Origin of the sequence: Pseudomonas sp. BJa5, assembly GCF_030272875.2 — a bacterium.
Taxonomy (GTDB): Bacteria; Pseudomonadota; Gammaproteobacteria; order Pseudomonadales; family Pseudomonadaceae; genus Aquipseudomonas.
Genome location: NZ_JALRNG020000002.1, coordinates 1 through 112071 on the forward strand (window position 1 = coordinate 1; position 112071 = coordinate 112071).

The window sequence follows — 112071 nt, forward strand, 5'->3', positions numbered from 1 at the left end:
CGCAGGCTTCGCCAGCTCCTACGGTCGGCAGGCGATTGCCGGGTATCTGTGGGAGCTGCCGCCAGGCTGCGATCGGCTGCGCAGCAGACGCAACCCGGACACCTCGGAGTATCAGGGATACAGTGGGCGCAGGTTTTACGACCGCTTCGCGGTCGATCGCAGCCTGGCGGCAGCGGCTACTGGGTCGCCAGCAGTTCGGTGATCCACTGCACCTGGCGGGCCAGGTCCTGCGCCTTGCCCTCGGGCACCGCCTGCCGCGCCCGGGCGAAATGGGCCAGGGTGCGCTGCTTCAGGCGCAGCCTGCGCTGCCACTTGACCAGGAAGGCCGGGCTGCGTGCCTGCATCTGCAGCGGGCCGAAGTACAGCTCCTTGGCGCTGTACTGCACCGGCCCGCTGCGCTCGGCGACGATGATTTCGTAGTCGAAGCGGTTTTCCCGCAGCACCTCCTCGCAGAGGATGCGATAACCATGGTCCATCAGCCACTGGCGCAACGGCTGCTCGCCGCCATTGGGCTGCAGGATCAGGCGCTCCTGTCCGCTCAAGTGCGCCTTGCCGCTGTCGAGGATGTCGCGGATGGTTTCGCCGCCCATGCCGCAGAAGCTGATCGCGGTGATCCCGTCCCCGGGCTCGATCGCCGCCAGGCCATTGGCCAGGCGCACGCTGATCTGCGCTTCCAGGCCCAGCTCGCGCACGGTGCGCTCGGCCGAGCGAAACGGCGTCAACGCCACCTCGCCAGCCACCGCAGCGCTGATCGCGCCACGGCGCATCAAGGCCACCGGCAGGTAGCCGTGATCCGAGCCGATATCGGCCAGTCGCGCCCCGGCCGGCACCTGCGCCGCCACGCGCTCCAGGCGCATGGACAATGTCTGTTCGTTCAACTGCAGCCCCTTTTCACCTGCAACCTCCGGCACCGCTGGCCGGACAGGGCGCGATTCTGTCGGGCAATGCCGGGTATTTCAACTTTATGCGACCAGAGTCAGGGCGCCCGGTTAGGTATCCAGCAGCGGAGCCAGCAGCGCACACATGCCGCGCCAGTGCGAACCCTCCCAGTAAATCCGTTTGCAGGCATCGCAGCGCAGGAAGCGCGAGTAGAGGGCGGCCACCCGTGGCGGCACCTGTGGCCGGGCCAGCTCCGGGCTGATTTCGTGCAGCGCCTGGTTGCAATGCAGGCACAGGCTGAAGGGGCGGGCGCTACGTGCCAGGTCGAGGCGCTCGAACACTTCGCGCAGTTGCAGGGAGGGTTTGAGGGCATGCACGTAGCAGCCGTGGCTGATGATCCGCCGCTTGAGCAGTTCGCGATCGCGGGTCAGCACGATGCGGCCATCCCGCGCAGCGATCTCGGCGATCTGGCTATCCTCGAAGGCATTGTCGTAGAGGGTGTCGAAGCCGCTCATGCGCAGCAGGCTGGCCAGCCCGCCCAGGTGCGCGTCGGCGATGAAGCGCAGCACCCGTAGCGGGTGCAGGCGCACCTTCAGCAGCGGGCTGATGTCCAGCGCGTCGAACTTGGGGTACACCGCCAGGCGGTCACCGTCGAAGATCAACTGCTCGAAGCCCACCGACTCGTCGTTGAGCAGCACCAACTCGACCTCGGTGTGCGGTACCCCGAGCGCCTCGATCATGTGCTTGACCGTGGCCCCTTGCGCGCACGCGCAGGTGAAGGACTGGCGCCGCCGTTCGACCGGCAGGAAATCGTTGAGCTCCTCGTAGAAGCGGAAGGTTGCACGGGTCATGTCCAACAGTATGGCAGGGCTGCAGGAGGCGTGCGTCCATCACCCCTCGCGATGGTAGAGCGCTAGCGCCGCATCCAGGGTTTCTCGCACATGGGCACGTAGTCGAGCAGGCGCCAGGACCTCGATATCTGCGGCATTGCTGAGCAAGAACAGACGCAACCCCTGGGTGTCTTCCAGCCGGCAGGCCAATACCCATCCATAGCGGTCTTGCGTCAGTACCTGATTGTCACACAGCGGGTTCTCCGTGAGCCGGTTGTGCAGGTTGGGGCTCAAGCGCAGTTGCAGATCGACAGGGCCGTCGCCGTGAATCGTCACCAGGTCGCGCTGTGCTTCGGTTGACGCGGGATCGTAACCGGGCGGCTCGGCAATGGTTGCCACCGTGGTCCGGACACTGACCACTCGGTGCAGCATGAGCGCGCAGAGGGTGCCCGGTCCGTTGCTGCTGTACTTGCCCCGGGGCGCTCCCGCTTCAGGCGCTTTGCCGGCTGGCCACTCCTCGCTGTCGACAAAGGCCGACAAGTAGATGTTCGAGTCCTGGTAAGAGAGCGCCAAGGGTTTCAGAAAGTAGGTGCACTGCACGTCGCCGGCTCCACGTGGCCGATAGACCACCTGCAGGTTCACGTCGTCGCGCATGGCATTCTGAATCGTCTCCAGGTGGTCCGGGTTGTAGTTCCCTGGATGGAGCACGGTAAAACGAGTCCCCGTGCGGATGCGTCCTTCGGCCAACAGGTTGCGTCTTGCCCCGGCGGCGACCGACCCGGCGGCATATTCACGCAGCGTCGCCAGCTCCCCCACCTCAACACGAAACCCGAAGCGCTCTGCATGCTGGAACACGGCCGACAGCGTCATCGACTCAGTCGGTGAAAGGACCAGGTCTAGGCTTGAGCGGTTGAGCCGCCAATAGCGGGCCCGACGATCCTTTCCGCCTTCCTTGATCTCTGTCACCAGCTTGGGCTCGGTCAGTGCCTGAAGATCATTGCGGGTTGTTCGGCTGGAGTAGGGGCCGAACCATTTTTCCAACGCTTCGTGAATCTCGTCGGTCGCCATGTTGCGCGCTTCGCGCCGCAGGATTTCGCGTATCGCTTTGCGACGTTCCGCACGATCGGGCGCGGTGTACTGGGTGCCAGTCAAAAAAGATGTCCTCAAATGGTGGGTGCGGAAAAAAGGATGTCGTACCGGCCTGTAGCATTCCTCTGGCTGGCACGCAATTTCGCGGTGAGCGCCAGCCCACAGGAGCATCGATGAAAACCCGACAAGCCCACGCCACTCTCCCTCACGTCCCTGAGTTTATCGGCTGGCTGGCCACTGAACTTGATTCCAGAACCCTGTTCAAGCATCAGTATGTCGATCGTCGCAGCGGCGCCAAATGGTCTTGCGAGAGTCTCTATGACGCCTACCGGGGCTACGCCTGGAATCACCCCGGCAACGCCCGCCTGTCGTTCAACCCTGGCGCCAGCGCCGACAGCAATGCCCATGCACTGGAGGCGTTGCGCCAGGATCTGCAGGCGGCCGGCAGCGACGACGAGCGGGTACTGCAAGGTGCACTTGATGTCATGGCCTGGGGCGGTGTCAGTGCGCACAACGCCCAGTGGCTCAAGGCCAACAAGGTGGGCCTGGGGCGCATGGTGCAGGATGTGAAAGCTGCGTTGATCAAAAAGGACCCCGATGCTCCGATCCTTCGCTCCAATACGCTGCGCTTCAACTCCGGGATGACCAAGATCTACTCGCTCGTCTGCCCGGAGTTTGTGATCTACGACAGCCGCGTAGCCGCAGGTCTTGGCCGGCTGGTGGTGCAGTACTGCAAGGCGAAGGGGCTCACCCGGGTACCTGAAGGCCTGAACTTCCCCTGGGCGGCGGCAAAGGAAGGGGAGAACAGCACTGATCCGAAGAACCGTAATCCCAGCACCGGCACGCTTCAGTTCAAGCGCCTGCGCTCGGGTTCGCACCATGCGCGCTGGAACATGAACGCCAGCTGGGTATTGAGCCAGGTAGCCAGCCATGCGCGCTGCGCCGCCAGCCCGTTCCGCACCGGTGTTACCCCGGCACAGACGTTGCGGGCGATCGAGCAGGCGCTGTTCATGATCGGGTATGACCTGGGCGCTGCCGCGAATGCGTGATGAACGATTCAACCGAACTTGATTGCAGAGGTGCCCGATGACTCAGTTGACCCCGTTGCAGTGCTTGATCCTGAACCTGGCAGAGGGTGGTATTGCGGGTACGGCGCTGCGCGCGTCGGTGATGCGCGCCCATCCGGGACTCACCGACAGCGAATACCTGTCTGCGCTGCTCCTGCTTCAGAATCAGCAGCGCCTGATTGGCGCAGATACGGCCGGATTGTGGATTTTTTTCTCGATTTGCGCGGATGATAGCGAGGCCGATGCGCCCGAATACAGTCCGCAGTTTGCCGAACGGATCATTGCGGCCGATGCCGGGGAATGGACCGAGGTGTGCCCGGATGAGTTGATTGCCGAGCTGGATGCGATGCTGGCGCAGGCGCGTGCGCGACAGAAGCCTGGGGCGTGAGCCGGACTGAAGTCAGACCCCGGCAGCCCTTTTGTGAGTGGAGGTGTTCGAAATGCAACTCATGACGTTGAAAATCGACAATCCGCAGCTGACCAACTTCATCCTGGGCCAGACGCATTTCATCAAGTCCGTCGAAGACCTCCACGAAGCGTTGGTCAACGCCGTGCCAGGTATCCGCTTCGGTGTGGCCTTTTGCGAGGCCTCTGGCCAATGCCTGGTGCGCTGGTCTGGCACCGATGAGGCGATGATCGAGCTGGCACGGACGAACGCGAGTGCCATCGGCGCAGGCCATAGCTTCGTCATTTTCCTCGGCGAGGGGTTTTATCCGCTGAACGTGCTCAATGCCATCAAGATGGTTCCGGAGGTCTGCCGCATTTTCTGTGCGACCGCCAATCCGACCGAGGTGATTCTTGCCGAGACGGACCAAGGGCGGGCGATCCTCGGCGTGGTGGATGGCTTCAGTCCCAAGGGTATTGAAGATGACGACGATATCCAGGGGCGCAAGAATCTGTTGCGCCAGATTGGCTACAAATTGTGAACATGTCGTACTCCGGCGCGCCCACGTCCTTCAGCGATCACGACAGACTCATGATGGGCAGGGCGCTGGAGCAGGGTCGATGCGCGCTTCCCGGTTGTCTGCCCAATCCACCTGTCGGTTGCGTGATCGTGCATGAGGGTGTCGTGGTCGCCAGTGGTTTCACCCAGGCACCAGGCCGGCACCACGCCGAAGCAATGGCGCTGTCGCAGCTGGAGCCGGGGCTCGATGACCTGACGGCGTACGTCACGCTCGAGCCCTGTTCATTCACTGGGCGAACGCCTTCATGTGCCCGGGCATTGGTGAGATCGGGCATTGCACGGGTGCATGTGGCGATGCTCGATCCCGACCCCCGCAACGCCGGGGCGGGGATCGAGATCCTTCGCCAGGCAGGTATTGAAGTTACGGTCGGTTTGCTCGAACACCAGGCTCGTCAGGACATGGGGCCTTATCTTCATCGTCAAGACGGGGATTGATTCAGGGGCTATCGCAGGCTTCGCCTGCTCCCACAGAAGCGGGACCACTGTGGGAGCCGGCAGAGCCGGCGATGGCGGCCATGACCACCCATCGGCCAGATCCCATGCCGGGTGCAGGCCACTAGACTTCATGGGGGGGACGAAATCAACGCACCTCAACTCAGGAGATCTGTGATGAACAGAACACCTTGGCTGGCGTTGGTAGTGGCGGTCGGGGCAATTTCCGGTTGCGCAAGCAAAACCGAGATTGTCGATGTCCCCCTCGATGCTACCCCGCAGAACGCAGAGCATATCGCCCGGGCCACCCTCAGCCCGGTGGGCAACCAGACCGCCATCCAGCTCACCGTCGGTGGCGTCCCGCACGACCTGGCTGTCCCCAGTCGGTTGGTCACGGCGATCTACGCAGGTTCTTGCGACCATTTGGGCGCCCAACCGGCCTACCAGACCCGTCAGGCCAACAGCGTCGATTACCCCTCGATGGCCCCGCGCACCCGGTTCTGGGCCCAGGCGCCGGTGACGCTGGGCGAACTGAGCAAGGGTGACTATGCCTTGCTGGTCAGCACCAGCCCGGCCGACGGCAGCCGTCCGCTGTTCTGCGGCAAGATCAGCGCGGGCTGATCCTGCCCATCACGGGGTACGCAGTGGTGCCTCACTGGCCAGGGTACGGTCGACCAGGCGGATACTGTCGCGTCCCCCGCGCTTGGATGCATAGAGCGCCGCATCGCCTTGCTCGATCAAGGCCGCCAGGCTTGCTGGCGGCTGGTCGAACAGGGTGGCGCCGATGCTCAGGGTCACCGCTTCCGGCGTTGTGAATGCCTGGGCGGCGGCGTGCTGGAACTGCTCGCGCAGGGCACTGCCCAGCGAATTGATGTGCTCGCTGGAGGTATTGCTCAGCAGGATGACGAACTCGTCACCCCCAAGCCTTGCTGCCAGCGCGCCTTCGGGCAGGTGCGAACGAATCATCTCGCTCAGGGCGATAAGCAGTCGGTCACCGGCCAGGTGTCCGTGCAGGTCGTTGACGCCCTTGAACTTGTCGATATCGATCAGCAGCAAGGCGCCGGGCCGGGCAGGGGAGACTTCTTCCAGCAAGCGCGGCGCCCGCACTTCCAGGGCGCGGCGGTTGTACAGGGCGGTCAGCGGATCGCGGGCGGCCAGGCGGGCGATGCGCTCCTCACGGCGGTGGCGTTCGGTGCCGGTCATCGACAGGGCGATCAGCATGATCGCCATGGTGCCCTCGACCAGGGAGACCTGGATGATCTGGCCCTGGAAGGCGGCCAGGTCAATCAGCGTGCCCGGCACCAGGGGCACCAGGGACTTGGCCAGGTAGAACAACCCGTGGGCCAGCAGCACATAACGCAGTTGCACGGCGCCGACGCTCAGCGACTTGCCATGAGGGCGCAGCAGCAGGCTGGCCCTGAGGGTCAGCAGCGCGACCAGCAGCGAGTTGGCCAGCAACATGACCTTGGACCACCACTGGCCGTCCGGCAACAGCAACAGGGCCAGCCAGCTGGCGAACACCAGGTACCAGGCGCGGGACGAACGGGTCTGGGTGAAGCGCGCAACGCCCATCAGGAACAGCCAGTGGGCCAGCACCAGCAGGCCGTTGGCAAACCAGATGCCGATCAGCAGCAGGCCGCTCATGCGCAGCAGGGCGAGTGTCGAGCCGATGCTGATAGTGGCAAAGCCCGCGCTCCAGTACAGCAGTGAAGATTCGCGGATGCTGCGCCACTCGATCGCCAGGTACAGCCCGGCGGCGGCAGCCAGGGCGATCGAGAGGGTCAGCATGGTAGGAGGGTCGAGCGCCATGGCGAACAAATTTCGTGGGAAAGGTGCCCGATTGTAAGCGCTCGCGGCGGATTTTTCCCGAGCCCCTCGTTTACTCCTGGCCCTGGCGCAGCCGGGTGCTGATCAGCGCCGCCAGCACCAGCAGCGAAGCGATCACCCACAGGCCGTTGCGGGTGCTGCCGGTGGTCTGTTCGATCAGGCCCATCACCGAAGGCCCGACGAAGCCACCGAGCAGGCCGCAGGTGGTGACGAAGGCCAGGCCCGCCGCCAGTGCGCTGCCGCTCAGGCGACTGGAGGGGAAGACGAAGATGATCGACTGCACCACGAACAGCATCAGCGCCGTCAGCGAGAAGCCGATCAGGCCGATGAACGAGTTGGACAGCGAGGCCAGCAGCAACCCGGCGGCCATGGTCAGCAAGCCGCAGAACAGCAGGGTGCGACAGCGGCCCGGGGTGGTCGCCAGGCGCGGCAGGGTCGCGGCGCCGAGGGCAGCGGCGATCCATGGCACCGAGGTCAGCAGGCCGATCTGGAACGGTGACAGCGCGCCGTAGGTGCCGATGATGCCGGGCAGGAAGAAGATCACGGTGTAGATGGTGATCTGGTGCACGAAGTACACCGCGATCGCCAGCCAGATCTGCTTGTCGCGGAACATCTGCCCCAGCCGGCTCTGTTGCGGCGCTGCGGCGCGTTCGGCATTCAGCCGGCATTCGATGTCGCGGACCTGGTCAGGCGACAGCCACGGCGCGGAGGCGGGACCGTCCGGCAGCTTCTTCCACACCACATAGGCCAGGGCCACCGCCGGCAGGCCTTCGATGACGAACAGCAACTGCCAGCCATGCCAGCCGAGCACGCCGTCCAGTTCCAGCAGGGCGCCGCCCAGCGGGCCGCTGAGGATATTGGCCAGGCACACGCCGAGCAGGAAGTAGCCGGTGGCACGGGCGCGCTGCTCGCGGTCGAACCAGTAGGTCAGGTAGAGCATCACGCCGGGGAACAGGCCGGCCTCGGCTACCCCGAGCAGCAGGCGCATGATGTAGAACGAGGTCTCGCCCTGGACGAAGGCCATGCCCGCCGAGAGCAGGCCCCAGGTGATCATGATGCGGGTGATCCAGAAGCGTGCGCCGACCCGGTGCATGATCAGGTTGCTCGGCACTTCGGCCAGCGAATAGGTGAGGAAGAACAGCCCGGCGCCCAGGCCGTAGGCCGCCGCCGACAGGCCCAGGTCGATGCCCATGCTGGCCTTGGCCAGGGCGATGTTGGTGCGGTCCAGGAAACTCATCACATAGACCACGATGAGCAGCGGCATCAGCTTGCGCAGCAGCAGGCCGTTGAGGCGTTGCTCGCCAGTGACGGCGGGCGCGGCGCTGGCCGTTGCGGTGTTGAGGATTGTCATTGTTGTTTCCCCGTTCAATGGTTCTGGCAGGTGCCGCGCACAGGGCGGCACCCACGGGCAGGTCTTAGCCTCGGCGAATATCCAGCCACACCGCGCCGTCGGGGTACTGGTAGCGCTCCAGGGTGTCGGCGCGCATCTCGATGCTGTAGCCCGGACGCTGCGGCGGCATGTAGCGGCCGCGACGGATCACCACCGGGTCGAGGAAGTGTTCGTGCAGGTGGTCGACGTACTCCAGCACGCGGTTGTGCAGCGACGCCGAGACGGCGATGTAGTCGAACAGGGCAATGTTCTGCACGTACTCACACAGGCCGACGCCGCCGCCATGGGGGCAGACCGGCACCTCGTACTTGGCGGCCATCAGCAGCACGATCAGCACCTCGTTCAGACCGCCCAGGCGGGCCGCGTCGAGCTGGCAGAAGTCCAGCGCACCGGCCTGGAACATCTGCTTGAACATCACCCGGTTGTGGCAGTGCTCGCCGGTGGCCACGCCGATCGGCGCAATGCGCTGGCGGATGGCGGCATGGCCGAGGATGTCGTCGGGGCTGGTCGGCTCTTCGATCCACAGCGGCTCGAAGGCGGCCAGGCGGCGCATGTTGTCTACTGCTTCATCGACGCTCCATACCTGGTTGGCGTCCATCATCAGGGTGTGTTCCCAGCCCATTTCCTCGCGCAGGATGCGCGCGCGGCGAATGTCGTCTTCCAGGTTGGCGCCGATCTTCTGCTTGATGTGGGTCCAGCCATCGGCGATCGCTTCGCGGGCGAGCTTGCGCATTTTTTCTTCGCTGTAGCCCAGCCAGCCGGGGGCGGTGGTGTAGCCGGGGTAGCCTTCGCGCAGCATCTGCGCCTCGCGCTGGGCCTTGCCCGGGGCCTGGCGGCGCAGCAGGGCGATGGCTTCCTCGGGGGTGAGCACGTCGGTGACGTAGCTGAAGTCCAGGCAGCGCACCAGTTGCTCGGGCGTCATATCGGCCAGCAGTTTCCACACCGGCTTGCCTTCGTGCTTGGCCCACAGGTCCCACACGGCATTGACGATGGCGGCGGTGGCCAGGTGGATCACGCCTTTTTCCGGGCCGAGCCAGCGCAGCTGGCTGTCGCCGACGGTGAAGGCGTGCCAGAAGGCGCCCATGTCAGCGACGATTTCTTCCAGGGTCAGGCCGACGATCAGCGGCGCCAGTGATTGCACCGCGGCCGCGCAGATTTCGTTGCCACGGCCGATGGTGAAGGTCAGGCCATGGCCTTCCAGGCCGGCGGCGTCGGTGTGCAGCACGACATAGGCGGCCGAATAGTCCGGGGCGCTGTTCATGGCGTCGGAGCCGTCCAGCGACAGCGAAGTGGGGAAGCGGATGTCGCGAACGCTCAGGTGGGTAATGCGTATGCTCATGGCGGGCTCTAGTTGTGGTGACCTCTGGGAGACCTGACTGTAGGTTGTCGAGCGATACAGGCATAATCGCCAAATCCTAAGCAGGTATATCGGAATTGATATGTCTCTGAGCCCGCAAGACCCGCCACAGGCACCCCACAGCCTCGGCGCGCTGAAGATCTCCAGCCGCCAGATCACCCTGCTCAATGCCCTGGGCGAGTTCGGCAACCTGCGCCGCGCCGCGGCGGCCATGCACACCACGCAACCGGCCGCGAGCCTGTTGCTGCAACAGCTCGAAGACCGCCTCGGTGTGCGCCTGTTCGAGCGCTTGCCGCGGGGCATGCAGCCCACGCTCTATGGCGAGGTGATGATCCGCTACGCCCAGGGCGCACTGCACGAGTTCGAGCACGCCCAGGCGCAGATCGCGGAACTTGCCCGTGGCGCCGCGGGGCTGGTGCGGGTCGCCAGTGTCATGGGCCCGGTGCCGGGCTTGCTGACCCGCGCCGTGCTGGCCTACAAGCGTGACCATCCCAAGGTGCGCATCTCCCTGGAAGTCGGCACCAGCGACACCTTGCTGCCCGCGCTGCTGCGCGGCGATTTCGATGTGGTGGTGGGGCGCCTGCCCGACCAGGGCGACAGCCAGGACCTGAACATCGAACTGCTCGACAGCAATGAACCGATGCGTGTGATCGCCCGGGTCGACCATCCCCTGGCGTCGGCCCCGGCGCTGGCCCTGGCCGACCTGGTCGAGCTGACCTGGATCCTGCACCCCATCGGCAGCCCCATGCGCCGCCGGGTCGAGAGCGCCCTGCAGGCTGGCGGCATGGTGCAGTCGCTGGACATCGTCGAGACCGCCTCGATCCTCGCCACCACCGCCATGCTCGAAGCCTCGGACATGATTGCAGTGGTGCCCAACGATGTGGCCGAGCATTATGCGCGCTACGCCATGGTCGCCATCCTGCCGGTGGAGCTGCCGATCTCGATGGTCAACCTGGGCCTGCTGACCTTGCGCTCGCGGCCGCGGTCGGTGGCCCTGGACACCTTGCTCGACTACCTGCGGGCGCACTAGCCATGGACTTTCATCTTCAAGAGGCTGTCTGCTGATGCCGTCGGACATTACCCATTCCAGTTTCTGCAACTGGATCCGCTTCAAGCACCTGGTGCTGATCGACACCCTGGCGCGCACCCGCAACATGCACGCCACCGCCACGCGGATGAACCTCAGCCAGCCGGCCCTGAGCAAGATGCTGCGCGACCTGGAGGAGCAGTTCGGCTTCGCCCTGTTCGAGCGCCTGCCGCGCAGCATGCCGCCCACCGAGTTGGGCGAGTACGTGGTGCGCTACGCCCAGAGTGCACTGGCCGATTCCCAGCAGTTCGTCGATCAGGTCAACCGGCTGCGCAAGGGCGGCCACGGTTCGATCCGCATCGGCGGGATCTTCGCCGCCACCGCCGTGGTCATGCCCCAGGCGATCGCCGCGATCAAGGCGCGCAGCCCGTTGCTGTCGATCGAAGTGGTGGAGCACTCCAGCGACCATCTGCTGGCGATGATGGAGCAGAACAAGCTCGACCTGATGATCGGCCGTTTCACCGAGGAGCGCTTCAGCCAGCAGTTCGACTTCCAGGCGCTGGAGCCCGAACCCTTCAGCCTGGTGGTCAATCGCGAGCATCCGCTGAACCAGCTCGAGTGCACGCCGCTGGAGGCCCTGGGCGACTGGCCGTGGGTGCTGTACCCGCTCGGCACGCCGATTCGCGAGCGCCTGGAGCAGGCCTTCCGGGTCGCCGGCATCGCCACGCCGGCCGACAGCATCGATACCATCTCGATGCCGATGTTCCTGCAACTGCTGCAGTCGGGGCCGATGATCGCCATGTTGCCGCGCTCGATGGTCGCCGCCCAGCTTGCCAGCGGCCAGTTCAGGGAACTGCAGACCCCGCTGCACCTGGCGCCGCTGGAGTACGGCGTGATCACCCGCAAGGACGAGCCACCCACCGGTTCGGCCCGGGAATTCGTCGACATCCTGCTCGATTTCGCCCATCAGCGCCGCGCCGGGGAGGGCGGGGCAAGCGATTGATAAACGCGGGTCGATAAGCGGTAGCGATAACCCCAGGTTATCGCGTGATCGGATCATCTCATTGGGAATGTTGCGCCTGGCTCCTTACAGTTATCGCAGATTCGCCCGGCAAGCACGGGCGTGGCCATAACAAGAAGTCAGCCGCACCGCCCTGAGAGGTCCCATGCAACTGATTGCCAGCACCCGCAGCGGCGACCCCGCCGTGATCCGCCTCAACCCCCTGGACAACGTGGTGATCGCCCGCCAGGCGCTGCCTGAAGGTTTGCACCTGGACGCCGAAGCCGTCACCCTGCGCCAGCCGGTTCCTTCCGGGCACAAGGTCGCCACCGAGCGCGTCGAGCAGGGCCAGCCGCTGCGCCGCTACGGGCAGATCATCGGCTTTGCCTCGCAGGCCATCGAAGCGGGCGAGCACGTGCATGTGCACAACCTGCAGATGGGCGACTTTGCCCGCGACTATGCCTTCGGTGCCGATGCCAAGCCCACCCCGACACAGGGTGGGAGCAGCCATCATTGTGGGAGCGGGCTTGCCCCGCGATACGATGCCACTGACACACTGCAATCGCGGGGCAAGCCCGCTCCTACCGGGGCTGAGTCGGGGCAAAGCGGCGAGGCGGTGTTCCAGGGTATCGTGCGCGCCGATGGCCGGGTCGCCACCCGCAACTATGTCGGCATCCTCACCTCGGTGAACTGCTCGGCGACCGTGGCCCGGGCCGTGGCCGACCATTTTCGCCGCGACATCCACCCCGAGGCGCTGGCCGCCTACCCGAACATCGACGGCGTGGTGGCCCTGACCCACGGCGCCGGCTGCGCCGTCGACCCCAGCGGCGAAGCCCTGGGCCTGTTGCGCCGCACCCTGGCCGGCTACGCCGTGCACCCCAACTTCGCCGCCGTGCTGATCATCGGCCTGGGCTGCGAAACCAACCAGATCGAAAGCCTGCTGCAGAGCCAGGGCCTTGAGGCCGGCGATCAGCTACGGGCCTTCACCATCCAGGGCGTGGGCGGTACGTCGAAGACCATCGCCAGCGGCATCGAACAGGTCAAGGCGCTGCTGCCCAGGGCCAACCAGGTCAAGCGCGAGCCGGTCAGCGCCCGCCACCTGGTGGTCGGCCTGCAATGCGGCGGCTCCGACGGTTATTCCGGCATCACCGCCAACCCGGCGCTGGGCAATGCCGTCGACCGCCTGGTGGCGGCCGGGGGCACTGCGATCCTCTCGGAAACCCCGGAGATCTACGGCGCCGAGCACCTGCTGACGCGCCGCGCGGTCAGCCGCGAAGTGGGGGAGAAGCTCATCGCCCGCATCCACTGGTGGGAAGACTACTGCCAGCGCATGAACGCCGAGCTGAACAACAACCCCTCGGCCGGCAACAAGGCCGGGGGCCTGACCACCATCCTGGAAAAGTCCCTGGGGGCGGTGGCCAAGGCCGGCTCCAGCAACCTGGTGGACGTCTACCAGTACGCCGAAGCGGTGCGCGCCCAGGGCCTGGTGTTCATGGACACCCCCGGCTACGACCCGGTCTCGGCCACCGGGCAAGTCGCCGGCGGCGCCAACCTGATCGCCTTCACCACCGGCCGTGGCTCGGCCTACGGCTGCGCCCCGGCGCCGTCGATCAAGCTGGCGACCAACAACCGGGTGTTCGAACACCAGGAAGAGGACATGGACGTCAACTGCGGCGGCATCGCCGACGGCTCCACCAGCATTGAAGAACGCGGCGCCTACATCTTCGAAAAGATGCTGCGCATCGCCTCGGGCGAGCGCAGCAAGAGCGAACAGCACGGTTACGGGCAGAACGAGTTCGTGCCCTGGCAGATCGGCGCCGTGACCTGATTGACAGCCCTGCAACCCTTTTGAGGCGAAAGCATATGCACCCTAGCGGATACAACTTCATCGGCGGCCAGCGCAGCGCCCTGGGCGACACCCTGGTCTACAGCGTCGACGCCCACACCGGCGAGCGCCTGCCCGGCGCCTTCCACCAGGCCACCCTGGCCGAGGTCGATAACGCCGTGGCTGCTGCCAGCGCGGCGTTCCCGCTGTATCGCAACCTGCCCGCGGCACGCCGGGCCGAGTTTCTCGAAGCCATTGCCGACGAACTCGACGCCCTGGGCGACGATTTCATCGCCTTGACCTGCCAGGAAACCGCACTGCCCAGCGCCCGCATCCAGGGCGAGCGCGGCCGCACCAGCGGGCAGATGCGCCTGTTTGCCCAGGTGCTGCGCCGCGGTGACTTCTACGGTGCGCGCATCGACCGGGCACTGCCGGCGCGCACGCCGTTGCCACGTCCGGACCTGCGCCAGTACCGCATCGGTGTCGGACCGGTGGCGGTGTTCGGTGCCAGTAACTTCCCCCTGGCGTTCTCCACCGCTGGTGGTGACACCGCCGCCGCCCTGGCTGCCGGTTGCCCGGTGGTGTTCAAGGCCCACAGCGGCCACATGGCCACCGCCGAGCGGGTGGCCGAGGCGCTGATCCGCGCCGTCGAGCGCACCGGCATGCCGGCCGGGGTGTTCAACATGATCTTCGGTGGCGGCGTCGGCGAGGCGCTGGTCAAGCACCCGGGCATCCAGGCGGTGGGCTTTACCGGTTCGCTCAAGGGCGGCCGGGCCCTGTGCGACATGGCCGCCGCCCGGCCACAACCGATCCCGGTGTTCGCCGAGATGTCGAGCATCAACCCGGTGATCGTGCTGCCCGAGGCCCTGGCCAGCCGTGGTGTGCAGATGGCCAAGGAACTGAGCGCCTCGGTGGTGCAGGGCTGCGGCCAGTTCTGCACCAACCCCGGCCTGGTCCTGGGCATCCGCTCGCCGGCCTTCAGTGCCTTTATCGAGCACCTGACCGGCTACATGGCCGAGCAGGCGCCGCAGACCATGCTCAACGCCGGCACCTTGAACAGCTACGGCCACGGTGTACAGGCATTGCTGGCGCACCCACGCATCAAGCACCTGGGCGGCCTCACGCAGATGGGCAACCAGGCCCAGCCGCAACTGTTCGAGGCTGATGTCAGGCTGCTGCTGGAACAGGACGAATTGCTCCAGGAAGAAGTCTTCGGCCCCTGCACCGTGGTAGTCCAGGTCGCCGACGAGGCCGAACTGCTACGCGCCGTCGCGGCCTTGCGCGGCCAGCTTACGGCCACGCTGCTGGCCGACGACCAGGACCTGGCGGCCTTCGGGCAACTGTTCGGCGTGCTGGAAGTGAAGGTCGGCCGGGTGCTGCTCAACGGCTACCCGACCGGTGTCGAGGTGTGCGACGCCATGGTCCACGGCGGCCCGTACCCGGCCACTTCCGATGCCCGTGGTACCTCGGTCGGCACCCTGGCCATCGACCGCTTCCTGCGCCCGGTGTGCTACCAGAACGTGCCCGATGCCTTGCTGCCCCAAGCCTTGCAGAACGCCAACCCGCTGGGCATCCAGCGCCTGGTCGACGGCACGTTCAGCAACGCGGCCTTGAACTGACCATGGAGCCACTGGCATGACAGACGTCAAACGCTACGACGCCAACAAGCTCGCCGCCTTCGTCGAGCAGCTGTTCGAAACCGCCGGGGCCGATGCCGAGGTCGCCCGGGTGGTGACCCGGGTGCTGCTCGAAGGCGAATTGCTCGGTCATCGTACCCACGGCCTGAACCTGGTCAGCCGCTATATCGGCGGCCTGCTGGATGGGCAGGTCAAGGCGCGCGCCGAGCTGCTCGAACAGGTCTCGGACAGTGGCATCGCGACCCTGTTCGACGGCCACTATGTGCTCGGCCCCTATTGCGTCAGCCGCGCCCTGGACTGCGCGGCCAAGGGCGCGACGGAGCAGGGCATCGGTATCGCCGTGGTGCGCCGCGCCGCCCATATCGGTTGCCTGGCGGCGTACCTCAAGCCCTTCACCGACCGGGGCCTGCTGGCCATGGTCTATTCCTCCGACCCGTCGGTGGGGCTGGTGTGCGCCCACGGCGGCATCGACCCGGTCTACACGCCCAACCCGATTGCCGCCGGTATCCCCACCCGGGGCGAGCCGATCCTGCTGGATGTGAGCATGTCCACGGTCACCCTGGGCCTGGTTGGCCAGTGCCGCGATGCCGGCAGCAGCCTGGCGCACCCGGTGCTGGTGAGTAACGATGGGCGACTGAGCGACGACCCTCGTGATTTCTTCACCACCCCGCCAGGCAGCATCCTGCCCCTGGGCGGCCAGGCCTTCGGCCACAAGGGCTTTGCCCTGGCGATCCTGGTCGAGGCCCTGACCTCGGGGCTGGCCGGCCACGGCCGCAAGGACGCACCGGAGCAGTGGGGCGCCTCGGCCACCGCCGTGGTCATCGACCCACGCTTCTTCGGCGGGCTGGAAGCGTTCACCGCTGAAAGCTCGTTCCTCGGCCAGCTGATCCTGGCCAGCCGCCCGCTCGACCCCGAGCGCCCGGTGCGCCTGCCCGGCCAGGCAGGCCTGAAGCTACGCGAGCAGGCCCTGCGTGACGGCGTGAGCCTGGCGCAGAGCGTGGTCGATGCGCTCGACCAGCTCGCCGGGCAGTTGCAGCTGCCCACTCTTTCGCAATGACCGACCCTCATAACAGGTGTGCAGACATGACAGATAAAACGAACAACAACGCACCGCTGCAACTGAACCAGGACGCTGCCGTGTTCAACACCGGCAGTTGGGTCGGACGGGTCTGGCTGCCAGGGCAGGGGCCGGCGGTGGTGCTGGTCAAGGCCGGTGCCGTGCACGACATCAGCGCCCATGTGGCGACCGTCTCGGCGCTGCTGGAAGTGGCCGACCCGGTGGCCTACCTGCGCGCGCTGCCGCTGGGCGAGGCCCTGGTCGAATTGCCCGCCTTGCTGGACAACAGCGACCCGAGCCGTCGCGACGAGTCCTTGCCCTGGCTGCTGGCGCCGATCGATCTGCAGGCGGTCAAGGCGGCGGGTGTGACTTTCGCCGCCAGCCTGCTGGAGCGGGTGGTCGAGGAACAGGCCAAGGGCGACCCGGCCAAGGCCGAGGCGATCCGCGACACCCTGGCCAGCCGCATCGGTGCCGACCTTTCGCAGATCGTCCCGGGTTCGGCCCAGGCCGAGGCCCTGCGCAAAGTCCTGGTGGAGCAGGGCCTGTGGTCGCAGTACCTGGAAGTGGGCATCGGCCCGGACGCCGAAGTCTTCACCAAGGCCCAGCCGTTGTCGGCGGTCGGCCATGGCGCCGACATCGGCATTCACCCCAAGTCGAGCTGGAACAACCCCGAGCCTGAAGTGGTGCTGGCGGTGTCGAGCAACGGCACCGTCCACGGCGCCATGCTCGGCAACGACGTCAACCTGCGCGACTTCGAAGGGCGCAGCGCCTTGCTGCTGTCCAAGGCCAAGGACAACAACGCCTCGACCGCGCTGGGCCCGCTGCTGCGCCTGTTCGACGAAACCTTCAGCCTGGACGATGTGCGTAAGGCCGAAGTGGACCTGCGCGTCGAAGGCCAGGACGGCTTCGTCCTCCAGGGCCGCAGCTCCATGCGCCAGATCAGCCGCGACCCGGTCGACCTGGTGCGCCAGACCCTCAACGAAAACCACCAATACCCCGACGGCCTGGTGCTGTTCCTCGGTACCCTGTTCGCCCCCAAGCAGGACCGCGACCAGCCGGGCAATGGCTTCACCCACAAACCGGGCGACCTGGTGGCCATCAGCAACGCGCACCTTGGCACCTTGTGCAACCGCGTGACCACCAGCGACCAGGCGCCGCAGTGGGACTTCGGCCTGCGCGCGCTGATCGCAAGCCTCGGCCAGCGTGGCCTGCTCGAGGCCGCTGTGACCGCGCGCCAGCCCTGAGTGTCTGCATTACCCAAGGAAGAGCCGGTAACCCGCCGAAGGACCGCCCGGGCATAGCAACCGCTGCACAATAATAATAAGGGCCATCAGATGAACACACTGAAGAAGTATCAACGCATCACGGTTGTCTTCCTGCTGTTGATCGGCATCATCAACTACCTGGACCGTAGTGCGCTGTCGATCGCCAATACCTCGATCCAGAAAGACATGGCGATCAGCCCGTCGGAAATGGGCATCCTGCTGTCGGCGTTCTCCATCGCCTACGCCTTCGCCCAGTTGCCCATGGGCATGATCATCGACCGCCTGGGCAGCAAGATCGCCCTGGGGGCGTCGCTGATGGCCTGGTCGGTGGCCCAGGCGGCCTTCGGCATGGTCAGCAGCTTCGCCGGCTTCATGGGCCTGCGGGTGCTGCTGGGGATCGGCGAGGCGCCGATGTTCCCGTCGGCGGCCAAGGCCCTGTCCGAGTGGTTCGATGCCAACGAACGCGGCACCCCCACCGGTATCGTCTGGTCCTCGACGTGCCTGGGCCCATGCCTGGCACCGCCGTTGCTGACCCTGTTCATGGTCAACTTCGGCTGGCGCGGGATGTTCATCATCACCGGTCTGCTCGGCGTCGTCCTGGCCCTGTGCTGGCTGACCTTCTACAAGAGCAAGGCGCGCTACCTGGCCGAGCTTGAGGCCCAAGGCAAGCCATTGCCGAGCGAACACAAGGTCCAGGTGGCCAGCGCGCAGGCGCCGAAGGGCTCGTACTTCGCCGGCTGGCTCGACCTGTTCAAGCACCGCAGCACCTGGGGCGCAGTACTGGGCTTCATGGGCGTGATCTACATGCTCTGGCTGCACCTGACCTGGCTGCCCGGCTACTTCGAGCGCGAGCACGGGCTGAACCTGTACAAGACCGCCTGGGTGGTGTCGCTGGCCTATGGCTTTGGCGCGCTCGGCACCATCGTCGCCGGGCGCTTCTGTGACTTGCTGGTGCGCAGGGGCATGAGCATCCTGGCCAGCCGCAAGTTCAGCGTGATCACCGGCCTGGTGATGGCCGCGCTGTTCACCTTGCCGCTGTCGTTCGTCACCGGCCTGACCGGCTGCATCATCCTGCTGTGCCTGGCGCTGTTCAGCATCAACATGGCCAGCGCCACCGCCTGGATGATCGTCAACACCATCGTCGACAGCCGCCGGGTGGCCTCGTTCGGCTCGATCCAGAACTTCGGCGGCTACATTGCCGGTTCCGTTGCGCCGATCGTCACCGGCTTCAGCATCCAGTACTCGGGCTCGTTCAACACCGCGTTCATGATCAGCGCAATCGTCGCCCTGTGCTCGGCGGTGGCCTACTTCCTGCTGCTCAAGGCGCCGATCGGCAATAGCCAGCCTGCGCCCGAGCCGATGACCGCAGTCACCGAGTAACGTCCGTAGCCGCTGCCGCAGCTGTGGGAGCGGGCTTGCCCCGCGATGCGGCGGTGAGATCAATCGCGGGACAAGCCCGCTCCCACCGATCGCAGCCTGGCGGCAGCGGCTACACACAAACCTGCAGCCCTACGGGGCGCCCCGATGCCTGAATCTCTGCTATGCCTAATAGGTTGAAGCCTTGGTGTCAGGCGTGGTTGGCGAGGCATGAACACACCTGTATGGCTGCCGCCCGCCTGTGGCCTCGGCGCCCTGCAGGCGGGCGTGGCAAACGGTGCCGAGCCTGACCGGGAGGTGTCCCATGCTGTACATCATTCACTGGACCATCGACACGGAAAACCGCAACGCCGCCATGGTCCGCTTCAATCAGACCGGCGGCGTGCCACCCGCTGGTCTCAAGATCCTTGGCCGCTGGCATGTCGTGGGCAGTACCCAGGGCTTTGGCGTGGTCGAGACCGATAACGTGAACCTGGTGTACCAAATGGTGCTGGAATGGAGCGACCTGATGAATGTGCAGGTCTATCCGGCGGTCACTGACGAGCAATTGGCACCGTTGCTCAAGGCAGCGGTGAACCGGATGAGTGTTTGAGTGCGCCTGTTGTAGGAGCGGGCTTGCCCCGCGATTCGGTGGTGCGAGTGATCGCGGGGCAAGTCGAATCGTCGCACCGCCGCTCCTACAGTCAGTGCCTACTTGCCGTCCCCCTCCATGGTCGGGCTATGATCACGCCAAAAGAACCGGACCTTCTGGCCTATGCCCGTTGACCTGCAAGCGCTGTACCCCAAACTGATCCACCTGATGCTGGACACGGTGTTCGTGGTCGACCGGGATAACCAGATTGTGTTTGTCAGCGATGCCTGCCAGGCATTGCTGGGTTACCGTGCCGACGAGTTGACCGGCACCCCGATCACCGACTACATCCACCCCGACGACCTGGCGGTCACGCGGGCCTCCATCGTCCGGGTCATGAACGGCCAGTCCCACGTCGATTTTCGCAATCGCTATGTGCGCAAGGATGGCAGCATCGTCTACATCCTCTGGGCGGCCTTCTGGTCCGAGGAGGTGGGGGCGCGGATCGGTGTGGCGCGGGACGTGACGGCCCTGCGCCAGGCCGAGGAGGAGTTGCGCTTCCTGGCCCATCATGATCCGCTGACAGGCCTGACCAACCGATCGCTGTTCAACGATCGACTGGACTCGGCACTGCGCGCGGCCCACCGCCACAGCAGCACGCTGGCGCTGCTGTTCCTGGATATCAATGACTTCAAGGGCATCAATGATGTCCATGGCCATGCCATGGGTGACCAGGTGCTTTGCGTCATGGCAAGGCGCCTGGAAGCCTGTGTACGCGAGACCGATACCGTGGCGCGGATGGGCGGGGACGAGTTCACGGTGCTGTTGACCGATACCCGGTCGCAGGACGCGGTTGCCGAGAAGGTGGCGCAGATCCTCGCCGCCATGGCCGAGCCGCTGGGCGCCGAGTTCGGCGGGATCAGCATGCCGTCCTGCAGTATCGGCGTGGCCCGTTATCCTGCGGACGGGGAGAATGCGGACTCGCTGCTCAGCCATGCCGATGGCGATATGTACCGGATCAAGCGGCAGCGCTGCGCAAGGGGGTAATGCTTCGGCACAGTGCGGTGGGACTGAATCCAGCGCAGGACTTGTGGGGCTCTCAAGCCGATCTAGACTCCGTAACTCATGGAGTTCGGAATGTTGAGCGTGTGCGTCTTCGGATCGCCCACCGCCGTTCACAGGTTCGTTTCCCTCGCGCATTCCCAAAGCAAGGATATCGACGATGCCCCACTCGCTAAAGCTGCTGTCCATTGCCGTCCTGAGCGTCTCCTTCGGTGTGCAATCGCTTCAGGCCGCCGAACCGCCGGCCTCGCCGCTGATCAAGCAGATCAACAATGGCAACTGGCTCGACCCCAAGGAGGCCGAGGGCCTGCGCGACGAGCTGTACTACCAGCGTGCGGTGTTCGCCTACATGACCATGCTGCCGGCGCTCAACACCATCGGCATGAAGGAGGGGTCGGAGAAGGCCTTCGGTGCCGGCTACAACGTATTGCCGATCTGGAAGCAGCGCATGGACTCGCGGACCATGGTGCCCACGCCGAACGCCGACGTGATCTACTCCATGAGCTACCTCGACCTGAAGCAGACCGGCCCGCTGGTGGTGAAAGCGCCGGCCAACGTGATCGGCATGTTCACCGACTTCTTCCAGCGCACCCTCACCGACGTTGGCGCCATCGGCCCCGATCGGGCCCGTGGCGGCCTGTATCTGCTGCTGCCACCGGACTACAACGGTCCGGTGCCGGGCGGCTACTTCGCGGTCAAGTCGCGTACCTACAACGTCTTCCTGTTCTTCCGCACCGTGATGGCCAAGGGGGAAGGCAAGCCTGACCCGGCACCGGCCGTGAAGAATGCCGAGGCGACCCGTGTCTACCCGCTCTGGGCGACCGAGAAAGACGCCAAGCCGATGCAGTTCCCCGATGCCAGCGGCAAGTCGCTGAACATGATGTACCCCGTCGATAACAGCTACTGGACCAAGCTCAAGGCCTTTGTCGATTATGAGCCGGTCGAGGCGATCGATCCGGAACTGCGCGGCGTGCTGGCTTCCATCGGCATTATCAAGGGGCAACCCTTCGAGCCGAACCAGCAGCAACAGGAACTGCTGAAGAAGGCGGTGGAAACCGCACCGAAGATGATCCTCGCCAACCGCCAGCTGGGGCGCGACGACAAGCGCAACCTCTACTACAACGATCGCCAGTACGAGAACACCTGGGCCGGCGGCACCAACGACTGGATGCAGGAAAGCTACCTGGACGTGAACCAGCGGGCCAACTTCTTCCAGTTCGCCTATTCCTCGGCACCGGCGATGGTGATGCACACCACCGGCGCAGGCTCCAAGTATCCCTTCACCGGCCGTGACAAGGAAGGCAAGTTCCTGGAAGGGGGCAGCACCTACAAACTGCGCTTGCCGCCGAACCCGCCCGCCGCATTGTTCTGGGCGGTGACGGCGTACAACATCACCGATGGCACCATGCCGGAAACCCAGCAGCTACTGCCGTCCACCAACGGCTATTACGACATCCCCAAGCAGCCGGACGGCGCCATCGAAATCTGGTTCGGTCCGCAGAAACCCCAGGACGTGGCCGACGCGGCCTTTATCCAGACCATCCCCGGACGCAACTTCCTGGTCGCGCTACGCCTCTACGGCAGCGAAGACCCGTTCTATGACCAGACCTGGAAGCCGGATGATGTGGTGAAGGTCAAGTAGCGAGCTGGGCGCTTCTGGCCGACGACTGCCAGGGCATGTTCTGTCAGTCGACTGTTGAGGGACGCAGGCAACCGACAGCCATGCAGACCAGGCTGTCGAGCAAGGCCGGATGTTCCAGGTGCGCCGGAATGTCTTCCAATATAGAGCGGATCACACTGCGCAAGCCCTGGCCGAGCAAATAGGCCGCCAGGGCAGGGTGCTCCGTGGTGATCTCATGCTCATACAGGTGCAGCAGCGGCAGCCAGGTCGCTTCGATGAACTCACCTGCCGTTTGATACGGCCCGCGCCACATGCCCAGGTGAAGGGCGGAGTGGTAACGCAGGTGAAAGGCCTGGTTCAGTTTGAACAGGCGTGTTTCAACTCGAATGATGTTGGCCAGAATATCGCGCAGTGCCGATTTCAAGGGCACGCCAACCAGCCGCTCGCGCACGTTCAGTAGTTCTTCGGATTCCTCGTCGAGAATCCGCTCGTACAGCAAGGCTATGATCGAATCCTTGTTGGGGAAGTACTGGTAGATCGAGCCGACTGCGACCCCTGAAACTTCCGCGATGCGGGCGACCGTCAGTGAGGCTTCGCCCGTTTCATCCAGAATCCGCAGGCACGCCTGCTCCACGGCCTCCACCAGTGCGCGAGAGCGTGATTGAGTCGGCCGCTTGCGCAACGCGGGAAGCTGCTCGCGGGTAGCGCTTGGGCTTTTCTTCGGTTCACTGCCTTTTTTGCTCATGAGAATCCGAGTGCTGCGCTTGTGGTGGCGCTAGCGTTCCAATATTTATTAATTAAATCAATTACTTATAGTGGTAGTCGGGCATCCAGGGAATGCGAATATCTGCGCCTTGGCGACCTGAGTATGATCGTTTTCGTCGATCAGACAACGTCCAAACGCGCATTGATGCGCTCTACAAGATCGGATATTCAGCCCTACCGGGAGATTGCCCATGTCGTCATCTTTCACCGTCCGGCCCCTTGGTCCTAGCCTGGGCGCCGAAGTGCTTGATCTTGATCCTGCCTCAGTGGTGTTGCCGGAAACGCTGGCGGCGCTAGAGGCGGCACTGGTCAAACATGAAGCCATCGTACTGTCTGTACCCGGGTTACGGCCCGAGCAACACCTGGCGATTGCCCAGCACTTCGGTGAGCCGGAAGTTCACACCTTCTATCCCAACCTGGGCGAAGGCTTCGAGCAGATCACCGTGATCGACTCCCGGCAGGGCGATCGGGCCGATATGTGGCACCACGACGAGAGCTTTCTGCCCAGTCCGCCGATCATCACCATGACCCACGCGCAGATTCTGCCGCCGCGTGGCGGCGATACCTGCTGGATCAGCATGACCACTGCGTACGACGCGTTGTCCCAGCGCATGAAGCACTACCTTGAAGGCCTGAGCGCCTGGCACGACATGAACGGACCGATGACGGCGGCGCTGCGCCAGAACGTCGTCAGCCACGCGCGCTATGTCGAGGTCATCACGATGAACCGCAGGCACCTGCATCCGCTGGTCATCGAGCACCCGGTTTCAGGTCGCAAGGCGTTGTACCTGAGCCCGACCTACACCACCCATATCGACGGCCTGGCAAGCCCCGAAAGCGATGCAATCCTCGGCTACCTGAATGCCCATTGCCAGCAGGTTCAATTCGGCTTCCGCCATCGCTGGCGTGTCGGCGACATGCTGCTCTGGGACAACCGCAGTGTGCTGCACAACGCCATCCTGGACTATCAACCGCACCAACGGCGCATGCATCGCACCTCGGTGTTCGCTCGCGGGGCTTCCCATGCCTGACTCACTGATGGGTCGATCAGCGTTTGCATCGCTCGCTCGGAGGAAATCGCCATGTTGAAGGATGAACTGAACCATGACTTGCTGGCCCGTTTCATTCCCAGGCCAGGTCGCTACCCGCTGCTGCCCGAATTGACACCGCGCCAGCGTGTGGCGTTGCTGTGCCGGGTCTTGTCCCGCGAGGGCTACAACGACCATATCGCCGGCCACATCACCGTTCGCCAGGATGACGGCACTTACCTGGCCAACCCGTGGGAGCTGACCTGGGGGGAGCTGACCGCCTCGGATATCCTGCGCCTCGATCAGCACGGCAAGGTGATCGAGGGTGACTGGAACATTACCCCGGCCATCAACCTGCACATAGATGTGCACGCGGCACGCCATGATGTCGGCGTGGTGATCCACAATCACCCGCAGTGGGGATCGGTGTGGTCGGCAGTCGGGCGTATTCCGCCGATCTACGACCAGACCTCAGCCTTGGTCGACACGGACCCGGTGCTCTATGACGAGTACCGGGGCACGGTCGAAGACCTTGAACTGGGCCGCGCCGCCGTAGAGGCACTGGGTACGCAAAAATGGGCGCTGCTTGCCAACCATGGCGTGCTGGTGGTGGCCAATGGCATTCGCCAGGCGCACTTGCGGGCGATCACGCTGGAATGGCGCAGTCGTCTGGCCTGGCGGGTCGAGATGCTCGGAGGCGGCTCACCGTTACCCGCCAGCGTCGCGCTCGCAACCGGGGCGCGTACCGATGCCAACGGCTTCCCGTTCCTGTGGGAAGCCATGGCGCGGGAGGAGATCCGGCGCGATCCGACAGTGCTTGAATAAGCTTCTCCCAGTGGGGCAAACGGCGGGGTAGAAGTCCTCGTCGCTTCCGCTCTCAGGCCCCACTGTGTGTCCGGGGCCGAGTGGCCGATTGCGAGCGGGGCGTCAGGATGGCCAAGGCCACCGCCACGATCAAAAGCGCTGGCACGTCACCTGCCAAGTGCCCCAGTTGCCCCGGCTGGGTGACCGCCTGGACGGCCATGATTGCTGCATGTACGGCGCTGGACCACACGGTGAACCAGATCAGGCTCAGATTGGCCAATGGATCACGTGCGGCCAGGATCAAGAACACGCCCAGTGTGGCGTAGATGCCAACGATCATCATCGGGTAGTCCGAGTGACCGACATGCCAGGCCCAGCCGGACGGCCAGAACAACATCAGTGGGTAGAGCGCGAGGCACGCGAGGCCGGCCAGAACCAGAACGACGCGCAAGTGCCTGAGGCGATCGACTAGGGTCATGGCGGGCTCCTCTTTGGGCTGATTCTGGATTGCCCCCAGTCGGCTGAGCGCTGAAGGGGGTTGAACACCATGGACGCTCGCGACCGGTTGAATCCGCAAGCCAAAACAGTCAGTTCAACCGTGGACGAATGCCCAGAGATCGTTATTCAATTTTTCGATAGCGCTTTTGAAATCGTTGCTGGTGATTCGCTGACGCTCGTTCTCCAGTTGCGTTCCGAACAACTTGCGCACCACTTTGGCCATTGTCTGATTGGTTTTCGCGTCAATGAACTCGGCTTCGATAAACAGATTGGTGTCTTGATCCCGGTAACCGGCAGCTGCTTGTGTCGCCCCGACAACGGCCGCGATCGGCATCACTTCATACCACTTCATGCCCTCGTTCGACGCACTGACGCCAGTGATTGCCGCACGCAAGATCAGCGGGTGTGATCCGGCCGGTGCCGCGGCCGCGTTGGACACTCGCTGGTATTTCCGGCCCAGCACGAGTTTGGCTTTTCTGGACATGAAGTCTTGCAGATCGGCCAGCGTCTGCTGATTGACCCGCTCATCGGGTTTTGGCGCGGGATAAAACTCCAGCGTCCTGAACGCTATGGTGTCGTAGGCATTCGGGTTCCACGACGGGCTTACCCAGCGCAGTGCCTTGTCACCGCTGGTGGTGGTCACTTCTTCCAGATTGTTGTAGCTGGACAGGAATCCGGAGTACCGCTCGCGCTCAGTGACCTGGGAGGTGCAACCGCCGAGCAGCAGGCTGGCCAGCATGGCGCCAACGAACAGTTTATGGGCCCAGGTCATAGTGGGTTCACTCCAGGATGATATTCCAGTTGCATCGCGGCCAAGCCAAGGCGCCTATCGACAGCGAGGGCGGATTCGCAGCTACCGGCATTGTTCAGACTAGCAATCTTTGTCTGACCTGTAGGCCGTCCCGAACAGCAATACCTGCACGAGATCGCCCGCCTGTTCGATCAGTCGTACAGGCGCCGTGCCTCCGGGCATCACCACGTCGACCGAACCACTGGACACCCGGCCCGCTAGCCAGGCCGCCGCTGCAACTGCACTGGCACTGGTTCCTGAAGAGGCCGTTGGGCCTTCGCCGCGCTCAAATACGCGAGCGATGAGGGTGTTTGAGGCGCTCACGGCTGCCCATTGCAGGTTCACCCCCGATGCGCACGGCTCGCCGTTGCCATGGTCACCTTTGGCAAAGGCAATGCGCGTCAAAGCGGCGTTGAGCGGTTGCTCATGGAGTTGGCGAAACCCGGGAAGCGCCTCTGCCTCGGATACCAGGGTCACGCAGTGCGGATTGCCTATGCGCACGAAGATGCTCTGGCACCAACGTGGGTCCAGCGCGATGAGAGGCTTTACACTGCTGAACCTGACGTCATCATCTGCCTTTGCGATCAGGCCGGATGCCGTCGCCTGAACGGCGTGTGGCCCGAATGCGGGCTTGCCGAGATCCAACCAGAAGCCATGAAGCGTTTGCAGCGTATCGGGTGTGACGGTGGTCGCAACGGGAGACAATGACGATACATGGTCGTGATGGACTTTGAGCACAAAAGGGGATGTGCTGTCGATTCGTCCCGAGTCGGTCAGTGCTTGCGAAAAAATGGTCAGCCCGTTTCCGCTGCGTTCAGCCAGTGTGCCGTCGGTGTTGACGATCAGCAGGTCAAACGGGCCTGCCTCCTGGAACGGCCCAACCAGCAAGCCATCGCAGCGATGCGCTTTCGCATGCTCGGGTTTTTCACCCTGTGGCCACTGGCACAGGGCTGAAACGGCTTGTGTGGTCCAGTCTGTTCGTGTTGCCGCGGCCAACGCAGCATCCTGTGGAATGTCTATTCCCAGTGTGCGAAGCGCTGACGGCGAGGTGACCAGGTAGATATTTCCACGTGCATCATACAAAGCCGTCATTTCTGATCCGTCTCCATCGCAAAGTGATGGATCGATTCTCCATGTTCCAACAATAAATTTGTACCCGCTGCTCGTGAACCTTGTATCGAGGCGCGCAGTCTTAGCCGAGCCCTTTTATCGGCATTACCGCCACCCTCCCTTCAGAGCTTTCGCCCATGCGTCAAGCCGTCTGCTGCTCCCGCTTTGTCTCGCTCAGCCTCATTCCTTTGCTCCCCTTGTTCGCCAGCCCTGTCCATGCCAGTGGGGAAAGGCAACTGGTGGAGGCGATCAACGACTACCGCGCCCAGCCCCAGCGCTGCGAGAGGCGCGTGGTCAAGGTGTCGACGCCGCTGGCGTTGAAGTCGAACCTGGCGTTGCCGATCGGCTATGGCGGCGGTTTGCGGGAAAGGTTGAAGGCTGTTGGCTATCAGGCGGTGACGGTGCGCAGCATCCGCCTGGTCGGCGCGCACGATGCCGAGGAGGCTTTTGACATGCTCCAGAGCGACTACTGCGCAGCCTTGCTCGATACGCAATTTGCCGATATCGGCGTCAGTCGCGCCCGCAGCGAGTGGCGGGTGGTGCTGGCGCGCCCCTTGCTCGATGCCCAGCCCGGCGATGGACGATCCGGGAGCAAGGCGTTGCTGGCCCAGGTCAACGCCGCTCGGGCGAAGCCGCGCCTGTGTGGGCGGCAACGCTTCGCCGCGGCACGTCCGCTGACCTGGAATAACGCCCTGGGGGCGGCGGCGCAGAAACACAGCCGGACGATGGCCAACGACAATTACTTTGCGCACCGTGACCTCGACGGTGATATGCCGGCAGATCGGGCGTGGGCTGCCGGCTACCGTGGCCGTAAGATCGGCGAGAACATCGCCGCCGGACAGGGCTCACCCAGCAAGGCCATGGCAGGTTGGCTAGCCAGCCCCGGGCATTGCGCCAATCTGATGAACCCGATGTTTACCCAGGTGGGGGCGGCCTATGCCGCGAACGCGCGCAGCGATAAGGGGGTGTACTGGACGATGCTGTTCGGCGCGCCTTGAGGGCGCGCGAGCCCCGGACGGTTACTTTTGCCGTATCAGCATCTCATGGGGCGACTAGGCAACCACCCGATTGCGCCCCTCGCGCTTGGCCCGGTAGAGGCGCTCGTCAGCCAGGCGCAGGACGGCTTCAGGGCTTGGCGCTTCTGCGCATCGGCTTGCCACGCCGATGGAGATCGTCAGTGGGCCAACCACCGGAATCTCGCTGAGGGCCACGTTTTGTCGAATGCGCTCGGCGATGCTGGCTGCCACCTCCAGCGGCGTGTCGGGCAGGACCAGGGCGAACTCCTCGCCGCCGGAACGGCACGCCAGATCCTCGGTTCTGGAGTTCTGCGCGAGCACTTCGGCGATGAACTGCAGCGCCACGTCGCCGGCGTCGTGGCCGAAGCTGTCGTTGACCTGCTTGAAGTTATCGATATCCAGCGCCAGCACCGAAAATTGCTGTTTGGCCTGCTCGAGCAACTCCAGGGTGGCGGTCATCGCCCGGCGATTGGCCAGGCCCGTCAGGGGGTCGCTCTGCGCCTCCTGGGCCAGGCGCCCGAGCTTCTGCTGCAGCAGGCGTACGCCGGTCAACATGGCCTGGCGAATCGCCGAGGCTTCGCGGTACCAGGCATGCACCCGCTGCAATCGGGTGATGGTTTCCGGCACCGCCAACTGGCTTGCGATCGCCGACAGCTGACGCAAGGGGCGGGCGACCAGCGCCGTGGCCGCGAACATCAGGCCGAGGCCGATGATGCCTGCCGGAATCATCCCCTGGAACACCTCTTTGAGCAGGCGCCGCAGGGTGGCCAGGGCACGCTCGGCGGGCAACTCCACCACCACCGCCCAGCCTGCCACCGGCACCGGGGCGTATCCTGCCAGCATCAAGTCGCCGTTGGCGGCCGCGGTTTGCATCGAACCGTTTTGCCCTTTCAAGGCAGCATTGAGCGCCGCGTTCCCGCTCACCACCTCACCGATCTGTTTCTGGTCCGGGTGGTACAACAGCTTGCTCTGGTTGTCGGCCACCAGCGCCAGTGTGCCCTCCTGGTGGAAGTGGTTGCTGATGGCGCTGTGCAGTGCGCTTTGCTTGAGCAAATAGACCGAGCCACCGATCGAGCCAACGAACTGCCCGGACCCATTGAAGATCGGCTGTGAAATCGCCACCACCAGGTTGCCGGCCACCGACGGGTAGGCCGAACTGATCAATGCCTGGCGTTCGGACAGCACGCGTTGAATGCCATCGGGGCGCACCGATGAGCCGACAATCTGCAAGGTATCGGGATAGGCCTCAAGCACCTTGCCCTGGGTATCGACGATGACGATGGAGTTGAAGTCGCTATCCTGGCGCTGCAAGCGCAGGGTTTCGGCGCGCAGCGCGGCAGGGTCGTCCCAACGCGACGACAAGCTGTCGGCGCTGTACTTCAAACGGCTCTGCGCTGCGTTCAGGAAGTCACCGATGCTGAGCGCCACTTTGGCTGCGTAGGCGCCATTGGCCTGCAGCGTCGAGTGGATCAAGGCGTCACGCTGGATGCGGTAGGCAACGATCAGGCCGTTGGCCAGGGTGGCCACCACCGACAGCACAACGACAAAGAAGATCAGCCCGCGCAAATCGATGGGCAAAGGCCTGTTTCGCATCGAGCGCCCTCGTCATGCAGGGGAACGCCAAGATCGGGCTCCAGCGCTTGATCTCAAAGCATAGCAGCGAATCGACTCGATCCGGGGCGTGCCTGGGGCAACGCTTACTTCGCCAATCCAGATCCAAGTATCGGAAACTCTGGATGGTAGATATTTTTTTGCTGTTTCTATACTGGCCTCATTCTGAAGTTCAAGTGTTCAGGGGAGGCAATAACAACTAGAAGTCTGCGAATCGAATCGGAACAAGCATGCGGGTACATGGCTTGCTCTGGTTGTGAGCATCTGTAATTTGCTTAGTTGAATAATAACAACGGCGCTCTATTCAGTCCGGATGAGTTGGCGCTACAACATCTTCTATAGCTATTAATCAGAGCCTGAAAAATGAACGTCTACGAAATCATCGGCTATGACCGTGACGGAACTGTTCGTGAACTTGATACCGCGCTCAACAAGGGGACCCTGACCACCAGGGATGTAACGTTTTCAGCACTTGGTTTCAATGCCCCCGGCTGGATTGCAGCCTCCTCGATGTCGATTCTTTACTCCATATCGGGCCACCATGCGCCGCTGGCCATCTTGATTGCGTACTTCTTCCCCATGCTGGTCATGGCGTTCTGCATGATTTCCCTCACGCGCCAGGCACCGTCGGCCGGTGGGGTATTTACCTTCACATCGCGTTTTCTCCATACCCGTGTCGGCACCATCCTCGGCTGGGCCTACGCGGTGGCCTGCACGGCAGTGATGGCCATGTGTGCAATTATCGGCACTGAATACATTCAGGCGCTGTTCCCGGCCCTGGCGGGTCCGCTTAACGCCAAACTGATTGGCACCGCGATGGTGCTGACCTTCCTGGCCATCTCCTGCAAGGGGGTCAATGCCACGGCCAAGATAGCCAGCGTCTTCCTGATTTTCGAGATCAGTGTGGTCGCCGGGCTCGGGCTGATGGGCATCATCGATCCGCAGGTTCCAGACCTGTCGCTAGTCTCCATGTATACGCCAGCAGGGCTGGAGGGCTGGTCGGCAATCGGGCCAGGCGTGCTGTTCGGTGTGTGGATGCTGGCCAACTTCGACTCTGCGATCAACTACATCGAGGAGTCGCGGACCCCCGTTCGAACCATTCAACGCTCCATGTTGCTGGTGCTGACGTCGGCCTTCGTGATCTACACCCTGGCGGCTATCGGCTGGCAGTATGCCGTGCCGGTGGAAAAACTGGCGGCCATTATTGAGGACGGCAACGGCGGGCCAATCGCCGCCGTGGCGAACGTCTACTTGCCACCGGCCCTGGCCTGGATTGCCTTGTTCGTGGTGATTACCTCGGCCTGTGCCGGCTTGCAGATTTCTTCGAGTGCGGCGGCGCGCACGCTGTATCGAATGAGTGAGGAAGGGCACCTGCCGCAAGCCCTGTGCGTGGTTAACCAGGCAAAGTCGCCATGGCTCGCCAGCCTGATCGTCTCGGCCGTTGCCATTGCACTGCTGTGGTGGAAACCGCTGGATAAAATTTCCTGGTACTACGATGTCGTGACCATCACGCTGGTGATGTCCTATATGGCCGCTATCGCCGCCTTTATTGTCATGACCTTCCGCCGCCAGCGCCTGAGTATCGCCCTGGCCCTGTCGTTGCCTGCGGCACTCGCCATTCTTGTTCTGGGATACATCGGTTACACCGCCGGCGCCAATCCGGTATCGCCAGAAGATCAATACACCGCCTGGTACCTTGGCGCGCTGACGATACTGTCCGGTGCGCTGATTCTGGTATGGCAATCGCGTGTTTCCAGAAAGCCGGTACTTTCCCGGTTCCAACAATCCTGATGCCCACGCGCGACGTTAATTCAATAATAACGGGAGAACTTATGAAGCGTGTTGTCGTTATCACCGGCGCAGCAAAGGGCATAGGGCTGGCCATTGCCAAGCGCTTTGCTGCAAGTGGCGATCATCTGGTCCTCAACTACTTCGACGACAAGGATCAACTGGACGCCGTCATAGGCATTGCCCAGGACAACGGCGGCGACGGGATCACCGTTCAAGCCGATGTCAGTCATCCCGAAGCTGCGGCCGGAATCATCGAGCAGGCGCAGAGCCGCTACGGCCGGGTCGATGTACTGGTCAACAATGCCGGGAGGCTGGTCTCGGCAACGGTCGAGCAAACCACCTGGGCGCAGTGGCAGCAGATGATCAGTACCAACCTCGGCGGGACCTGGGCCTGCATGCAGGCGGTGTTGCCGGGCATGCTGGCACGTGGTCAGGGGCGGATCATCAACATCAGTTCCGAGCTGGGACTCATCGGGTTTCCGACCTATGCCGCGTACTGCGCCTCCAAGGGCGGGGTGATCGCGCTGACAAAAGCGGTGGCCAAGGAAGTTGCCCCGCGTGGGGTATTGGTGAATTCGGTGGCACCGGGTCCGATCGAAACCGACATGCTGATCAACGACACCATCGAATTCAACGACGAGACGCGCGCGACCCTCCCGTTGAAACGCTTCGGAAAGCCCGACGAGATTGCTGCCATGGTCGAAGCGCTGGCAGGGCCAGCGGGAGATTACATGGTGGGGCAGGTGGTCAGTCCCAATGGCGGGGCGGCGATCTAGTTTGGTGCCTGGTTATTTCAATTCCATGCAGTCGTGCGTTTAACCGTCCACTCAGTGGCTCTTATTCTACTAATAAAAAGGATACAACATGAGCGCAGTGATGATTACCGGTGGTTTAGGCTATGTTGGCAGGTACCTGACGAAGAAACTCAGCGAACAGGGCGTCAATGTCGTCAGTTATAATCGTGACTACTCGGAAGCCCGGACCGAGTTCATGACGCCGGTACAGGGTGAACTGTACGATATTCCCAGGATCGTCAACACCATCAAGAAATATGACGTCACTCGCGTGATTCATACCGCGGCGATGTCACATCCCGATCTGTCCATAGACCTGCCTATTACAACAGTGGCCGCTAACATCGAGGGCACCATCCATTTGCTTGAGGCCATGCGCCTGGCCGGTATCAAGAAATTCGTCAACTTTTCATCCGAGACGGTGTACGGGCATTTCGAAGGTGTTATCAATGAGCAGACACCGGCTTATCCGACTACGCCTTATGGCGTGACCAAACTGGCCACCGAGCATTTTGGCCGGGTTTACAATGAACTGTATGGCATGGAAGTGATCTCGCTGCGGATTGCCGAAGTGTATGGCCCTGAAAATAAAATGCCGCAAATCCTCAGGGATATCCTGAAAACAGTTCATCGGGGTGAAACCTTCACCTTGGCTTCTGGCGGCGATCATCGATTCCACTACATCCACGTGGAAGATGTTGTGCGCGCCGTCCTCATGGCGGCAGACACCCGCGACCTGAAGGGCGGGGTATTCAATATCGCCGGTGACCGCTCATGGACGCTGCACCAGGCCGTCGACGTCATCCGCACCATCATTCCCGATGCGCGTATCGATGTGGGCGATGGCTATTGGCACCTGGACCGGCATGGGGAATGGGACCTGAGTGCTGCCGAGCGTGAGTTGGGCTATCGCGCCCAATGGTCGCTGGAAAAAGGCCTCAGCCATTATTCCGACTGGCTGAAGGATCATGAGTATTGATCGCGGGCGCAGTCGTTGGCAGCTCGTAAACGTACAACATCAACTGGTGATCACCCATGATTGAAAACCCCATTGCCTGGCCGAACGGCGCGCGCTGCGCCGTGGCCTTTACCTTCGATATGGATGCCGACAGCATTCTGCATGTGGCCCACCCCAAGGATTCGGCGGCACGTGTTGCAAGTATTTCGATGCTGCACTACGGGCCGAAAGTGGCGATTCCGAGGATTTTGCAAACCTATCGACAGTTCGATATCAAACAGACGTTCTTCATTCCGGCCTGGTGCATCGAGCAATACCCGCAGGCCATCGAGGCAATCGTCGAAGATGGACACGAAATCGCCCATCACGGCTACATCCATGAGCATCCGAACGAGCTGAGCCGGGAAGAGGAAGCCTACTGGCTCGATCGCGGGTGCGACACCATCAAGCGCTTCACCGGCCAGGCGCCACGGGGCTGGCGGGCGCCGCTGTATAACATGTCGGAGCACTCGGCTGACCTGTTGATCGAGCGCGGCTTCAGTTATGACGCCTCGTTGATGGGCGATGATGTGCCTTATCTGTTGCGCACGCAGGCCGGAACCCTGGTGGAGCTGCCCTCCAGCTGGGCGCTGGATGACTGGCCCCAGTACATGCACAGCATCGATCTTGATTTCCAGATGCCGATCCAGTCGCCGCAACGTGCCGTCGAGGTGTTCAGGGCCGAGTTCGATGCCGCCTGGGAGTATGGCGGACTCTTCGTGCCCGTCTGGCATCCCTTCCTGTCCGGTCGTTTGTCACGATGGCATGAAGTGTCGAAGTTGATCGAGTACATGATGGCCAAGGGTGATGTCTGGTTTGCCCGCATGGATGAGATTGCCGCGCACGTCCAGCGCAGTGTCGCCACGGGTGCCTATGAACCACGGATCGACAGGCTGCCGTATTACCAGGGCATGGTCAAAGCGCATCGATAGTCAGCCTTGAATGCGCGCCAACGCCTGGCCGAGGTCGGCGCGCAGATCCTCGACATCCTCGACCCCCACTGACAAACGCACCAGGGCATCGCCGATGCCCAGGTGCGCACGGGTTTCTGCGGGGATGCTGGCGTGGGTCATGATTGCCGGGTGCTCGATCAGGCTTTCCACCCCGCCCAGGCTCTCGGCCAGGGCGAAGATCCGCACCGCTTCGAGAAAGCGTCTGGCACCGGCCAGGTCGCTGTTCAGGTCAAGGGAGATCATCCCGCCGAAGCCGCGCATCTGCCGCTGCGCCAGCGCGTGCTGCGGATGCGACGCCAGGCCTGGATAATAGACCCGCGCCACCTGCGGCTGACCTTCAAGCCATTGCGCCAGTTCCAGGGCATTGCTGCAGTGGCGTTCCATGCGCAGGGCCAGGGTCTTCACCCCGCGCAGGGTCAGGAAGGCGTCGAACGGTCCGGCGATGGCGCCCACCGCGTTCTGCAGGAAGCCCAGGCGCTCGGCAAGTTCGGCGTTCTGCCCGACCACTGCGATGCCGCCGATCACGTCGGAGTGGCCGTTCAGGTATTTGGTGGTCGAGTGCAGGACGATATCGAAGCCCAGCTCCAGCGGACGCTGTACCCACGGGCTGGCAAAGGTGTTGTCGGCCACGCAGAGGATGCCGCGCTCGCGACAGGTGCGCGCGACGGCGGCAAGGTCGGTCAGGCGCAGCAGGGGGTTGCTCGGTGTCTCGACCCAGACCATCCGCGTGTCGGCCTGCAGCGCCGCTTCGAAGGCCGCGAGGTCGGTCAGGTCGACGAAGCTGAAGCGATGCCCGGCGCTGCGCCGGCGCACCCGTTCGAACAGGCGGAAGGTACCGCCGTACAGGTCATTGCCGGAGACGATGTGCGCACCTGCGTCGAGCAGTTCCAGCACGGTGGAGATCGCTGCCAGCCCGGAGGCGAAGGCAAAGGCCCGGGTGCCGCCCTCAAGGTCCGCCACGCAACGCTCCAGCGCCCAGCGCGTGGGGTTGTGCGAGCGCCCGTAGTCGAGGCCCTTGTGTACGCCGGGGCTCTGCTGCGCATAGGTGGAGTTGGCGTAGATCGGCGGCATCAGTGCCCCGGTGGACGGGTCCGGCGCCTGTCCGGCATGGATCACGCGGGTGGCGAAGCCGCGGGGGGCGCCGCTTTCATCGTGCTGGCTCATGGTAGGGACCTGCGTAAGTGATTGAGCATGTCGACGCGGGTAATCACGCCGTGAAAGCCCGAGGCGTCTTCGATGATCGCCACCAGCCCACGGTCGAGCTCGGCCTGCAATTCAGCCAGGCTGGCACTGGGCGGCAGGGTTTCCAGCTTGTCGGTCATGGCGCTGGCCACGGTCAGGTGGAAGTGCGAGGCGTCGTGGTGCACGCCCAGCAGAATGTCGGACTCGTCGATCACCCCGACCAGTCGCTGTCCGTCCTCCAGCACCGGCAGTTGCGAGACATCCGCCAGGCGCATGCGCTGGAAGGCGGTGAGCAGGGTGTCGTTCGGCCCCACGCTGATCACCCGGCCATCCTCGAAACGCCGCGCGATCAGGTCACGCAGATCGCCGTAACGCTTGCGCGCCAGCAGGCCCTGGTCGGTCATCCACTGGTCGTTGTAGACCTTGGACAGGTAGCGGGTGCCGGTGTCGCAGACGAAGCTCACTACGCGCTTGGGCTCGGTCTGCTCGCGGCAGTAGCGCAGCGCCGCGGCCAGCAGGGTGCCGGTCGACGAGCCGCCGAGAATGCCTTCGACGCGCAGCAACTGGCGGGCATGGTCGAAGCTTTCCTCGTCGCTGATGGAGTAGGCCTGGCGCACGCTGGACAGGTCGGCGATCGAGGGGATGAAGTCTTCGCCGATGCCCTCGACCGCCCACGAGCCGGGTGTGCCGAGGGCGCCGCTGCGGCTGTATTCGGCCACCACCGAGCCTACCGGATCGGCCAGCACCATGGCCAGGTCCGGTTGCACGCGGTGAAAGAAGCGGGTCAGCCCGGTCAGGGTGCCGGCCGAGCCGACGCCGACGACGATGGCATCCACGTCATGCTGGGTCTGCGCCCAGATTTCCGGCGCGGTGCTGCTCTCGTGGGCCAGCGGGTTGGCCGGGTTGTTGAACTGATCGGCGAAGAAGGCGTCGGGGATCTCCTGCGCCAGCCGCGCCGCGACATCCTGGTAGTAGTCGGGATGGCCCTTGCCGACGTCGGAGCGGGTGATGTGCACCTCGGCGCCCATCGCCTTGAGGTGCAGGACCTTCTCGGTGGACATCTTGTCCGGCACTACCAGCACCACCCGGTAACCCTTGGCGCGACCGACCAGGGCCAGGCCCAGGCCGGTGTTGCCGGCGGTGGCTTCGACGATGGTGCCACCGGGTCGCAGGCGGCCATCGCGCTCGGCGGTGTCGATCATCGCCAGGCCGATGCGATCCTTGATCGAACCGCCGGGGTTTTGCGATTCGAGCTTGAGGAACAGTGTGCACGGACCGGTATCGAAACGGCTGACACGCACCAGCGGCGTATTGCCGATCAGTTCGAGCACGGCAGGGCGGGTGTCGTTCGGCATGTCCTTACCTCGCTGCGGGTCGGTCGCAGGAAAAGCCTCGCTTCGACCATAGGCCCGGATTGCACCCCCCGCAACCGTGTGCAGCCGACCGGTAGCGTTGTCGACCAGGGGCGGCGCGAGCAAGAGCGTTCATGGCTTGTGCCGCGCAGTGAAGGAGGGCAGAGGCACGTGTCGTATATCTGGACCGCAGAGGTCGTTTTGCGATGTGCCCGTTACGTGGCTAGCCCGCTTATATTGGCCGGAGTGGGTCGCGTACAGCTTGCGGTTCGAGCATCAAGCCGGATTGTTTGTCCAGTGGAAGTACGCCACCATAAGCCTCCTCACCAACAGTCGCTGTCGCATTGATCTTCGGTACTCGTGCAGATACCGAACAACCTCTGGAGTACTCGAAGTTGTCAAAGCAGGATTTCAAGGAATGGCTGCGTGCAACAGGCAAGACGCAGAACACTGCCAGTTCCTATCTATCTGGCGTCAACACCGTTTCACGGCACCTGAACAAGGAAGTATTCGACATTTGCGACGGCGATGAGCTCGCCAGAATTTACCAGTTGTATGGTCCGCGAGGGCAGTACGCGCAAATTGGCGCCAGCAACAGCAATAACGTACAGAATGGCCTTAAGCAATGGTTGGTTTACCAGCAACAGCTGGCGCTGCTGCCCGGTGGTGTTGATGCGGTCAAGGGGCTTATCGCTCGCTCATATTCTCCGGCATTGAACCAGATTTTTTACGGCCCTCCTGGCACCGGTAAAACCTACGCCACCATTGATGCCGCACTGGAAATTCTCGATCCGGAATACTTGACTACCTTCAGCGAGGATCGCGAAAAGCTCAAGAATCGATTCGATGAGCTATCGACAGAAGGGCAGATACGTTTTGTGACCTTCCACCAGAGCTTCAGCTATGAAGATTTCGTCGAGGGATTGCGCGCTGTCAGCGATGACGAGGACAAACAGCTCCAGTACATGGTTGAACCAGGTGTGTTCAAGCGCCTGTGCGATGATGCACGCACCCAAGGGGTTCAGTCCGAAACCGGCATTCGCAGCAATCCGCGAATCTGGAAAATATCGATCAATGGTTCGGGCAATTCCCAGACCAAGTCTTACTGCCTGGAGCATGGTGAGGCTCGAATTGGCTGGGGCAAAACCGGAGATCTTCGACAAGATCCAGAACAGAATTCTTATTTTCAAGGGTTGGGCTCTGGTGACAAAGGCACGCTCAGTTACTTCGCCGATGAAATGGCCATTGGCGATATCTTGCTGTGCATTCACTCGGCTGATCAGATGGGTGCTGTGGGTGTGGTCACCGGTGACTATCGCTACGAGGAAAACTCACCGTCGGGCATCATCTCCGACTATCAGCATGTGCGCTCGGTGAACTGGTTGTACCGAGAGGTGAAACAGTCGATTTTGCCACTCAATGACAACCGGCAATTCACCCTCAAGACCGTCTATCCGATGTGGCGCTTTGGCTGGGCCGACCTGCTGAGTTATTTGGAAAAGCAGGGGGTGAAGCCTCAGGCGCCTTCGATCAGCACACGTCAAAAACGAAAACCTCATGTGTTGATTATCGACGAAATCAACCGAGGTAATGTCTCGCGAATTTTTGGCGAGTTGATCACACTGATCGAACCTTCCAAACGTGAAGGTGCGGCCGAAGCATTAAGCGTTGAGCTGCCTTATTCGAAAAGACCGTTCAGTGTCCCGGCCAATGTCTACCTCATCGGCACGATGAATACCGCGGATCGCTCGCTGGCCGGCCTGGACATTGCCTTGCGCCGACGATTCAATTTTCGTGAAATGCCACCACAACCCGAGCTACTGGATGAGCTGGTAGTCGAAGGCGTGAACATCGGCGAACTGCTGCGAGTGATGAATCAACGAATCGAAGTGTTGCTCGATCGCGACCATTGCCTGGGGCATGCCTACTTTATGTCGCTTAAGGCGGATGACCCTCTGGACAGACTGGAGCTGATCTTTCGAAACCAGATTCTTCCACTGCTCCAGGAATACTTCTTTGAGGATTGGCAACGTATCCAGTGGGTGCTCAATGACCACCGCAAGGAACTGGCCGACCGCTTTGTGTATCAGCGCGAGCGGGATGTGCAGTCGTTATTCGGTGCCCATGTAAGTGTGTCGACGCAGAACCTGCCGTGGACCATCAACGATGCCGCGTTCGACAGTGTTTCGGCTTATGCCGGCATCATCAAGGTACAGGCGAAGGTGGAAAGCATTGTGGACGCGCGTGTGGGTGAAGAGACGTGATTACACGTGTCACCGTCCGCGAATACGCTCGGCTAACCACCGAGCCGATTCAAACTTCGCTGGACTGTGCGCAGGTCTCGGTCAGTGCTTTCGATTGGCTGTGCGAGTTGAGTGCTTCGTTCCGCAAGTCCGGTGCCACGTTATTGATGGTCGACGGCAAGCGTTCGCTCAAGCTGGATAATTACGTGGGCGTGATAGAAACACCCTGCGGAACACAACTGGAAATCCTGCCCAAGGATACCGATCACCTTGACGGCCTGGAGGACAGTCGAGCGCTGTTGCGGCGAATGATCCAGGCGGCCTTGAAGCTACCGGCGCGAGAAGTCGGTCCGGCAAACCTGCAACTCTTCAACGCCCCCTTATCGGAATGGGTGATGCGAGAGTTTCTCCAGCACCTGGACTACCTGATCAAGCGCGGATTACGTTTCGATTACCAGCGTATAGAAGAGGAACAGCATTTTTTGCGAGGGCAGTTGAACGTCACCGCGCAGATGCGCCAGCCGCCCGGGCGCCAGCACCGTTTCCAGATCCGTCATGATGTTTTTCTACCCAACTGTGCGGAAAACCGTTTGTTGAAGTTGGCGCTTGAGCGAGTATGCAAGAGTACTCAAGAGCCAGGTAACTGGCGGTTGGCCCACGAGCTTCGCGGGTTGTTGACGGAGGTGCCCGCCAGCGTTGATAAACGTGAAGACTTCAACTCATGGCGCAATGACCGACTCATGGCGCATTACCAGCCGATCAAACCCTGGTGTGAGTTGGTTCTTGGCGAGCAGTCCCCCCTGTCGGTGAGCGGCGATTGGCGCGGTATTAGCCTATTGTTCCCAATGGAGAAGTTATTCGAACGGTATGTTGAAGTATTGCTTCGCTCGCAACTGATCGGCGCAGCGCAATTGTTGCCTCAACGCTCCAGTCATTCGTTGTGCACCCACGACAACAAGCCGATGTTCGAGCTCAGGCCTGATTTTCTGCTCAAGCATGGCCAACGGAAGTGGGTGATGGATGCCAAGTGGAAGCGGATCGACACGTCCGATCGCTCAAGAAAGTACGGGCTCTCCCAGGCCGACTTCTATCAGTTGTTCGCCTATGGGCAAACTTATCTGAAAGCAGAGGAGGAGGGTGAAATGGTGCTGATCTATCCACACACCGAGCGTTTTCCATCGCCGCTGGATAAACCTTTCATTTTTTCCGAAAAACTCAAGCTCTGGGTCCTGCCGTTCGATCTGAAGCGAGGCGTGTTGTTGGGTGGCGAGTTAGCGAGTTTGCCGTTAATAGAGCAATGCGAGGGCGCTGTCTGACACAGACAGCTCCAAGGGCTCGGTTGAATTGTCTTTTTGCTATGAAGGGCAGGAGTGCATAGGCTGCCTCTCTATCCTCCATACAACGAGCGCGCACGATCTAGTGTGAATCAGTCATCAGTGGCGCTGAGGTGTCCGCAAAGGGCTGTGCACTCAATGGGCCGCATCGGCGGCCCTGACACAACCTGAAGCGCTCACTAGAACCTGGCGCGCAGGGCCAGGTTGAAGTTGCGCGGCTCGCCATGGAAGTTCCAGTAGTTGGTGTTGCCCAGCGTCTGGTAGTACTTCTTGTCGAACACGTTATCCAGGTTGTACTGGACCTCAAGGTGCTTGTTGATCTCGTAGATCGCATGCAGGTTGGTCAGGTGGTAGGCGTCCTGGCTGATCTTGTAGTCCTCGCCGACCTCGGTCTGGGTCATCTTGCTCTGGGCATAGAAGCTGCCGCCGACTCGCAGGGGCTTGAGCGTGCCCGGCAGGCGGTAGTCGGTGGCCAGCTTGAACAGGTGGCGGGGCGAGGCGCCGTTGAAGTCATCGCCTTTCTGCTGGCCGCCGACGTACTTGGACTGGGTGTAGGTGTAGCCTGCGGACAGGTTCCAGTCCGGCAGGAGCTCACCGTTGAGCTCAAGTTCGACACCCTTGTTGCGCACCTTGTCGGAGGCGCGGTAGCAGCCGTCGGGGCAGTCTTGCGCGGTGACCAGTTCGGCACGGCCGGTCTGGTCGGCCTGGAACAGGGCCACGGAGGTTTGCAGGCGCTTGTCGAAGAACTCGCCCTTGAGGCCGATCTCGTAGTTGCTGCCGGTCATCGGCTTGAGGATGCCGCCGTCGACACTGCGCACGTCCTGCGGCTTGAAGATCTCGGTGTAGCTGGCATAGGCCGACCAGTGCTCGTCCAGATCCTGTACCAGGCCGGCGTACGGGGTGATCTCGCCGCTCTTGGAGTAATGGTCGCGGTCATCGGCAGTGCGGATGCCGTTGGTGTCGTTGAGGGTGTCGTAGTTGACCCAGCTCACACGGCTGCCGAGGATGAAGGTGGTGCTGTCGGTCAGGCTGAAGCGGCTGGCGACATACACGCCTTTCTGCTCCTGGGAGCGGTTGTATTGCCACTGGTTGACGTTCAGGGCCGTGGGCTTGGGCGGGTCGAAGGCCGCCAGGTTGTTCATGTCGACGATGTAGCGGTATCCGGCGTCGCGGCCACCGTGGTAGTCGAAGTCGTCCTTGCGCCAGTTGCCGCCGACGATCAGGTCATGCTGGCGACCCAACAGCTGGAACGGGCCGGTGAGGTAGCCATCGATGCCGGTCTGGGTATCGTCGTAGCGGAACAGGCGCGGGTTGAGGGTGAACAGGTCGGTATCGCCGCCCGGGAAGGTGTAGTTGCCCAGAAAGTCCGACTTGGCCCACATCTGGTTGACTGCCACCACGGCTTTCCAGTCGTTGGCGAAGCTGTGCTGGATATCGGCGAAGACCGTGGTGTTGAGTTTGTCCAGGTGGTTCCAGTCACCGGTCAGCGAGGTGCTGCGCGACAGCGGGTAGAACGCGCCGTTTTCGCGGGTGGGCAGGCCCGACCAGTCGTAGCCCGGGTTGCGCTCCTTCTGGTAACTGAAGCCGAAGGTGGCCAGGGTCGCCTCGCCAAGGTCCGCCTCGACGATGCCGTAGAACAGCTGGTTCTCCTTCTGCGCGGTATCCAGGTAGCTGTTGGCATTGTTGTACGAGAGCACGGAGCGGCCGCGCAGGGTACCGGCCTCGTTCAATGGCGAAGAGACATCGACCATGGTCTTGTAGTCGTCCCAGGAGCCCACCGAGGTTTCGATCAGCGCCTGGCGTTCGGCGGTGGGGCGCTTGCGGATCAGGTTGATCGACGCCGACGGGTTGCCGGCGCCTTCCATCAGGCCGGTGGCGCCGCGCACGATCTCGACGCGGTCATAGATGTCGGTGGTGGGCTTGGAGATGGCATCCATCGAGTAGGCGTTGCTGATGTTGGTCGGCACGCCGTCGATCTGCAGGTTGTCGACCAACTGGCCGCGCGCCTGGTACAGCGAGCGCTCGCCGCCGTTCTTGACGATGGTGATGCCGGTGGCGTTGTGCATCACGTCGTCGAGGTTCTTCATGTTCTGGTCGTCCATGCGCTGGCGGGTGACCACGGTCACCGACTGCGGTGTTTCACGCAGCGACAGCGGCAGCTTGGTCGCGGTGGACGAGCGCCCTGTGACGTAGGAGCCGGTGCCCTCGGTCACTTCACCCAGGCCCTGGCCGTTGATGGTGGTGCTGCCCAGGGTCAGGGCGCCCGTCGCATTGTCGGCCTGGCGCACCAGCTGGAACTCACGCTCGCCGGTGCGCACCGCTTCAACGCCGCTGCCCGCAAGCATCTGTACCAGTGCCTGCTCCACAGTGCTGGCATGCACCGCCCGGCTTTGCTTGTTGGCGGTCAGGGTGGCATCGCCGCCGATCAACAGCCCCGCCTGGCTGGCCAGCAGGTTCAACTGGCGGGCCAGGGGGCCGGCAGGGATTTCGAAGGCCTGGCGCTGGGCTGAAACAGGAGTGCTGTCGGCCTGGGCGATTGCAGCATGGCCGGCAAGGGCCATGAGGATGGCCAGGGCCAGCGGATGGCGGCGCGAGAAAGCGATGTCGCGAGCAAGCATGAATCAATCCTTTGCGAGGTCGGATGAAGGAGCGTCATCCCACCAAGCGAGCGAGCGGGGTAAATCCGGAAAAACAATTTCAATTTTTTTTCAGCGCGCCTCGAGCGCGACCCACCAGGGCAGGGGGCGTGCCACCCGCACGGGCAGTGCGCGTTCGAGCATCGCCAGCGCCCGGTCGCTGTCGAGCAGCGGGTAGGTGCCCACCACACGCAGGCCGCTCAGGGCTGGGTCGATGCCCAGGTGACCGTGGCGATAGTCGCGCAGGATCTCCACCACCTGGCCCAGCGGCATGTCCTCGGCCACCAGTACCCCGCGGCTCCAGTCCTGGCGATGGGCTGGCGCCGGTAGCAAGGTACTGCCTTGCTGCGCGTCGAACGCGGTCATCTGCCCGGCCTGCACGCGGATCTCTCGGCCACTGTCGGCGCAGGTTGCCTGCACCGCGCCGGCAAATACACTCAAGGTCGTCTGCAGGCCCTGGTCGCGTACGCTGAAGCGGGTGCCCAGCGGCTGCATGCGACCGGCCCGGGTCAGCACTTGCAGGGGGCGGGCATCGACAGCGGTCTCGATCAGCACTTCGCCGCGATACAGGCGCAGTTGCCGCAGACGTTCATCGAAGTGCACATCCAGCGCCGTCTCGCCGTTCAACCACAGCTGGCTGCCGTCGGCCAGGGTGAGCGGCCGCACTTCGCCCAGCCCGGTGCGGTAGGTGGCGAACCACGCCCGTGGCGAATCGACCCAGCCCTGGCGCCAGCTGCCCCAGCCCAGCAGGCCGCCGACTCCGGCCACGCACAGGCTGCCGAGCAGGGCTCGGCGCGAGTGGCGATCGCGGCGCATGGTGCTCAGTACCTGGTGCGCCTGCTCGGCATTGGCGTTGAGGTTGCCGAAGCGCTGGTTGATCCCTTCGACGTAGCGCCAGGCCAGGCGATGGCGGGCATCCGCGGCCAGCCAGGCACTCCACTTCGCTTGGGTGCGGGTGTCGTCCGGCGCGGCGTGCAGGCGTGCGAACCAGGCAGCGGCCGCTTGCAACACGGCATGGTCCAGTGGCGCCGGGTTCATGCCAGCGACTCGTCCAGTTCGACTTCCAGCAGCAGGCACTGGTACATGGCCTGGGCCAGGTAGTTATTCACGCTGCGCTCGCTCACCCCCAGCTGCTCGGCGATCTCCCACTGCTTCATCCCCTGCAATTGCGCCAGGCAAAATGCATCCGCGACGCGCCTGGGCATTCGGTCGAGCATCGCCTGCAACTGTTCCAGCGTCTCGAGGATGATTGCCTGGTGCTCCAGCGATGGCACCTGGTGCTCAGGCTGGGCCGCCAGCACGTCCAGGTAGACCTGCTCGATCCGTCGGCGCCGCCAGAAGTCCACGCAGGCATTGCGCGACATCCGCCCAAGGTAGGCGCGGGCGTGTTCGGCATCGTTGAATACCCGGGGTTTGCAGAGCAGCCGGACGAACACGTCCTGGGCCAGCTCCGCCGCGTCGCTGGCATTGCCCAGCTTGCGCTGCAGCCATTGGCGGATCCAGCCGTGGTGGGCACGGTAGAGCGCCTCCAGCGTGGGGCCTGGGAGGGGAGGGCTTTGAGGAGCATTCATGAAAGGGGTGGCGCCTTTTATGCTAATACGAATTATTAGCAACTATAGCGTCGATGCCTGATGCTCGGCAATTGCAAGGTCGCGGCAGGCAACTGCCGGACCTGTAGGAGCGGCGGTGCGACGATTCGACTTGCCCCGCGATGCGATGCAACTGATGCCCTGCAATCGCGGGACAAGCCCGCTCCTACAGGGTTATTGCAAACCCCGGAGAGCATGAATCTGCCCCCCGGAGTTCGTTATTTGATCTGCACGATGACCGGACCTTCCGTCACGATCGGTGACTCTGCGTGGATATGCGCTGCATTTTTCTGAATCCACTCACGTGCGACTTTCAAGCTTGCATCGCTGCCGGCCTTGTCCGCACAAACCGTCACCGCCGTACCACCGTCACCGGTATTGAGCAGTGTGTAGCTGACCAGGCCCGGCACTGTGCGCAGGGCCGCTTCGACGTCGCTCCTGCGTTCTTCCAGAAGTACGAAAAGCTGTTTTGCTCCCTTACCCAGGTAGGTTCTGATAACCGCGTACATGTTCGTCTCCTTTGGGAGCACGGTCTTATACCCATCCTGGTTCACTGAAGGCCGCTACACCCAGGTTTCAGTTCGCCCCCGTCTTTTAAGCTTAGCCAGACGTCGACGACAGACCAACGGCAACGACCATCGGCTGCTTCTGGCCCATATGAATAGCTACCCCGATACCGAGGATTGTTGCGCTGCGACACTGCTCGCCCTGCCGGCAACCGCAAGTGCCACGCAACAGGCCAGTAACGAGAATGCGGCGAATGCGCCCATCACATGCACATAAGGCAACACGTGATTCCAGGCTCGGGCCACCCCCAGGAACGCGGCGAATAGCCAACCGCTCATGGACAGCGCACCGAGCAAGGCGAGCCGCATGCGGCCTGCACTGCGCAGTGCGACGAATGGCGCTTTTTGCAGCAGCGGGAAGCCGACTCGATGCAACAATGCACCGTTGAGGCTGAGCAACGCGACCACCGTCACCTTGGCCCAGAGCTTCTGATTGAGCAGATACCCATCGCCTTCATTGAGGTAACCCTGAAGCACCAGCAACAGCCCGCTTGCCCACAGGGCCAGCAGTGCGAGGCTGACGATCTTCTGCGTCTCATCAAGGTACTCGCGCCTGGCCTGGTCCAGTGTTTCCTTGCGCCAACACCACAGCTTGTGATCAGCCTGCAATACCCGCCCCAGGGCGATACACGTAGCGAGCAAATGAGCGTATACGAGAAGCATCTTGAGCATTGCCTTGACCTTATTATTGTTTGGGCGCTGCGTTCCCTGCTTCGCTGAATTGAAACTAAATGATACAAATTAGTAATTGCATTAACAAGGTTGATGCGAGCTCACATGTGTCGGCACCGAGTGCCATACAAGTGCCAGCAACGATATACTGCGCGCCTCAAGCCAATGTTCGGGAGTCAGCATGCGCCAGGTCTTGCTCAGCGTGGATGTCCAATCCACGTTCAATCCGCCGCAGTGGCTGGTGGACGGTGTGCGGGTGTTGTCGGCGCGAATTCCCACCATTGCGTCGCTCGAGCTCCATGACGAGCAGGTCACGCCGTTTCAACGCCAGCTCGGCTGGCACCCGGCGGCGGACGATGAAAGCCTGGTCGAGGCCGACCAGGTGTTCGTCAAGCACGGCTACGGGCCGACCGCTGAAATGCTCGACTACCTCAAACAGTGCGGCGCGGAGCGTGTGCTGGTGTGTGGCATCCAGACCGAAACCTGTGTGCTCGCCGCAGGCTTTGCGCTGTTCGATGCCGGGCTGTGCCCGACGCTGGTGACCGACCTGACCGTGGGGTCCTCCCTGGACCGCTCGGGGCAGTTGGGGATCGATCTGTGGAAGCATCACTTCGGCCGGGTGACGACCTGCGCAGAGGTGATTGCCGGGCTGGAGGCATGAACCCCCACGGTGGGAGAGGCGGCGCGGCGCTTTGTGCTGTCACGGCGGCGCGTGGATGGCATGGACCACTTGCGCGGAATGACGCATGAAGCTGATCAAGCGCCAGCGCTCGCTCGCCGGATTCATCATCTTGGCCGTTGGCCTGATCGGTTTTTCGACCCTGTTGCTGCTCAAGTCCGAGACGCACCGTTGGCAAACACGCTTCTCCCAGTATGTGCAGACGATCTCTGGCGTAGTGCGCAACCAGCTCGACACCAATGAAGCGGTACTGGCCGGTTTTTCAGCCTTTCTCCAGGCGGTCGACCAGAGTGATACGCAGGCAGCCGCGCGTTATTGTGAAACCGTGTTGGCCGCTTACCCTCATCTCTACATGCTTGAGGTGGCGCGGGGCATTCCCGTGGCCGAGCAAGCGAATTTCGAAGCGCTATTGCGCCGCGCATGGCGTGCGGACTTTGCGTTCAAGGACTTCCCCAGCCTTGCTCATCAAGCGCCCGGGCAGCAACTGAGCCTCGGCGAAACCTGGCCGGTGCTGTTCATGTACCCGGAGCTTGCGCAGGCCCGGGCGATCTATGGCGTCAAGCTGGAAACCGTCGGTTACCTGTCCTACGCCCTGGCCCAGGCACGCAAAAGCCTCAAGCCCACTGTTTCGCCCGTGTTCGCGATGTACGAAGGCGAGAACGCCTATATCCTGATGCAGTCGGTCACGCGTCCCGAACAGGCACAACAGCCGGCGCGGCCCAACTTCTTCGGCAGCACGATGGTCGCTTTGCTGGTAATCAAGACCGACGCCCTGCGCAAGGCTGTGAGTGACGTCGATCCAGCCCCCCAGGTGGGCATCAGTGCGGTGCTCAACACGGTTTCCAGTGGCCAGAGCATTGTGTTTGCAAAAGACACCGGGCGGGTCGGGGTGCTGGACCGTCTGTTCCTGCCACGCCTGAGCGAGCGGGTCGAGATCACTCACAGCTCGCAACCCGTGACCTTGTTCTTCGAGCGCCAACTGCGCCTGGGCGATATCCTGACCGGCGAAGCGCTGATGATACTGGCGGTGCTCGCAGGTGCCCTGGTGCTCATGCCCTTGGTGTTGATCCGGCATTTCAGGGCCATCGAACTTGCCGAGCGCGAGCACGAGAAGTCAACCTACCTGGCTACCCATGACGTACTGACCCGACTGCCCAATCGTCACCTGCTGACCGAGCGCTTCGAGCAGGCCTGCGACTACTGGCATCGACACGGGGTACCCTTTGCCGTGATGGTGATCGACCTGGACCGTTTCAAGGAAATCAACGACAGCCACGGCCATGAGGTCGGCGACCAGGTGCTGCGTGTCGTGGCCAGTCGCCTGCAGCAGGCTGCGCGTTCGTGCGACACCGTTGCCCGGTTCGGCGGCGATGAGTTCGTGGTGCTGGTGGCAGAGCTGGTCAATGCCATGGACGCCGAGTCGGTGGGCAGGCGGATGCTGGAAACCATTGGCCAGCCCATCGTGACGACGTCAGGCGAATTCTCGATCTCCTGTAGTATCGGCATCGCCCGCTGCCCTGGCGACGGGCAACGCCTTGAGACACTGCTCAAAGCCGCAGACCAGGCCATGTATCACGTCAAGCAGCGCGGACGGGAGGGGATGGCCTTGAGTAGCGGCGACGATTGAGGCCGAGCGTCAGAGCAACGAATCGGTCCCCTTTTTTTGTGGAGAACACGTGAAGGCTTCATCGAAACGCAAGCATGCCACTATGGAGCGTGAACTGGCGCGGGCGCTGACCTGGGCCTGCGAGCTGGGCAAAAGTGAAATCTTGGGCTTCGAGTGGCTCACCCATCGAGTCGACTACGAGCGCTTTCCAGAAAGCCTCATCGTCACCTGGGTCTTCGATAGCGACAGGCATATGAATGCTGCTATCGCCAGCCAGGCCAAGGTGAGGATGCATGAGCTTACACAAGCAGCCTTCGAGGATATCGGCATCACCGTCGCGCAGATCGCCGCCCATGTCGAGGTTGACTCCGAGGAGCGCTGTGCATCGAGGCACGGTGGGGATTGGGACGCACGGTTGAGTTCACGGCAACGTTCGGGTGGCAAGCATGGCCAAGGACATTGAAAACCCCTGCGTTTCGCTGTGCCAGTTGAACAGCGAGCTGTGTGTCAGCTGCGGGCGCACCCGGGAAGAAATTCGCAAATGGCGGGGCATGAAACGGCCGGAGAAGATGGCAACGGTGCAAAAAGCCAGTGCTCGGCTGAAATCGCTCAACAAAAGGAACAACAAAAAGTAGCCATCACGGCTTGATTGACGGCCTCGAACAGTCCTGTGGTCGTCCATGCCACGCGGGAACTTCAAGGTGCAGGCCGGGTCAATAGAGGCCCCTTCCTCTGGGGCCTGTCTGCCCACAGTGCCGTTCGAACCTTGCGAGTCCGTCCCAGATGCCAACCACGTGTTTTCTGCCAGGTATCCTTCTGGCGTTTTGCGCCGTCGCGTCGCAGGGCGCGGTGGCGGCCGAGCGAAATGCCGCGATACAGAGCAACAAAGCATCAACCGCGCTGATCGAAACCGCCTCGCAGCAGTATGCCGACGGCCAGATGGAGCAAGCGGCGGCGACCCTGGAGCGGGCGCTGCAGATCCAGCCGAACAATCCGGCCACGTTGCACTACCTCGGCGTCTTGCGGCTTGAGCAAGGGCAGTACGAACAGGCGGAAACGCTGGCGCTGCGATCCAATGTCGGCGTGGGTAACAACGTCATGTTGCGCAATCGCAATTTCCAGTTGATCGAGGCTGCGCAAAAGGCCCAGGCTGCAAGTACCCCGGCCGCTGCGCAAAAGGATCGCGGGGCCATCCGCGCGTGGCTGGAAGGGCTGTTCGAAAAGAGCCCTGATGCAGAAGTTGCCAGCGCTGGGCAATCCACGCCGGAGGCTGAGCGCCCCAGCGATGCCCTCGATCGCAAGGCGGCGGGGCGCCCCGTTGCCGAAGGCGACAAGCAGATGGCTTCACTCGAACGCGCATCCACGGACCACGAGATCAGGATTCCCCGAGGCCATTGGCCGCCGCCCGGTCAGTGCCGAATCTGGTTCCCCGACCGCTCGGCGGAGCAACAGCCGGCAGCCACCAGTTGCAAGAAGCTGCACAAGCGGGTTCCGCCCGGTGCCATTTTGATGCAGGGCTGAATTGACTGTCCGCCAGATCGCGATCGACGTTATATCGCCACCAGCAACAACGACTGCGGTACCGGGCTTTGCGGATGCTGCGGCTCCTGCAGGCCGGCCAGGCGAAAACCGGCCATGTCCAGCGCATTGATCCAGCTGGACAGGGTGCGCAGGTACCAGGGCATGGGCTGCCATTGGCCTTCGAGCCCGGCGAAGGTCTCTTCGCGCCAGCCATCCTGATACTCGCCCGCCGCCGCAATCCAGGGGTGCAGGGTCTGGATCACCAGCGCGCCCGCGGGGGCGAGCAGGGCGTTCATGGCGGCGAGCAGGGGGATGATGTCCTGGTGCAACAGGGCGAAGTTGGCGCAGATCAGGTCGTAGCCGCTGCCGATATCCACCGTGGCATCCGCCAGTTGCTCGTAGCTCGCCAGGAACACCGGCGAGGAGCCCGCCGCCCGCGCTGCCTCCACCAGCGCCGCCTCGCCATCCACCCCGACCGCCTCGATGCCCCGTTCGGCCAGCGCCCGCAGCAACCAGCCCTCGCCGCAGCCCAGGTCAAGCACGCGTCCAGGCTGGCGGCTGAGGATGGCCAGCAGGATGGCCTGGTCGGTGACCTGCAGGCGGCTGTCGATGCGGCCATTGCGGATCGCCTCGATCCAGGCCTGGGCATTGAGTTGCCAACTGTGCAGGAGGGTGGTTTCGGGGGCAGGCATGGTGTGGACCAGGCTGGGGATTCAGGGACAAGGATAGGACAAACAGCGGCTAAGCTGATGCGATGAAACCTGGTTCCTCAAGGAGGTCTGCATGAGCGCCGTCTCCCTGTCCGAGCTCGATGCCGCGCTGCCCGGGCTGGCCCGCAAGATCCGCGTGCTCGAAGCCCTGGCCTGGCCGGACGGGGTCGAGCAGGCGTTCCTCGCCCAGTGGCGCGCCGGCAACGCGCAGTTGCCCAGGGTCGAACTGCAGCCGCGCGAGCACAGCGCCGACATTGCCGCCCTGCAGGCCTTTATCGCAAAGTGCGATCAGGGCCATCCGGCCGGGCGTTTCCTGGCCATGACCGCGCGCAGCTACGCCACCGCCGGGCGCATGCTGGGGGCGATCGGTACACCCGCGTTTACCGGGTATTCGGCAGCGCTGTACCGACGTCCGGATTTCTTCTACCCCAGGCAGAAACTGACCATGCTCGACGCGGCGCGTTTCTTCCTCAAGACCACCGACGCCCTGCTCGGTGGTGACCAGATCCCGTCGACCGAGGCCGATATTCCCGCCGCGGATTTTGCCGCCTGGATGCAGCCGGAGCTGGACCGCTTCTTCGGTGCGGGGCGGATCAAGATCGTGCTGGATCCGGCCCTGGCGTCCAAGGCCATTGCCGGGACCAGCCGCATCCGCCTGCGCGCCAGCGCCCTGTTCAGCGAACTGGACAAGCAGCAGTTGCTGCAGCACGAGGCCTTCGTGCATGTCGCCACCGCGCAGAACGGTGCCAACCAGCCCAACCTCAAGTGCCTGGGCCTGGGGGCGCCACGCACCACCCAGACCCAGGAGGGCATTGCCACCCTGGCCGAGTTGTTCACCGGCAGCATGGACATCAACCGTCTGCGCCGCGTTGCCCTGCGGGTGATCGCGGTCCAGCAGGCGCTCGATGGCGCCGATTTCATCCAGGTGTTCGAAGGTTTTCTTCAGGCTGGTCAGTCGCCGCAGGAGTCCTTCCGCTCCACCCAGCGGATTTTCCGCGGCGCCGATGTGCGCGGCGGCTCGGCCTTTACCAAGGATGCCGCCTACCTGACCGGCCTGCTCGGTGTGCATACCTTGCTGCGGGTTGCGATCCGCGACAACCGCCCGGAACTGGTCGGCCATCTGTTTGCCGGGCGCATGAGCCTGGCCGATACCGTACGCCTGGCGCCGCTGTTCGAGGAAGGCTGGCTGCAGGCGCCGACCTATGTGCCGGCCTGGGCCTGCGACATGCGGCGGCTGGCCGCCAACCTGGCGTTCTCGGCGTTCATTGCCCGGATCAAGCTGGAGGTGCTGGACCTGAAGGTGTTCATGGCGTTCGCCGACGAGCACGAAGACAATGCCAGCGAGGACTGAGAGACAGCCTGAGTCGACAGACTGTCTCTCCAGGGGGCTCAGGCAATCATTTCCACTTTGCCGGTGGCCAGCCGATAGACGCCACCGACCACCTTCAACTTGCCTTTTTCCAGGGCGTCGGTGAGCAGCGGTGTGGCCTTTTTCAACTGCTCGACCGAGTCTTTGACATTCTGCGCAATGGCGTTTTCCATCAGATCGCCGGGTTGCTTGATGGCTTTTTCCACTGACGCCTTGAGCGCCTCCGTCAGTTTCGGGATATGACCAGGGAAGCTGGCATTGTCCTTCACCGCTTTGATACCGGCCTCGATGGCACCGCAGCTTTCATGGCCAAGCACCAGGATCAGCGGGGTGCCGAGCACGGCAACGGCATATTCGAGACTGGCCAGCCCTTCGCCGGTTACGAAGTTGCCGGCCAGGCGTATGGCGAACAGGTCGCCGCGTGCCGTATCGAACGCGTACTCGGGTGCGATGCGCGAGTCGGAACAGCTCAGTACCGCGACAAACGGGTTCTGGCCCGACACCAATGCTTCGCGCTCATCCTTGAAGTCGTGGGTGGTCGAGTCGCCGTTCACATACCGCTCATTGCCCTCGATCAGTCGTTTCAGCGCCTGGTCGGGGCTGACGACGTTCTGTGGTTTTGGGGGCGCAGACGATTTTTCCGCAGCCTGGGCAAAGCGCCCGGGCAGCGCGCCGGCCAGCAGCAGGGCACCTGCTCCCAGTCCGGCCAGGCGAAGAAATCGACGACGATCCGTGGTGTTTGCAGTTGAGGTTGAATCACATGATTTACACATGATCGTGTGTACTCGGGTCAACAGGGTTGATGTAACTGCTGTTGGGAGGGCAGTGCCATGGACAGTACCTGACACTGGGACTATGCAGTTTAGCCGAGGTGTAACAGTTTGATTTTGCCGACCCATGTTTCATGCCGGTCGGGCAGGACAAGCCACACGCCGGAGCAACCTTGAAAGCATTGCGCCGGCGTTGGCGAAGTCATCGGGAACAGCGGGCTGGCGGACATCAGCCAAACAGATCCACCCCCAGCTGGAACGCCACCCACAGGGCCAGTCCGGTGGCAAACAGCAGCGCGATGTTCTCGAACAGGTTGTTACGATATTGCTTGCCCAGCAGCGACTTCTGGTTCGACATGATCAGCAGGCCCAGGGAAATCACCGGCAAGCCGACGATGTTCAGGGCGCTGACACCAATGGTCAGGGTGACGAAGTCCGGCATGCCGGGCAGCGACCAGATCAGCGGCGTGACCAGGATGAACAGCATGAACCACTTGTGCATCGGGTCATGGTGAAACTCTTTGCCGTAACGTTCGCGGCGCTTGGGGCAAACGTGCTGCAGGGCATCGGTGATCAGCATCGGGAAGGCCGTGGTCTTGCCGGAAATGCTGGCGAACAGGGTGGCGAACACGCCAGTGAAGAACACATACCAGCCGATCGGGCCGAAGAAGATTTCCAGTGCCTTGCCCAGGTCGCCCAGGGTGTTCACTTCAATGCCGTTGGGTCGCAGGATCTCTGCGCCGACGATCCAGATCGCCAGGTTGATGATGATGCCGACGAACACGGCAAACAGCAGGTCGTTGCGCTGGATGCGTTTGTGTTCCGGCCCCGTCCAGCCCTTTTTGCGCATCACGTACGGGTGCACGAAGTTGGCGATCGAGCCTGCCACCGCACCGATCACCGAGACCGCCACCAGCAGCGCGCCGTGCACGCCTTCGTCGGCCGGAATGCTGAAGCCGATGGTGCCCTTGATGATGCCGTTCACATCCGGGCCGGACATCACCGCCAGGGCGATGAAGGCCAGGGTCATGATCGCCAGCAGGGCTTTCATCACGCCTTCGATCATCGAATAGATATTGCGCCCCACCAGCAGCCACACCGCCAGCACCACTGCCAGCGAGCACAGCATGGGGTAGTCGACGCGCAGCAGCATCGCCAGCGATTCACCCGCGCCCTTGATCATGTAGGCGTTCATCAGGTGGCCCATGAGCAGGGCGTAGACCAGCATGAACCAGGCGAACACGGGATGGAGCTGGGCATAGCCCTGGAGGATGGTCATGCCCTGGTTATTGCACAGCTGGAAGCGGGCAATGATGTTGACGATCAAAAAGCGCAGCAGCAGCGAAACCGCCAGCACCCACATCATCGCGTAGCCGTAGTTGGCGCCGGCCACCGAGGAAGTGATCAGATCACCTGCGCCCAGCCAGGACAGCACGGCGATGATGCCGGGGCCCAGCAGCTTGAACAATCGGGTCGCGCGGCGTTCAGCAGGTGCCGCAGCCTGGCCTTCCACGGAAGGAATGCTGGTCATTGGGGGTGTCTCCGTTGTTGTTTTTGTGAGAGCTGGCGAAGTCAATCACATTAGATATGACGTCGTACAACATTGGTTTTTCGGAGAGTGTTACTAAATATTTCCTGGCCGCAGCGCTATCGAGCAGGCTCCTACTGCCAGCCGGCCATATCGCCCGGACCGTCGGCGTTGCGGCGGAAGAAGTCGCGCAGGTGTTCGACGAAGCAGGCGACCTTGGCGGACAGGTTCAGGCGCTCCAGATACACCGCATAGATATCCGCAGGCGGCGTCTGGTAATCCCCCAGTACCTCGACCAGCCGGCCGGCACGCAGATGCCCGGCAAGGTTCCACTCGGCGCGCATGAGGATGCCCTGGCCATCCAGCGCCCAGTTCAATGCCACCTCGCCGTCGTTGGTGCTGAGGGTACCGCGGACCTTGACCGATTCGCTCTGCTTGCCGCGGCTCAGCCGCCAGCTGCCGAAGGCGGCGTCGTTCTGGCGCAGCACGATGCAGTTGTGCTGGGCCAGGTCCTTGGGTGTCTGCGGACAGCCGAAGGCCTCCAGATAGGCCGGTGACGCGCACAGGCGACGACGGTTGGCGGCGATCTTGCGGGCGATCAAACGCGAGTCGGGCAGCTCGCCGAAGCGGATGGCCACGTCGATGGCATCGTCGGGCAGGTTGATGGGGCGGTCGGTCAGTTGCAGTTGCACCTCGACTTCGGGATAGCGCCGGGCGAACGACGACACCGCCGGGCCCACATGGGTGCGGCCGAAACCCAGGGGCGCATTCACCCGTAGCAGGCCCTTGGGTTCGGCCCGGCTGCTGGAGACCTGGCGTTCCATTTCCTCGATCTCACCCAAGATCCGCTGTGCGTTGACCAGGTAGGTCTCGCCCTCGGCGGTGAGGCTGATGCTGCGGGTGGTGCGGTTGAGCAGGCGCACGCCCAGGCGCTGCTCCAGCTGGGCCAGGCGCTTGGAGACCGCCGGCGGGGTCAGGTTGAGCTCGCGCGCCGTTGCCGCAAGGCTGCCCACCTTGACCAGCTGGGTAAAAAAGGCCAGTTCCGAGACCGGATTCATAATTAACCTGAAGTAAATAATGAAGTGAATTTCATTGTATTACAGCACTTTGAAAAAGCCATTACCTTTAACTCCCGTGATTAACCACAACAAACCTGGGCTATTGACCTGCCACTGCCAGTCGCCCGGGCGCCAGAAAAAATCCGACTCACAACAATAATGCGGAGAAGACAATGGCCAAGCGATTCATAGGCAAGCTGTATGTCCAGGTCCTGATCGGCGTGACCCTGGGCATCCTGCTGGGGGTGTTCTGGCCCCACGTCGGCGTTGACCTCAAGCCCATCGGCGATGCCTTCATCAAACTGATCAAGATGGTTTTTGCGCCGATCATCTTCGCCACCGTGGTGCTCGGCATCGCCAAGATGGAGAACATGAAGGAGCTGGGCCGGGTTGGCGTGCGCGCGCTGATCTACTTCGAGGTGCTCTCGACCTTCGCCCTGGTGCTGGGTCTGATCGTGGTCAACCTGGTGCAGCCCGGCGAGGGCATGAACGTCGACCCGGCCACCCTCGATGCCAAGAGCATCGCCACCTACACCTCGGCGGCGGCAGCCGGTTCGGGCAGCTTCAGCGACTTTCTGCTGCATGTGATCCCGGCCAGCGTCACCGACGCCTTCGCCAAGAACGAGATCCTGCAGATCCTGCTGTTCTCGACCCTGTTCGGCATTGCCCTGTCGCACCTGGGGCCGCGCGGCAAACCCTTTGTCGATGTGCTGGAGGCCTTCTCCCACGGCATGTTCCATATCGTCGGCATGGTCATGCGGGTCGCGCCGCTGGCCGCCTGCGGGGCGATGGCCTTCACCGTCGGCAAGTACGGCCTGGGCTCGATCGTGTCGCTGGGCAAGCTGATGGCGACCATGTACCTGACCTGCTTTCTGTTCGTGGTGGTCATCCTCGGCTTCATCGCCCGGCTGTCCGGCTTCAGCCTGTGGAAGTTCCTCAAGTACCTCAAGGAAGAACTGTTCACCGTGCTCGGCACCAGTTCCTCCGAGTCGGTGGTGCCGCAGTTGATGACCAAGCTGGAGAAGGTCGGTGTGTCCAAGCCGGTGGTCGGCCTGGTGATCCCCTCCGGTCTGACCTTCAACCCCGATGGCCAGTGCATCTACTACACCATGGCGGCGATTTTCATCGCCCAGGCCACCAACACACCGCTGACCCTGACCGACCAGTTGATCGTGCTCGGCGTGCTGTTGCTGACCTCCAAGGGCTCGGCGGGGGTGACCGGCTCCGGCTTCATCACCCTGGCCGCGACCCTGGCGACCATGGACAACATTCCGGTGGCCGGCATGGTGCTGCTGCTCGGTGTCGACCGCTTCATGTCCGAGGCGCGGGCCATCACCAACACCATCGGCAATGCCGTCGGGACCATGGCGATCGCCAAGTGGGTCGGCGCCCTCGACAAACAACAGATGGACCAGGTGCTCGCTGGCGGCCCTGTGCCCGAGCAGGAGCAGGCACGGCAAGCACAGCCGCTCACCCCCCAAAGCCCCGTCAAAACAGCCTTGTGATGCAATGAGGAGAACAACCGTGGATAAAGAAGCAGCCGTATCATCACTGACCGACGTGATGGCCAAGTTCACTGCCTATATCGGCAAGCGCCTGCCCAAGGACGTCAAGGAGAAGACCGCAAAACTGCGGGCGGCGGAAACCAACCCGCTGGCCATCGCCGTCTACGACTCGATGGCCGAGAACCAGGACTACGCCGATAAACTCGACCGCCCCAGCTGCCAGGACACCGGGGTCATCCAGTACTTCATCGCCGCCGGCGCAAGGTTTCCGTTGCTGAGCGAACTGGAAGGCATCCTCGAGAATGCCACCCGCGAAGCGACCATCAAGGGCCCGCTGCGCCACAACGCCGTGGAAACCTTCATCGAGAAAAACACCGGCACCAACACCGGCTCGAAGATCCCGTGGCTGGATTGGGAAATCATCCCCGACGCCGACTACGCAATCGTCGACGTGTACATGGCCGGGGGCGGCTGCACCTTGCCAGGTTCGGCCAAGGTGCTGATGCCGGGCCAGGGCTACGAAGGGGTGACCGAGTTCGTCTTCGACGTGATCACCTCGCGCGGGGTCAACGCCTGCCCGCCACTGTTGGTCGGCGTGGGTGTGTCCACCTCGGTGGAGACCGCGGCGCGCCTGTCCAAGCGGGCGATCCTGCGCCCGGTGGACTCCAGCCACCCGAATGAAAACGCCGCGCTGATGGAAAAGCTGCTGGAGGAGGGCCTCAACGAGATCGGCATCGGTCCCCAGGGGCTGACCGGCAACAGCAGCGTGATGGGGGTGAATATCGAATCGTCGGCGCGTCACCCCTCGACCATCGGCGTGGCCGTGTCCACCGGCTGCTGGGCGCACCGGCGCGGCAAGATCCGCATCAATGCCGACCTGACCTACGACATCCTCTCCCATGAAGGAGTAGTACTGTGAAAAAGATCCTCAGCACCCCGATCAAGGACGAGGACCTGGCCGGCCTCAACGTCGGTGACGTGGTCTACCTGACCGGCCAACTGGTGACCTGCCGCGACGTGGCGCACCGCCGCCTGATCGAACTCAAGCGCGAACTGCCGGTGGACCTGCGTGGCGGGGCGATCTTCCACGCCGGACCCATCGTGCGCAAGAAGGACGATGGCAGCTTCGAGATGGTCTCCATCGGCCCGACCACCAGCATGCGCATGGAGAAGTTCGAGAAGCAGTTCATCGAAGAGACCGGCGTCAAACTGATCGTCGGCAAGGGCGGCATGGGCCCGGAGACCACTACCGGCTGCCTGGAGAACAAGGCGGTGCATGCGGTGTTCCCGGGCGGCTGTGCGGTGCTGGCGGCGACCAAGGTCGAGGAGATCGAGCGCGCCGAGTGGCAGGACCTGGGCATGCCCGAGACCCTGTGGGTCAACCGCGTGCGCGAGTTCGGCCCGCTGATCATCTCCATCGATACCAAGGGCAACAACCTGTTCGAGCAGAACAAGGCGCGCTTCAACGAGCGCAAGGGCTCGGTCATCGAGAAGATCAACAGCCAGGTCCGCTTTATCAAGTGACCGGCAGGGCGGCCACGGCAGGGACGCCGTGAACGCCCGCTCCAGCGCAAAGAGACCACCATGCATAAAGCCAGTCCCCATGAGCTGCGCACCACCTTGCGTGCGCTGCTTGCCAGCCACACGTGCCTGCGAACCGCGTCGGTCTTCGACCCCTTGTCGGCGCGGATCGCCGCCGACCTCGGTTTTGCAGTCGGCATCCTCGGTGGTTCGGTCGTGTCCCTGCAGGTGCTTGGCGCCCCGGACATAACCCTGGTCACCTTGAGCGAGTTCGTCGAGCAGGCCACCCGCATCGGCCGGGTCGCTCGCCTGCCGGTGATTGCCGATGCCGATCATGGCTACGGCAATGCCCTCAATGTCATGCGCACCGTGCAAGAACTGGAGCGCGCCGGGGTTGCCGCGCTGACCCTCGAGGACACGCTGTTGCCGGTGCGCTTTGATGGACAGACCGTCGAGCTGATCAGCGTGGAGGAGGGCGTCGGCAAGCTTCGTGCGGCCCGCCAGGCCCGTGACGACAAGGCCCTGGCACTCATCGCCCGCACCCACGTCGGCGTGCAGCCGCTGGCCGAGGTCGTGCAGCGCACCCGTGCCTACCAGGATGCCGGAGCCGATGGCATTTGCCTGGTCGGGGTGCGGGACGTCGAGCATCTTGCGGCGATAGCCGAGGGCTTGAACGTGCCGCTGATGCTGGTGACCTACGGCAACCCGGCGCTGCGCGATGACAGGCACCTGGCGGAGTTGGGCGTGCGGATCGTGGTGGAGGGGCACGTGGCCTACTTTGCGGCGATCGAAGCCACCTACCAGAGCCTGCGCGGTCAGCGGGGCATGGCGCCCGACACAGGCTTGAGCGCCTCGCAGCGGGTGGCGCGTTTCAGCATTGCCGATGACTACAACGCCTGGGCCCGGGACTACCTGAATGTGCAGGCTTGAGGTGTAGGGATTCAGGGGGGGATTGTCGCGGGGCAAGCCCGCTCCTACAGGATTTCGGTGAGCCCGGAGATGATGGGAGGGTGTACATTTCTTCACTAGACTCACCCAAACGCCAATCAGCAAGGAGCACCCATGAGCGTTCGTGGACAGGATCGTCAGATCGACAATATCGAATTCAACGTCACCGATATCGCCCGCAGCAAAGCCTTCTACGGCAGTGTGTTCGGCTGGACATTCGTGGACTACGGTCCGAGCTATACCGAGTTCAGCGATGGCCGCCTTAGCGGTGGTTTCACCACCGGGGAGCCAGTACGGCCCGGTGGCCCGCTGATCATCCTGTATGCCGATGACCTTGATGAGACCCAGCGGCGGATCAAGGCGGCGGGGGCGGTCATCAGCCGGGAAACGTTTTCGTTTCCGGGGGGAAGCCGGTTTCACTTCATCGATCCGGATGGCTACGAACTGGCGGTCTGGACGACCCGGCTGTAGGAGCGGGCTTGCCCCGCGATGCGGTTTAACTGACAAATCGCTATCGCGGGGCAAGCCCGCTCCTACAAGCCGCAGCCTCGTGCCTCGGCAGCGGCTACAGTGCTGCGTCGATTTTCTGGGCGGCGGCTTCACTGACCCAGGGGTGCCAGATTTGCGGATGTTCCTTGAGGAAGAGCCTCGCCAGCCTCGGTGACTCGATGCGTTCCTGGCTCATCCTCGCCAGGTTCTGGTTCAGCAGGTCGATGGGCACGTTGACCTTCTCCAGCACCGCGACCAGCTCCGGCGCCTGCTCATGAAAGTCTTTGGACAGGCCGACCCGGGTGGTGACGGTCTTGTCCACGCCCGGCTTCTCGTCCAGCTTGATCGCATCGATCTGGCCCATCAGTGGCGTGGGCGACCAGTAGTAGAACAGCACCGGTTTGCCGCGTTTGTAACTGGACAGCACCCCGGCATCCAGGGCCGCGCCGGTACCCGGGCGGAAGTTGGTATAGGTGCTCTCAAGGCCGTATTCCTTGAGCATCTCGGTGTTGTCCACCTCGCAGATCCAGCCTGCCGGGCAGTTGTAGAAGCGGCCCTTGGACGGCTCCTCCGGATCGCGGAAAACTTCCGCGTAGCGGGCAAGATCCGCCACCGTCCTGAGGCCCGGGGCCTGGGCCTGGATATTGCGCTTGGCATCGCCCTCGACCACATAGCGTGGCACGTACCAGCCCTGGGCCGCGCCCTGGATCGGCGCGCCGACGGCCACCACCTTGCCGGCGGCCGCGGCCTTCTTCCACACCTCGCTGCGGCCCATCCATTCTTCGGCGAACACCTGGATGTCGTTACTGATCAGGGCCGTCTCCATGATGATGGTGTTGCCCACCAGTTGGTCGGTCTGGCAGCCGTAGCCCTCCTTGAACAGGATCATCATGATGTCGGTGAGCAGCATCCCGCTTTCCCAGCTCAGGCCGGCGAACTTCACCGGTTTGCCGGAGGCGCACCAGTCGTCCGCCTGGCTTGCGGCGCTGCCGGCCAGCAGGCCGAGGGAAAGTAACGTTGTCAGCAGGGTCTTCTTGTAATTCATTATTAGACGCTCCGTAACAGTAATCGGGGAGGGCGGGCACTTGCTTGCCGCACGTTGCAAGCCAGTGCCGGCCCTTGAACAGCAACCGCTATCAGATCGCAGAATCCGCCGTGGTACGCCCGTAGAACAGTTGGCGGGCATAGGGGCTGAACTCGACGTCGGGTTTGTCGACGTAAGCCAGCACGGCATTGAGCCGCAGCCGCTGGCCAACGATCGGCGTCACCCGGTGCAGCGAGTAGCGGCCACGGAACAGCGACAGGGTGCCGGGCACCTGGGGCAGCACCTCGACCTGCTGGGTCGCCGGGTCGTCGAGGAAGCGGCCGACTGCGTCATAGCAATCATCCTCCTCGCGCCGCAGCATGCGCACGTACTCGAAATCGCCGCCACCATCGGCCGCCTGCAGCGACAGGGTGACGCTGAAATCCGAGCGGTCGAAGTGCCAGCCCAGTTGCTGGCCCTCGGCAAAACCCTGCAGGTTGAGCGCCGCCAGCGGGTCGGCATGCCGATAGAGCAGGTCCTGGCCGAGCACATCCTTGATGAACGCCAGCACGTCGTCCGACTGATAGAGCTGGCGGGTGAGGTTGTCGGCCGGAATATCGGCGTAGGCGACGGTGTCCTTTTCGGTTTCCATCAAGCGGCGCAGCGGGTGGGCCGGGTCGGCAGTCTCTTCCTGTGGCTTGAAGTACACCGTGTGCTGTTCGCGAAAACGGAACATCCGCGCTTGCAGCGCCAGGGTCTGCTCGGCCATGGCGACAACCGCCGGGTCGAGGACGAAGCCCGGGAAGATCGCCACGCCTTCCTGTTCCAGGCGCGCGCGGCTCTGGCTGACCAGGGCCTGGTAGGCGGCGCTGCTGCGATCGGTGAGAGGGTAGCGGGTCAGGTCGACGATATCGCCGAGGGGGGCGGTGAAGGCGGGCGCAGTCATTGTTGTCATTCTCCAGTGGTTGGTGCTGGAATCAGATTGCGCTGCGGGAAAAATGAAGTCACGCTCATAATTTTACGTACTTTTGTGAATTAAATTCAGGTCGTCCACCATGAGACTCACCCTCGATCACCTTGTGATGTTGCAGGCCCTGTCGGAACTCGACTCGATCACGGCGGTGGCCGAACGCCTGTGGGTGACGCCTTCGGCGGTCAGCCATCGCCTGCGCGAGGCGGAACGGCGCCTGGGCGTGCCCCTCACCGAGCGTTCGGCGGGCAAGCTGCGCCTGAGCCCGGCGGGGGTGCGCCTGGAGCGGGCGGCGCGGGACATCATCGGCATCCTCAACGAGGCGGAGTCCGAAGCCCGTTCCCTGGCCGGCGGGGTCAGCGCCTTCGTGCGCATGGGGGTGACGTCCTACGGCCCGTTTCGCTGGATTCCGAAGTTCATCAAGCACTACTCGGCGCTGCGCCCGGATATCGAGATCACCCTGGTCAGCGTGCCCCGTGCCGATGTGTATGCCGGCCTGATGCAGGGCAAGCTGGATGTGTCGATCATCGACGACGGCATGGTGCCCAGCGGGGTCGCCCGCCTGCCGCTGTTTCGCGACGACCTGATCGCGATCATGGCCACCGACCACCCCTTGGCCGGACGCACGAATATCTATGCCGAAGACTTCAAGACCTACAACCTGGTGACCTACTCGACCGAGCGCGCCAAGGGCTGGGAATACGACCGCTTCTTCGCCCCGGCGAGCATCCTGCCGCGGCGCATGATCACCGTGGAATTGATCGAAGCCATCGTCGAACTGGTGCGCTCGGGCCAGGGCATCAGCATCCTGCAGCGCGACCTGGTGGCACCGAGCCTCGAGCGTGGCGAGCTGGCCTGGGCGGCGTTGAACGACGGCCTGGACATCGCCTGGAACGCCATCATTCGCCCTTCCGAACCGCACAACAGTGAAGTGCATCAGATGGTCGCGGCGCTGACCGATTGGGTCAAACAGACGCAAGGGCAGTGACGCTGGGTGTCACTGCACCGGTGGTTTGCGGCGCGGCCTGGCCTTTCGGGGCCCGGCAGGCGTCATCAGCTGTACGGTGAGGATGAAACGTGCCGGAACCAGCGACATCAACCCCAGCATGCTCAGCACGGCAATCAGCAGGACGCCCCGCACCTCCTGGTGAATATCGGTCAGTAGCGCCAGGCCCACGGCCAGCAGGAACAGCGCAATGCCCAGCCATTGCAGCATCGCGGCCCAGCGGAACAGCGACGAGTTGCGGATCTGTTGCAGGTGCCGGGTCGATTCTGTCGGTTCGTTCATCACGTTACTCGCTAGTCATGGGGTGTTGGGTCCGCGCCTTGCCACGGCGGGCAAAGCCGATCTTGATCGCCACCAGCATCGGCGCCGCTACCACGAACAGCAGGGTCACGGCCAGGAAGGCGCTCTCGAAGGCGATCACCGAGGCCTGGCCGGTCAGCGCGCGGCCCAGCAGGCTGGTCGCGGCACGGCCGGCGGCTACGGCGTCCATGCCTTTGCCGGCCAGCACCGTGGAGAGGGTCGACAGCCGTTCGATGACGGCGCCAGTGCCCGGGGTGAGGTGGCTACCGAGGATCACGGCGCTGGCAGCCAGCTTGTGCTCGATCAGGGTCTGCAGGGCGGCCACCCCCATCAGGCCACCCAGCTGGCGACCGGTGTTGAACAGGCCGATGCCGCTGGCGAGGTTGCGCGGCTTCAAGTCGCTGAAGGCGATCAGGGTGATCGACAGGAACAGAAAGCCAAGGCCGAACCCACGCAGCAGCACCGCCGCCATCATGTCGCTTGCACCACTCTCGTGGGTGGAGGCGGACAACATCCACATCGCCAGCATGATCATCAGGATACCGAACGGCACGGTGGCGAAGGGTGCCACGCGGCGGGCCTGCATCAGCCAGGCGGCGATCAGCAGCGCGACGATAAAACAACCGCCGCTGGGCAACAGCAGCAACCCGGCATCGGTGGGCCTGAAGCCGAGCACCGACAAGGCGAACGCCGGTATCAGATAGGCACTGCCGAACAGCGCGGCGCCGGCGACGAAGCTGACGATCAAGGCAAAGGCAAAGTCGCTCGACTGGAACAGGCTGAAGTCCAGCAGGCCTACGCCCTTGGCCAGTAGCTGCTGGCCGATGAAGGCGAGCAGGGCGGCGCTGCCGATCAGGGTCAGCCAGAGGATGCGCGGCGCCTCGAACCAGTCCCAGCGGCTGCCCTGGCTCAACACGTAGGTGAAGCACAGCAGGGTGACGGCCATCAGTACGAAGCCGATCAGGTCGAACGGACGCCGGACGTTGCCGGTGGACCGCGGTGCCTCGGCGACCAGCAGCAGGCCACTGGCGGCGAGGGCCAGTGGCACAACGCAGAAGAAGATCCAGACCCAGGAGCGGCTGTCGATCAGCCAGCCCTGCAGGGCCGGGGCGAGGGTGGCCGAGGCGACCACGGCGCCCATGGCGAACAGCGCTTGCAGCAAGGGTTGCCGGGCCTGGGCGAAGGCGCCGAAGATCATCGCCTGGCCGCCGACCAGCAAGGTGCCACCGGCAAAGCCCTGCACGATGCGCAGCACCACCAGCAGGTCGAGGCGGGTGCTGAAGACGGCCACGGCGCAGGCCAGGCCCATGGCCAGGGTGGCGCCGACCACCACGCTGCGCGGCGGGAAGCGGGCGAGCAGCCAGGACGCGGTCATGAAGCCGATCAGCTTGAAGGCGGTGTAGCCCACATCCAGCCAGGCGAACTCGTCGGGGGTGGCGTAGGTGTCGCCGAGGATGTCGCTGCGACCGAGCGCCAGGACGGTACTGGCGATGGCTTCGGTCAGGGTGGCCAGGACGATGCCGGTCATCAGCAGCACGCCGCTGCGGGTCGACAGTTGGCTGCGCCTGGCACTGGCGGCGGTGTTCATGATCCACCTCCCAGCGCCACTTCGACGCGGGCCGACAGACCGGGCACGATGCGCCCAGGCAGCGGGTTATGGGCCAGGCGGATCTTCACCGGTACCCGCTGCACCACCCGCACGAAATTGCCGGTGGCGTTGTCGCTGGGCAGCAGGCTGAAGGCCGAACCGCTGCCGGGGGCAAAGCTGTCGACCACGCCTTCGAGGGTATTGTCGGGATAGCCGTCGACCTGCACGCTCACGGCCTGGCCGGGGCGGATATGTTCGAGCTGGGTTTCCTTGAAGTTGGCCACCACCCACACGTCGTTGACCGGCACGATATCGAGCAGGGCCGCGCCCGGGGTGACGAAGCGGCCGACGCGGACCTGACGGTTGCCGACCACGCCGTCCACCGGTGCGCGTACCACGGTGCTGTCCAGGCTGATCTGCGCCAGGTCGCGGGCGGCCTGGGCCTGGGCCACGGCGGCCACGGCGGCTTCGCGCTGGGCCAGCAGCACGGCGATGCGCTGTTGCTGGGCCTCCACCGTTGCCGAGGCGGCCGACACCGTGGCCGCGGCTTTGGAGCGGGCGGCGCCGGTTTCATCGACCAGGGCCTGGCTCACGGCATGGCTGACGATCAGCTTTTGGCTGCGGTCGTGGGTCTTGGCGGCAAGATTCATTTCGGCCCCGGCCGAACGGCGTTGGGCCTCGGCCTGGCGGATCAGGGCATGCTGCAGACGGGTTTCGGCATCGACGTTGCTCAGGCGCGCCTCGGCCGCCTTGATATTGGCCTGGGCCTGGGCCAGGTGGGCACGGTAGTCTTCATCGTCGATGCGAAACAGCACATCGCCGGCGCGCACGCTCTGGTTGTCCTCGATCTCCACCGCGGTGACATAGCCGGCCACCTTGGCGGCCAGCGAGGTCACGTCGCCCCGTACATAGGCGTTGTCGGTCGAGGTGCTGGCAGCGTTGAAGGCCACGGCCCAGCCGCCCGCCAGCAGCGCCAGGGCGCTGGCGCACAGCAGCACGCCGAGCAGTTTCTTGCTGTTGCGCGACGGCTGCTCGGCACCGCTCCCGGCATCTGTATCGCTGGCTTGGGTGGCAGTGTCCTCGAGCGCGTTCATGGCGATTGTCCTGTGCAGGGCCGATGACCCCCGCCGGATGGCGAGGGACGATCAGCAGGTTGATCGGGTTATTGCTTTGCCGGGGTCACCAGCTCCTTCTCGCTGCTGTCGAGCACGAACACCGCCAGCAGCTTCGCAGGTTGCGTGTCACTGGCATTGGCGCTGACGGCGTGGAAGGAGCCGGGCTCCTCGACGAAGTTTTCCCCGGCCTTGTAGACCTTCTCCGGCTGGCCTTCGATGCGGATGCGCACCGCGCCTTCGAGCACCGTGGCGTAGATGAAGGCGGTCTTCGGATGGGTGTGGGCCGGCGAGGCGGCGCCTGGGGCGTATTCGACCAGCACGCCGCGCATGCTTTTGCCGGGCACGTTGGGCAGGACGCGGTCGAACACCAGGCTGACCTTGCCGGGCACCGGGTCGGCGGCCGAGGCGCTGGTGATCGACAGCACGGCGATGGCCGCGGCCATCAGCAATCGAGTGAACATGACAGTACTCCTTGGTGGGCAGTGGGATGGGGTTTAGCGTGCCGTGCGGGCCAGCCAGTCTTCGAAGTGGATCGCGCCCAGGCGCGGGTTGTGGCTGGGGGTCAGGGACTGGTCGTCGAGCACGTCGCCGAAGTAGCGCGCATGCACGTCGGGCACCACCGTGCGGGTGTCGCCGGTGGCGCGGAAAAAGCGCCGTACCAGCTCGTCCAGCGGCATGGCCTCGGGACCGGCGATTTCCAGGGTGCCGTTGAGCGGTGCGGCCAGCACCGCATCGGTGAGCGCTGCGGCGACATCGTCGGAGGCCATGGGTTGGATCAGCGCCGGTGACAGGTGTACTTCGTCGCCGACCACGGACGACTGGGCAATGCCGCCGACAAACTCGAAGAACTGCGTGGCGCGCACCAGGGTGAAGGGCCGGCCCGAGGCCTTGATCAGGTTTTCCTGGGCGACCTTGGCGCGGAAGTAGCCGTTGTCGGGCAGGCGTTCGCAGCCGACGATCGACAGGGCAATGTGATGACCGACACCGGCGGCGGCTTCGGCGGCCAGCAGGTTGCGGGTGGAGGTTTCAAAAAAGTCGAGCACGGCCTGGTCTTCCCAGGACGGCGCGTTGGCCACGTCGACCACCACATCGGCGCCATCCATCGCGGCGGCCAAGCCTTCGCGGGTGATGCTGTTGACGCCGGTGTTGGGCGAGGCGGCGAGCGCATCATGGCCGCGCTCGGTGAGGTTTTTGACCAGTTTCGAACCAATGAGGCCGGTGCCTCCGATGACGACGATCTTCATGGCATCTCTCCGCTATGGGACGGCAAGGCGTGCCGTCGGGGTAGCTTCAGAGTGCCTTTGTGCGGGCGCGAAGTCCTTGCAGCGGCCTTGGGTTTACCTTCACGCACGCCTGCTTTTTCGTCCAAAGCTGCCGTATCATCAACAGTTCGGAATAATTGCCAGTCGCATCCAGGGGACACTGCCGTTGCCATACGCCTTTGAAGACTACCTGCTCGACCAGGAACGCCGGGAATTGACCTGGCGCGGCCAGGTCGTGGCCATCGGGCCGCAGGTGTTCGACCTGTTGCTGCTACTGGTCGAGCAGCGTGAGCGGGTGGTCAGCAAGGACGAACTGCTCGATGCGGTGTGGAGCGGCCGGATCGTTTCCGAGTCGACCGTCACCAGCCACATCAACGCCGTGCGCAAGGCCGTGGGTGACACCGGCGAGGAACAGCGCCTGGTGCGCACGGTGGCGCGCAAGGGTTACCGTTTTGTCGGCCAGATCAGCGACAGCGAACCGGCCGGGGCCGCCGCAGCGCAGGTCGTCGAGCCCAAGCCGGCAGCCGCTGCGCTGGTGCTGCCCGACAAGCCGTCGATCACCGTCCTGCCATTCCAGAATCTCAGCGGCGATGCCGGGCAGGAGTACTTCGCCGACGGCATCGTCGAAGACATCATCACCGCCTTGTCGCGCATCCGCTGGCTGTTCGTCATCGCCCGCAACTCCAGCTTCACCTACAAGGGCAGGGCGGTGGACGTGCAAGGCGTGGGCCAGGAGCTGGGCGTGCGCTACGTGCTCGAAGGCAGCGTGCGCAAGAGCGGCAACAAGGTGCGCATCACCGGCCAGCTGATCGACGCCAGCCGCGGCACGCACCTCTGGGCGGAGCGCTTCGAAGGCGAGCTCGACGACATCTTCGACCTGCAGGACCGCATCGCCGAAAGCGTGGTCGGTGCCATCGCCCCGCAGCTGGAGCGGGCCGAGATCGAGCGGGCCAAGCGCAAACCCACCGACAGCCTGGACGCCTACGACTACTACCTGCGCGGCACGGCAAAACTGCACCAGGGCACCTTTGCTGCCATCGACGAGGCGCTGGCACTGTTCTACAAGGCCATCGAACTCGACCCCGAGTATGCCTCGGCCTACGGCATGGCTGCCTGGTGCTACTTCTGGCGCAAGATCAACGGCTGGATGCGCGACCGTCCCGTGGAGACCGCCGAAGGCGCGCGCCTGGCGCGGCTGGCGGTGGAACTGGGCCGCGACGATGCCGTGGCGCTGACCCGTGGCGGGCATGCCCTGGCTCACCTGGTAGGCGATGTCGATAGCGGCATCGCCTTGCTCGACCGTGCCCGCCTGCTCAACCCCAACCTGGCTCCGGCCTGGTTCCTGGGCGGCATCCTGCGCGCCCTGCGTGGCGAAACCGAGGCGGCCATCGACAACCTCAGCCATGCCGTACGCCTGAGCCCGCTGGACCCGGAAATGTTCCGCATGCAGGTGGGCATGGCCCTGTCGAACTTCTTCGCCGGACGCTTCGACACCGCCGCCGCCTGGGCGGAAAAAGCCCTGGGCAACCTGCCCAGCCTGATGCCGGCAACCGCCGTACTGGCTGCCAGTTATGCCCTGGGCGGGCAGCTGGACAAGGCGCAACAGACCCTGCAGCGCTTGCGGACCATGGACCCCGGCTTGTGCATCGCCAACCTCAAGCAGTGGCTGCCGATCCAGCGGGCCGAGGACCTGGCGCGCTTCGCCGAAGGCCTGCGCCAGGCGGGTTTACCCGAGTCGTGACGGGCCGGCAGGTGGCCTTTGCCTGTTCACCGGCCAGAAGTGGATTTGCCATACTCGGGGTCCATGTAGAAGGGTATCTTGGCGTTTTGTTGTTCCTGCTCAAGAAAGGCGCAGGTTCGAAAGTCCTTGTGATCGACTTTGTCGTTAGCGTCGAAGCTGACGAAGTAAGGCTGGCGCTCGCCTTTGTCGGTGAACAGATAGTCGTTGCACGTGCCCGGGTATTCCTTGCGTGTCGTGGTCATGACGGGTGGTCCGGCGATTGCGAGCACCTGACCCTTGCTCATGCCGATTTCGACTTTCGCCACCAGCGGCTCGTCGCGATAGGTCGAGGGATTGCCGATACAACCTGTGATCGTCGTCAGTGCCACGAACAGTACAGAACACAGCTTTGTCATGGCCGCTCTCCGGGTGTGGACATGAACAGGAGAGCTCCAGTCTTGCACGAACGGGGATGATGGACGGCTGCGACGACGAGTGGAGTCTGTGGGAGCGGCGGTGCGACGACTCGACTTGCCCCGCGATCTCGATCTGACAGGCAAATCGCAATCGCGGGGCAAATCGGGTCGCCGCACCGCCGCTCCCACAGGTTAGATCTTCAGACGACCACTTCATCCTTCCACGTTGGCGCTGGCAGGGCCTGTTCCTCGTAATGCCGCGACTCGGCCTCGATCTCCTGCGCACTGCGGTGACGGTAATCACGGTACAGCCAGCGGACAAACCCGACGGCCATCACCACCAACAGGAAGAAGAACGGAATCGAGGTGAGGATGACCGAGGTCTTCACTGTCTTCAGCGACAGGTGGTTGGCGATCATGGTCAGCGGCACCAGGGCCAGCATCACGCACCAGAACAGGCGCAGGAACGGTGAAGGATCGCGGCCTTCCGGCAGGTTGCGGGTGGTGGCGGCCGCCACGGTGTAGGCCGAGGCATCGACGTGGGAGGCCAGGAAAATGACCATCACGAACAGGTAGAACGCAGTGGCCAGCGCCGACATCGGGAAGCCGTTGAGCAGTTGGGTAATCGCCACTTCGCCACCTTGGCTGGCGACCACGGCCGGCACGTCCAGGGTGCCCTTGAGCAGTTGCTCGATGCCATAGCCGCTCAGGCAGCCGAAGATCGCCCAGCAACTGACGCTGCCGCCGAGCAACAGTGCTGCGGCGACTTCCTTCAAGGTACGGCCACGGGACACGCGGGCGACGAAGATCGACACCGCCGGGGTGTAGGAAATCGCCCAGAACCAGTAGAACACCGTCCAGTTGCGGGTGAATTCACCGTCACCGGCCGGGTCGGTGAACAGGCTCATGTGCAGGAAGTTGGAGAACATCAGGCCCACGCCGTTGACCGTGTTCTTGACGATGAACCCCGTCGGCCCTACCACCAGCACCGCCAGGGCGCAGAACAGCGCGCCCCAGCAGACCATGCTGGCCAGGCGCTGCATGCCGCCTTCCAGGCCGATGTAGGAGCTCAGGGAAAAGATACTGGTGATCAGCAGCACGATGCCTGCCTGCATCATGAAGGTGTTGGGCAGGCCGGTGAGGTTGGACAGGGCGTTGGAGAAGGTCTGGGTGGTCACCACCATGGTCACCGTCAGCCCACCGAAGGTGCCGATCAGGAAGAGGATATCGATCAGCCGGCCGACCGGGCCGCTGGCCTTCAGGCCCGTCACCGCCTCGATGATGCCGGCCAGGCTCAGCTTGTCGTGCTTGCGCACGTGGTAGTAGTAGGCCATGGCCATGCCGCCCACCGCGTAGCAGGCCCAGGTGCCGAAGCCCCAGTGGAAGAAGGCGTAGGCGATGCTCATGTCCAGCGCCTCGGGGCTGCGGGCCGCAATGTTCAGCCCGGGGGCGTTGTAGTAGAAGGCCCACTCCACCAGGCCCCAGTAGAGGGTCGCCGAACTGAGCCCGGCGCAGATGAACATGAAGATCCACGGCAGCGTCTTGAACTCCGGCTTGCCGCTGCCCAGGCGAATGTTGCCGTACTTGCTGAAAATGATGAACAGCGAGCCGACGACGAAGGCCAGGAAGATCACCAGCACCGGCGCGGTCAGCAGGTCGGTGGCGCTCTGGAACAACTGGCCGGCCACTTGCTCGGAGCGTGCCGGGAAGGCCGCCAGGGCAAAGACGGTGAGGAAGATGGCGACCACGCTGACGATGATCAGCAGGTAGTCCTTGCTGGCCCGGACCGGTGGGGCATCCGGCGTGGCCGGGTTCGCTTTTGCGGAAATTTTCATGGGATACCTGTCTATTTCTGGCTGTATTGATCTTGTTGTCTGCCTTGTTCCAGGCGCAGGGCAGCCGACTGGAACAGTCATAGAAGTGCAGGAGCCGTGACCTCAGGTGGTGGGCGTACACCAATGGCTGATCAGCCGTCGATACAGGCGCAGGGCCTCGTCGATGCGGGCGATCTCGCAGTACTCGTCGGTCTGGTGCGCCATGTGTGGGGTACCCGGCCCGAGAATCACGATGGGCACACCCGGGTGGGCGTGTTGCAGCGCGCAGGCATCGGTGAAGTAGCTGGCGCCACGGGGTTCGGGACGTATGCCGGTTACTTCCTCGGTAATGCCATAGACCGCTGCGATCCACGGGGCGTCGATCGCGGTGAATACCGCCGGCAGGTCGAGCACTGCCTGGGCCTCGCAGATATCGGGTTGCAGTTCGGCCAGCAGGGTGTCGCGGGTGGTGGCGTGGCACATGCCGGGCAGGCTGCGGATATCCACGCACAGCTCGGCCAGGTCCGGCACCACGTTGATGCTGGAGCCTGCGTGTAAGGTGCCGGCACTGATGCTGGTGCCGCCCAGCACCGGGTGCTGCGGCGCCGGTACCTGATAGCGCTCGATCTTGCCCAGGGCGCGGGCGACCTTGTACAGCGCGTTGTCGCCACGCTCGGGCATCGAGCCGTGGGCACTCTTGCCACGGGCGCCGAGCTTGAGCCAGAGCGCGCCCTTGTGGCCGATCAGCGGATAGTTGGCGGTCATCTCGCCGACGATGATTGCCCCGGCATTGTGCTGGTCCACACCGTCACGCAGCAGGGCGGCGGCGCCCTGGCAGCCGGTTTCTTCACTGGCGGTCAGCACCAGCACCACCCCCGGGGCGTCGGCGATCAGGCGGCGTTCCTGCAGCGCCGCGGTGATGAAGGTCGCGACGCCGGCCTTCATGTCGCTGCTGCCACGGCCGTACAAACGGCCATCGCGGATCTCGCCGGCGAACGGGTCGGTGGACCAGGGCGCCTGGCCGAGCGGCACGGTATCCAGGTGCCCGGTGAAGCACAGTGGCCGGCCCTGGCCGTTGCCCAGGTAGGCCACCAGGCTGGCACGTCCCGGTGCCAGTTGGTGCAGGGTGGTGGTGAAGCCCGCGTCCGCCAGCAGCCCGGCCAGGAACTCGGCGCACGGCTGTTCATTGCCGGGTGGGTTGGTGGTGTCGTAGCGCAACAGGCTACGGGTCAGTTCGATCGCCTGGTCCAATGGGCTCATGCTGGCCTGGCCTCCACTGCGATGGCATCGACCTGCAGCGGTGCGCCACCCGGCAACCCGTTGACCCTGACCAGGGTGAAGGGCGGCAAGTCCTCGCCACAGCACATGTGCAAGGCGCGGGTGAACAGCGCCATCGCCCGTTCCGGCGCGTCATCGGCCGCGACCAGCACATGCAGATGGGCGAGTGCCCCGGGGCCGGCGCCAACAGCGCGCAACAGTGCGACAAGGCGCTGCAGCACCTCGCTGCAGGCCTGCTCGAAGCCTTGGGCTGCAACGCTCTGGCCGGCCACCTGGATGATTGAACCTGCGCGTTGCACCTGCACCCCAGCCGTCCAGTTGCGATTGCCGCCTTCGGCCGTGGCCTGCGGGTGGCGAACCTCGACCTGGGCGGTGGCGTCGATCTCCAGCAGCAGGCCTTCATAGAGCAGGTTGACGCCAAAGGCCGTGACCGGTGGCAGCGGTTCGCCGCAGGTGGTACGGACCACGCCCAGGATCTCCTGCAGGCGGGCTTCGGCGGCTTCGTCGTCACCGTCGTGCAGGTAGCAGACCTTGAGCTGGGTCAGGTCGCTGAACTGCGCCCCGGCATCCAGCAGCACATGGCGGATATGCTCCAGCACGTTGCGGGTCTGGCCGGGCAGGTCGCCCAGGTTGATCGCCTTGCCGGCGCGATCGGCGCTGACCTGGCCTCCGACCCACACCTGGCTGCCCGCTCGCCAGCCCTGGGACAAGGGCACCGGGATGCTCCAGTCCCAGCTCTTTTCCGGCATGATTCGTTGCCGCTGCAGAGCGGGCACCGCCAGCGCCTCGGCTTCCAGCTGGATCAGCGCACCGCGCACGCCGGTACCCTGCACACGCACCGCCGTGGCGGCGGGGCCGGGGTCGGGGAAGTACAGCAGGCGCACCCGGGTCATCTTCTCCCAGAACACCGTGGCCTGGGCTTCCTCGCCCTCGTAGACGTAATAGGTATTGAGGCGGACCAGATCGGCCATCTGCAAACCGGCAGCGGCCAGCGCCGCCTGCAGGTTGCGAAAGACCGCGTGGGTCTGCGCTTCGATGTCATCGGCACCGATCAGCGTGCCGACCGCATCGACCGGCAGCACGCCGCCGACGAAGACCTGCTGGCCGAGTCGGCGATAACGGAAGGGTTGCACAGGCGAGGGGAGGGGGATCCCAGAGGCGAGGTCGGACATGGCGTTGCTCCCGTTGCCCGTCCGGGCCCGCACATCGTCGGGCCTGCAGGGCAATCGTCAGGTTGGCTTGTTTGTCTCTCCCCAGACTCTAGTGAAGCCGATACTTCGGAAGAATAGCCGGATCATGAAGTTGACTTCGGCAAATGGCGAAGCAAGCTGAACCGTTCTGTGCCGTCAGTCCTGGCGACCTGCGCAGTCGAGCAACTGCTGGTGGAAGGCCACGACCGTGCGTGGCGCTCTGGCGGTGCGATGGCGGATGATGTGGAAATCCAGTTCGGGCGCGTACTGATCCGCGCACAGCCTGCGCAGCTCGGCCTTGTCGACCCAGGGCTGGGCATAGTGCAGCGGCAGGAATCCGATGTACTGGCCGGAGACGATCATCATCGCCCGCGCCTCGACGTTATCGACGCTGCCGGCGGCCCGCTCGGCCTGCAACTGGTCGAGGTCGAAGCGCCCGAGAAAGGTCCGTGCGGCGACCCGTGCCTGGCTCAGCAACAGCGGCGTGATACTGGCGTCATCCCGGGCGAACAGTGGATTGCTGCGTGAGCAGAACAGCCCGTGGGTTTCCTTGTACAGCGCCGTATAGTCCAGCCCCGGCAGGCGCGAGGGAAACGGCCCGACCGCCAGATGCAGGCGGCCATCCATCACCCGTTGCTCCAGGGCGCTGGGGGTGTCGATATGAATCTGCAGATGCACCTGCGGCGCCATCTCGCCGAAGCGGCGAATGGCCAGGGTCAGCGGGCTGCCCGGGTCGGTGAGGGTGGCGTCGATCACCCCGACGCGCAGCACCCCACTCAACTGCTCGCGCAGCGTGGCGGCCTCCATGGCGAAGGTCTCGACGGCCGCCAGCATACGCTGCGCCGCCTCGTACAGCACCGCGCCTTCATCGGTGAGGCGGAACCCCGAACGACCCCGTTCGCACAAGCGGACACCGAGGCGGGTTTCCAGCAGGCTCATCTGCTCGCTGATGGCCGAGACACTGGTGTTGAGCGCCGACTGCGCTGCGGAAAAGCCGCCGCATTGCACCACCGTCTCGAAAATTCGCAGTGACTTCAGATCCGCATCCTGTATCCGCATCGACGTCGCTCCCGATAGCCGCGCTGTTATGTAACACGGCAGGCCGGATGCTCTCCAGCCCCTGTATGGCGCATTTGCCCATGATCTGTATCTAACGCTCGCCACCCACAGGCCCTAGCATCGAAACCTCCTACTCAGGAACAGGCCATGACCGCAATCCCTGGCACCCTCGACTTCGGCGGTCTGACGCCGCGCCGGCTGTCCCTGGCCGACCATCCGATGATCTGCGCCCAGCGCGAAGCCATGTTCCTCGAAGCCGGAGGTGACCCGGCGCAACTGCAGCTTATGAGCGAACACTTTCGCCCCTGGCTGCAGCAGCGCCTGAGTGACGAGCGCTACTACGGCTTCGCCCTGATGGACGCGGGCCAGCCGGTGGCGGCGATCGGCCTGATGAGCATCGACTGGCCGCCGCACCCGTCGCACCCGACCCAGGATCAGCGTGGTTATGTGCTCAATGTTTTCGTCGACCCTGCCTACCGGCGCCGGGGGCTGGCCTCGGCGCTGATGAACCTGGCGGATGCCGAGTTTGCCCGACGGGGCATCGGCTATGCGGTGCTCCATGCGACCGAGGTGGGCAGGCCGGTGTATGAGGCATTGGGCTGGGCGGCTACTGCTGAAATGGCGAAAACCCTGGATGCTGAACACATTTGAATCTGTCGTCACCGAGGTGCCCGGTTGCGACTGCTGCGTAGTCGATCGCAGGCTTCGCCAGCTCCCACAGGGGGCTGTGTACACCGAGACCCTGTGGGAGCCGGCAGCGCCGGCGATGGCTTCTGCGGATGCAACCGAATGTCCGGAACACTATAGTCCCGCTGCTACCGCAACCAAACGATGGGTGGCGACTGCACGCAGGTCGGTCAACCGGGAATAAATATTCCCTATGTGCCTGTTAATCCTTTCTCCTCAATTTCATTACCTTATACATTTTCCGCTGATGGTCCCTTTTATAGTGTGTTCATTTACATCTTTTATGAGGACCTCTAGCCAGTCGCAATCGGTCCTTGTTATTTTGAAAATAGTTCCTTTTTTCAGGCCTGCATATGCCTGTACTCCTTCGGGTATTGAAATTTCGATATTAAGTATTTGCCACTCGTCAGTGTCGGGGTCAAGGTAAATTCCCCCATTCTTGACGGATACATAATGATCGCCGATGAAGGTTTCAGACTCTTCGATGCTGAATTTCTCTTTAAATTCTTTCTTTGCTGGGGGAGTGTCTTTGGCGTCGAATAGCCTTCGGTATAGATCGCTGTCGACGATGTCTGAAATGTTGCCAACGATTGATGCTGCGCCTGCGAAAATAACTGCTGCGAAACAGGTCGCAGCGACAATGGGATGGTTTTTTGCTTTAAAGATCCACTCATCGAGCAAAGTTCGCTTTTCGGACATGACGCTGCCCTCGTCGAGGCTGGATCACATTTTTACGAAAATTATAGAGCATTCGATCTATGTGAAAAAATGTGCGCGCTTTGGAGCTTTCTCCCATTCTTTGCAGGTGGATTAAGATGAGGGGCGAGTAGCAGAAGGGGACAGAATTATCTCTCCTGATGCAGGACTATTTCAGAATAAACAAATCCCCTTCCACACCCAGCTCACCCCGCTTGCGACTCTGCGCCGCGGCATCATAAACAATCAACAAAACCTCCCCACCACCTTCACCCCGCCCAAACAAACACATCCCCTCCGCATGGTCGTCCCCGTGCCCAAAAGGCACCTCCAACACCGCCTCCAACTGCTCCGAAAAAACCACAAGTTCCTCACCATCTGCAAAACCACCCCGCCACCGAAACACCCTCACCGGCCCATCCAGATCCATGGTCGGCCCCGCCAGAATCAACAGGTCCTTACCACTGACACACAAATCCCGCACCCCCAGCCCATCGAGCTCGAAGAAGTGCTTGCGATAACGCCGCCCCTCCGGCCCGATCTTCTTCAACACCAACGTATCGCTAGAGTCGGCCTCAAGCTCCGGCTCGATCTCCAACAACACCGTCCAGCCACGTAGCACCGGCCCCCGCAACCCCAACAACAGCCGCGAGCCGATGACCGCCATCCCTTCGATATCGAAACCGTTGTCCTTGCCCGGAATGCGTAGAAAGTCCCGCAGCTGATCATCCAGGGCAATTTCCCGGGTCAGGTCGTTGCCCAGCGCGTTGCCATGCAGCTGCGCCGGGGTACGTTCACCGCCAGCCACTTCCCAGGCGAGCTCATGGCTGTCGTGTTGCTGCACCACGGGAATACGCGCCAACAGGAAGCGATTGCCGTCCGCTTCTACCGTCGATAGCCGCTTGATGTTCTTCTGCGCAGGCTTGTCGGCCTCGGCCTCCTTGCGCTTGAGGCTGTGGGAGCCCACCACCCAGAGGTAGCCTTGGTCAGGGTCATAGGCCAGTCCCTCGATATCGATCTCTTCGTCTGGCTCCGGCAGGGGCAGGTCCAGGTACGCCATGAGCGGGAAGGATTGGTGCTCATCGCAGATCACCCCGTCGCCGGGTGCCGCACGCTGGATGGTCAGGCGCTCAAGGCTGGTGGTTTCGTCGTTGGCCACCCACAGTGTGTCGCCAATGCGCTGGGCGACCGACAGGCCTTCGCGCAACGCTGCCGATCCCCGGCCAAAGGTCAGTAGCACGAAATTGCTTCGGTCATTCATGGGCGCTCTCCCGCCTGACGAGGTAAAGCGAACACGCTGTTGTCGAGGCTAGTGTTTGCGCAACCACAATCAAGCTACTTCGCTAGCACGTTTTTTCACAGGCGATAGAGCAGGGGAGAATAACCAGGGGATGGCCCGGCCGGACTTTTCTGCCCATGGGGTGATCGATTCGAGGCGATGCGCGTGAGGTGTTTTTCATTTCAGGTTTGAAAATCCCGGCCGTTTCACCTACACCTCAATCGAGTTCGCGAGTCGTTCAGCCGAGCAGTCGTACGAGTCATCGCGCGTCGGAGTCAGCCAACGAGCAATTTGCGAGGAATACACAATATGGCTACAAACCTGATCGGCAAAATCTTGATCTTCGGGATTCTCAGCACGGCTGGCGTGATGGCACACGCAGGACAGGCCGGCGGAGGCGGATGCGGCTGGGGGAATATGCTCTTTGACGGCAAAAGCGGGCTAGGCCCTCATTTGCTGGCTACCACCACCAACGGCACCTCCGGTAACGCCACGTTCGGTCTGACGTCGGGTACCAATGGTTGCGACTCCAGCGTGCGTCTGGGCTACGGTGGCCGTTCGTGGCTGGCCATGAATGGCATGCTCGATTCTGTTGCCGAAGATATGGCCCAGGGCCACGGCGAAGCCCTGGATGCCTATGCCACCCTGCTGGGCATCGAGCAGGACGACCGCGCCCATTTTGCCAAAGTCGCCCAGGATAACTTCGCCACCATTTTCTCGGCGCCCGACGTGACTGGGGAGCAGGTTTTGACCGCCACATTGGATGTCATGAGCCGCGACCAGCAACTGGCGCGCTATGTCAGACAGCCAAGCTGAGTAACCGCGGTGTGTATCGCCAAAGTCCTTTTCGAAGGGCTTTGGCGCAACACCCAAGCCCTCTGCCAGCGTGAATCTCCCTCCTGCCGGTGATCTCATATCAGCGCTTCTCTGGTCGCCCTGCACCCTGGTCGTGGCGCAATATCTACTATTCTCACCCCATGTGCGGCTGCACCTGAGCCCCGCTGTGAATAACGCAGTACCGGTCTGGCAGTCCTCTCATTCGAAATGGTGCTCAGCGCGCACGCGGTTATTTGACTGCGTGCTTTTTCTTGCCCAATGCACCTGGGGAGGTAGCCATGGCTATTCGATACCTGAGTATTGTTCTTGTCTGCGTAGTGCTTGGCGCATGCAGTTCCAATGGCAATAAGCAAGGCATTGGGGCTGTGGTCGGCGGTGCGTTGGGCGCAATCACCGGTGCCGCGGTTTCCAAGAGTTCCAACAAGACAACGGGTATTGCCGTCGGAGCCGCTGTTGGCGCACTGGTTGGCTATGGCGTGGGCCGCTACCTCGACGACCAGGACAAACAGCGCATGGCCACGGCCACCACTCAAACCGCGGAGAGTGGCCGGGCGCAGGAAGTGCATAACCCCGATACCGGCACCACGATTCGCACCGAGCCTGTAAAGACCACCCCCGCCAGCACACCCAGCACTGCCAGCAATTGCCGTACGGTCAGGCAGTCGGTCGAGCTGCCCGATGGACGCAATGAAAGCGAAGATGTGACCTTGTGCAAAGGCCCCAATGGCTGGGAAGCGGTATGAGCCCGCACTGCAGGGGCTGGGTGCTGGCGATTTTGCCCTGGTTTGCCAGTGAACTGGCCGTCGCCAGCCAGCAGACACTATCGCTGCCCAAATACCCTGGCATGAAGGCGAGCCTTGATACAGGTGCAAAATATTGCGCGGGCACCTTGCCGTTGACGCTGACCGCCAGACAGGCCAGCGACTTGCGCGATGGCGCGGCCGCGCGCAAGGCGATGGGCTGGGCGCAGATGATCGCCCAGATGGAATGCCCACAGGCATCGGTCATCAGCCTCGTGGCATTGGTCAATGGCAAGCCGGTGTACAAGGCAACGGCGCGCAAGGCTAATGGCTGGGTGATGGTCGAGACCAGACTGGCCAAGGTGGAGCCGTCGAACAAAGTGGTGTCTGCGCCTGCACCTGCCAAGACGCCAAATGCCGCGCAGGCAACTCAGGGTTCCCCTTCATCGCCTGAAGCGTCCAATGAACGGACAAGCAAGGTAACGCCTGCCAAACCAGATTCCGACTCGACGTCACAGAATGACGCAAGCATTGCCCAGGCTGACAAGGCGGCGTTTGCGAAGCTGCTCAAGGTGGCTGAGTCAGGTGATGCCCGCGCGCAGTTTGAGTTGGGGCAAATGTACGTCAGGGGGCGAGGCGTCGCGAGGGACGTCCAACAAACAGTGATCTGGTACCGCAAGGCAGCCGAGCAAGGCAATGCCGACGCGCAGAACAGCCTGGGGGATATGTACGCCTATGGCGCAAGCGTGGTCAAGGATGAGCAGCAAGCGCTGGCCTTGTATCGCCAGGCGGCCGAGCAAGGGGACTTCACCGGGCAGTTGAATCTGGGGGTGATGTACGCCGAAGGCCGGGGTGTTCCCAAGGATGAGCAGCAGGCAGAGCGTTGGTACCAGAAGGCGGTTGAGCGAGATAACCCTGGCGCGCAAAAGAAGCTGGGCGACCTGTACGCCGAAGGCAAAGGGGTCATAAAGGATGAGCAGCAAGCGGTAGCCTGGTACCGCAAGGCGGCCGAGCAGGGCAATGCCGGCGCGCAGACCAGCCTGGCCGGCATGTACGTCAATGGCCGTGGCGTTGCCAAGGATGCGCAACAAGCCGTGGCTTGGTACCGCAAGGCGGCCGAGCAAGGAGAGGCCGGCGCGCAGATTGGCCTGGCAGACCTGTACGCCAATGGCCAAGGCGTGGCCAAGGATGAGCAACAAGCGGTGGCCTGGTACCGCAAGGCGGCCGAACAAGGAAACAACAGCGCGCAGAACAGGCTGGGAGATATGTATGCCGAGGGCCGAGGCGTGGCCAGGGATGAACGACAAGCCTTGGTTTGGTACCTCAAGACGGTCGAACAAGGCGATTCATTGTGGCAGAAGTGGTTGGCGGACAGGTACGCCGAGGGCCGGGGCGTGGCCAAGGATGAGAAGCAAGCGGTGGCTTGGTATCGCAAGGCGGCGGAGCAGGGGGATACCTATGCGCAATCCGAACTGGGGGACATGTATCTCGAGGGCAAGGGTGTAGCGAAAGATCAGCAGCAGGCGCTGGCCTGGTACCGCAAGGCGGCAGAGCAAGGCAACACCATCGCGCAGTTCAAGCTGGGTGATATGTATGCCGAGGGTGATGGCGTAGCGAAGGATGAGCAGCAAGCAGTGGCCTGGTACTTGAAGGCGGTTGAGCAAGGAGGTGCCTACGCGCAGAGCGCGATGGGGGACAGGTACGCCAAGGGTAGGGGCGTGGTGAAGGATGAGCAGCAAGCGGCGGCCTGGTACAACAAGGCAGCAGAACAAGGCGGTGTCACCTGGCAGCTTCGTCTGGCCGACAGGTATGCCGCGGGTCGAGGTGTGGTCAAGGATGAGCAGCAAGCGCTGGCCTGGTACCGCAAGGCGGCAGACCAGGGCGATACCACGGCACAGACCAGGCTGGGGGACATGTATGCCGAGGGGAGGGGTGTCGACAAGGATGAGCAGCAGGCACTGGCCTGGTACCACAAGGCGGCTGAACAAGGCGATCTGAGTGCCCAGTCGAAACTGGGTGACCTGTATGCCGAGGGCAAAGGTGTCGCCCAGGATGGGCAGCAGGCGTTGGCCTGGTACCACAAGGCGGCAGAACAAGGCGCTTTCAGCGCGCAGTGGAAACTGGGTGACCTGTATGCCGAGGGCAAAGGTGTCGCCAAGGATGAGCAGCAAGCGGCAGCCTGGTACGGCAAGGCCGCCGAACGGTCTGCCTTCTGGCAGACCAGGCTGGCGCGCAAGTACGCCTATGGCGAAGGCCTGACGAAGGATCATCAAAAAGCGTTGTTTTGGTATCGCAAGGCGGCCGAACAAGGTGATGCCGGCGCGCAATGGACCTTGGGCGACATGTACGCCACCGGCGAAGGTGTGACCAAGGATCTGACGCAGGCAGCGGCCTGGTACAACCAGTCGGCTGAACAAAGAAGTGCCTATTGGCAGGCCAGGCTGGCGGCCATGTATGCCAAAGGAGAAGGACTTGCCAGGAATGCGCAGCAAGCGGCGATCTGGTATCGCAAGGCTGCCGAACGAGGGGATGCCGGTGCGCAGTTCTATCTGGGGAAAATGTACAGCGATGGCCATGGCGTCGCCAGGAGTCAACGTGAAGCGGCGGCGTGGTACCGCAAGGCGGCCGAGCAAGGCGAGAGCAGTGCGCAGACCAATCTTGGGATGTTGTATTTGAAAGGCCAAGGCGTCGCGAAGGATGAGCAGCAAGCGGTGGCCTGGTTCCGCAAGGCGGCCGAGCAAGGAAGTGCCGTCGCGCAGTTCAACCTGGGCGTTGTCTACGATAACGGCAGAGGCGTCGCGAAAGATCAGCAGCAAGCAATCACCTGGTACCGCAAGGCCGCCGATCAGGGCGAGAGCGGCGCGCAGGTCAATCTGGGGAACATGTACTTGCATGGCCGCGGTGTGACGCAAGACGAACAGCAAGCGTTGGACTGGTATCGCAAGGCCGCCGGGCAAGGCAATGCACTCGCCCAGACCAAGCTTGGGACCCTGTACGCCAACGGTAGTGGCGTCTCCAAGGACGAGCAGCAAGCCGTCATGTGGTACCGCAAGGCGGCTGAACAAGGATTTGCCGACGCGCAGTTTTTACTTGGACTTTATTATGAGGCAGGTAGAGGCGTTAGCAAAAACGACCAGCAAGCGGTGTACTGGTATCGACAGGCGGCGAAGCAAGGCAAGGAAGCGGCCCGGCGCAGACTGGCCGAGATGTAGCAGATCCGGGGCCGATCTTGTGGCTTTAGAAACCGCTCGACGGCAGCGCCAGCCCGTCAGCCAGGAAGGACTAGACTTCCACTACTTCGTACTCGTTGGGATAGGCAATGAGGCGCGTGGTGTTCAACCAGAAGGGGGGCGTCGGTAAATCCAGCATCACGTGCAACCTCGCGGCAATCAGTGCCTTCGAGGGTTACCGCACGCTACTGCTGGATCTTGATGCCCATGCAAATGCCACCCGTTACCTTACAGGCCTGGGCGGTGATGATGCGCCCCTCGGCATTGCCGACTTCTTCAAGCAGACGCTGTTCCCGGGACCGGCTTCGATAAAATCGCATATCCATATCCACGAAACGCCCTTCAACAACCTCCACTTGATTTCGGCCTCGTCGGAGCTGGAGGCGTTGCAATCGAAGCTCGAAACCCGCTGCAAGATCCATAAGCTCGGCAAGCTGCTGGACAGCCTGGATGAGGACTATGAGCGGATCTACATCGATACCCCGCCAGGCTTGAACTTCTACAGCATTTGCGCATTGATTGCCGCTGATCGCTGCTTGATCCCCTTTGATTGCGACAGCTTTTCCCGCGAAGCGCTTTACGCCGTGCTGCGCGAAATCGAGGAAATCAAAGGTGACCATAACGTGCGGCTGGAGGTGGAGGGCATCGTCGTCAACCAGTACCAGGTGCGCAATGCCCTGCCGCATCGGCTGCTCGATGAACTGCTCGACGAGAACATGCCGATCCTGCCGGTGTACCTGATGAGTTCGGTGAAAATGCGTGAGTCACACCAGGCCTGCAAACCGCTGATCTATCTGGCCCCGCACCACAAGCTATCGCGCCAGTTCGAGGAACTGTTCGACCTGCTGGAAGAACATGCCTGAACCGGGAACGGATCGCTGAGCCGCTGGGCGAAGGCTATGGCGTCCAATCCACACAGTGTTCCTCCAGATAGGCATCGACAGCGGCGCCGATCGTCGGGTGGAAGATGTCATGGCCGAGATGCTCCAGGACTTCCAGGCGCAGCAGTTTGTCCTTGACTGGATCCTTCATCTCGGCGAAACGCAACTCGATATTCGTGGCGCGCAATGACTGGTCCAGTTCGATCAGCATGTCAGCCGAGGTCACATCGACACTGGTGACCGGCTCCGCCGCAACCACCACCCGGCGTACCGGCGTGGGTGATTGGGCAAGCGCTTGCTGGATGCAGTTCTGGAACAGCTCGGCGTTGGCAAAGAACAGCGGCGCATCCCAGCGGAACAGCACCAGGCCCGGTACCAGGCGCGCGTGGGGGTAGCGGCTGATGTCGTGGTAACCGCGAATACCGTCGACGCGACCGAGCACCGCGTAATGCGGGCGCCAGCCGTCCCAGAGAAACTCGATCACCGCCACCACCACGGCAAGGCCAATGCCTGGTACGGCACCGAGCACGGCCACGCCGACGAAACAGGTGATCGACAGCCAGAACTCCCAGCGCTGGATGCGGTAGATGCGCTTGAGGTCCTTGAATTCGAACAGGCCGATGGCGGCCGCGATGACCACCGCGGCCAGCGCACTGTTGGGCAGGTGCTTGAGCAGGTCGGGGGCCAGCAGCAGGAGCACGGCCACGCCCAACGCGCCGAACACCCCGGTGAGCTGCGTTCTGGAGCCTGCGGCTTCGGCGACCGGGGTGCGCGACGAACTACTGCTGATGGGAAAACCCTGGAACAGCGCCGTTGCGAGGTTGGCGGCGCCCAGCCCGACCATTTCCTGGTTGGGGTCGACCTGGCTTCGGGTCTTGGCCGCGTAGGTACGCGACAGCACGCTGGTGTCGGCAAACGAAACCAGGGCCACGGCACATCCGCCGATCAGGACGGTGACCAGGTCACTCGCGTGCAGCCAGGGCACAGCGAAACCCGGCAGCCCCTGCGGCAACGAGCCCAGCACCTTGACGCCATGGTTGGCGGCAAGGTCGAGGCTGCCGGTTACCAAAGTCGCGGCCACTACGGCAATGAGCATGTCGGGCAAACGCTTGAAGCGTTTAAGCACCAGGATCGTCACCAGGGTACCGGCGCCCACGGCAAAGGCGACCCAATTGGCCTGGCCGTCCAGCAGCGCCTTGCCGAGCCCCAGGGTGTCCCGTAGCGGGCCGTTGCTGTCGATGGAAATGCCGAACAACTTGGGCGTCTGGCTGATCAGTACGGTCAGGGCAATGCCATTCATGTAGCCGTAGCGAATGGGTTTGGACAGCAGCTCGGTGATGAAACCCAGGCGCAACAGCCCGGCACCGATGCACACCAGCCCTGACACCAGCGCCATGGCGCTGGCCAGGGTAATGGCGCGCAGCGGGTCGCCGCCCGAGAGCGGCAGCACCACGGCAAGGATGATCGCCGCCAGGGCGGAGTCCGGGCCGAGCACCAGGATCCGGCTGGGGCCGAACAGGGCATAGGCCAGCAATGGCACGATGGTGGCATACAGGCCGTAGATGCCCGGCACACCCGACGCCTCTGCATAGGCGATACCGACCGGCACCAGCATGGTGGTCAATACCAGCCCGGCGACCAGATCCTTCGGCAGCCAGCCGGGTTGGTACGTTCGCAGCATCCGCACGCCCGGCAGCCAGCGCAACCAGCCAGCTGGGGCAGGGGGCTGGCTGCCGGGTTCGTCGGGTTGGATTTCGTTCATGCAGCGTACCTGTGAGTGGGTGGAATCAGGAAACCGTGACATCCGGAGTGAAGAAGTAGGCGAGGCCGAGGATCAGGTAGACGGCGAGCAGCTGCACGCCCTTGAGCCAGTCCGAGCGGCCATCGCCGGCCACTTGTCCGGTGATCAGTACTGCCAGCAGCATGCTCAGCACCAGCCCGCTGGAGAACGCGAGGTCCATGGGGGTGGCACTGATGAGGTAACTGGCCAGGACCAGGACGGGGGCCACGAACAGGGCCACCTGGACACTGGAGCCGATGGCGATGGCGAGCGAGAGGTCCATGCGGTTCTTCATGGCCGCCGAAATCGCCGATGAATGCTCCGCTGCGTTGCCCAGTATCGCGACAATGAACACCCCGACAAACAGGTTGCTCAGGCCAAGCTGGCGGGCGCTGGGTTCGATGGCCGCCACCAGAATCTCACTGATCCAGGCGATCATGACTGTCGCGGCGGCCAGTACCAGCAACGCCTTGCCTGTCGACCAGTCGGGCGCCTGGTGCGGGTCATGCACCGCACCCGGGTCGCCGGCGAAAAGATTCTTGTGGGTGATCAGCGAATACACCAGGAACAGCCCGTAGACCAGCAGCAAAACCAGTGAAATGTACAAGCTCAGTGCCTGCAGGCCATGGGGCACGCGGGGGGCGACCACGGCGTTGTAGGCGGCCGGAAGAATCAGGGCGATGGCCGCCAGTGTCAGCAGGGTGGCTTGAGAGCGCGCGGCAGACGCGTTGAACAGTTGCTCGCGGTGACGCAGGCCGCCGGCAAGCATGGCCGCCCCCAGGACCAGCAGGATATTGCCGACAATCGAGCCGGCAACCGACGCTTTCACCACATCATGCAGGCCGGCGCGCATCGCGCTGAGGGCGATGATCAGCTCGGTGGCATTGCCAAAGGTGGCATTGAGCAGCCCGCCCACGCCTTCTCCGGAGCGCTCTGCCAGTTGCTCCGTCGCCCGGCCGAGCCATCCTGCCAGGGGGACGATCGCCAACGCGGCGGCCAGGAACACCAACAGGTGGCGCTCTGGCGAGACGAACTCAAGCACAATTGCGATGGGCACGAAGACCAGCATCCAGTTGAGCATCACGGTGCCCCTTGCGCTGATGGGAATTGAGCCACGCAGACGCAAGTTTAGTAAGGAATGCTGGATGCGCTGGACGGCGAGGATGCTGTACCCGGGGTGGTGAGCCGGCGCCTTGCGTCCATACTGCTGAAGCAGCGTGCAATGTTAAAATCACCAGGCCCTTGTGCTTGCCAGGCAAGGGCGGACTTTCATATGAGCAGATGCCGCGAGGGTGGGATGGCCAAGCCCAACGAGAACAAACCCAATCGAATTCTCGACCCTGTCGACCGGGTGACCGAGGTGATCTTCGGCTTGCTCATGGCGATGACGTTCGTGGGCACCTTGAGCGCTGCGACGGCTGGCCGTGAAGACGTGCGGACCATGATGCTCGCTGCCCTCGGTTGCAACCTGGCCTGGGGGCTGGCCGACGCGGTCATCTACTTGCTGCATACCTGGACCGAACGGACGCGCCACCGCAATTTCATGATCTTCCTGCGAAAAGAGGCCAGCGCAGAGCAGGGGCGGGGGCTGATCGCCGATGCACTGCCGCCGCGCATCGCTGCAGTAGCGAGCGGGGAGGTCCTGGAGGATTTGCGCCAACGTCTGGTCGACAGTCGCGACGGGCCGGTTCGCCCGCGCTTGGGGGGCACCGATTTCCTCGGCGCCCTGGGCGTTTTCCTGTTGGTCGTGGTGGCAACCTTCCCGGTTGTGATCCCGTTCTTGCTGACCAGCGACAACTTCCTGGCCATTCGCGCCTCCAACCTGGTGGCCCTGGTGCTGCTGTTTGCCGCCGGCTGGCTGTTGGCTCGCCACTCCGGTGGCAATCCCTGGTTGTCGGGATTGGCGTTGGCGATCATTGGTGCAGCCCTGATGCTCGGGATCATTGCGCTGGGGGGGTGATTTGCAAGGCCGCTAGCGACGCTGCCTCGATCACCTCCACGGTGACCATCGTAGCCAGCCCTATCAGGCAGAAAATGCCGACCAGATAGCTGACGGTTCTCCAGGGCTGCAGGCTTGCCAGGTAAGTAGCGGTGTGCAGAAACCTCGCGGCAGTAAACAAGCCGCTAAGCCAGAGGGTCATGCCGGCAGGGGCATCGAGGGCGATGGCCAGCCCGCCCAGCGCGATAAACATCGGGATGTTCTCCAGATCGTTCCTCCAGGCCTGCATGGCCCGGACGACTTCTGGCCGTTCTGCGGCATGGACTGATCGCTTGAATACGGCGGCGTCTTCCGGATTGATGAAGGCAGTGAAGCGCAGGCGGTAGTAGCCCTGGTAACAAGAAATCGCCAGCATTTTCAGGAATAGCGCTACGACGCAGAGGGCGTAGGCTGACATGACACTGCTCATACCCTGCGCCCCCTCGCAACGCCCTTGACCGCGATATACAACAGGGGCCCCGCTGAAACGAACACTGCCGTAACCAGCAGGTAGGGCACCACGCCACGTAGCGTGCCGCCTCGTGATCGGGTGTCGTTTACCATCCAGATACCGGCAAGGGCCGCCATCAAATACAGATCGATCACCACTTGTGCGGTATCGGGCCGGGACATCAGCCGAATGCCGAAGGCAACGAGCGACTGCTCGGCTATCGCCATCGTCCAGCCGGTATAGAGTGCGAAGGCCATCAAGACCAACCACGCGGCATTGTGGGCGCTCATCATCCTCTCCTGGGTAAAGGGTCCAGGCACAGTAGTGATAGAGTCGCTGATGTCTCAATGACCTCACAGGTCATGGACGCCTCTCACACGGACCGTCAGAGTCGAAGCATGAGCCATAAGCCTTTTCATTCAACGAGCCCGGCTGCCAGCGTATCTGCCGGAGAGCATCTGCGCCGGCTGCGTCGCCAGGCAGGGCTCAGCCAATTGGAGCTGGCCTTGCTGGCCGGTGTCTCCCAGCGTCACCTGAGCTGTGTGGAAACGGCGCGCGCCAAGGCCAGCCCAAGCACCTTGCACGCCCTGCTGTCGGCCCTGGACGTACCCCTGGAACAGTGCAACGACATCTTTCTCGCGGCGGGCTTTGCGCCACGCTATGTTGCATCTGCCCCCGACCATCCGGCGATGAACATGGTGCATGAGGCGGTAGGGCACCTGTTGCAGGCCAACAACCCGGCTCCCGCCCTGGTCATCGCCGGCAACTGGAATGTCATCGCCGCCAATGCCAGCACAGGCCTGCTGCTGGATATGGTCGGCATCGACGCCGACCGCCTGGCGGGCCTGAACCTGCTGGACACGCTGCTGCGCCCTGGAGGTCTGGGCGATCATCTGGTAAACGCGGATGAAATACGCGCAATCGCCTGGCAACGCGCGGCCAGGGAAGCGGTGAGGAGCCCGGAACTCGCTCGCCTGATGCGGGATCTGCCGGTCACGCCGGCCTTGCCGCTGAATCAGGCACCCGCACCCGTGGTACTGACCCGTTTACGCTCAAGGCTCGGCGAGCTGAAGTTCCTGTCCACCTTTACCACGTTCGGCATGCCGCTCGACATCACCGTCGAGTCGCTGCGCATCGAGCACCTGATCCCGGCCGATCGTGCAACCTGGCACATCATGACAACGGCGTACAACGCGTGGTCGGTCGGGCGTAATTGAGCCAGGGCCCTGGCGGGCCAAACCGTTTCGTCGGAAAAGTGTCGGCGGGCCACATTCGGAGGGACAATCGAGGGCGATCTTCTCCTCTCGATCATGTCTGTCCCTGGGGCGCAGTCAGGAGCCAACCATGAGCAAGCGCGACAAGCGTGGCAATCCTGTTTCCTATGGCTCGCAGGAGGCGATCGATGCGCTGGACAGCGCCTGCGACTTGCTGCATGCCTACCAGGCCGATCCGCTGGCGGCGGCTGACGCCATCATCGCCCGGCACCCGGATTTTGCCTTGGCCCATGCTTTTCGGGCCGGCGCGATTGCGACGGCGACCGACAGGGCGTTTGACGCAGAGCTGCACAAAAGCCTGGACGCGGCTGAGTGCCTGGCAGCCACCGCCAATGATCGCGAGCGCCAGCATATCCATGCCGTACGCGCCTGGTTCGACGGCGACTGGGAGCGTGCGATCGAGACCTGGGGGCGTGTTTCGATCGAGCATCCGCGCGATCTGCTGGCACTGCAATTCGCCCACCTGGGCGACTTCTACCTGGGTTACTCGCACATGCTGCGCGATCGCGTGGCGCGGGTGATGCCGCACTGGGACAAAGAGATTCCCGGTTTTGGCTTTGTCAAAGGGATGTATGCCTTCGGCCTGGAGGAGGCTGGGGATTACCGCCAGGCCGAAGCGCAGGGGCGCGAGGCGGTTGCCTTGAACCCGCAGGATGGCTGGGCCGTGCATGCCGTCACCCATGTCATGGAAATGCAGGGCCGCAGCGAGGAGGGGGCCCGGTACCTGTCATCCAGCGCCAGTGCCTGGGCGCCCAATAGCATGTTTGCCTTCCATTTGTGGTGGCACCAGGCGCTGTTCCTGATAGAGGCCAATGACCTGGCGGGCGCGCTTCGTCTTTTCGATGAGGACATTTCAGCGGGCGGTTTTGGCCAGGCACTTGAGCTGCTGGATGGATCGGCGCTGCTCTGGCGACTCTCCCTGCTCGGTCATGACGTCGGCGAGCGCTGGCACGGGCTGGCGGAAAAATGGCAATCCCGTTGTGAAGACGGCCTCTACGCCTTTAACGACGTCAATGCGATGCTCTCGTTCGTGGGGGCCGGAAACAGCCACGCACAGGTTCAGCAGCTGGATACCCTGAGGCGGGCTGCAGCTGGCATAGGCACCAATGCCATGATGAGTCGAGAGATCGGTGTGCCCGCCTGCGAAGGGCTGGTGGCGTTCGGTCGTGGGGACTACGCCCAGGCCATCGCCTCGTTGATGCCGCTGCGCGCCAAGGCCAACCGCTTCGGCGGCAGTCATGCGCAGCGTGATGTCTTCTCCTGGACGCTGACCGAAGCTGCCCTTCGCCTGGGCAACCGCGCGCTCGCCGAGGCGCTGGTTGCCGAGCGCCTCGCATTGAAGCCAGAGAGCCCGATCAACCGCAACTGGCACAAGCGCGCAGGTCAATTGCAGCAATAAGCAGGTGGAGCGAGTTCGATCGGCCCCGTCTATTTCTGCTGCCTGCTGCCTCTGATGTTGCCGGCAACCCCGCCAGCGACGGCGCCGATCGCGGCACCCGTCCATCCACTGCCGCCGGAGATCGCGGCAATGCCGGCGCCCGCTGCAGCACCGATGGCGGCACCGCTGACCGTCCCTTGCTGCTGGGCGGACATCGAGGTGCAGCCAATCACGCTCGCCACGGTGAGGGCTGCGGCCAGCAATAGGGACCTGTTCATCTTCACCTCCGCTACTTGTTCTGCTTCAGGCCGGGCACGACCATCTCGAACCAGAGGGTCTCGATGACGGGTCGTTTCGCCTGGTCAGGATGGGCGGCGTACCATTGGTTGAGCCCTTCGCGCACGGTATCGAGCGTCTGGCCCTTCAAGCCCCGGCCGAAACGTGGAATCAGGCTGTGCTCGTCGCTCGGCGGCTTGGCCTCATGGTAGGCCGACTCCACCTCGTAGGCATTGGCGATGCCGATGAGATAGACCTTCTTGAGCTGCTCCGACGACTGCATCCATTGCTCGCCGGTGATCAGGGCAACCCCTTCGGCGCGGGCAATACCCGAAGCCGTCATCAGGCTCACCCAGGCCGCCAACACCAACGTGCCCAATCGCAATGCGCTCATCGCCTTCCTCCTCGCCAGGTTGAAGCTCGACACGTGCAGCTTGTCAGGTTGTCTCGCGCTTCCATCATCAGCCGGTAACCCCGGGCCTACAGACAAGTTTAGATTCCCGAGTGAAGGCCGCGATGTTTTTGGCGCTGACGGGAACCGTCGCGACGACCGGTTGAGTCCACAGCCAAAAGCGGACATCGGCCTGGTGCAATGCTACCCTGCGCCGGACCCACTCAAGGCAGCCCCATGGACATACCGCCGCGCTTGATCATCCATGAATCCAGATACTGGGTTCTCAATCACCGCATGGACAGTGCGTTGCCGGGCTACCTGATGCTCAGTGCAAAGCAGATGACCCACTCCCTGGCAGCGCTACCGATCGAAGCGCAAGCGGAGCTGGGGGTGTTGCAAGCGCGAATACAGAAAGCCATCGACGATCAGCTACAGCCCAAACGCTTGTATATCGGCCGCTTCGGGCATGGTGCAGGCTACGCCATACACTTCCACTTCATCCCGGTGTATGCCTGGGTCGAAGCTTTGTTCTGGGAAGACGAAAGGTACAGGTTGCTGCAAACCTTCGGCTCGATCGACAGTGCGCTGGCGCAAACAGATGGCGCAGAGCTGATGCTGTTTGTGTGGCGCGAGTTTTGTGAACGCCCTGAGCCGCCACCGGTGCAAGGCCCCTCTGTCGATCAGGTTATTGCGGCCCTGCGTACTGCATTGAGTCCGGCTTCGGTTTGACGCAAAGGATGGAGTGTCATTCAATGCCTGCCATCGTCAAATCCGCCAGTGGCTACTTTCCTCCATTTCTGTCCGGGAGATCTTGTGCTTAGAACTGTTGCAGACATGGATCTACGCCTGCTGCGCATTTTCTCCGCCGTGGTGAAATGCGGGGGCTTCACCGCTGCCCAGGCGGAGCTGAACATGAGCCAGTCCAATATCAGCACGCATATCTCGGGCCTGGAGAAACGCCTCGGCTACCGGATCTGCGAGCGCGGCAAGGGTGGTTTCCGCCTGACGGAAAAAGGCGAGCGGATTCTCCAGGCCGCCAATGCCTTGTTCGACGCGGTCGATGTCTTTCGCGACCAGGCACAGGACCTGTCCGGTCGACTGGTCGGCGATCTGTACCTGGGCCTGGCCGATAACATTGCCACCTTGCCGGCCGCCCGCATCGATGCGGCCATCGCGCGGTTCTACCAGCGCGACCACGACATGCACCTGCACATCTTCGTCAACTCACCCACTGAGCTTGAGCTGGCGGTGATCGATGGGCAGCTCGACCTGGCGATTTCCTATTTCAGCCGGCCACTGCCGACCCTGGCGTACCAGCCGCTGTATGTGGAGGAAGTGGGCGTTTTTTGCGGGAGCCGGCATCCGTTGTTCGAGGTTGCCGAGCCGGAGCTTGCGGCGCTCCAGGCCAGTGACTGGATCAAGCATGGCTTCCTGCCAGTCGACCAGGTGCTACCGATCACGCCGCGTCGAGTCTCGGCTACCGCCCACCACATGGAAGCGGTGGTACACGCGGTGCTGGCCGGCACGCACCTGGGGTACTTGCCCACCCATTATGCCCAGCCCTGGTTGAACGGCGGCCAGATGCGGGCGCTGCATGCCGATACGCTGCGTTATGAAGTACCGCACAGCATGATCACCCCCCTTGGCCGCCCCCAGAGCGAGGCGGTCAGCGCCTTCATTGAAGACTTGCTGACCGAGCACGCCCTGGCGGACGACTAGTGCTGGCCGATCAGTCCAGGCAGCGCGTCACATGCTTGACCGATTGATAGGCCGACAGGCCCCAGGGGCCTAGCTCGCGGCCGATACCGCTGCCTTTGCTGCCGCCCCAGGAGGTTTCCACGAACACCGCCTGTATCGAGTTGATCCACACGTGGCCGACCTCCAGGGCCGCCGCGACGCGCTCGGCCCGGGTCAGGTCGGCGCTGACCACCGTGGCCACCAGCCCGTACTGGCTGTCATTGGCCAGTTCCACGGCCTGGGCTTCGCTGCTGAATCGATGGGTGCACAGCACCGGCCCGAAGATTTCCTGGCGCCACAGCGCGCTGTCCAGCGGCACGTCGGTGTACACCGTCGGGCTGACGAACCAGCCGGGCATCTGCAACGCATACCCGCCCGTCAGGCAGTGCAGGCCCTCGCTGCGCGCCAGCTCGAAACAGGCGGTGACCTTGGAGAACTGCGCTTCGCTACTGAGCGGGCCCATGTCGACCTCGTCGTCGAGCGGATTGCCCACGCGCAACTTCTCCAGGGCGTTCTTCAAGCGCGCCAGCAGGGGCTCGGCGATGCTGTCCTGCACCAACAGGCGCGAGGTCGCCGAGCACATTTGCCCGGCATTCCAGCAGATCCCGGCGATGATCCATTCCACGGCCTGGTCCAGGTCGCAGTCGTCGAACACCAGGATGGCGGACTTGCCACCGAGCTCCAGGGTCAGCGGGCGGCAGTAGTCGGCGGCGCTGTGCATGACCGCGCTGCCGGTTTTATTGCTGCCGGTGAACGACAGCTTGTCGATGCCCGGGTGGGTGCTGAGGGCAACGCCCGTCTCGGCGCCACCACCGACGATGTTCAGTACACCTTGGGGCAGACCGATTTCGTGGGCGATCTCGGCAAACACCTGCTCGATCAAGGGGGTGACTTCCGACGGCTTGAGCACGACGGTGCAACCCGCGGCCAGGGCCGGGGCCAGCTTCCAGGCGCTGGTCACCAGCGGGAAGTTCCACGGCACGATCAAGCCGACCACGCCGATGGCTTCAAGGCGAGTGTGCGAACGAAAACCTGGCGCCGGCAGGGCGACCTCAGCGTTCTGGCGTGCGTCCAGCTGCTCGGCGAGCCCGGCGTAGTAGGTGAAGGTGGCGACGGCGTCGTCGACATCGGCGCTGGCTTCATGCCGCGGCTTGCCGTTGTTCTGCATTTGCAGGGCAACCAGGCTGTCACGGCGCTGTTTAAGCTGTTCGGCAAAACCCCGCAGGTAGGTGGCACGCCGGGCGGCGTTCAGGCCCTGCCAGCGGGGCAGCGCCTGGCGCGCGGCACGGACCGCCTGATCGACCTGTGCCGGGCTGCAGCTGTGCAGTTGGGCGAAGGGTTGCGCCAGGCAGGGGTCGTAGGCAACCACCAGGTGATCGCTTTGCCCCGCCACCCACTGACCGTCGATGAAGTGGGACTGGCTCATTGCTGTGCTCCCGGCAATACACCGAGCACGGCATTACGGAAAATATGGCTGTATTCGCTCGCCGTCAGCGGGCGCGCATTGGTGTCGGAGGAGGAAATGTCCGCCAGGGCTTGCTCGCCCACCCAGGCCTCGTCCGCCAGGTCCAGGCCAATTTCGGCCAGGGTGTGGGGGATGCCCAGTTGCCTGCGCAGACCGAGCACCCAGTTGAGGAAGCCATGGAAATCGGGCTGCTCCAGTTCCAGGTAGCGCGCCAGGCGGCCGATGTTTTCGCCGATCGCCGAGTGGTTGGCCACCAGCACGTAAGGCAGCAGGATCGCGTTCAGCAGACCGTGGTGCTTGTGGTAGCGGGCACCCAGGGGGTGGGCGAGGGCATGCACGCCGCCCAGGCCTTTCTGGAAGGCCACCGCGGCCATGGCCGAGGCGACCAGCATGCCTTCGCGGGCGAGCAGGTCCTGGCCGTCGCGTACGGCATTGCCCAGGTGCTCGCCCACCAGGCGAATCCCTTCGACGGCGATGCCGCTGGACATCGGGTGGTAGAGGGGCGAGCAGAAGGCTTCGATGTGATGGGTCAGGGCATCCATGCCGGTGGCCGCCGTCAAGGCCGGCGGCAGGCCACGGGTCAGCACAGGGTCGAGCAATACACAGGCAGGCAGCAGCTGCGGGTGGCTGACCACGCGCTTGATCTGATGCGCGGTGTCGGTCAGCACGGCTTCACGGCCGAGTTCCGAGCCGGTGCCGGCGGTGGTCGGCAGGGCAATCAGGGGCGCCAGCCCCAGGTCCGGGAAGTCGGCCAGGGTCGGGTAGGCCTCGATGATCCGCGACCACTGGAATCGTTCCAGACCTTCGGCGTCACGCGAGGCCAGGCAGATGCCCTTGGCGGCATCCATGGCGCTGCCGCCGCCCAGGGCGATGAGTGAGTCGTGGTTGCCGGCCTTGAACGCCGCGACGCCGCGCTCGACGTCGTCCAGGCTCGGGTTGGCCTCGATGGCGGAGAATACGGCAAAGGCGATGTCGGCTTGCTGAAGATGATTGGTCAGCAGGGCAAAGGGTTCCAGGGGCAGCATCCCGGGATCGGTGACCAGCAGGGGCTTGCGCATGCCCAGCAACGCGCAGCGCTGGGCCAGGGTGGCGAGCGCGCCGGCGCCACAGAAGATCTCGGTGGGGTAGTTCCAGTAGTGAAGCGTGGCAGACATACGGGTGCTCCAAAGCAGCGGGCTGGAGGCGTGTTTCAGCCTCCACCCGTCAAAGAGAGTGGTGCCCGGCAGGCACCGCAAGGGATCAGTCGGTCAGCGCGGCGCGCTGGTAGGGCTTGGCCAGGACCATGTAGAGCAGGCCCAGTACCGCCAGGGTCGAGAACACCAGGATCACGGCCCAGACCTGGAACCAGGGCGCGCCAGTTGGGGCCAGCGATTCGCGCGGCCAGGCGACGTTGATGCTTTCGAACACCAGCCAGACGAATGCCAGCAGGTTGACCAGCAACCCCCAACGCCCGAGGCTGAACACCCCGGCTTCGGCTTTCCAGCGGCCGCCCAGCCGTGCCAGCAGCGCGCAGGTGATCACGATCAGGAAGACCACGAAGAAGCCTCCGCTGCCAAAGGCGATCAGGGTGCCGACGGCGGTTGCGTTCAGGCCCAGGGCCAGGCCGAAGCTGGCGAACAGCGTGCTGAACACCATGGCAGCCAGCGGCACCTTGCGTTTGTCGACGCGGCGCAACAAGGCCGAGGCGGGGAGGATCGAGTCACGGGCCATGCCGAACACGGCGCGGCCCAGGTAGGTTTGTACCGACACCACGCAGGCAATGAAGGCCACCAGCACCACGCCGACGAACGGACGCTCGGCCCAGGCCCCGAAAGCATCGACCACGGCGGGGGTCACCGGGTCGACCACCTGGCCCGAGACCATCGCCGCGGTATCGGTATAGGACAGGGTGACGGCGAACGCCGTGAGCATCACGGTCAGGCCGACCAGGATCATCGAGCGCAGGATGGCACGCGGTGTCGAAGTGCGGGCGTCGGCGGTTTCCTCCGACACTTGCGAGCAGGCATCGAAGCCCAGGAACGCCCAGCCACCGACCGCCATGGCGGTGAGAAAACCGGTCAGGTAGGACCCGTCCGTAGCTTGGGTCGCGCTCACGCCTTCGAACAGCATGGAAAGGGAATGATTGCGGAAGAACAGCAGCAACAGTGTACCGATGCCGATGGAGGCAATCGCCTCGGCGACGATGCCCGCGTTTACAAAGTGTTTGAGCGGGTTGATGCCCAGCAGATTCACGCCGAGCCCGAGCAGCAACAGGGCCCCGCCACTGGCCACCTGGGCATTGGCGCTCGGCGCTTCACCGGTCAAAAACAGCCAGAGCCAGAAGCCGCCCAGATACGCGACGGTGGTCAAGGAGGCCAGTGCCGAGGCCAGGTACATGAACCCGGTGAACCAGGCCCAGCGATCACCTGCCAGACGCTTGACCCACTGATAACAGCCACCGGCCAGCGGGTACTGGGATGAAAGTTCTGCATACACCAGTGCCACCAGCAACTGCAATGCCAGGCACAGCGGAACGATCCAGACCCACGAAGGGCCAACGCTCATGGCGCCGAGCGACATGACCGAATAGATCCCGACGACGGGAGAAACGGTCGCAAAGCCCACGGAGAACGACGACCACAGCGACAGCCCGCGGTGCAGCTCCTGTTTGTATCCCTGGCGCTGCAGCAGATGTTCGTCAGTGTTCTTATGGAGTGTGGAGTCCATCATCGTGCACCTCGCACGGAGGTGGAGGACGTTACAACGGATGAGCGCGCTGGAAGGCCCGAAGCGTATGTAAGAGTGTATTTCATAGGGAGTCCTGAGTCGGCAGGTCAAATTATTTTTGGGAGGGCCTTTCAGGGCAAAAGGCTTACCGACGTTACGTGCCCATTTTTTACGAGCCGACTCAGTCTAGAGCGAACAAACATCAACAAGAATTCATATGTTTCGAAGCTAGCATCAAAAAAATAAGATGTTTGCCTGGCGATGAGGTGGTCCGAGAACGACGGCTGCCAGTCAAAGCCCACCGCCGAAGCGGTACTGCCAGACAATGGCAAAACCATCGTATTCGCTGCCAGTGCGGCTGTACGCCCCCTTGCTCGCAGCCAGCTTGAGCGAATGGTTGCGGTTCACCGGCAGGGTGAGGGTGCCCCCGTAGCGTGTGGTCTCCTGGTAATCGTGGTTGCCGACGCCATTGATCGAGGTACTGCCGCCGGCAAAGTACGTCGTATCCAGTGAGACCCACACGCCGTTGCCGAAGGCATAGATGATATGCCCCTGTACCTGATGAAGCGGGTCCTGGGACGCCGTGCGGCCACCGAAGTAGTCATCGTTGTCGGTGTAGAAGGTCGTCGCGGCGGCCAGCTCCAGGGTCACCGGCCCCAGCCGCTTGGAGATCCCCAGTTCAGGTTTGAATGACCAGCGGTTGTTGCCCAGGTTGACCAGCCTGCCGGGGTCGTATTGGCCAAGGGGCGCGGTAATCGCCAGGCTGGCACCGATGATCACATCCTGGCGATAGTCGGCGAACTCGGCCAGGGACAGCGCCGGCGCGCCATAGAGGTTGACCGAGAAACGAAACCTTGGATCGATCAGGCCGGTGACATCACGCTCCCTGGGTTCGCCGGCAAACAGCGCAGAGCCCTTCAAATGCGCCCGGGGCACGACGATATCGAACTTCCCCGATCGACCCCATACGTCCAGGGACCTGGCAAAGGCAAACACCGCAGCCTTGATCCTGATCTTGCCATCCTCCAGCGGAACCGAGGGGTTGGCGGTGACACTGCCATCCATATCGCTGTAGCCCAGCAGCAGGAAATTGATACCGACCGGCGTATTGGCATACGACCTGGGTTCGAGGTCTTCGGCAACGGCCGTGCTGGCCAACAGGGCAAGCGCGGCCGCAAACCCTGCGCAGGGTTTGTGGGTCATGCACATTCACGCGCTTCCTGTCGGCCCCGGAGTGGTATGTATTGTTGTAGCGCATAGGCAGGACTTTGCTTCAGACTCGATCCCGATCCTATCTGGTCGGTTGAAATCACCATGGCGCCTCAATTCGAAATCAGCGAAACCCTGGTCGGCGCGCTTTCGCTGCGCGCCATTAAATCCTTTCTTGCGGCGGCGAAATTCAGCAGCTTTACCGGCGCTGCCAATGCCCTGAACGTGACCCCCGCAGCCGTCAGCAAGCAGGTGCGGGAACTGGAGGACTACCTCGGTACGGCGCTGTTTGTCCGCTCGGGAAGGGCTGTCACGCTGACGGCCGATGGCGAGATGTTCAAGGATGCCACCCAGCTTTCGCTGATCAATATTCATCAGGCCGCCGAACGCCTGCGCAAGAGAACGCCCGCCAGGCAGACCTTGACGGTGTGCTGTTCGCCCGCGTTTTCAGCGCTTTGGTTGCACAGACGACTGCCCGAGTTCCTTCGGGACGCTGCGGATATCGAACTCACCGTGCTGGCCACACAGAACTTCATCGCGATGGAAGCCGGCGTGCAGCCTGACGTGTACATCGCCAAGCTGGCTAGCCTGCGCGGCGGATACGACAGCGAGCACCTGTTCGACGACGAAGTCTATCCGGTCTGCACGCCCCGATATCTGAACAGCCACGGCCCGATCAACGCCCCCGAAGAACTGCTCGACAGGTCGCTGCTGGACCTGAGCGCCTATGGTCGCTCGCAGATTTCCGAGCATATCGACTGGAAAGTCTGGCTGGCGCTGCATGACGTGGACACCCATTGGCGCGCCGATACCCCGCGGCACCTGTTCACCAGCAATGATTACGCAGGCATCGTGCAGTTGGCCTTGGCGCATCATGGGGTGGCCTTGGGTTGGCATCATCTGGTCGGACACCTGGTCGACAGCGGCGAGCTGGTGCGGCCGCTGCCGCACAAGACGGTCATGAAAAACCGCGGCCATTACCTGTCCGTGCGCAAGGACAGGGCGGATACCAGCGTGTGCAAACACTTCTGCCAGTGGATCAAGCAAGAGCTCGCCGCGCAATCTTCAACCAAAAGTTGAAGGAATGCCGGAGGAAATGTCGTTTAAGTTATCGATGAAATACGCATAGATTTCTCTTTGCGTCGCAAGGGGCGGCGGTACGCAAGAGGAGTTCAGCACATGGGTTTCAAGAGAAGTATCCAGGCCGTGGAAACCCATTCGGGTATCCCCATGCGCGTCGTGACCGGCGGTATCCCGCATATTCCCGGTGACACCGTCCAGGCCAAGATGAAATGGCTGCAAGCCAATGACGACGGGCTGCGCAAGCTACTGCTGCGCGAGCCGCGTGGCTACCCGGCCCATTGCTGCAATATCGTCGTGCCGCCCTGTCATCCAGAGGCGGATGCAGGCTTCATCATCCTGGAGCAGGTCGAGTACCCGATGATGTCGGGCGGCAACACCATCTCCGTGGCAACGGTGCTACTGGAAATGGGCATGCTGCCGATGCACGAGCCGGTGACCGAACTGACGCTGGAGGCACCGGCCGGGCTGATACGCATCACCGCCGAGTGCCAGGGTGGCAAGGTCAAGCGCGTGAAGTTCAAGAACGTACCGGCCTTTGCCGCGCATCTGGATGCCGTCATCGATATACCACATCTGGGCAAGGTACGAGTGGATGTCGGCTGGGGCGGCATGTTCTATGCCATTGCCGATGTGCGCCAGTTTCCGGGGCTTGAACTCAAGCCCGAACATGGCAAGGAGATTGCGCGGGTCTCGGCCATGATCCGCCAGGCCGCCATCGAGCAGTTGCCGGTTGCGCATCCCGACTATCCGGGTGTCGGGATCACGATTTCCCAGCTCTCGGGCCCCACGGACGACCCGCGGGCCGACTGGAAGAACGCCGTCACCATGCCCACCGGCCCGCTCTCGTGGGACGATCCGGCCACCTGGACCGGGGCGATCGACCGCTGCCCCTGCGGCACCGGCACGTGCGCCAAGATGGCCGTGTTACATGCCAAGGGCGAGCTGGCGCTGCACCAGGACTTCCGTCATCAGGGCATCCTCGGCACCGTCTTTACCGGCCGGCTGGAGGAAACGACGCGCATCGGCGAGCACGTCGCCGTGGTGCCGACACTGGCCGGCACCAGCTGGATCCATGGCTTGCACACCATCGTGCTGGATCACGACGATCCCTTTCCCGAGGGTTACACCCTCGGGGACATCTGGCCGAAACAGTAGGGACGGTAGCCATGCAGATCATTTCAGCGCAGCAAATCCGCTCGGTACTCGACTGGCACGGCGTTCTTGACGCCTTGCACCGGGGGCATTCGGGCTCCCGGCCGATTGCCGACGGTTACTTCATCGGCGATTCGAGCTTTGGGCTGTTCAGCCGGGGCGTCATCCTGCCGGGCAAGGGCGCCGGGGTCAAAATCGCCTCGATCCATCCGGCCAATGGCGCTGCCGATCCTCCGCTGCCAACGGAGCAGGCCGCGTTCCTGGTCATGGACGAGCGCACCAAGGGACTGGTCGCCATGCTGGACGGGCCTGAAATCACCCGCTGGAAGACCGCAGCCGACTCGGCCCTGGCGGCACGGATATTGAGCCGCGAAAACAGTGAGGTCCTGCTGGTCCTGGGCGCAGGCCCCATTGCTGCGGCCTTGACCGACGCTTACCTGCACATCCGGCCATCGATCCGTGAAGTCTTGTTGTGGAATCGCACGGCGTCGCGGCTGGAAGGCGCGCGCTCGGCGCTTGCGGCGAGAAACATCCGGGTGCGGGTGGTCGACGATCTCGATGCTGCAGTCGCCCGGGCAGACATCATTGCCGCCGCCACCAGCACATCAACGCCTGTGATCCGCGGCGAGTGCGTTCGTCCCGGTACCCATGTCGATCTGGTGGGAGGCTACCGGCCCGACATGCAGGAGGCCGATTGCACGGTGTACCGTGATGCCCGGATCTTCGTCGACGACCGGCAGAATGCTGCCCAATCGGGGGACATCCTGACTCCCCTGCAAGCGGGCGTGATCGGGGAGGGCGACATAGAGGGCGATCTGTTCGATCTGTGCAGGATGCCGGCGTTCCATCGTTCGGCCGGGGACCGGACGGTCTACAAGAATGCCGGCGGTGCCTACCTGGACCTGATCGTCAGCCAGTATGTTGTCGAGCAACTGACGTCACGCTAGCGTGCGCTGTCATCCGCTGCCTTGGGGGTCGCGGCCGAACCTGCCAGCAAGCCACCGTCAATGTTGAACTCACTGCCGGTAACGTAGGCCGCGTCATCCGAGGCGAGAAACAGCGCCATGGCCGCCACTTCTTCGGGCATGCCGAAGCGCCTGAGCGGCGTGTCGCGGACCAGGGCGGCCATTCGCGCTTCACGACCTGCATCGGTGCCGAGCATGGGCTCCCACATAGGCGTGAGGATGGCGGCCGGATGAATCGAGTTGCAGCGAACCTTCAGCCCCTGCTCGGCGCAGTACAGCGCCACGGTCTTGGTGTGGTTGCGAACGGCGGCCTTGGATGAGGCGTACGCCGCCGCGCCCGGGATGCCGACCAGGCCTGAGCGGGAGGAGATGTTGATGATGGCGCCAGCCCCCGACTGGCGCATGGCGCCAATGGCGTACTTGCAGCCGAGGAACACACCGTCGAGATTGGTATGATGCACAGCGCGCCAGTCTTCCAGGCGAGCATGTTCCGGATCATGCCGGACGACGCCCTGCTCGAATCCGGTGATCCCGGCGTTGTTCACCAGCACGTCAAGGCTGTCGCGCGCCTTCAGGATCTGCATCGTTACGCGCTGCCAGTCTTCTTCGCTGCGCACATCGAGCCGCAGGTAACAGGCGCGATCACCCAGTGAGCGTGCAACTGCGCTGCCCAGGTCGTCATTGATGTCGGTGAGGTAGACAAAGCAGCCTTCTTGCACGAAGCGCCGTGCAATCGCGGCGCCAATGCCCTGGGCCGCCCCGGTGATGAGCGCTGTCTTGGTCGTCAGTTTATTGTCCATAAATGATGTAGCTCCGTGGGGTGGTGCGTGGAAAAGGAAATCTAGCTGCGTTTGCTGCAATTGCCACCAGGATCGCGGGGCAAGCCCGCTCCTGCAGATTGACCGCGCACCGGGCCAGGTGTTGGAACCGTTGGAAATTTATGCGCAGCTCTCCTAGAACTTTTCCCTATTTATCGGTCTATTTGGATAGGCACATCGGCCCGGTAAACGCGACACGATAGTTTCCCGAAGACCGATGGCCACACATCCAAATGTCAGCCAGAGGTTGTCTTCGCTCATGAAATTCCATGTCCCACGGAGGGTGCTCTTCGGCCTGTTCGCGTTCGTCGCGGTGGGCTCGGCATCAGCAACACAGATGAAGACTTCCAATCCTGCTCCTGCACCTGAGGCCGCCGCGCAAGTCGCAGCCGTCCAGGCGCCGGCCAGGGCTGCCGAAAACCCCTGGCCAACCCTGGCCAGCGTGGCCGACCAGCAGCCAGGAGCGTTGCTGGCCCATGACGACCGCTACTGGCACGACCACCGTTATGATGATCGCCGGGACGACTGGCGGCGCGAACAATGGCGCCGCGACAACTGGCGCCGAGAGCAGGCCCGCCGGGAAGCCGAGCGCCGTCGTGACTGGGAGCGTCGGCGTGATTGGGAACGCCGTCATGACCGGGCCATGCAGCACCGTTACTACGACGATCGCGGCTACTATCGTCGCTAGGGCGTAGCGTCTTCAACCGGGGCGTGCGGGGTGTCTGGCAAGTGCCCACGCGCTCGCAGGGAAGCACTCACAAAATCCAGCGCCCGACGGAAAACGGGGTGGCATTCGGCATGGGGCAACCGGTCGAGCGCCGCCCAGAAAAACTCGAAACAGTGACCATGGTCATCGAGCGTCTGATGCGACCACCGCTCAGGTAATGGTTCACTCACCCGGCACAGGTGAAACGACCAGACCTGGCCTTGATGGCCAGCCTCCCAACAGCCCAGTTCGTCGCGGATCGTGGCCGCGTTGATACCCGACTCTTCCGCCAGTTCCCGCAGGGCCGCCTGGCCAGGTGTTTCGCCTGGCTCGATGGTGCCCTTGACCAGTTGCACGCCTGCCAGTGGGTGACGGAACAAGAGGATCCTTTGGTGCGGCGTGGATGAAAGCACTACGGCGCAGGCCTTGTCAGGGTGCATGACGATTTCCTTATTTCTAAAAAGGACAGATTTTTTGCCTGCCCCACGTTAAAGTCTCTACCGCCATAGGGCTATGCGTCCTTCAATGGCATCAGCTGCTTCAGATCGCCAATTCGATTTTCAAAGGAACTGAAATCAATGAAAGCGTTAATCGTCATCGACGTACAACACGGGCTGTTCAGGTCTTCTCCGGCCCCGGCGTCAGCTGAAAGCGTGATACATCGCATCAACGGCTTGACCAGGCGGGCCAGGTTGCAGGGAGCGCCGGTCATTTTTGTTCAGCACGAGGCAACGGGCGGCGAGTATTTCAGGCATGGCAGCGCGGAGTGGGCGCTGGACGCTGGTCTCGTCACCTGCGACACCGATCAACTCGTCCGTAAAACCACGCCCGATTCCTTCCTGAGAACAGACCTCGAAGCGGTGTTGGCGAAGTGTGGAGCGTCCCATCTGGTGGTCTGCGGGTATGCCAGCGAATTCTGCATCGATACCACAGTCCGGCGTGCCGCGGCCTTGGGCTATGAGGTGACCTTGGTCAGTGATGCCCACACGACCCAGGACAAAGCCCATGCCGATGCGGCGCACATTATCGCTCACCACAATGCCACCTTGCCGAGTATCAGAAGCTTTGGCGTACCGATCCACGCGCAAGCAAGCGAGGGTGTCGAGTTCGCTCAGGGTTAGGCATCCTGCCTGCGGGCCGTTGCACACTGGGTAAATGCCAACCCGTTCGAAGTAGTGATCGACGTCGCTGATCGCCAGGTACAAGGTGCCGGACAGCGACACCGGCGTCGGCCGAGCCTGGGGCGCTAGGCAAGCCGCTCCCACATCTGCAGCAGCCCCAGGCCATGGACAACACCGAAGCCGGTGCACACCAGCGAACTGATCACGATGAAGCGCGTGCTCCTGCCGGTGTTGATGAGAAAGAACGGCCCGACCACCCCGCGCAGCAGGTAGATCAGTGTGATCACGATGAGCGCCGGGCGCAGCAGTGGTAGCGGACCGATCACCAATGCCCCGGACAGGGCATAGGCGGCCCAGATCACCAGCACCAGCGCGATGCCAAGGGTGATGATGGCCGGAAAGGTCTTTCCCGCCTCGGCGGCGCGGACGAAGCGCTCGCCCGCACCGAACAGCCGGTAGCCGGCAGGCCCGGCTATGATCGCGCCGATGTGCAGGGCGGCAGCCAGCAGGCTGAGTACGGCACCGATGATCAATGCCAGGTTGTAGTGGTCCATTACGCGCGATCTCCCTTCCTTGAGTGCTCAAGCGAGCGTGCATCCTAGCAGCTTGCCTATACTGCTTTCGATTCGTCGATACCCCGGCAGAAAAGGAATTTGCATCATGAGCGAAGATCCGAAAGTCAAAGGGCCCGCGTCGTATTTCCCCTCGATTGAAAAGAAATACGGGCAACCCATCAGCCACTGGCTGACGCTGCTCGAATCGCTGAGTGGCAAGAAGCATATGGAGATGGTGGCCTGGCTCAAGGCCGAGCATGGGATGGGGCATGGGCATGCCAATGCGCTGGTTGCCTACTTCCTGCACCGCACACCGTAGGAGCGGGCTTGCCCCGCGAAGCGATGTGAATGGCAGCAGGCAATCGCGGGGCAAGCCCGCTCCTACAGGCGGTCAAACCAGGATGGGGTGACCGCTTGTCGGCCTTTGCCCTGGGTTGTCGATTACCTATGCGCCCATTCGACTACTGCACAGATCAACCCCACGTGCAGGAGTAAGTGTCATGGCTTATGTCGATGGATTTGTCATTGCCGTACCCACCGCCAACCGCGAGGCCTTCAAACGCCATGCCGAGGAGGCGGCGCTGGTGTTCAAGGAGGCCGGGGCGCTGCAGATCAGGGAGTGCTGGGGCGACGATGTGCCCGAGGGCAAGGTGACGTCGTTTCCGATGGCGGTGAAGTGCAAGGACGATGAGACGGTGGTGTTTTCCTGGATCGTCTGGCCGTCGCGGCAGGTGCGCGATGCCGGGATGCAGAAGGTGATGGAGGACTCGCGCCTGCAGCCGGACAAGAATCCCATGCCCTTCGACGGGCAGCGGCTGATCTTTGGCGGGTTCGAAGTGCTGGTGGATGTGTAGGGGCCGCTGGCCTCATCGCCGGCAATACCGGCGATGAGGCTCAGTGGGCAATCTGCTTTTTACAGTTTCGGCATCTGCCCGATCCGGCCCATCATCTCCGTGACGATCTGCAGGTCGAGCATGAACTGCTCGACGGTCTTGAACTCGTTGTCGTTGTGGCCGGTGTATTTGACGTCGGGCATGGCCAGGCCGAACTGCACGCCATTGGGCAGTTCATGCACCGAGGTGGCGCCGGCGGAGGTGCCGAACTTGTGCGCCATGCCCAGGTTCTCACTGGCGACCGCCAGCAAGGCCTTGACCCATTCACCCTCGGGGTTGCGGTACATCGGTTCGGCGATCGAGGTGTCCAGGGCGACGTTGATCGCGGACTGCTTGCTCCAGGCCGCAAGCTTGTCGCCGATTTCCTTCTTCAGCACCTCAGGCGACTTGCCCACCGGCACGCGCAGGTTGACCGCCAGTTTGAAGGCCTTGTCGTCCATGCCCACGTAAGTCGGCGAGGTGGTCAACGGGCCCATGAAGTCATCGGCAAAACCGACGCCCAGTTTGCCACCCAGGTAGTCCAGGCCCCAGTTGTCGGCCCCGTAGCGGGCGGCGTCGGTGATCGCGTTGTGCTTGAGCGCGACCTTGCCGTCCAGGCTGTTGATCAGCTCCAGCATCCGCGCCACCGGGTTGACGCCGGATTCTGGTTCGGAGGAGTGGGCCGATACCCCGGTGACGGTCAGTTGCACATCCTTGCCGACCACCTTGGCGTTGACACCGAAGTTGCCGCCGTTGCCCTTGGCATAGGCATCGCCTGCCTGCTGCAGGCTGGCGGCAAGCTCGGCGGGCGTGTCGGTGACAAAGGTGGCGACCGAGGTCGAGGGGATCTGGTTGGTCGCCAGGCCACCGGTCATTGCGGTGATTTCCGCGCCTTTGCCTTCGGCCTGGCGGCGCGGGAAGCTGGCCATGACGGTGCCGTAGCCTTTCTCGGCGATCACCACCGGGTAGCCGCCATCCAGCGCCAGGTTGTAGTTGGGGATGGGGTTGTGTTCGAAGTAGTACGGGATGGCGTCGCCGGTGGTTTCTTCGGTGGTGTCGACCAGCAGCTTGAAGTTTCTCGCCAGTGGCAGGTTTTCTTCCTTGATGATCTTCATGGCGTAGAGCGCGACCACGATGCCGTTCTTGTCATCCTCGGCACCGCGACCGTACATGCGATCGCCGATCAGGGTGAGCTTGAACGGATCGAGTCGGGTACCGTCCTGCAGCACCCAGTTTTCCGGGGTGACTGGGACCACGTCGGCATGGGCGTGGATGCCCACCACTTCATCGCTTTTCCCCTGGAGCGAGATCTCGTAGATGCGGTTGTCGACGTTGCGGAAATTCAGGTTGAAGGCCTGGGCCAGGCCTTTGATCTTGTCGGCAATCTTGATGAACTCGGGGTTCTCGTGCTGGTCGACACCCTCGACGCGGAAGGTCGGGATGGCCACCAGCTCGCGCAGGGTTTCGGTGGCGGCAGCACCATATTTCATCCGCGCGTAGAGACCGAGCAGGCGATGGATTTCGTTTTGCTGCTGCGCCGACAGGGGCTTGTTGGCAAGGAAGGCGGTGATGGTCGCGTCGAGCTTGTCGGCTTTGCCCAGGTCGCTCTCGGCCAGCGCACCGAGGAACTGCCTGAAGTCCTTCACCTGGGCGTTGCCGAAGGTTTTCAGGATCGCCGCGCTCTGTTGCGGGGTGATGTTGGCCTGGGCCTGGCAGGTGAAGGCAGTGAGACTGGCCAGCATCAGGGTGGTGGCCAGGTGCTTGAGTGAGAAGTCCATTGCTGGAGGCATTCCTTTGCAGGGGGTGGGTAGGCGGTGGCTGCCTCGATCGGCAAGCCGTCGTGCAAACTAACACCCCGTGCAAGCGCGCGTGGAGACCTGGAATGTGACCTGTCGCACAGTCATGCAAAAGTGACGCAGAAACGAAAAAGCACGGTGGTGGATGGCGCGACAGTGCCGGTGGGGCTTTCGCGGGGCAAGCCCGCTCCCACCTCAGACCCTGAACCGCGCCACCAGCGCCGTCAGCTCCCCGGCCAACCCCGACAACGCCTGGCTGGCCTGGCGGGTCTGTTGCGCGCCGGCCGCCGAGCGGGTGGAGAGCTCGCGGATGTTGAGCAGGTTGCGATCCACTTCCCGTGCCACCTGGGCCTGCTGCTCGGCGGCGCTGGCGATCACCAGGTTGCGTTCGTTGATTTCGCCGATGGCGGTGTAGATGCCTTCAAGCACTTGCCCCGAGGCCTGGGTGATGTCCAGGGCCGAACGGGCGCGCTGGGTGCTGGCCTGCATCGAGGCCACCGCGGCTTCGGTGCCGAGTTGCACGCCATTGATCATTTGCTCGATTTCCCGGGTCGATTGCTGGGTGCGGTAGGCCAGGGTGCGCACTTCATCGGCCACCACGGCAAAGCCGCGACCGGCCTCGCCGGCACGGGCCGCCTCGATGGCGGCGTTGAGGGCCAGCAGGTTGGTCTGTTCCGACACCGAGCGAATCACTTCCAGTACCTGGCCGATGTCGCGAACCTGGCCGGCCAGTTGTTGCAGGTGCTCACTGCTGGTCTGCACTTCGCGGGTCATCGCCCGGGTGCCGTCGAGGTTCTCGCCCACCTGCAGGCGGCTCTGCTCGGCCAGGCGGTTGGAGGCGGTGGCCGCTTGTGAGGTGGACACCGCATTGCGCGCCACATCTTCCACGGCAGTGGTCATTTCGGTGACGGCGGTGGCTGCCTGTTCCAGTTCCTGGTCCTGCTGGCGCAGGCCGTTGGCGCTTTGTTCGGTGACATCATCGAGGGCTTCGGCGGCGCGGGCCAGTTGACGGGCACAGCCGCTGATCTGCCCCAGGGTGTCGCGCTGGCTGTGCTGCATGCGTTGCAGCTCGCTGAACAGCTGGCCGATCTCGTTGCTGCTGCGTACCGTTACCGGCACGCTGAGATCGCCCCCGGCGATGCGCTGGAAGTGCTGGCCGGCCTCGCGCAACGGGCGCAGCACGCGCTGGGCGATAAAGCTCCAGCACAGCACGGCCAGCAGCAGGGTGACCACGCCCAGTACGGCGCTGAGCACCTGGGCCTGGCTCAGGCGGCGGTCGGATTCGAGCATGATCTGCTGGCTGCGCTCGCTCAGCGCCGCCACCAGTTGCTGGCGCAGCGCCTGCATGCGGGCCATGGCCTTGCCGGCCTCGGTGTTGGCGATGAAGAAGCGCTGCAGGTCGTTGCCCCGGGTCGCTTCGCGCTGGCCTGCTACGGCATCGGCGTAGCTGGCGAAGGTGCCTTGCAGGTCCACGGCCAGCACCTTGAGCGCCGGGTCCTGGGCATGGGCGACCAGTTCGTCGAACAGTGTTCGGCTGTTGCCGATCAGTTGCTCGGACAGCGCCAGGCGTTTGTCGGTGCTGTCCTGGTGGCCGCCGCTCTGTTCCACGAAGCCGGAGGAGACGTTGGCGCTGGCGCGGATCGCCATCAGCAGGGCGTTGTTCAGCCGGTCCGACTGGTGCGCGGTCTGGTCCAGTTCGGTGATCTGCCCATCGCTGCCCACCGCCGCGCGCCAGGCGCTGACGGTGGAGAACAACAGGGTCAGGCTGAACAGCGACAGCACCCAGAACATCCCGGTGCGGATTTTCAGGTCGGCGAACATGCAGGCGGTACTCCTTGAGTTGTTATTAGCGCCACCGTGCGCCGAAGGATCGGCGGTGGGTGGTCTGCTATCGGAGTTGCCGCAGACGGACTTGAGGGCGTAAATCCGCTTGTGTTCGATTACCGCACGCAGTTTGTGTCAGCAGTGCTCGCTCCACAATGGTTCTGCTTGCATCGGTCCTTGTGGGAGCAACTGTCTTTGTGGGAGCTGGCGCAGCCTGCGATCGGCTGCGCAGCAGTCGCAATCGGTTCAGCTCGGTGGGTCTGAAGGAATCGCGTCGACAGGTTTTGCGGCCGTTTCACGGCCGATCGCAGCCTGGCGGCAGCTCCCACAGATACCCTACCGACTGTGGGAGCAGGCTTCGCCAGCTCCCACACGTGCATGCCGACAACCAACTGTTGCGCCAACAATTCACCGTACTGTAGCGCTCGCCCGATGGACCAGGGCGCTACCCTTGAAGCTCTGCCAGGAGGCCTTGCGATGCTCGACCTGCATACCCTGATGATCTTTTCCGGTGCGGTGACCCTGTTACTGCTCTCACCCGGGCCGAACATGGCCTTCGTCATCAGCCATGGCGTGTCCATGGGCTGGCGCGGCGGGCTGGCGGCGGCACTGGGCATCAGCCTGGCCGACCTGGTCCTGACGGCGTTGACCGCCACCGGTGTCACCACACTGATTGCCGCCTGGCCACCATCCTTCGACATCATCCGCTATTGCGGTGCGATCTATCTGTTGTGGATGGCCTTCAAGTTGTTGCAACCGCGTAGCCCGGGCAGGGCTCAGGGGGCATCCGGGACGTCATCGACGTCAGTGTTCGTCGCCGCGACCTTGAACAGTCTGCTCAATCCCAAGGCGCTGTTGTTCTTCATCGTGTTCTTGCCGCAGTTCGTGGTGCCGGGCAAGGATGTCGCCGGGCAATTGTTGCTGCTGGGGTTGCTGCTGAGTGCTATCGCCCTGGTGTTTCATGTGCTACTGGGCTGTTTTGCCGGATTGATCAGCCGACGCTTTGCTGCACAAGGACGCATGGCACGCTTGCAGCCGCGCTTGCTGGCCAGTGTGCTGGCCTTGCTGGCGCTGCGGTTGCTGGTGATGTCGCGACCGGCTTGACCTTTCTGTGGGAGCGGCGGTGCGACGACTCCCACAGGGTGCAGGCGTCAGTGCGCGCCAGCAGCCTTGTTCAGGTCGCTCTCCGCCCACTGGGTATACACGCAGGCATCGGCCACCGCCCAGCGGACCTTGACGCTGTCGCCCGGCTGCATCGGCATGCCCGCCGCCGACAGGGCCTTGACCGTCATGGCCGTGCCACCGGTGGTCACCACGCTGCAGGTCTGGCTCTCGCCCAGGAACAGCACCTCGCCAACCCGCGCAGACACCTGGTTCCAGCCCGCTGGCAGGGGCTGCTGGATGGCCTGTTCGGCGCTCAGGGCCACGGCTTTTTCCGGACGCACCATCAGCAGCGCATCCTGCCCCTCGCTCAGCCCCGGGGTCAGGCGCATGGCCAGTGGCTGGCCTTCGAAGCTGGCCGCGCCGTTGCCGTGGGCCTTGACGCGCAGGAAGTTGGAGTTGCCCAGGAACGAGGCGACGAAGGCATTCGGCGGGTTTTGGTAGAGGTCGTAGCCGGTGCCCAGGCCGACGATCTTGCCGTGGCTGAAGATGGCGATGCGCTGGGACAGGCGCATGGCCTCTTCCTGGTCGTGGGTGACGTAGACGATGGTGATGCCCAGGCGCCGGTGCAGCTGGCGCAGTTCGTCCTGCAGGTCTTCGCGTAGTTTCTTGTCCAGCGCGCCAAGCGGCTCGTCCATCAGCAGGATGCGTGGCTCGTACACCAGTGCCCGGGCGATGGCCACGCGCTGTTGCTGGCCGCCGGAGAGTTGCGCCGGGCGGCGGTGGGCGAAGCTGTCCAGCTGCACCAGCTTGAGCATGGCGTCCACTTGCTTGTCACGCTCGGCGGCGCTGCGCTTGCGGATGGCTAGGGGAAAGGCGATGTTGTCGCGCACCGACAGGTGCGGGAACAGCGAGTAGCGCTGGAACACCATGCCGATGTCGCGCTTGTGCGGCGGCACGTTGACCAGCGACTGGCCACTGACCAGGATCTCGCCGCTGCTGGGGGTCTCGAAACCGGCGAGCATCGACAGGGTGGTGCTCTTGCCCGAGCCGCTGGAGCCGAGGAAGGTCAGGAATTCGCCGTCCTGGATGTCCAGGTTGATGTCGTCCACGGCGGCGAAATCGCCGTAGTGCTTGTTCAGGTTGCGCAGGCTGACCAGGGTCTGGGCGTGCCGCGGGGTGTCGAGGACTGCACTCATCTTGTTGTTCTCCAGGCGCTCAAGCGCTGACTTCGTTGCGCCGGCGCAGGGCGGCGGCGATGACCATGACCAGCAGCGACAACCCGATCAGCAGCGTCGAGGCGACGGCGATCACCGGGGTCAGGTCCTGGCGCAGGGTGGTCCACATTTTTACCGGCAGGGTCTGCAGGGTCGGGCTGGCCATCATCACGCTCAGCACCACCTCGTCCCAGGACACCAGGAAGGCGAACAGGGCGCCGGCGATCATCCCCGGGCGGATCGCCGGAAAGGTCACCTTGACGATGGCCTGCAGGCGCGAGGCGCCACAGATCACCGCGGCATCCTCGATCGACTGGTCGAACAGCTTGAGCGAGTTGATGATCGAGATGATGGTGAAGGGCAGGGCGACGATCACATGGCTGACCACGAAGGAAAACAGCGTGCCGGTGTAGCCGAGCTTGAGGAACAGCGCGTACACCGCCACGGCGATGATCACCAGCGGCACGATCATCGGCAGGGTGAACAGGCCGTAGAGCATCTCCCGGCCGGGAAAGCGCCCGCGCACCAGGGCAAAGGCGGTGGGCAGGCCCAGGGCCACGGCGCAGAGAGTGGTCAGCACCGCCACCTTGAGGCTGGCCAGGGCCGCGTCCATCCATTCGGCGTTGGAGAAGAACTGCGCGTACCACTTCAGCGTCCAGCCCGGTGGCGGGAACACCAGCCACTGCGAGGAGCCGAACGACAACAGCACGATGAACACGATCGGCAGCAGCAGGAACAGCGCGATCAGGCCGGTGGTGGCGAACAGGCCGTAGCGCAGGCGCCGGCCCATGGCGTTGGGCGTCAGGAGCATCTTGGCTTACCTCGCGTTGCTGCTGCCGACCGGCGATTCCGGTTGCAGCTTCAGGTAGAAGTAGAACAGCACCAGGGTGATGGCGATCAGCAACGCGGCGGCGGCACTGGCCAGGCCCCAGTTGAGGAACGACTGCACCTGCTGGACGATGAATTCAGGCAGCATCATGTTCTGTGCGCCACCGAGCAGGGCCGGGGTCACGTAGTAGCCCAGGGACATGACGAACACCATCAAGGCGCCGGAGAACAGTCCCGAGCGGCACAGCGGCAGGAACACCTTGAAAAAGTTGGTCCAGGGGCTGGCGCCGCAGATGGAGCCGGCCTGCAGCACCATCGGGTCGATGGCCTGCATGGTCGCCTGCAGCGGCAGGACGATGAACGGGATCATGATGTAGCTCATGCCGATCACCACACCGGTGAGGTTGTGCACCATCTCCAGTGGCGCATCGATGATCCCCATGGCCATCAGTGCCTTGTTGATCACCCCCGAGGCTTGCAGCAGTACCAGCCAGGAGTAGGTACGCGCCAGCAGGCTGGTCCACATCGACAGCAGCACGATGTTCAGCAGCCAGCGGCCCCAGCCGCGTGGCACCAGGGTGA

109 protein-coding genes (1 of these 109 only partly in view) are annotated in these 112071 nt (G+C 63.2%); 55 read left to right on the forward strand and 54 right to left on the reverse strand.

Features of this window, described 5'->3' with window-relative positions:
* Positions 1–176: 176 nt before the first annotated feature.
* The 3 genes from M2D63_RS01160 to M2D63_RS01170 all read right to left on the reverse strand — a co-directional run bounded on the left by M2D63_RS01160 (position 177) and on the right by M2D63_RS01170 (position 2861).
* Positions 177–878 carry a tRNA (adenine(22)-N(1))-methyltransferase TrmK gene (locus M2D63_RS01160; protein ID WP_285860890.1) on the reverse strand — a complete coding sequence of 234 codons (702 nt, stop codon included), beginning with the start codon at positions 876–878 and terminating at the stop codon, positions 177–179.
* Between the two features lie 111 nt (positions 879–989).
* Positions 990–1730: a Mut7-C RNAse domain-containing protein gene (locus tag M2D63_RS01165; protein ID WP_285860891.1), complete on the reverse strand. Its 741-nt coding sequence runs from the start codon at positions 1728–1730 to the stop codon at positions 990–992.
* 39 nt (positions 1731–1769) lie between these two features.
* A complete protein-coding gene (locus tag M2D63_RS01170; RefSeq protein WP_285860892.1) occupies positions 1770–2861 on the reverse strand; it encodes a YafY family protein in 1092 nt (363 codons plus the stop codon).
* A 110-nt stretch (positions 2862–2971) separates the two neighbouring features.
* Between M2D63_RS01170 and M2D63_RS01175 the strand changes: the two genes are divergently transcribed.
* The 5 genes from M2D63_RS01175 (at position 2972) to M2D63_RS01195 (ending at position 5882) form a co-directional block, all read left to right on the forward strand.
* Entirely contained in the window at positions 2972–3847 is an 876-nt protein-coding gene (locus M2D63_RS01175; protein ID WP_285860893.1) for a hypothetical protein, read from the forward strand.
* Positions 3848–3884: 37 nt separating this feature from the next.
* A complete protein-coding gene (locus M2D63_RS01180; RefSeq protein ID WP_285860894.1) occupies positions 3885–4253 on the forward strand; it encodes a hypothetical protein in 369 nt (122 codons plus the stop codon).
* A 52-nt stretch (positions 4254–4305) separates the two neighbouring features.
* Positions 4306–4791, forward strand: coding sequence for an adenosine-specific kinase (locus M2D63_RS01185; protein WP_285860895.1), 486 nt, complete (start codon positions 4306–4308; stop codon positions 4789–4791).
* 2 nt (positions 4792–4793) lie between these two features.
* Positions 4794–5264, forward strand: a complete 471-nt coding sequence (locus tag M2D63_RS01190) for a bifunctional diaminohydroxyphosphoribosylaminopyrimidine deaminase/5-amino-6-(5-phosphoribosylamino)uracil reductase RibD (RefSeq protein WP_285860896.1) — start codon at positions 4794–4796, stop codon at positions 5262–5264.
* Between the two features lie 174 nt (positions 5265–5438).
* Positions 5439–5882 carry a hypothetical protein gene (locus tag M2D63_RS01195; RefSeq protein ID WP_285860897.1) on the forward strand — a complete coding sequence of 148 codons (444 nt, stop codon included), beginning with the start codon at positions 5439–5441 and terminating at the stop codon, positions 5880–5882.
* Positions 5883–5891: 9 nt separating this feature from the next.
* Here the strand turns inward: M2D63_RS01195 and M2D63_RS01200 are convergent, their stop codons facing one another.
* The 3 genes from M2D63_RS01200 to M2D63_RS01210 all read right to left on the reverse strand — a co-directional run bounded on the left by M2D63_RS01200 (position 5892) and on the right by M2D63_RS01210 (position 9817).
* Positions 5892–7070, reverse strand: coding sequence for a GGDEF domain-containing protein (locus M2D63_RS01200; RefSeq protein ID WP_285860899.1), 1179 nt, complete (start codon positions 7068–7070; stop codon positions 5892–5894).
* A gap of 70 nt (positions 7071–7140) precedes the next feature.
* Positions 7141–8439, reverse strand: a complete 1299-nt coding sequence (locus tag M2D63_RS01205; protein ID WP_285860900.1) for an MFS transporter — start codon at positions 8437–8439, stop codon at positions 7141–7143.
* A 64-nt stretch (positions 8440–8503) separates the two neighbouring features.
* Complete coding sequence (locus tag M2D63_RS01210; protein WP_285860901.1) at positions 8504–9817, reverse strand: L-fuconate dehydratase; 1314 nt, start codon at positions 9815–9817, stop codon at positions 8504–8506.
* 100 nt (positions 9818–9917) lie between these two features.
* On the opposite strand from M2D63_RS01210, the gene M2D63_RS01215 reads away from it, so the two are divergent.
* From M2D63_RS01215 to M2D63_RS01260, 10 genes are all read left to right on the forward strand, one after another.
* Positions 9918–10865 (forward strand): LysR substrate-binding domain-containing protein, encoded by a 948-nt coding sequence (locus M2D63_RS01215; RefSeq protein WP_285860902.1) that lies wholly within the window; start codon positions 9918–9920, stop codon positions 10863–10865.
* Between the two features lie 34 nt (positions 10866–10899).
* Positions 10900–11865: a LysR family transcriptional regulator gene (locus tag M2D63_RS01220; RefSeq protein ID WP_285860903.1), complete on the forward strand. Its 966-nt coding sequence runs from the start codon at positions 10900–10902 to the stop codon at positions 11863–11865.
* Positions 11866–12028: 163 nt separating this feature from the next.
* Positions 12029–13690: a UxaA family hydrolase gene (locus M2D63_RS01225; RefSeq protein ID WP_285860904.1), complete on the forward strand. Its 1662-nt coding sequence runs from the start codon at positions 12029–12031 to the stop codon at positions 13688–13690.
* Between the two features lie 35 nt (positions 13691–13725).
* The gene (locus tag M2D63_RS01230; RefSeq protein WP_285860905.1) at positions 13726–15306 is read left to right on the forward strand and encodes an aldehyde dehydrogenase (NADP(+)); all 1581 of its coding nucleotides are present in this window, start codon (positions 13726–13728) and stop codon (positions 15304–15306) included.
* Between the two features lie 16 nt (positions 15307–15322).
* Positions 15323–16381 (forward strand): Ldh family oxidoreductase, encoded by a 1059-nt coding sequence (locus tag M2D63_RS01235; protein ID WP_285860906.1) that lies wholly within the window; start codon positions 15323–15325, stop codon positions 16379–16381.
* A gap of 26 nt (positions 16382–16407) precedes the next feature.
* Positions 16408–17625 (forward strand): fumarylacetoacetate hydrolase family protein, encoded by a 1218-nt coding sequence (locus M2D63_RS01240; RefSeq protein WP_285860907.1) that lies wholly within the window; start codon positions 16408–16410, stop codon positions 17623–17625.
* A gap of 90 nt (positions 17626–17715) precedes the next feature.
* Complete coding sequence (locus M2D63_RS01245) at positions 17716–19026, forward strand: MFS transporter (protein WP_285860908.1); 1311 nt, start codon at positions 17716–17718, stop codon at positions 19024–19026.
* A 301-nt stretch (positions 19027–19327) separates the two neighbouring features.
* Positions 19328–19615, forward strand: coding sequence for a DUF3303 domain-containing protein (locus M2D63_RS01250; RefSeq protein ID WP_285860909.1), 288 nt, complete (start codon positions 19328–19330; stop codon positions 19613–19615).
* A gap of 162 nt (positions 19616–19777) precedes the next feature.
* Positions 19778–20641, forward strand: coding sequence for a sensor domain-containing diguanylate cyclase (locus M2D63_RS01255; protein WP_285860910.1), 864 nt, complete (start codon positions 19778–19780; stop codon positions 20639–20641).
* A 175-nt stretch (positions 20642–20816) separates the two neighbouring features.
* A complete protein-coding gene (locus tag M2D63_RS01260) occupies positions 20817–22298 on the forward strand; it encodes a DUF1254 domain-containing protein (RefSeq protein ID WP_285860911.1) in 1482 nt (493 codons plus the stop codon).
* Between the two features lie 43 nt (positions 22299–22341).
* On the opposite strand, the gene M2D63_RS01265 is transcribed toward M2D63_RS01260, so the two are convergent.
* Positions 22342–23022 carry a TetR/AcrR family transcriptional regulator gene (locus M2D63_RS01265; protein ID WP_285860913.1) on the reverse strand — a complete coding sequence of 227 codons (681 nt, stop codon included), beginning with the start codon at positions 23020–23022 and terminating at the stop codon, positions 22342–22344.
* 211 nt (positions 23023–23233) lie between these two features.
* Between M2D63_RS01265 and M2D63_RS01270 the strand changes: the two genes are divergently transcribed.
* Both M2D63_RS01270 and M2D63_RS01275 read left to right on the forward strand, forming a co-directional pair.
* Positions 23234–24073 (forward strand): TauD/TfdA family dioxygenase, encoded by an 840-nt coding sequence (locus M2D63_RS01270; protein WP_285860914.1) that lies wholly within the window; start codon positions 23234–23236, stop codon positions 24071–24073.
* Positions 24074–24124: 51 nt separating this feature from the next.
* Complete coding sequence (locus M2D63_RS01275; RefSeq protein ID WP_285860915.1) at positions 24125–24895, forward strand: class II aldolase/adducin family protein; 771 nt, start codon at positions 24125–24127, stop codon at positions 24893–24895.
* 52 nt (positions 24896–24947) lie between these two features.
* On the opposite strand, the gene M2D63_RS01280 is transcribed toward M2D63_RS01275, so the two are convergent.
* The 3 genes from M2D63_RS01280 to M2D63_RS01290 form a co-directional block, all read right to left on the reverse strand.
* A complete protein-coding gene (locus M2D63_RS01280; RefSeq protein WP_285860916.1) occupies positions 24948–25352 on the reverse strand; it encodes a DUF6632 domain-containing protein in 405 nt (134 codons plus the stop codon).
* 114 nt (positions 25353–25466) lie between these two features.
* Positions 25467–26144 carry a DUF3313 domain-containing protein gene (locus tag M2D63_RS01285; protein WP_285860917.1) on the reverse strand — a complete coding sequence of 226 codons (678 nt, stop codon included), beginning with the start codon at positions 26142–26144 and terminating at the stop codon, positions 25467–25469.
* Positions 26145–26243: 99 nt separating this feature from the next.
* Entirely contained in the window at positions 26244–27254 is a 1011-nt protein-coding gene (locus M2D63_RS01290; RefSeq protein WP_285860918.1) for a diaminopimelate epimerase, read from the reverse strand.
* A 155-nt stretch (positions 27255–27409) separates the two neighbouring features.
* Between M2D63_RS01290 and M2D63_RS01295 the strand changes: the two genes are divergently transcribed.
* Positions 27410–28270: a CAP domain-containing protein gene (locus tag M2D63_RS01295; protein WP_285860919.1), complete on the forward strand. Its 861-nt coding sequence runs from the start codon at positions 27410–27412 to the stop codon at positions 28268–28270.
* Between the two features lie 54 nt (positions 28271–28324).
* Here M2D63_RS01295 and M2D63_RS01300 read toward each other — a convergent pair whose 3' ends face one another.
* Entirely contained in the window at positions 28325–29881 is a 1557-nt protein-coding gene (locus M2D63_RS01300; protein WP_285860920.1) for a sensor domain-containing diguanylate cyclase, read from the reverse strand.
* Between the two features lie 381 nt (positions 29882–30262).
* On the opposite strand from M2D63_RS01300, the gene M2D63_RS01305 reads away from it, so the two are divergent.
* From M2D63_RS01305 to M2D63_RS01320, 4 genes are all read left to right on the forward strand, one after another.
* The gene (locus M2D63_RS01305; RefSeq protein ID WP_285860921.1) at positions 30263–31690 is read left to right on the forward strand and encodes an APC family permease; all 1428 of its coding nucleotides are present in this window, start codon (positions 30263–30265) and stop codon (positions 31688–31690) included.
* 41 nt (positions 31691–31731) lie between these two features.
* Positions 31732–32466: an SDR family NAD(P)-dependent oxidoreductase gene (locus tag M2D63_RS01310; RefSeq protein WP_285860923.1), complete on the forward strand. Its 735-nt coding sequence runs from the start codon at positions 31732–31734 to the stop codon at positions 32464–32466.
* Positions 32467–32554: 88 nt separating this feature from the next.
* Complete coding sequence (locus M2D63_RS01315) at positions 32555–33463, forward strand: NAD(P)-dependent oxidoreductase (protein ID WP_285860924.1); 909 nt, start codon at positions 32555–32557, stop codon at positions 33461–33463.
* Between the two features lie 56 nt (positions 33464–33519).
* Positions 33520–34413 carry a polysaccharide deacetylase gene (locus tag M2D63_RS01320; protein ID WP_285860925.1) on the forward strand — a complete coding sequence of 298 codons (894 nt, stop codon included), beginning with the start codon at positions 33520–33522 and terminating at the stop codon, positions 34411–34413.
* Here M2D63_RS01320 and M2D63_RS01325 read toward each other — a convergent pair whose 3' ends face one another.
* Together M2D63_RS01325 and M2D63_RS01330 are read right to left on the reverse strand one after the other, a co-directional pair.
* Complete coding sequence (locus M2D63_RS01325; protein ID WP_285860926.1) at positions 34414–35598, reverse strand: cystathionine gamma-synthase; 1185 nt, start codon at positions 35596–35598, stop codon at positions 34414–34416.
* On the reverse strand, positions 35595–36971 hold the full coding sequence (locus tag M2D63_RS01330; protein WP_285860927.1) for a pyridoxal-phosphate dependent enzyme: 1377 nt from the start codon (positions 36969–36971) through the stop codon (positions 35595–35597). Before M2D63_RS01330 ends, M2D63_RS01325 begins: the two co-directional genes overlap by 4 nt.
* 392 nt (positions 36972–37363) lie before the next feature.
* Between M2D63_RS01330 and M2D63_RS01335 the strand changes: the two genes are divergently transcribed.
* Together M2D63_RS01335 and M2D63_RS01340 are read left to right on the forward strand one after the other, a co-directional pair.
* Positions 37364–39232, forward strand: a complete 1869-nt coding sequence (locus M2D63_RS01335) for an AAA family ATPase (RefSeq protein WP_405308862.1) — start codon at positions 37364–37366, stop codon at positions 39230–39232.
* Positions 39229–40527 (forward strand): McrC family protein, encoded by a 1299-nt coding sequence (locus M2D63_RS01340; protein ID WP_285860928.1) that lies wholly within the window; start codon positions 39229–39231, stop codon positions 40525–40527. Before M2D63_RS01335 ends, M2D63_RS01340 begins: the two co-directional genes overlap by 4 nt.
* A gap of 197 nt (positions 40528–40724) precedes the next feature.
* On the opposite strand, the gene M2D63_RS01345 is transcribed toward M2D63_RS01340, so the two are convergent.
* The 5 genes from M2D63_RS01345 to M2D63_RS01365 form a co-directional block, all read right to left on the reverse strand.
* Positions 40725–43163 (reverse strand): TonB-dependent siderophore receptor, encoded by a 2439-nt coding sequence (locus M2D63_RS01345; RefSeq protein WP_285860929.1) that lies wholly within the window; start codon positions 43161–43163, stop codon positions 40725–40727.
* 90 nt (positions 43164–43253) lie between these two features.
* A complete protein-coding gene (locus M2D63_RS01350; RefSeq protein WP_285860930.1) occupies positions 43254–44219 on the reverse strand; it encodes a FecR domain-containing protein in 966 nt (321 codons plus the stop codon).
* Entirely contained in the window at positions 44216–44752 is a 537-nt protein-coding gene (locus M2D63_RS01355) for a sigma-70 family RNA polymerase sigma factor (protein ID WP_285860931.1), read from the reverse strand. Before M2D63_RS01355 ends, M2D63_RS01350 begins: the two co-directional genes overlap by 4 nt.
* 236 nt (positions 44753–44988) lie before the next feature.
* Positions 44989–45279, reverse strand: coding sequence for a hypothetical protein (locus M2D63_RS01360; protein ID WP_285860932.1), 291 nt, complete (start codon positions 45277–45279; stop codon positions 44989–44991).
* A 156-nt stretch (positions 45280–45435) separates the two neighbouring features.
* Positions 45436–46008, reverse strand: a complete 573-nt coding sequence (locus M2D63_RS01365; protein ID WP_285860933.1) for a hypothetical protein — start codon at positions 46006–46008, stop codon at positions 45436–45438.
* 181 nt (positions 46009–46189) lie between these two features.
* On the opposite strand from M2D63_RS01365, the gene M2D63_RS01370 reads away from it, so the two are divergent.
* The 5 genes from M2D63_RS01370 to M2D63_RS01390 all read left to right on the forward strand — a co-directional run bounded on the left by M2D63_RS01370 (position 46190) and on the right by M2D63_RS01390 (position 49814).
* Entirely contained in the window at positions 46190–46669 is a 480-nt protein-coding gene (locus M2D63_RS01370; protein WP_285860934.1) for a cysteine hydrolase family protein, read from the forward strand.
* 85 nt (positions 46670–46754) lie between these two features.
* Complete coding sequence (locus M2D63_RS01375) at positions 46755–48314, forward strand: sensor domain-containing diguanylate cyclase (protein ID WP_285860936.1); 1560 nt, start codon at positions 46755–46757, stop codon at positions 48312–48314.
* Positions 48315–48396: 82 nt separating this feature from the next.
* On the forward strand, positions 48397–48756 hold the full coding sequence (locus tag M2D63_RS01380; RefSeq protein WP_285860937.1) for a hypothetical protein: 360 nt from the start codon (positions 48397–48399) through the stop codon (positions 48754–48756).
* Positions 48740–48928, forward strand: a complete 189-nt coding sequence (locus M2D63_RS01385; protein WP_285860939.1) for a DUF1289 domain-containing protein — start codon at positions 48740–48742, stop codon at positions 48926–48928. The genes M2D63_RS01380 and M2D63_RS01385 overlap by 17 nt, the downstream gene beginning before the upstream one ends.
* Before the next feature lie 148 nt (positions 48929–49076).
* Entirely contained in the window at positions 49077–49814 is a 738-nt protein-coding gene (locus M2D63_RS01390; protein WP_285860941.1) for a tetratricopeptide repeat protein, read from the forward strand.
* A gap of 29 nt (positions 49815–49843) precedes the next feature.
* Here M2D63_RS01390 and M2D63_RS01395 read toward each other — a convergent pair whose 3' ends face one another.
* Complete coding sequence (locus M2D63_RS01395) at positions 49844–50506, reverse strand: bifunctional 2-polyprenyl-6-hydroxyphenol methylase/3-demethylubiquinol 3-O-methyltransferase UbiG (RefSeq protein WP_285860942.1); 663 nt, start codon at positions 50504–50506, stop codon at positions 49844–49846.
* A 91-nt stretch (positions 50507–50597) separates the two neighbouring features.
* Between M2D63_RS01395 and M2D63_RS01400 the strand changes: the two genes are divergently transcribed.
* A complete protein-coding gene (locus tag M2D63_RS01400) occupies positions 50598–51875 on the forward strand; it encodes a flavohemoglobin expression-modulating QEGLA motif protein (RefSeq protein WP_285860944.1) in 1278 nt (425 codons plus the stop codon).
* 38 nt (positions 51876–51913) lie between these two features.
* Here M2D63_RS01400 and M2D63_RS01405 read toward each other — a convergent pair whose 3' ends face one another.
* The 3 genes from M2D63_RS01405 to M2D63_RS01415 all read right to left on the reverse strand — a co-directional run bounded on the left by M2D63_RS01405 (position 51914) and on the right by M2D63_RS01415 (position 55249).
* Positions 51914–52666 (reverse strand): carbonic anhydrase, encoded by a 753-nt coding sequence (locus tag M2D63_RS01405; protein WP_285861132.1) that lies wholly within the window; start codon positions 52664–52666, stop codon positions 51914–51916.
* 226 nt (positions 52667–52892) lie between these two features.
* Positions 52893–54194, reverse strand: coding sequence for an Nramp family divalent metal transporter (locus M2D63_RS01410; RefSeq protein ID WP_285860945.1), 1302 nt, complete (start codon positions 54192–54194; stop codon positions 52893–52895).
* A 131-nt stretch (positions 54195–54325) separates the two neighbouring features.
* The gene (locus M2D63_RS01415; RefSeq protein ID WP_285860946.1) at positions 54326–55249 is read right to left on the reverse strand and encodes a LysR substrate-binding domain-containing protein; all 924 of its coding nucleotides are present in this window, start codon (positions 55247–55249) and stop codon (positions 54326–54328) included.
* Positions 55250–55422: 173 nt separating this feature from the next.
* Between M2D63_RS01415 and M2D63_RS01420 the strand changes: the two genes are divergently transcribed.
* From M2D63_RS01420 to M2D63_RS01440, 5 genes are all read left to right on the forward strand, one after another.
* On the forward strand, positions 55423–56754 hold the full coding sequence (locus tag M2D63_RS01420) for a dicarboxylate/amino acid:cation symporter (protein WP_285860947.1): 1332 nt from the start codon (positions 55423–55425) through the stop codon (positions 56752–56754).
* A gap of 19 nt (positions 56755–56773) precedes the next feature.
* Positions 56774–57673: a L(+)-tartrate dehydratase subunit alpha gene (gene ttdA / locus M2D63_RS01425; RefSeq protein WP_285860948.1), complete on the forward strand. Its 900-nt coding sequence runs from the start codon at positions 56774–56776 to the stop codon at positions 57671–57673.
* The gene (gene ttdB, locus M2D63_RS01430; protein WP_285860949.1) at positions 57670–58278 is read left to right on the forward strand and encodes a L(+)-tartrate dehydratase subunit beta; all 609 of its coding nucleotides are present in this window, start codon (positions 57670–57672) and stop codon (positions 58276–58278) included. Before ttdA ends, ttdB begins: the two co-directional genes overlap by 4 nt.
* A 60-nt stretch (positions 58279–58338) precedes the next feature.
* Positions 58339–59205, forward strand: a complete 867-nt coding sequence (locus tag M2D63_RS01435; protein WP_285860950.1) for an oxaloacetate decarboxylase — start codon at positions 58339–58341, stop codon at positions 59203–59205.
* A 132-nt stretch (positions 59206–59337) separates the two neighbouring features.
* The gene (locus M2D63_RS01440; RefSeq protein WP_285860951.1) at positions 59338–59694 is read left to right on the forward strand and encodes a VOC family protein; all 357 of its coding nucleotides are present in this window, start codon (positions 59338–59340) and stop codon (positions 59692–59694) included.
* Positions 59695–59788: 94 nt separating this feature from the next.
* On the opposite strand, the gene M2D63_RS01445 is transcribed toward M2D63_RS01440, so the two are convergent.
* Together M2D63_RS01445 and M2D63_RS01450 are read right to left on the reverse strand one after the other, a co-directional pair.
* Positions 59789–60757: a glycine betaine ABC transporter substrate-binding protein gene (locus tag M2D63_RS01445; RefSeq protein WP_285860953.1), complete on the reverse strand. Its 969-nt coding sequence runs from the start codon at positions 60755–60757 to the stop codon at positions 59789–59791.
* 91 nt (positions 60758–60848) lie between these two features.
* The gene (locus M2D63_RS01450; RefSeq protein ID WP_285860954.1) at positions 60849–61682 is read right to left on the reverse strand and encodes a hypothetical protein; all 834 of its coding nucleotides are present in this window, start codon (positions 61680–61682) and stop codon (positions 60849–60851) included.
* 109 nt (positions 61683–61791) lie between these two features.
* Here M2D63_RS01450 and M2D63_RS01455 point away from each other — a divergent pair, with 109 nt between their 5' ends.
* Positions 61792–62694 carry a LysR family transcriptional regulator gene (locus tag M2D63_RS01455; RefSeq protein ID WP_285860955.1) on the forward strand — a complete coding sequence of 301 codons (903 nt, stop codon included), beginning with the start codon at positions 61792–61794 and terminating at the stop codon, positions 62692–62694.
* A 9-nt stretch (positions 62695–62703) separates the two neighbouring features.
* Here the strand turns inward: M2D63_RS01455 and M2D63_RS01460 are convergent, their stop codons facing one another.
* The 5 genes from M2D63_RS01460 to M2D63_RS01480 all read right to left on the reverse strand — a co-directional run bounded on the left by M2D63_RS01460 (position 62704) and on the right by M2D63_RS01480 (position 66959).
* A complete protein-coding gene (locus M2D63_RS01460) occupies positions 62704–62994 on the reverse strand; it encodes a hypothetical protein (protein WP_285860956.1) in 291 nt (96 codons plus the stop codon).
* A gap of 4 nt (positions 62995–62998) precedes the next feature.
* Entirely contained in the window at positions 62999–64600 is a 1602-nt protein-coding gene (locus tag M2D63_RS01465; protein ID WP_285860957.1) for a DHA2 family efflux MFS transporter permease subunit, read from the reverse strand.
* Positions 64597–65694 carry an HlyD family secretion protein gene (locus M2D63_RS01470; RefSeq protein WP_285860958.1) on the reverse strand — a complete coding sequence of 366 codons (1098 nt, stop codon included), beginning with the start codon at positions 65692–65694 and terminating at the stop codon, positions 64597–64599. The genes M2D63_RS01465 and M2D63_RS01470 overlap by 4 nt, the downstream gene beginning before the upstream one ends.
* Before the next feature lie 68 nt (positions 65695–65762).
* Positions 65763–66176 carry a cupin domain-containing protein gene (locus M2D63_RS01475; RefSeq protein ID WP_285860959.1) on the reverse strand — a complete coding sequence of 138 codons (414 nt, stop codon included), beginning with the start codon at positions 66174–66176 and terminating at the stop codon, positions 65763–65765.
* 33 nt (positions 66177–66209) lie between these two features.
* The gene (locus M2D63_RS01480) at positions 66210–66959 is read right to left on the reverse strand and encodes an SDR family oxidoreductase (protein WP_285860960.1); all 750 of its coding nucleotides are present in this window, start codon (positions 66957–66959) and stop codon (positions 66210–66212) included.
* Between the two features lie 184 nt (positions 66960–67143).
* Here M2D63_RS01480 and M2D63_RS01485 point away from each other — a divergent pair, with 184 nt between their 5' ends.
* Positions 67144–68718 (forward strand): winged helix-turn-helix domain-containing protein, encoded by a 1575-nt coding sequence (locus M2D63_RS01485; RefSeq protein ID WP_285860961.1) that lies wholly within the window; start codon positions 67144–67146, stop codon positions 68716–68718.
* Positions 68719–68744: 26 nt separating this feature from the next.
* Here M2D63_RS01485 and osmE read toward each other — a convergent pair whose 3' ends face one another.
* The 5 genes from osmE to M2D63_RS01510 form a co-directional block, all read right to left on the reverse strand.
* Positions 68745–69113 (reverse strand): osmotically-inducible lipoprotein OsmE, encoded by a 369-nt coding sequence (osmE, locus tag M2D63_RS01490; RefSeq protein WP_285860962.1) that lies wholly within the window; start codon positions 69111–69113, stop codon positions 68745–68747.
* Positions 69114–69313: 200 nt separating this feature from the next.
* On the reverse strand, positions 69314–70948 hold the full coding sequence (locus M2D63_RS01495; RefSeq protein WP_285860963.1) for a BCCT family transporter: 1635 nt from the start codon (positions 70946–70948) through the stop codon (positions 69314–69316).
* 102 nt (positions 70949–71050) lie between these two features.
* Entirely contained in the window at positions 71051–72187 is a 1137-nt protein-coding gene (locus M2D63_RS01500) for a M20 family metallopeptidase (protein WP_285860964.1), read from the reverse strand.
* Complete coding sequence (locus M2D63_RS01505) at positions 72184–73377, reverse strand: RidA family protein (RefSeq protein WP_285860965.1); 1194 nt, start codon at positions 73375–73377, stop codon at positions 72184–72186. The genes M2D63_RS01500 and M2D63_RS01505 overlap by 4 nt, the downstream gene beginning before the upstream one ends.
* A gap of 174 nt (positions 73378–73551) precedes the next feature.
* Complete coding sequence (locus tag M2D63_RS01510; RefSeq protein WP_285860966.1) at positions 73552–74454, reverse strand: LysR family transcriptional regulator; 903 nt, start codon at positions 74452–74454, stop codon at positions 73552–73554.
* Between the two features lie 147 nt (positions 74455–74601).
* Here M2D63_RS01510 and M2D63_RS01515 point away from each other — a divergent pair, with 147 nt between their 5' ends.
* The gene (locus M2D63_RS01515; RefSeq protein ID WP_285860967.1) at positions 74602–75105 is read left to right on the forward strand and encodes a GNAT family N-acetyltransferase; all 504 of its coding nucleotides are present in this window, start codon (positions 74602–74604) and stop codon (positions 75103–75105) included.
* A gap of 261 nt (positions 75106–75366) precedes the next feature.
* On the opposite strand, the gene M2D63_RS01520 is transcribed toward M2D63_RS01515, so the two are convergent.
* Both M2D63_RS01520 and M2D63_RS01525 read right to left on the reverse strand, forming a co-directional pair.
* Positions 75367–75840, reverse strand: coding sequence for a hypothetical protein (locus tag M2D63_RS01520; protein WP_285860968.1), 474 nt, complete (start codon positions 75838–75840; stop codon positions 75367–75369).
* A 166-nt stretch (positions 75841–76006) separates the two neighbouring features.
* Positions 76007–77098, reverse strand: a complete 1092-nt coding sequence (locus M2D63_RS01525; protein ID WP_285860969.1) for a DUF3616 domain-containing protein — start codon at positions 77096–77098, stop codon at positions 76007–76009.
* A 327-nt stretch (positions 77099–77425) separates the two neighbouring features.
* On the opposite strand from M2D63_RS01525, the gene M2D63_RS01530 reads away from it, so the two are divergent.
* From M2D63_RS01530 to M2D63_RS01545, 4 genes are all read left to right on the forward strand, one after another.
* Positions 77426–77932, forward strand: a complete 507-nt coding sequence (locus M2D63_RS01530; protein WP_285860970.1) for a DUF3015 domain-containing protein — start codon at positions 77426–77428, stop codon at positions 77930–77932.
* A gap of 299 nt (positions 77933–78231) precedes the next feature.
* Positions 78232–78696, forward strand: coding sequence for a glycine zipper domain-containing protein (locus tag M2D63_RS01535; RefSeq protein WP_285860971.1), 465 nt, complete (start codon positions 78232–78234; stop codon positions 78694–78696).
* A gap of 20 nt (positions 78697–78716) precedes the next feature.
* A complete protein-coding gene (locus M2D63_RS01540) occupies positions 78717–81905 on the forward strand; it encodes an SEL1-like repeat protein (protein ID WP_285860972.1) in 3189 nt (1062 codons plus the stop codon).
* A gap of 107 nt (positions 81906–82012) precedes the next feature.
* Positions 82013–82786 carry a ParA family protein gene (locus tag M2D63_RS01545; protein ID WP_285860973.1) on the forward strand — a complete coding sequence of 258 codons (774 nt, stop codon included), beginning with the start codon at positions 82013–82015 and terminating at the stop codon, positions 82784–82786.
* Between the two features lie 34 nt (positions 82787–82820).
* Here M2D63_RS01545 and M2D63_RS01550 read toward each other — a convergent pair whose 3' ends face one another.
* Both M2D63_RS01550 and cax read right to left on the reverse strand, forming a co-directional pair.
* Entirely contained in the window at positions 82821–84566 is a 1746-nt protein-coding gene (locus M2D63_RS01550; protein WP_285860974.1) for a SulP family inorganic anion transporter, read from the reverse strand.
* 25 nt (positions 84567–84591) lie between these two features.
* On the reverse strand, positions 84592–85665 hold the full coding sequence (cax, locus tag M2D63_RS01555) for a calcium/proton exchanger (protein ID WP_285860975.1): 1074 nt from the start codon (positions 85663–85665) through the stop codon (positions 84592–84594).
* A gap of 216 nt (positions 85666–85881) precedes the next feature.
* Between cax and M2D63_RS01560 the strand changes: the two genes are divergently transcribed.
* Positions 85882–86544 (forward strand): hypothetical protein, encoded by a 663-nt coding sequence (locus tag M2D63_RS01560; RefSeq protein ID WP_285860976.1) that lies wholly within the window; start codon positions 85882–85884, stop codon positions 86542–86544.
* Here M2D63_RS01560 and M2D63_RS01565 read toward each other — a convergent pair.
* Both M2D63_RS01565 and M2D63_RS01570 read right to left on the reverse strand, forming a co-directional pair.
* The gene (locus tag M2D63_RS01565; protein WP_285860977.1) at positions 86525–86992 is read right to left on the reverse strand and encodes an MAPEG family protein; all 468 of its coding nucleotides are present in this window, start codon (positions 86990–86992) and stop codon (positions 86525–86527) included. The two genes, M2D63_RS01560 and M2D63_RS01565, sit on opposite strands and share 20 nt — an antisense overlap.
* Positions 86989–87303 carry a DUF2834 domain-containing protein gene (locus M2D63_RS01570; RefSeq protein ID WP_285860978.1) on the reverse strand — a complete coding sequence of 105 codons (315 nt, stop codon included), beginning with the start codon at positions 87301–87303 and terminating at the stop codon, positions 86989–86991. Before M2D63_RS01570 ends, M2D63_RS01565 begins: the two co-directional genes overlap by 4 nt.
* A gap of 108 nt (positions 87304–87411) precedes the next feature.
* Between M2D63_RS01570 and M2D63_RS01575 the strand changes: the two genes are divergently transcribed.
* A complete protein-coding gene (locus M2D63_RS01575; protein ID WP_285860979.1) occupies positions 87412–88230 on the forward strand; it encodes a helix-turn-helix domain-containing protein in 819 nt (272 codons plus the stop codon).
* Positions 88231–88357: 127 nt separating this feature from the next.
* Positions 88358–89686 (forward strand): tetratricopeptide repeat protein, encoded by a 1329-nt coding sequence (locus M2D63_RS01580; protein ID WP_285860980.1) that lies wholly within the window; start codon positions 88358–88360, stop codon positions 89684–89686.
* 29 nt (positions 89687–89715) lie between these two features.
* On the opposite strand, the gene M2D63_RS01585 is transcribed toward M2D63_RS01580, so the two are convergent.
* Positions 89716–89943: a YMGG-like glycine zipper-containing protein gene (locus M2D63_RS01585; protein ID WP_285860981.1), complete on the reverse strand. Its 228-nt coding sequence runs from the start codon at positions 89941–89943 to the stop codon at positions 89716–89718.
* Positions 89944–89954: 11 nt separating this feature from the next.
* Complete coding sequence (locus M2D63_RS01590; RefSeq protein WP_285860982.1) at positions 89955–90335, reverse strand: hypothetical protein; 381 nt, start codon at positions 90333–90335, stop codon at positions 89955–89957.
* 234 nt (positions 90336–90569) lie between these two features.
* On the opposite strand from M2D63_RS01590, the gene M2D63_RS01595 reads away from it, so the two are divergent.
* Positions 90570–91064: an HIT family protein gene (locus M2D63_RS01595; RefSeq protein ID WP_285860984.1), complete on the forward strand. Its 495-nt coding sequence runs from the start codon at positions 90570–90572 to the stop codon at positions 91062–91064.
* Positions 91065–91148: 84 nt separating this feature from the next.
* Complete coding sequence (locus M2D63_RS01600; RefSeq protein ID WP_285860985.1) at positions 91149–92054, forward strand: LysR family transcriptional regulator; 906 nt, start codon at positions 91149–91151, stop codon at positions 92052–92054.
* Positions 92055–92064: 10 nt separating this feature from the next.
* Here the strand turns inward: M2D63_RS01600 and M2D63_RS01605 are convergent, their stop codons facing one another.
* The 4 genes from M2D63_RS01605 to M2D63_RS01620 form a co-directional block, all read right to left on the reverse strand.
* A complete protein-coding gene (locus M2D63_RS01605) occupies positions 92065–93498 on the reverse strand; it encodes an aldehyde dehydrogenase family protein (RefSeq protein WP_285860986.1) in 1434 nt (477 codons plus the stop codon).
* Positions 93495–94691 carry an iron-containing alcohol dehydrogenase gene (locus M2D63_RS01610; RefSeq protein ID WP_285860987.1) on the reverse strand — a complete coding sequence of 399 codons (1197 nt, stop codon included), beginning with the start codon at positions 94689–94691 and terminating at the stop codon, positions 93495–93497. The genes M2D63_RS01605 and M2D63_RS01610 overlap by 4 nt, the downstream gene beginning before the upstream one ends.
* A gap of 85 nt (positions 94692–94776) precedes the next feature.
* Positions 94777–96243, reverse strand: coding sequence for an APC family permease (locus tag M2D63_RS01615; protein ID WP_285860988.1), 1467 nt, complete (start codon positions 96241–96243; stop codon positions 94777–94779).
* Positions 96244–96534: 291 nt separating this feature from the next.
* On the reverse strand, positions 96535–97446 hold the full coding sequence (locus M2D63_RS01620) for a transporter (RefSeq protein ID WP_285860989.1): 912 nt from the start codon (positions 97444–97446) through the stop codon (positions 96535–96537).
* A gap of 111 nt (positions 97447–97557) precedes the next feature.
* Between M2D63_RS01620 and M2D63_RS01625 the strand changes: the two genes are divergently transcribed.
* The 3 genes from M2D63_RS01625 to M2D63_RS01635 all read left to right on the forward strand — a co-directional run bounded on the left by M2D63_RS01625 (position 97558) and on the right by M2D63_RS01635 (position 100634).
* Positions 97558–98532 carry a LysR substrate-binding domain-containing protein gene (locus M2D63_RS01625; protein WP_285860990.1) on the forward strand — a complete coding sequence of 325 codons (975 nt, stop codon included), beginning with the start codon at positions 97558–97560 and terminating at the stop codon, positions 98530–98532.
* Positions 98533–98631: 99 nt separating this feature from the next.
* Complete coding sequence (locus M2D63_RS01630; RefSeq protein ID WP_285860991.1) at positions 98632–99690, forward strand: proline racemase family protein; 1059 nt, start codon at positions 98632–98634, stop codon at positions 99688–99690.
* Between the two features lie 11 nt (positions 99691–99701).
* On the forward strand, positions 99702–100634 hold the full coding sequence (locus M2D63_RS01635) for an ornithine cyclodeaminase family protein (RefSeq protein WP_285860992.1): 933 nt from the start codon (positions 99702–99704) through the stop codon (positions 100632–100634).
* On the opposite strand, the gene M2D63_RS01640 is transcribed toward M2D63_RS01635, so the two are convergent.
* Entirely contained in the window at positions 100631–101452 is an 822-nt protein-coding gene (locus M2D63_RS01640) for an SDR family oxidoreductase (RefSeq protein WP_285860993.1), read from the reverse strand. The genes M2D63_RS01635 and M2D63_RS01640 overlap by 4 nt on opposite strands.
* Before the next feature lie 277 nt (positions 101453–101729).
* Between M2D63_RS01640 and M2D63_RS01645 the strand changes: the two genes are divergently transcribed.
* Positions 101730–102158 (forward strand): hypothetical protein, encoded by a 429-nt coding sequence (locus M2D63_RS01645; RefSeq protein WP_285860994.1) that lies wholly within the window; start codon positions 101730–101732, stop codon positions 102156–102158.
* Here the strand turns inward: M2D63_RS01645 and M2D63_RS01650 are convergent.
* Positions 102155–102616 carry an NUDIX domain-containing protein gene (locus tag M2D63_RS01650; protein ID WP_285860995.1) on the reverse strand — a complete coding sequence of 154 codons (462 nt, stop codon included), beginning with the start codon at positions 102614–102616 and terminating at the stop codon, positions 102155–102157. The two genes, M2D63_RS01645 and M2D63_RS01650, sit on opposite strands and share 4 nt — an antisense overlap.
* A gap of 138 nt (positions 102617–102754) precedes the next feature.
* On the opposite strand from M2D63_RS01650, the gene M2D63_RS01655 reads away from it, so the two are divergent.
* A complete protein-coding gene (locus M2D63_RS01655; protein ID WP_285860996.1) occupies positions 102755–103297 on the forward strand; it encodes a cysteine hydrolase family protein in 543 nt (180 codons plus the stop codon).
* A gap of 125 nt (positions 103298–103422) precedes the next feature.
* Here M2D63_RS01655 and M2D63_RS01660 read toward each other — a convergent pair whose 3' ends face one another.
* Positions 103423–103851, reverse strand: a complete 429-nt coding sequence (locus tag M2D63_RS01660; RefSeq protein ID WP_285860997.1) for a hypothetical protein — start codon at positions 103849–103851, stop codon at positions 103423–103425.
* Positions 103852–103957: 106 nt separating this feature from the next.
* Between M2D63_RS01660 and M2D63_RS01665 the strand changes: the two genes are divergently transcribed.
* Together M2D63_RS01665 and M2D63_RS01670 are read left to right on the forward strand one after the other, a co-directional pair.
* On the forward strand, positions 103958–104170 hold the full coding sequence (locus M2D63_RS01665) for a DUF4287 domain-containing protein (RefSeq protein ID WP_285860998.1): 213 nt from the start codon (positions 103958–103960) through the stop codon (positions 104168–104170).
* 181 nt (positions 104171–104351) lie between these two features.
* Positions 104352–104705, forward strand: coding sequence for a DUF1428 domain-containing protein (locus M2D63_RS01670; RefSeq protein WP_285860999.1), 354 nt, complete (start codon positions 104352–104354; stop codon positions 104703–104705).
* A 59-nt stretch (positions 104706–104764) separates the two neighbouring features.
* On the opposite strand, the gene M2D63_RS01675 is transcribed toward M2D63_RS01670, so the two are convergent.
* Complete coding sequence (locus M2D63_RS01675; protein WP_285861000.1) at positions 104765–106501, reverse strand: dipeptidase; 1737 nt, start codon at positions 106499–106501, stop codon at positions 104765–104767.
* A 213-nt stretch (positions 106502–106714) separates the two neighbouring features.
* Entirely contained in the window at positions 106715–108340 is a 1626-nt protein-coding gene (locus M2D63_RS01680) for a methyl-accepting chemotaxis protein (protein WP_285861001.1), read from the reverse strand.
* 480 nt (positions 108341–108820) lie between these two features.
* Here M2D63_RS01680 and M2D63_RS01685 point away from each other — a divergent pair, with 480 nt between their 5' ends.
* Positions 108821–109447, forward strand: a complete 627-nt coding sequence (locus M2D63_RS01685; RefSeq protein ID WP_285861002.1) for a LysE family translocator — start codon at positions 108821–108823, stop codon at positions 109445–109447.
* A 47-nt stretch (positions 109448–109494) separates the two neighbouring features.
* On the opposite strand, the gene M2D63_RS01690 is transcribed toward M2D63_RS01685, so the two are convergent.
* The 3 genes in view from M2D63_RS01690 to M2D63_RS01700 are tightly spaced (at most 19 nt apart) and all read right to left on the reverse strand, a layout consistent with a single transcriptional unit that may run on beyond the window.
* On the reverse strand, positions 109495–110643 hold the full coding sequence (locus M2D63_RS01690; protein ID WP_285861004.1) for an ABC transporter ATP-binding protein: 1149 nt from the start codon (positions 110641–110643) through the stop codon (positions 109495–109497).
* Positions 110644–110662: 19 nt separating this feature from the next.
* Positions 110663–111472 (reverse strand): ABC transporter permease, encoded by an 810-nt coding sequence (locus tag M2D63_RS01695; RefSeq protein ID WP_285861006.1) that lies wholly within the window; start codon positions 111470–111472, stop codon positions 110663–110665.
* A 6-nt stretch (positions 111473–111478) separates the two neighbouring features.
* Positions 111479–112071: the 3' portion of an ABC transporter permease gene (locus tag M2D63_RS01700; protein ID WP_285861008.1), read on the reverse strand. The gene runs 331 nt beyond the window's last position; the window shows 593 of its 924 coding nt (coding positions 332–924); its start codon lies beyond the right edge, outside the window; it ends in the stop codon at positions 111479–111481.

Coding starts and splice junctions, on each gene's coding strand:
- M2D63_RS01575 (WP_285860979.1), top strand. CDS start 87,412: ATGAGCCATAAGCCTTTTCATTCAACGAGCCCGGCTGCCAGCGTATCT.
- M2D63_RS01645 (WP_285860994.1), top strand. CDS start 101,730: ATGAAATTCCATGTCCCACGGAGGGTGCTCTTCGGCCTGTTCGCGTTC.
- M2D63_RS01255 (WP_285860910.1), top strand. CDS start 19,778: ATGCCCGTTGACCTGCAAGCGCTGTACCCCAAACTGATCCACCTGATG.
- M2D63_RS01240 (WP_285860907.1), top strand. CDS start 16,408: ATGACAGATAAAACGAACAACAACGCACCGCTGCAACTGAACCAGGAC.
- M2D63_RS01300 (WP_285860920.1), bottom strand. CDS start 29,881: ATGCGAAACAGGCCTTTGCCCATCGATTTGCGCGGGCTGATCTTCTTT.
- M2D63_RS01585 (WP_285860981.1), bottom strand. CDS start 89,943: ATGAACAGGTCCCTATTGCTGGCCGCAGCCCTCACCGTGGCGAGCGTG.
- M2D63_RS01355 (WP_285860931.1), bottom strand. CDS start 44,752: ATGAATGCTCCTCAAAGCCCTCCCCTCCCAGGCCCCACGCTGGAGGCG.
- M2D63_RS01410 (WP_285860945.1), bottom strand. CDS start 54,194: ATGACCAGCATTCCTTCCGTGGAAGGCCAGGCTGCGGCACCTGCTGAA.
- M2D63_RS01685 (WP_285861002.1), top strand. CDS start 108,821: ATGCTCGACCTGCATACCCTGATGATCTTTTCCGGTGCGGTGACCCTG.
- M2D63_RS01280 (WP_285860916.1), bottom strand. CDS start 25,352: ATGACCCTAGTCGATCGCCTCAGGCACTTGCGCGTCGTTCTGGTTCTG.
- M2D63_RS01220 (WP_285860903.1), top strand. CDS start 10,900: ATGCCGTCGGACATTACCCATTCCAGTTTCTGCAACTGGATCCGCTTC.
- M2D63_RS01665 (WP_285860998.1), top strand. CDS start 103,958: ATGAGCGAAGATCCGAAAGTCAAAGGGCCCGCGTCGTATTTCCCCTCG.
- M2D63_RS01475 (WP_285860959.1), bottom strand. CDS start 66,176: ATGTTCACTCGATTGCTGATGGCCGCGGCCATCGCCGTGCTGTCGATC.
- M2D63_RS01640 (WP_285860993.1), bottom strand. CDS start 101,452: ATGGACAATAAACTGACGACCAAGACAGCGCTCATCACCGGGGCGGCC.
- M2D63_RS01190 (WP_285860896.1), top strand. CDS start 4,794: ATGTCGTACTCCGGCGCGCCCACGTCCTTCAGCGATCACGACAGACTC.
- M2D63_RS01495 (WP_285860963.1), bottom strand. CDS start 70,948: ATGAAAATTTCCGCAAAAGCGAACCCGGCCACGCCGGATGCCCCACCG.
- M2D63_RS01550 (WP_285860974.1), bottom strand. CDS start 84,566: ATGAACGAAATCCAACCCGACGAACCCGGCAGCCAGCCCCCTGCCCCA.
- M2D63_RS01315 (WP_285860924.1), top strand. CDS start 32,555: ATGAGCGCAGTGATGATTACCGGTGGTTTAGGCTATGTTGGCAGGTAC.
- M2D63_RS01185 (WP_285860895.1), top strand. CDS start 4,306: ATGCAACTCATGACGTTGAAAATCGACAATCCGCAGCTGACCAACTTC.
- M2D63_RS01395 (WP_285860942.1), bottom strand. CDS start 50,506: ATGCCTGCCCCCGAAACCACCCTCCTGCACAGTTGGCAACTCAATGCC.
- M2D63_RS01675 (WP_285861000.1), bottom strand. CDS start 106,501: ATGGACTTCTCACTCAAGCACCTGGCCACCACCCTGATGCTGGCCAGT.
- M2D63_RS01370 (WP_285860934.1), top strand. CDS start 46,190: ATGCGCCAGGTCTTGCTCAGCGTGGATGTCCAATCCACGTTCAATCCG.
- M2D63_RS01630 (WP_285860991.1), top strand. CDS start 98,632: ATGGGTTTCAAGAGAAGTATCCAGGCCGTGGAAACCCATTCGGGTATC.
- M2D63_RS01515 (WP_285860967.1), top strand. CDS start 74,602: ATGACCGCAATCCCTGGCACCCTCGACTTCGGCGGTCTGACGCCGCGC.
- M2D63_RS01250 (WP_285860909.1), top strand. CDS start 19,328: ATGCTGTACATCATTCACTGGACCATCGACACGGAAAACCGCAACGCC.
- M2D63_RS01375 (WP_285860936.1), top strand. CDS start 46,755: ATGAAGCTGATCAAGCGCCAGCGCTCGCTCGCCGGATTCATCATCTTG.
- cax (WP_285860975.1), bottom strand. CDS start 85,665: ATGCTCAACTGGATGCTGGTCTTCGTGCCCATCGCAATTGTGCTTGAG.
- M2D63_RS01450 (WP_285860954.1), bottom strand. CDS start 61,682: ATGACTGCGCCCGCCTTCACCGCCCCCCTCGGCGATATCGTCGACCTG.
- M2D63_RS01400 (WP_285860944.1), top strand. CDS start 50,598: ATGAGCGCCGTCTCCCTGTCCGAGCTCGATGCCGCGCTGCCCGGGCTG.
- M2D63_RS01230 (WP_285860905.1), top strand. CDS start 13,726: ATGCACCCTAGCGGATACAACTTCATCGGCGGCCAGCGCAGCGCCCTG.
- M2D63_RS01605 (WP_285860986.1), bottom strand. CDS start 93,498: ATGAGCCAGTCCCACTTCATCGACGGTCAGTGGGTGGCGGGGCAAAGC.
- M2D63_RS01660 (WP_285860997.1), bottom strand. CDS start 103,851: ATGGACCACTACAACCTGGCATTGATCATCGGTGCCGTACTCAGCCTG.
- M2D63_RS01405 (WP_285861132.1), bottom strand. CDS start 52,666: ATGTGTAAATCATGTGATTCAACCTCAACTGCAAACACCACGGATCGT.
- M2D63_RS01610 (WP_285860987.1), bottom strand. CDS start 94,691: ATGTCTGCCACGCTTCACTACTGGAACTACCCCACCGAGATCTTCTGT.
- M2D63_RS01385 (WP_285860939.1), top strand. CDS start 48,740: ATGGCCAAGGACATTGAAAACCCCTGCGTTTCGCTGTGCCAGTTGAAC.
- M2D63_RS01275 (WP_285860915.1), top strand. CDS start 24,125: ATGTTGAAGGATGAACTGAACCATGACTTGCTGGCCCGTTTCATTCCC.
- M2D63_RS01560 (WP_285860976.1), top strand. CDS start 85,882: ATGGCCAAGCCCAACGAGAACAAACCCAATCGAATTCTCGACCCTGTC.
- M2D63_RS01440 (WP_285860951.1), top strand. CDS start 59,338: ATGAGCGTTCGTGGACAGGATCGTCAGATCGACAATATCGAATTCAAC.
- M2D63_RS01690 (WP_285861004.1), bottom strand. CDS start 110,643: ATGAGTGCAGTCCTCGACACCCCGCGGCACGCCCAGACCCTGGTCAGC.
- M2D63_RS01415 (WP_285860946.1), bottom strand. CDS start 55,249: ATGAATCCGGTCTCGGAACTGGCCTTTTTTACCCAGCTGGTCAAGGTG.
- M2D63_RS01225 (WP_285860904.1), top strand. CDS start 12,029: ATGCAACTGATTGCCAGCACCCGCAGCGGCGACCCCGCCGTGATCCGC.
- M2D63_RS01655 (WP_285860996.1), top strand. CDS start 102,755: ATGAAAGCGTTAATCGTCATCGACGTACAACACGGGCTGTTCAGGTCT.
- M2D63_RS01205 (WP_285860900.1), bottom strand. CDS start 8,439: ATGACAATCCTCAACACCGCAACGGCCAGCGCCGCGCCCGCCGTCACT.
- M2D63_RS01615 (WP_285860988.1), bottom strand. CDS start 96,243: ATGGACTCCACACTCCATAAGAACACTGACGAACATCTGCTGCAGCGC.
- M2D63_RS01565 (WP_285860977.1), bottom strand. CDS start 86,992: ATGAGCAGTGTCATGTCAGCCTACGCCCTCTGCGTCGTAGCGCTATTC.
- M2D63_RS01525 (WP_285860969.1), bottom strand. CDS start 77,098: ATGAATGACCGAAGCAATTTCGTGCTACTGACCTTTGGCCGGGGATCG.
- M2D63_RS01330 (WP_285860927.1), bottom strand. CDS start 36,971: ATGCCGAACGACACCCGCCCTGCCGTGCTCGAACTGATCGGCAATACG.
- M2D63_RS01595 (WP_285860984.1), top strand. CDS start 90,570: ATGGACATACCGCCGCGCTTGATCATCCATGAATCCAGATACTGGGTT.
- M2D63_RS01165 (WP_285860891.1), bottom strand. CDS start 1,730: ATGACCCGTGCAACCTTCCGCTTCTACGAGGAGCTCAACGATTTCCTG.
- M2D63_RS01570 (WP_285860978.1), bottom strand. CDS start 87,303: ATGAGCGCCCACAATGCCGCGTGGTTGGTCTTGATGGCCTTCGCACTC.
- M2D63_RS01345 (WP_285860929.1), bottom strand. CDS start 43,163: ATGCTTGCTCGCGACATCGCTTTCTCGCGCCGCCATCCGCTGGCCCTG.
- M2D63_RS01650 (WP_285860995.1), bottom strand. CDS start 102,616: ATGCACCCTGACAAGGCCTGCGCCGTAGTGCTTTCATCCACGCCGCAC.
- M2D63_RS01510 (WP_285860966.1), bottom strand. CDS start 74,454: ATGCGGATACAGGATGCGGATCTGAAGTCACTGCGAATTTTCGAGACG.
- M2D63_RS01480 (WP_285860960.1), bottom strand. CDS start 66,959: ATGAAGATCGTCGTCATCGGAGGCACCGGCCTCATTGGTTCGAAACTG.
- M2D63_RS01245 (WP_285860908.1), top strand. CDS start 17,716: ATGAACACACTGAAGAAGTATCAACGCATCACGGTTGTCTTCCTGCTG.
- M2D63_RS01695 (WP_285861006.1), bottom strand. CDS start 111,472: ATGCTCCTGACGCCCAACGCCATGGGCCGGCGCCTGCGCTACGGCCTG.
- M2D63_RS01235 (WP_285860906.1), top strand. CDS start 15,323: ATGACAGACGTCAAACGCTACGACGCCAACAAGCTCGCCGCCTTCGTC.
- M2D63_RS01310 (WP_285860923.1), top strand. CDS start 31,732: ATGAAGCGTGTTGTCGTTATCACCGGCGCAGCAAAGGGCATAGGGCTG.
- M2D63_RS01305 (WP_285860921.1), top strand. CDS start 30,263: ATGAACGTCTACGAAATCATCGGCTATGACCGTGACGGAACTGTTCGT.
- M2D63_RS01360 (WP_285860932.1), bottom strand. CDS start 45,279: ATGTACGCGGTTATCAGAACCTACCTGGGTAAGGGAGCAAAACAGCTT.
- M2D63_RS01270 (WP_285860914.1), top strand. CDS start 23,234: ATGTCGTCATCTTTCACCGTCCGGCCCCTTGGTCCTAGCCTGGGCGCC.
- M2D63_RS01465 (WP_285860957.1), bottom strand. CDS start 64,600: ATGAACACCGCCGCCAGTGCCAGGCGCAGCCAACTGTCGACCCGCAGC.
- M2D63_RS01210 (WP_285860901.1), bottom strand. CDS start 9,817: ATGAGCATACGCATTACCCACCTGAGCGTTCGCGACATCCGCTTCCCC.
- M2D63_RS01435 (WP_285860950.1), top strand. CDS start 58,339: ATGCATAAAGCCAGTCCCCATGAGCTGCGCACCACCTTGCGTGCGCTG.
- M2D63_RS01455 (WP_285860955.1), top strand. CDS start 61,792: ATGAGACTCACCCTCGATCACCTTGTGATGTTGCAGGCCCTGTCGGAA.
- M2D63_RS01380 (WP_285860937.1), top strand. CDS start 48,397: ATGGAGCGTGAACTGGCGCGGGCGCTGACCTGGGCCTGCGAGCTGGGC.
- M2D63_RS01530 (WP_285860970.1), top strand. CDS start 77,426: ATGGCTACAAACCTGATCGGCAAAATCTTGATCTTCGGGATTCTCAGC.
- M2D63_RS01500 (WP_285860964.1), bottom strand. CDS start 72,187: ATGAGCCCATTGGACCAGGCGATCGAACTGACCCGTAGCCTGTTGCGC.
- M2D63_RS01285 (WP_285860917.1), bottom strand. CDS start 26,144: ATGACCTGGGCCCATAAACTGTTCGTTGGCGCCATGCTGGCCAGCCTG.
- M2D63_RS01215 (WP_285860902.1), top strand. CDS start 9,918: ATGTCTCTGAGCCCGCAAGACCCGCCACAGGCACCCCACAGCCTCGGC.
- M2D63_RS01590 (WP_285860982.1), bottom strand. CDS start 90,335: ATGAGCGCATTGCGATTGGGCACGTTGGTGTTGGCGGCCTGGGTGAGC.
- osmE (WP_285860962.1), bottom strand. CDS start 69,113: ATGACAAAGCTGTGTTCTGTACTGTTCGTGGCACTGACGACGATCACA.
- M2D63_RS01175 (WP_285860893.1), top strand. CDS start 2,972: ATGAAAACCCGACAAGCCCACGCCACTCTCCCTCACGTCCCTGAGTTT.
- M2D63_RS01320 (WP_285860925.1), top strand. CDS start 33,520: ATGATTGAAAACCCCATTGCCTGGCCGAACGGCGCGCGCTGCGCCGTG.
- M2D63_RS01260 (WP_285860911.1), top strand. CDS start 20,817: ATGCCCCACTCGCTAAAGCTGCTGTCCATTGCCGTCCTGAGCGTCTCC.
- M2D63_RS01365 (WP_285860933.1), bottom strand. CDS start 46,008: ATGCTCAAGATGCTTCTCGTATACGCTCATTTGCTCGCTACGTGTATC.
- M2D63_RS01545 (WP_285860973.1), top strand. CDS start 82,013: ATGAGGCGCGTGGTGTTCAACCAGAAGGGGGGCGTCGGTAAATCCAGC.
- M2D63_RS01580 (WP_285860980.1), top strand. CDS start 88,358: ATGAGCAAGCGCGACAAGCGTGGCAATCCTGTTTCCTATGGCTCGCAG.
- M2D63_RS01535 (WP_285860971.1), top strand. CDS start 78,232: ATGGCTATTCGATACCTGAGTATTGTTCTTGTCTGCGTAGTGCTTGGC.
- M2D63_RS01325 (WP_285860926.1), bottom strand. CDS start 35,598: ATGAGCCAGCACGATGAAAGCGGCGCCCCCCGCGGCTTCGCCACCCGC.
- M2D63_RS01625 (WP_285860990.1), top strand. CDS start 97,558: ATGGCGCCTCAATTCGAAATCAGCGAAACCCTGGTCGGCGCGCTTTCG.
- M2D63_RS01460 (WP_285860956.1), bottom strand. CDS start 62,994: ATGAACGAACCGACAGAATCGACCCGGCACCTGCAACAGATCCGCAAC.
- M2D63_RS01265 (WP_285860913.1), bottom strand. CDS start 23,022: ATGAGCAAAAAAGGCAGTGAACCGAAGAAAAGCCCAAGCGCTACCCGC.
- M2D63_RS01635 (WP_285860992.1), top strand. CDS start 99,702: ATGCAGATCATTTCAGCGCAGCAAATCCGCTCGGTACTCGACTGGCAC.
- M2D63_RS01350 (WP_285860930.1), bottom strand. CDS start 44,219: ATGAACCCGGCGCCACTGGACCATGCCGTGTTGCAAGCGGCCGCTGCC.
- M2D63_RS01420 (WP_285860947.1), top strand. CDS start 55,423: ATGGCCAAGCGATTCATAGGCAAGCTGTATGTCCAGGTCCTGATCGGC.
- M2D63_RS01290 (WP_285860918.1), bottom strand. CDS start 27,254: ATGACGGCTTTGTATGATGCACGTGGAAATATCTACCTGGTCACCTCG.
- M2D63_RS01295 (WP_285860919.1), top strand. CDS start 27,410: ATGCGTCAAGCCGTCTGCTGCTCCCGCTTTGTCTCGCTCAGCCTCATT.
- M2D63_RS01195 (WP_285860897.1), top strand. CDS start 5,439: ATGAACAGAACACCTTGGCTGGCGTTGGTAGTGGCGGTCGGGGCAATT.
- M2D63_RS01505 (WP_285860965.1), bottom strand. CDS start 73,377: ATGTCCGACCTCGCCTCTGGGATCCCCCTCCCCTCGCCTGTGCAACCC.
- M2D63_RS01200 (WP_285860899.1), bottom strand. CDS start 7,070: ATGGCGCTCGACCCTCCTACCATGCTGACCCTCTCGATCGCCCTGGCT.
- M2D63_RS01680 (WP_285861001.1), bottom strand. CDS start 108,340: ATGTTCGCCGACCTGAAAATCCGCACCGGGATGTTCTGGGTGCTGTCG.
- M2D63_RS01620 (WP_285860989.1), bottom strand. CDS start 97,446: ATGACCCACAAACCCTGCGCAGGGTTTGCGGCCGCGCTTGCCCTGTTG.
- M2D63_RS01470 (WP_285860958.1), bottom strand. CDS start 65,694: ATGAACGCGCTCGAGGACACTGCCACCCAAGCCAGCGATACAGATGCC.
- M2D63_RS01520 (WP_285860968.1), bottom strand. CDS start 75,840: ATGTCCGAAAAGCGAACTTTGCTCGATGAGTGGATCTTTAAAGCAAAA.
- M2D63_RS01180 (WP_285860894.1), top strand. CDS start 3,885: ATGACTCAGTTGACCCCGTTGCAGTGCTTGATCCTGAACCTGGCAGAG.
- M2D63_RS01445 (WP_285860953.1), bottom strand. CDS start 60,757: ATGAATTACAAGAAGACCCTGCTGACAACGTTACTTTCCCTCGGCCTG.
- M2D63_RS01670 (WP_285860999.1), top strand. CDS start 104,352: ATGGCTTATGTCGATGGATTTGTCATTGCCGTACCCACCGCCAACCGC.
- M2D63_RS01390 (WP_285860941.1), top strand. CDS start 49,077: ATGCCAACCACGTGTTTTCTGCCAGGTATCCTTCTGGCGTTTTGCGCC.